Raw genomic sequence first — 115343 nt, 5'->3', positions numbered from 1 at the left:
CAGGTAGATGAACACGTGCCGAGACGGATCCAGGTTGGCGGTGGCCGCCCGCACGGCCACGGTCTTGCCCGCGCCGACCTCGCCGGTGATCACTCCGATCGCACGCTGGTCCACACACCAGGTGATGCGGGCGACCGCCTCACCGTGGCCGCTATGGCGGTGCAGCATGGCTGGCGCCAGGTCACGTCCGAACGGCATCCGGGTGAATCCCCAATGTGATTGCAGCCGTTGGATACTCACGCCGACACCTCACCATCGTGATCGGCGTCGCCGCTGGGTGCAAGGTCGTCGAGGGATAGCTGGCCGGCAATCTCGCTGTCCTGGCCGTAGAGGGCGTGATAGCCGATGCGTTCGTCGCGGCGTAGCTGCTCGTGGTGAGCGGCGGCGGTCAGCGCCAAATAGTCGATCCCCGTCGCTGCCGGCGGCTCGAGCTCGGGTGTTTCCGGTTTGGCCTTGGGGTGGGTGTGGCGAGAGATGCTGTGCGGCAGGGCTTTGCCGAAACTCTTGTCGCGGTAGCGGACTTCGACGGTTTCCAGGTCGAATGGGGAGAACACCAGCTCCACCTTGCGCCCAACCAGGGCCGCGTCGACCTGGTAGGTGTTAGCGTGCAGCGACACGGTGGCGGTCTTGGTCACCACGCGGTATTCGGACCACAAAAACGCCTCGGTCAAATCATCGGCGGTCGGCATGGCCGGGGTCCGCCCGAGCCGGTCCCAGCCGGCCTCCCACCGATCCAGCGGGCTTTGCCCGGTCTCGGTATGGGTGCGGCGGTGATATTCGGTTTCCACCCAGGCGACGAACAGCCGGTTAAGCTCCAACAACGCGGTGGCGTGATCGACCCCGGCGGCAGCGAGGTCTTCGGTGCTGGTGTCAGTCACCTCCACCAGGAATTGTTCGCGTACGGTGCGAAAGAATCGTTCGATCTTGCCCCGACCTTGAGGCCGACCTGGTTGGGAATGAACAAGGCGCACCCCGAGTTTCGCACATGCCCGCAACAACCAGGCGTCACAAAACGCCGAGCCGTTATCGACATAGACCGAGCCAGGCACCCCGTGGGCAGCCAGTGCGGGGCGCAACGCTGCGGCCAAGCGCACGGTGTCTTCGGCGAAGCCAAACCGGTAGCCGGCCAACAACCGAGAGTGATCGTCGATGAAGGCGAAAAGGTAGGTCTTGCGGTCGCCAACCCGCGGGCCGTGCAGAGCATCGCCGCACCACAGCTCATTGGGGTCGGCGGCCTCGAACCGGCCGAACACCCCGGGTAGCTCGCCGGTGGCCGGGCCCATCAATTCCAGCCGGTGAAAATGGCGTAGCAAGGTGGACTCCGAGGGCGCCCACCCGGTCGCGGTGCGCAGGATCCGAGCCACCTGTGTGGCGGTGCGGGTCGGATTCTCCCGCTTGAGCGACGCGGCCAGCTCCAGCACCTGCGCGTCGGTACGCGCGGCCAGCCGGCGCGGCGCGGGCACCAGCGCCTCGAACCCGCCGGACCGGTAGCGGCGGATCCAACGGTCCAGCGTCTCCCGCGAGATCCGCACCTGATTGCCGAATGGGTCGCTATGGGTACCGGCGGCGATCTGGCGCACCAGCTTGCCGCGCTGCTTGGTCGATAACCCCGCATCTAGGACGGCGCTGATGTAGTGACCCCCGTGGGGCGGGGATTTGGCGGTATCGAGATTTCGACGGCTGTGATGGCTTTCGCTGGCTGATCTGATCGGGGTAGCCGTGCGGCCGGGTGGCCCGGTGGTCCCGGATCAGGCGATGGCCCAACCCCCGGCGTGTGGGTGCAAGCCCAAGGTGGCCAACCGGGCGAGGTTGATCGCTCCTGCTCGGGCCAGGATGTCGGTCAGGATGCGTTTTTGGCCGCGGCACCGCGCCTTGCGACCACCCCAGGGGCGGCGGGTGAAGTGACTGATCTTGCGTTCCACGACCGGCCGATACGTTCGGTAATCGGCCTGCCAGGCCGGATCGCGTTGGCGGGCCTTGGCGTGCTGCAGGGCGGCTTCATGGGCATGGATGGTGATCACCCGCCCGCGACGGGCTTTGGTGCACTCCGCCTGCAGTGGGCAGGACCCACAGAACGCACCGAAGCGAGCGACCTGCTGACGCCGGCCGGTGCTGATCGCCACGGTGTGCTCGGCCGGGCAGGTCACGGTGCCGGCGGCCAGGTCGATACCGAACCGGTCTTTGGAATAGCCGTTGGCGTTGCGCACCGGGGGCACCTTGGCGCGCATGTCATGACCCCGCCCGGTCTGCTCATCCAGGGTGGCCCCATCGGCGTAAGCCGAATCGCCATACACCTCAAAGACGTTCGGCTCCGACTCGTTGTGCACATGCTCGCCGTGATCGGTGATCGTTTCATCGGCATCGGCATCGGCATCGGCATCGGTGGCGGCATCGGTGCTGCTGTCGGTGTCGGGGGCGGTGGCGGGTGCAGCACTTCTGATGTCGGTGGCGGGGTTGCCCAACAGCTCATCGATGACCTCACGGTCGGCGGCGTTGGCCGCGGTGATGGCCACCCCGGTGATCAGCTCGTCGTCGGGGTCGATACCCAGATGGGACTTGTAGCCATCGAAGGTCCGCGCCCGCGACTTATGCCCATGGCGGGCTTCGGTATCGACGGTGGAGATCATCCGGTCTTTGGCCACTCGCCGGGCAATGCGGAAGATTCCGTCGTCGCCGGCTTCGACGTCTTGGCCGGCCACCAGCGCCAACAACTCGACCGCCTCACTGAGTGCCCCATCGAGCTTGCGGCCATCGAGGGCCTCCAGTGCGGCGTTGGCGTCGCGCACCAGCGCATCGACCAAGGCTTCACGCGCTTTGGGGTCATCCCAGTCACACGGTGGTTTGCCCAGGCTGGCGTAGTCATCGTCGCGGGTCAGCACGGTGCGCACCGCACCGGCCACTTCCGGATCGGCCCGATCAGCCACGGTCAGCAGTTTGCGGATCGCGGCCCGCAGCTGGATCACCGTGTCCTGGGTGGCCACCGCATCCAACAGCGGCGTCGAATCCAGCACCCGGCGTCGTCCCCGCAACAACCCCGCCGCTCGCGCGGTGGTGTTCACGTCCTCGAACAACCGCCGTGGCCGATCCGATGCGCGTAGCCGGTTGCGCATGCCGACCAGCACCGTGGGATGAAAAGCCTCGGCGTCCACCGTCAACCCGGCGGCCGCTTTCCAGCGCAGATCAAAGGCCAACCGGTCACACGCCTCCCGATCCGACAATCCCTCATAGGCCTGCAGCAGCATCACTGTGGCCATCACCCGCGCCGGCACCGTCGGTCGACCCAGCGCCGAGCGCTTGAACAGATCAGCGAAATAGTCATCGTCAAACAGTGCACCGCCGTGCTCGGCCAACAGCCGGTAAATACTGCCCGCCGGCAGCTGATCACCCACCAGCAGCATCACGTCATCGAACCGGCCCTGCCGATCCTCCCGTCCCAAAGCCACACATCAGATCCTCGTCGACCACCTACGCGAAATCCGCTCAGGCACGCCGAAAGTCAGCGACTAAAACAGCACCCCCCTAGGGCCGGACAGATCAGCTGATAGCGGAACAACCCGATTGCTTGGGCTCGCTCGCGGCGCTTGTGCTCCTCCAACGACATCTTCTCGGTTTTCCTCTCCAATCGAAGGCCCTGCCCGAAACCGTTGCCGCGCAGGTGCCTTGGTGAGGATCACCGATCACGCCGCTTACGCGTCAGGGGCGATTCGTGTTGCGCAGCCTCAGCGCCGCGGTGGCGACCAGCGCGGTGCCAGCAGCCGACCACCACTGGCCGCGACCGCTACCCGATCTGGCGTCACCGCGCCCAGCAACCCACCCGCACCGAAGCGGAACCGGATCGCCACGGTCGCGGTCGCCACCGCGGCCAACGCATCCCGCCACGCACAACCCGTCCCATCCGGGATCACCACGTCCACCCCGGCGGCCACCGCGACACCGATAAACCACGACCGGATCACCTCCAGCCGCTGCGCCGCCCGGCGCAGCCAACCCCACCGTCGCCGCCGGCACCCCCACATCCGCGGCGATCCGGCGATGCCCCAACCCCTGAGCACGAGCTATCAACGCGGCCCAAATCCGTTCCGCTGCATACGCTCTACGCAACAACACAGTCACCGGCAACAACACGTGGGTCACCATGCACACTCGGCATCTCGCCCGCCGCGGCCGCACCACATCACGCAGTCCCTCGATCTGACGGGCCCGGGCATACCCCCAGCCACCCAGCACCCCGTCCCCGCATGCCGGACACGCGATCTCCCCAGCCGCCAACCGGGACTCGACGCGGACAACATCAGCCTCTACCGTCACCATCGGTGCCTCCGAGCACTACAGCGCGGCACCCCGCAAGCCGACCAAGACTTCAGCGGGGTGCCGCGCACCCATCAGTTCCTCGTCACACTGACGGTGCACACGAACAAGATCAACCCCGCCGCCACACCGACCGTCACATCGGCAGACTCAATGAAGAATGGCCACCCCGTGGTCGCCATCCAAAGAGACGGTCAACAAGGGCTGGCCCACGAAGTCTGAGCTCGCTGACACTGACTTCTCGTACTTCCTTCTCGTACTTCAGGCAGGCGGCTGACGACCTGAAGGCAATTTCGTCGAAAGTGCTGGGTGCGTTGGAGCAGCTATCTCAGGATGTGAAAAAGCCCGGCGGCGCGGAGTGGCAGGGCGCGGCCGGCCAGGCGGCGATCGAGCAGGCCGGGCTCGACGTGGCGCGGGTGCGGTCGGCAGCGTGGTCGTGGGACGATGTGCGGGCACGGCTTCCGCCGTGGCAGGACACCCTGGAGGCCGGGCAGCGGCTCTTCTTCGACGCGATCGACGAGGCCGAGGGCGACGGCTTTGAGGTCGGCGACGACTACACGGTCACCGACAGCCGTACCTCCTGCGCGTCGCCAGCCGAACGCGATGCGCGCCAGGCTGCCGGCGACAGGCACGCCGGGTTCGTCTGGCACCGGGTCGCCACGCCGTCGACCACCAGTCGGCCATGGACAGCGAGCTGAAGGCGATGACTGCCGGGTGGGGCAACCTGACGTTTCCCGAGGACGGCTTGGGCGGCGAGAACGGAGAGGTGCGCCCAGTCGACCATCGCTGGAAGACCGGCGGTGGATCTGACACGGACGACGATCGCAAGAAAAACCAGAAAGAAGCCTTCAAGCAGGTGTACGGACGCGCTCCAACCAGCCCGAGTGACTGGGAGATGGCGACAGCGCTGGACCCGCACACCTACACCCCTGACTTCAAGGGGACGCAGGCGGAGGTCCGAGTGGTCAGGATCAACCCTGTGCCGGGGCAAGGGGTGGTGCGGGCGTCACAGTGGATTCCACAACGCGACGTGACTACGCCCGGACACGTGAAAGTCGGCGTCCCGCAGGACAGTGTCACACAGATCCCTGGACGGGGCGGTGCGGATCAAATACGACGCGGGGAACCCATACGCACCGGGTCCCACAACAAATACCTCCGGGCCGCTCGGTGACCATTAGGTCTCAGTCAATGGTGGTCTGGTTTTCACCCTGGGACTGGCGGTGTCCACGTTGACGGCACGCGGACCAACTACCCCTCAATGGAGGTTTATCAGGACATGCCGAACGGGACTACGCGCACAGTGTTGATCGACCCGGCGCGCTCAGGTAGTGGCGAGGGGTCGGCGTTAAATCTGCACCGCCACCACGACATCGGAATCGGAGGACGCGCGTTCGAGCCGTTCGACCGGGGCGGATGGAACCCCCGCTATGATGTGCCCGCGCCGCTGCCGCCCACGCCGTTCGGTCCGGTCACCACGCCGCCATCGGTTCCCGGGCCAGCGAGCGGCGGAGGAGTCTGGGCATGACGGAAGTCGACGGAGCGTCCGCGCCGATTGTGGAGGATGCCCGAACGCGAGCGCGGGATACAGATGTCTGGCGAATAGCCACCTGGCTCGTACCGGTTGCCGTCCAGGCCGTGATGGCGTTCGGTGCAGGTGTGATGTAGCTGCTGTCCCGAGGTCCGTTTCGCGGGCACGACCCGTTCGGGGCTCTGGGGCTGACTGGGGCGATCATCGCGACAGCGTTGTCATCGCTGGTCGGCGGTTGTGGACGCGTTCAAGGGAATCACCCGCCGCCGTGCCGTTGGGCTGAGCGTCGCGAGATCGGGCGTGGCGTTGTTGGCCGGCGCAACCGCGTACGCGCTCTGGCTGCTGCCGTGGTTGGAGCCCGCTGACTGATGGCGGACGCACAATCGCCCCCGCGGCGCGGCGCTACGGTCCGACCGGCTTCGTCGCAGCGCTGGTAACCGTCGCCGTCGTCGGGACCGCGACATGAATGTGGGCGCCGTACGTGTTTTTTCGCTGTACTCCTTCGCGGTTGCGTTGGCGATTGTGTTGCCTGTCGCGGCGTTATTGATGCTAATTGGGGGAAGGCCGTGCAAGCCGTCGGGGAGTCCTCATCGGCTACCTCGCGACGTCGCTCACCGCGTCGATTGTCAGCCTTCCCATGGTCGTGTTTACCGCAGTGCGTCATCCGATGTGAACCGACGCTGTGGCCAGTAACCCATGCGTTCTCCGGGTTCGCGTACCCCCAGCCGCGGCGTGGAGCACTCCGACTCGCCCTGGTGGTCGGCTATTGGATCGCTCCACGCATTGCTCACGTTCACCGCCCCGCATGGGAAGATGGGACACGTGTTGCGATGGACCACCGCCGGTGAATCCCACGGCCGCGCGCTGGTGGCCGTGCTGGAGGGCATGGTCGCCGGGGTGGCGGTGACGTCGCATGACATCGCAACCCAGCTGGCCCGCCGTCGGCTGGGCTATGGCCGCGGCGCCCGGATGAAATTCGAACGCGACCAGGTCACCATGCTGGCCGGGGTGCGGCACGGCTACACCCTGGGCGGGCCGATCGCGATCGAGATCGCCAACACCGAATGGCCGAAGTGGCAGACCGTGATGGCCGCCGACCCGGTCGACCCCGCGCAACTTGCCGACCTGGCCCGCAACGCGCCGCTGACCCGGCCGCGACCCGGCCACGCCGACTACGCCGGCATGCTCAAGTACGGGTTCGACGACGCCCGACCGGTGCTGGAGCGGGCCAGCGCCCGCGAGACCGCCGCCCGCGTCGCGGCCGGCACGGTCGCCCGGTTGTTTCTGCGTCAGGCGCTCGGGGTTGAGGTGCTCTCGCATGTCGTCTCGATCGGCGCGTCGACGCCTTACGACGGTCCGCCCCCGCAGCCCGAGGATCTGGCTGCGATCGACGCCAGCCCGGTGCGCGCCTACGACAAAGCCGCCGAGCAGGCGATGATCGCCGAGATCGAAGCCGCCAAGAAGGACGGCGACACCCTCGGCGGCGTGGTGGAGGCCGTCGCGCTGGGCCTGCCGGTCGGTGTCGGGTCGTTCACCAGCGGCGAGAACCGGCTCGACAGCCAGCTGGCCGGCGCGGTGATGGGCATTCAGGCGATCAAGGGCGTCGAGATCGGCGACGGGTTCGCCACCGCGCGCCGCCGCGGCAGCCAAGCACACGATGAGATGTATCCCGGCCCCGACGGCGTTGCGCGATCGACCAACCGGGCCGGAGGGCTGGAGGGGGGCATGACCAATGGCCAGCCGTTACGGGTCCGCGCCGCGATGAAGCCGATCTCGACCGTGCCGCGGGCACTGGCCACGGTCGACATGGCCACCGGCGAGGAAGCTGTCGCCATCAACCAGCGTTCCGACGTGTGCGCGGTACCGGCCGCGGCAGTGGTGGTCGAAACCATGGTGGCGCTGGTGCTGGCCCGCGCGGTGCTGGAGAAGTTCGGCGGCGACTCGCTGACCGAGACCCGCCGCAACGTCGACGCATACCTTCGTTCGGTCGCCGAGCGTGAGGCGGTCACCGACCGCGCCGGGGCGTCCGGATAATGGCCCCCAAGGCGGTACTGGTGGGGCTGCCCGGGTCGGGCAAGTCCACGATCGGGCGCCGGCTGGCCAAGGCCCTCGGGGTCGAGATGCTCGACACCGACGCCGCGATCGAACGGCGCACCGGGCGCAAGATTGCCGACATCTTCGCCGCCGACGGGGAAAAGGAGTTCCGCCGCATCGAAGAGCAGGTGGTGCGCGCGGCGCTGGCCGAACACGACGGCATCGTCGCGCTGGGCGGCGGCGCCGTGACCAGTCCCGGGGTGCGCGCGGCGCTGGCCGGACACACCGTGATCTTCTTGGAAATCAGCGCCGCCGAAGGCATCCGCCGCACCGGTGGAAACACCGTGCGCCCGTTGCTGGCCGGGCCCGACCGCGCCGAGAAGTTCCGCTCCCTGATGGCGCAGCGGGTCCCGCTGTACCGGCGGGTCGCGACGATGCGGGTCAACACCAACCGCCGCAATCCCGGTGCGGTGGTGCGTCACATCATGTCGCGGCTGGAAAACCGGCCGAACCCGCCGAAGACGCAGCGACCCAGCCCCGCCACGGTGGCGCTGGCCGCCGCGCGCCGCGCCGAGGCCGGCAAATGACTGGGTTTGACCGTCCGGCTCCTCCTCATCGCGCTGCGCGCTCTGCATCGTCGCCGGACGACACCGCTCCGGTCACGGTGTGGGTGGCCGTCGACCCGCCCTACCCGGTGGTGATCGGGACCGGCCTGTCCGGTGAGCTCATCACACTGCTGGCAGAGCGGCACCGGGTCGCGATTCTGCATCAGCCGGTGCTCGCTCAAGTCGCCGAATCAATCCGGAAAAGCTTGGCGGACAACGGCGTCGACGCTCACCGCATCGAAATCCCGGACGCAGAAGCCGGGAAAGATTTGCCTGTCGTCGGATTCATCTGGGAAGTGTTGGGCCGCATCGGGATCGGCCGTAAGGATGCGCTGGTCAGCCTGGGCGGCGGGGCCGCCACCGATGTCGCCGGCTTCGCCGCGGCGACCTGGCTGCGCGGTGTGTCGATTGTGCACGTGCCCACCACGCTGCTGGGCATGGTCGACGCCGCCATCGGCGGCAAGACCGGCATCAACACCGACGCGGGCAAGAACCTGGTCGGCGCGTTCCACCAGCCGATCGCCGTGCTGGCCGACTTGGCAACACTGGAAACGTTGCCGCGCAACGAACTTGTCGCCGGCATGGCCGAGGTGGTGAAGGCCGGGTTCATCGCCGACCCGGTGATCCTGGATCTCATCGAAGCAGATCCGCGGGCCGCCACCGACCCGTCCGGTGAGGTGCTGGCGGAGCTGATCCGGCGTGCGGTCACTGTCAAGGCGGAGGTCGTTGCCGCCGACGAGAAGGAGTCACAGCTGCGCGAGATCCTCAACTACGGCCACACGCTGGGGCATGCGATCGAGCGCCGCGAGAACTACCGGTGGCGCCACGGCGCCGCGGTGTCGGTGGGTTTGGTGTTCGCCGCCGAACTGGCCCGGCTGGCGGGGCGGCTCGACGACGCCACCGCCGACCGGCATCGCAGAATCTTGACGTCGCTGGGTTTGCCGGTCAGCTACGACGCCGACGCATTGCCGGAGCTGATGCGAATTATGGCCGCCGACAAGAAGACCCGGGCGGGTGTGTTGCGCTTCGTGGTGCTCGACGGGCTGGCCAAACCGGGCCGGCTCGAGGGTCCCGACCCGTCGCTGCTGGCAGCGGCCTACGCGGAGATCAGTACCCGATGAATGTCAACGTGATCAACGGCCCCAACCTGGGCCGGCTCGGGCAGCGTGAGCCCGAGGTGTACGGCGCCACCACCCATGACGAGCTGAGTGCGCTCATCGAGCGGGAGGCCGCTGAGCTCGGCCTGAAAGTGGTTGTGCGGCAGAGTGATAGCGAAGCCCAATTGCTGGAGTGGATACATCGGGCCGCGGACACACAGGAGCCGGTCATCCTCAACGCCGGCGGGCTGACCCACACATCGGTGGCGTTGCGCGACGCCTGCGCCGAACTGACCGCACCGCTGATCGAGGTGCACATCTCCAACGTGTATGCCCGCGAGGACTTTCGGCGCCACTCCTACCTGAGCCCGGTTGCCACCGGGGTGATCGTCGGGCTCGGTGTGCAGGGCTATCTGCTTGCCCTGCGCTACCTGGCCGGCGTTTACCGCTGATCGTCGCCGGCCCGGGGGGCGCGCTTGGTCTGCTCCGCGTCGGGCGTCGTCGGCGTCGCCTGAGTGGGTTTTTCACCTTCGGCCGTGGCCACCGCGGTGGGCCGTTCCCCTGCCCTGGCGGCGGTTTGCTCCTGGTCGTGGCCCTTGACCGCGGCCATCCCCTCGGTTGGTGCCTCGTCCTGGTGGACGGCGGCGAACACGTCGGTGTCCTCCTCGCGGTGCCCGTGCTTGGGTACCGGGGGAGCGTGGCGGTCGATGAGCCAGCGGCCCAAGGTCACTCCGCCCATGCCGGGCAGAAACACCAGCAGCGCGGTGAACGCGGCGAACGTCGAGACCTCGTTGATCAGCCCGCCGGTGTAAAGACCGGTGTAGACCAGGGAAATCAGCCACGCCACCGCGCCACCGAGAATCCCGGCCACCAAGCCGGCCAGCAGCCACGTCATCGCCAGATCCTGGCGGCGGTCCGGGTCGGGTTGCGCTGCGGCGTCGGCGCGACCGTCGATCAGCCCCCAGGCGACGACCGCGATGGCGAAAAGGAGTACCAACACGGTGCTGATCAACGCCGCGTGGGTGGGAAACGCGTTGATCAGCGCCCCTTGGAACAAGCGGACGACGACCATCGCAGCCGCGAACACCAGTCCGCGCAGCCTCCAGTTAGTCATGGGGCCACAGCGTAGCGAGTAGCGTCAACGGTTGTGACACATTCCCAGCGTAGAGAAAATCTCAGCGCGCGGATTCGTGCCGCCGGGTTGGACGCGCTGCTGGTCAGCGACCTGGTCAACGTGCGCTACCTCTCCGGTTTCACCGGCTCCAACGCCGCGCTGCTGGTGTTCGCCGACGAGCGGACCCCGGTGCTGGCCACCGACGGGCGCTACCGCACTCAGGCCGCGCAGCAGGCGCCCGATCTCGAGATCGCCGTCGAGCGGGCATGTGGACGGCATCTGGTCGGGCGGGCCGCGGCCGGCGGTGTCCGGCGGCTGGGTTTCGAAAGCCATGTGGTCACCGTCGACGGGTTCGACGCGCTGGCCGCCGAAGCGGGAACGACCGAGCTGGCGCGTGCCTCGGGCATGGTGGAGGCGCTGCGCGAGGTCAAGGACGCCGGCGAGGTGGCGCTGCTGCGACTGGCCTGCGAGGCGGCCGACACCGCGCTGACCGACCTGATCGAGCGCGGCGGTTTACGGCCGGGCCGTACCGAGCGCGAGGTGAGCCGCGAGCTCGAGGCGTTGATGCTCGACCACGGCGCCGACGGCGTGTCGTTCGACACGATCGTGGCCACCGGGGCGAATTCGGCGATCCCGCACCACCGGCCCACCGACGCGGTGCTGGGCACCGGTGACTTCGTCAAGATCGACTTCGGCGCGCTGGTCGCCGGCTACCACTCGGACATGACCCGCACGTTTGTGCTAGGCCGGGCCGCAGACTGGCAGCGCGAGATCTATCAACTGGTCGCCGCCGCACAACGGGCCGGGCGAGAGGCGCTGCGGGCGGGCGCGAACCTGCATGACGTGGATGCCGCGGCCCGCCAAGTCATTACCGACGCCGGCCACGGCGAGCGCTTCGGCCACGGCCTGGGGCACGGGGTGGGCCTGCAGATCCACGAAGCGCCAGGGATCAACGCCACAGCCGCCGGTACACTACTGGCGGGTTCCGTGGTAACCGTGGAGCCCGGTGTCTATCTGCCCGACCGCGGCGGTGTCCGCATCGAGGACACCCTGGTTGTGGCCGACGAAACGTCCGGACACGCACCGGAATTGCTCACCCGGTTCCCCAAGGAACTGGCGATCCTGTAGGAGAGTCACCGACCGTGGCAACGACTGCCGACTTCAAAAACGGACTGGTGCTGGTGATCGACGGCCAGCTGTGGCAGATCGTCGAGTTCCAGCACGTCAAACCCGGTAAGGGCCCGGCGTTTGTGCGCACCAAGCTCAAGAACGTGGTGTCCGGCAAGATCATCGACAAGACCTACAACGCCGGCGTGAAAGTGGAAACCGCCACCGTGGACCGCCGCGACACCACCTATCTGTATCGCGACGGCTCCGACTTTGTGTTCATGGACAGCGAGGACTACGAGCAGCACCACCTGCCGGAGTCGCTGGTCGGCGACGCCGCCAAGTTCCTGCTGGACGGGATGCCCGTGCAGGTGGCCTTCCACAACGGGACGCCGCTGTACATCGAGCTGCCGGTGACCGTCGAGCTGGAGGTCACCCACACCGAGCCGGGTCTGCAGGGTGATCGCTCCAGCGCCGGCACCAAGCCCGCGACGTTGGAGACCGGCGCACAGATCCAGGTGCCGTTGTTCATCAACACCGGCGACAAGCTGAAGGTGGACTCCCGCGACGGCAGCTACCTGGGCCGCGCCTGACCATGCCTGGCGGTAAGCCGGTCAAGGGCCGCCACCAGGCCCGCAAGCGGGCGGTCGACTTGCTGTTCGAAGCCGAAGCCCGCGGGTGCAGCTCCGCCGAGATGGCCGACGCCCGCGCAGCGCTGGCCGAAACCAACCCCGAGGTGGCACCCTTGCACCCCTATACGGCGGCGGTGGCCCGCGGCGTCAGTGAGCACGCCGCACACATCGACGAGCTGATCGCTTCGCATCTGCAGGGCTGGACGCTGGAGCGGCTGCCCGCGGTGGACCGGGCCATTCTGCGGGTGGCGGTGTGGGAACTGCTGCACGCCGACGACGTGCCGGGGCCGGTCGCCGTCGACGAGGCGGTTCAGCTGGCCAAGGAGCTGTCCACCGACGAGTCGCCCGGCTTCGTCAACGGGGTGCTGGGTCAGATCATGTTGGTGACACCGCAAATCCGCGCGGCCGCCCAGGCGGTCCGGGGACCGCGCGAGCCATGACCCGGCTGGAACTGCGTGTCGCGATTGCCGCCGTCCTGGCGGCCACGGTGGTGCTGGGCGCCGTCGCGTGCGCCGCCTACGGCCTGGCCCTCGTCGCTGCGGCGTTGGCGATCTACGCGCTGGGTGTCGGCGCCTGGCTGTATCACTGCATCGAGCGCTACCTCGTTGCCCACCGCATCAGCACGGTGCGCTCGGCGGCCAAACCGTTCCAGCCGCTGCTTCCGGTGATGGCCGCGATCATGGGCCTGACTCAGGCCGTGGTGCGCTCGCTCGGCGACGTCACCGACCTGCCGCCGCGGCGCTGGGACTCGCCGGTGCGACGGTGGATGGAGATCACCCGCGGCAGGTCGGGGCGCGGCGACGACGGCAACGACGACCTCGGGGGATAGCCCTAGGACGACGCTGATGTAGTGACCCCGTGGGGCGGGGATTTGGCGGTATCGAGATTTCGACGGCTGTGATGGCTTTCGCTGGCTGATCTCATCGGGGTAGCCGTGCGGCCGGGTGGCCCGGTGGTCCCGGATCAGGCGATGGCCCAACCCCCGGCGTGTGGGTGCAAGCCCAAGGTGGCCAACCGGGCGAGGTTGATCGCTCCTGCTCGGGCCAGGATGTCGGTCAGGATGCGTTTTTGGCCGCGGCACCGCGCCTTGCGACCACCCCAGGGGCGGCGGGTGAAGTGACTGATCTTGCGTTCCACGACCGGCCGATACGTTCGGTAATCGGCCTGCCAGGCCGGATCGCGTTGGCGGGCCTTGGCGTGCTGCAGGGCGGCTTCATGGGCATGGATGGTGATCACCCGCCCGCGACGGGCTTTGGTGCACTCCGCCTGCAGTGGGCAGGACCCACAGAACGAACCGAAGCGAGCGACCTGCTGACGTCGGCCGGTGCTGATCGCCACGGTGTGCTCGGCCGGGCAGGTCACGGTGCCGGCGGCCAGGTCGATACCGAACCGGTCTTTGGAATAGCCGTTGGCGTTGCGCACCGGGGGCACCTTGGCGCGCATGTCATGACCCCGCCCGGTCTGCTCATCCAGGGTGGCCCCATCGGCGTAAGCCGAATCGCCATACACCTCAAAGACGTTCGGCTCCGACTCGTTGTGCACATGCTCGCCGTGATCGGTGATCGTTTCATCGGCATCGGCATCGGCATCGGTGGCGGCATCGGTGCTGGTGTCGGTGTCGGGGGCGGTGGCGGGTGCAGCACTTCTGATGTCGGTGGCGGGGTTGCCCAACAGCTCATCGATGACCTCACGGTCGGCGGCGTTGGCCGCGGTGATGGCCACCCCGGTGATCAGCTCGTCGTCGGGGTCGATACCCAGATGGGACTTGTAGCCATCGAAGGTCCGCGCCCGCGACTTATGCCCATGGCGGGCTTCGGTATCGACGGTGGAGATCATCCGGTCTTTGGCCACTCGCCGGGCAATGCGGAAGATTCCGTCGTCGCCGGCTTCGACGTCTTGGCCGGCCACCAGCGCCAACAACTCGACCGCCTCACCCAGTGCCCCATCGAGCTTGCGGCCGTCGAGGGCCTCCAGTGCGGCGTTGGCGTCGCGCACCAGCGCATCGACCAAGGCTTCACGCGCTTTGGGGTCATCCCAGTCACACGGTGGTTTGCCCAGGCTGGCGTAGTCATCGTCGCGGGTCAGCACGGTGCGCACCGCACCGGCCACTTCCGGATCGGCCCGATCAGCCACGGTCAGCAGTTTGCGGATCGCGGCCCGCAGCTGGATCACCGTGTCCTGGGTGGCCACCGCATCCAACAGCGGCGTCGAATCCAGCACCCGGCGTCGTCCCCGCAACAACCCCGCCGCTCGCGCGGTGGTGTTCACGTTTTCGAACAACCGCCGTGGCCGATCCGATGCGCGTAGCCGGTTGCGCATGCCGACCAGCACCGTGGGATGAAAAGCCTCGGCGTCCACCGTCAACCCGGCGGCCGCTTTCCAGCGCAGATCAAAGGCCAACCGGTCACACGCCTCCCGATCCGACAATCCCTCATAGGCCTGCAGCAGCATCACTGTGGCCATCACCCGCGCCGGCACCGTCGGTCGACCCAGCGCCGAGCGCTTGAACAGATCAGCGAAATAGTCATCGTCAAACAGTGCACCGCCGTGCTCGGCCAACAGCCGGTAAATACTGCCCGCCGGCAGCTGATCACCCACCAGCAGCATCACGTCATCGAACCGGCCCTGCCGATTCTCCCGTCCCAAAGCCACACATCAGATCCTCGTCGACCACCTACGCGAAATCCGCTCAGGCACGCCGAAAGTCAGCGACTAAAACAGCACCGCCCTAGAGCGCATCCAAGAGCCGCTCCAGGTCGTCCTCGGTGTTGTAGAGGTGAAACCCGACACGCACCGCTCCCGCGCGCACGGCTGCGCGGATCCCGGCGTTGTGCAACGCATCAGCCGACTTGGCAATGGGGATTGAGACGATTGCGGAATCCGTTGGTGCGAGCTCTAATTCGGTCCGCAGCTGATTCGCAAGCCCCACTGTGTGCGCCTGCACAGCGTCTCGATCCAGCGTCGCCAGCCACGCCAGCGACAGTCCCGCGCCGAACAAGCTGAACCACGCCGGCCACGAGTCGAACCGCCGGGCGTCACCGGCGAGCCGCATCGGCAACCCATACAGCGAGGACCACATGTCTTCTGCTGCAAACGGATTCGCCATATGCGGAACCAGTTTCTCGAACATCCGGTCGCTCAACGACATCCAGGCCACGCCCCGCGGCCCCAGCAACCACTTGTAGCTGGCGCCGACCGCGACGTCGGCCCAGGACAGCTCGACGTCCTTCCATCCCAGCGCCTGCACCACATCGATCACCGTGACGGTCGCGGACCCGGCGACGCTGCGGCGCAGCGATTCGACATCAAGCACGGCGCCGTCGGCCGACTGCACGAGGCTGGCGGCGACCACGTCGAAGTCCCCGGCGCTGCCCTCGAGCTGGCCGTGCGGCAGTTCGGTGAGCGTGACGCCGCGGGCTGCTTGGGCCGCGAACGGAAAAGTGACGCTGGTTTATTCGCCGGGCAGGGTCGCCACCCGGCTGCCGTCCGGGATGGCGGCGGCGACCAGACCGATCAGCGACGACGTGCTGCTGCCGATGGCTACCCGGTGCGGGTCCGTCCCGGTCAGCGAGGCGTACGCGGCCCGGCTCGTAGTCATCAGCTCGACGAAGGTGCTGACCTCGAGGCTGCCGTGCTGCCACGAGCGCACACAGTCGCGCAATGCCTCGGCGACGAACCGGGGCGGCACACCATAGGTCGCGGTGTCCAGGAATCCGTCCGCACCGTCAAACTCGGCGCCAAAAGCTTCGCGTGTCACCACACCACCTTGACGTATGCGTGCTCGCTGTCAGACGCTGCGGGGTCCGGCACCGTGGACCGCCGCGGCGACGGCGTCGGCCAGCGGATCGATCTCGGCGGCGTCGAGGCCGGCGATGCTGATCCGGATACCGGGCGCGGTGACCAACCGGTACCGGTTGCCCGGAGCCACCGCCCACCCCGCGGCCAGCAGCCCGGCGATGGCGGTCGGCTCGTCGGGAACCGGCACCCACACGTTAAGGCCGGAACGGCCGTGCGCGACGACACCGCGTTCGGCCAGTGCCGTCAGCAAGCCCGAGCGCTTGTCGGCATAGGCAATTTGGGCCGCATGCACCAGCCGGGTCGCTGCGTCGTTGCGCCACACACTGACCGCGAGGTCTTGCAGCAGGTGGCTGACCCAGCCCGGGCCAAGCCGCAGCCGGCCCTGGACCCGCTCGACGGTGCGACGGTCCCCGGCGAGCACCGCCAGGCGCAGGTCCGGCCCGTACGCCTTGGCGAGCGACCGGACGAAGGCCCAACGCTGCGTGCAGCCGGCCACCGAGTGCAGCGGTGCGCCCGCGATGCCGGCGCAGTGGTCGTCTTCGATCACCAGCAGGTCGCGTGCCCGGTCCGCCAGCAGGCGCCGCAGCGTGGCGGCGCGAGGCGCGGAAACAGCTGCGCCCGTTGGATTTTGGGCGCGGCTGGTCACGATCAACGCCTGCACGCCGCGATCCAGCACCCGACGGAGGTCGTCGGGTAGCGGCCCGTCGTCGTCGAGCCGCAGCGGCTCCACGGCCAGCCCGAGAGCCGCCAGCAGATCCAGAAGGTTCGCCCACCCCGGATCCTCGACGGCAACCCGGGCGCCGGCCCGCAGGTGTGCGGTGAGCACCCGCTCGATCGCGTCGAGCGCCCCGCTGGTGACTGCCAGGTGTTCGCCGGGGATGCCGTCGCTGCTCAGGTCCGCACGAGCGTGCTCGGCGAGCTCCGGCGATATCGGAGCCTCGCCATACAGCACCGGTTGACCGCGCGGTGGCAGAACAGCGTCAGCGATCGGGAGCAGACCCGGGTCCGGGTTGCCCGTCGACAGGTCGCGCACCCCTGGCGGGATCACCGGCCCCCGCAAGGATCTCGGTGTGGTCGCCGGTCGTTCGCGTACCCGGGTTCCGCGCCGCCCGGCGGTTTCGACGGCCCCGCGATCGCGCAGCAGACGGTATGCGGCCGCAACGGTGTTGGGATTCACACCGAGCTGTGTGGCCAGCTCCCGGATCGGCGGCAGGGCGGCGCCCGGGGCGAGCGCGCCGCGCGAAATTGCCTCCTCGACGTCCGTCGCAATGCCCTGCGCACCCGCACCGCGGATGGTGTACTGTACTGGCACAAAAACAATTATGTACTAGTACAAAGATGGGAAGTCAATCCCGTTGCGACCAGCACAGCCGGCCTACCCGCCAACACCGCGCACCACGCCGACCCGCTATCGAGAGCGCGCCCGCTACGATCGTGAGACCGTCCACGAAGTTCTCGATGAGGCGTTGATGTGCCACCTGGGTTACCTCAACGCGGGCCGCCCGGTCGTGCTGCCGATGGTGCATGCCCGCGTGGGCGAGACGCTGTATATACACGGCTCCACCGGTAGCGGTCCGATGTTGGCCGCGAAGGCGTCGACGGGTTTGCCCGTGTGCGTCACGGTCACCGTCGTCGACGGCCTGGTGCTGGCCCGCGCGGCGGTGCACCACTCGGTGAATTACCGCTCGGTCGTCATCGTCGGCACCGCACATCTCGTCGAGGATCCACAGCTGAAAATGGCTGTGCTGCAAGCACTTGTCGATCACGTCGTGCCCGGCCGAGCCGCCGATAGCCGGCTCCCCGACACTCGCGAACTCGCCGCCACCGGCGTGCTGGGGCTCGACCTGGTCGAGGTCTCGGCCAAAGTGCGGGCCGGCGGCCCGGTCGATGGGCCGGCGGACACCGCGCTGCCCCATTGGGCGGGTACCGTGCCGCTGAGGCTGGCCGCCGGCGCGCCGATACCGGCCGGCGATCTCGACCCCGCCATCCCGACGCCGGCCTACCTGGCGAGCTACCTCACCTGACCCGCGGGGTTCTGCTCAGCCGGATGCAAATCGCACGGTTTGCCTCGCAGGTGGCGTAATCGCCGGCTGACGCAGTGCTTTCGCCTGATGACCGCGGAAACGCGGGCGGCGCAATGTGCGGACCGGCGCCGCGGTCGCCGTCCACGCCGGTCGGGCCGACCGGCGAATCGCATTAGCGTGTCGGCGTGACCGTGCCGTTGCCGATCCATCGCCCCCGGGCCGATCGTGCCCGCCAGGTCGCCGACGTGCTGCGGCAGGCGATCCACGCCGGCGCCTACGACGAGGGGCTACCCGCCGAACAGCAGTTGGCTGCGGAATTCTTCGTGTCTCGCAATACCATTCGTGCGGCGCTGGCCGTCCTGAAAAGCGAGGGGCTGATCGATCGGGGCCCCAAGGTCGGCACACAAATCGCGCAGCGCAAGTACGCCCACGGCCTCGATAGGCTGCTCGGTTTAAAGGAGACGCTGACCGGGCACGGCGAGGTCCGCAACGAGGTACGGGCCGCGACGCAGGTGACCGCTCCACCGGCGGTCGCCCACCGGTTGCGAGTACAGCCCGGCCAGCCGGTGATGTTCATTGAACGTCTGCGCTACCTCGACGAGCTGCCGCTCAGCCTGGATCTGACCTACCTCACTCCCCACATCGGCGATTTAGTCGCCGCCCATCAGCTGGAAACCCATGACATCTTCGCGCTGATCGAACAAGTCAGCGGACAGCGGCTGGGCGCAGCAACCCTGGCATTGGAGGCCATTCCCGCCGATGCCCATTCGGCGGCCACGTTGCAGATTCCCGACGGCGCTCCGCTGCTGATGCTGGAGCGCCTCACCCGCCTCGACGACGGCCAGCCTGTTGATCTGGAATACATCAGGATGCGCGGTGATCGAATCACAATGCGCGGCAACCTGATTAGGAGCAAACAATGACGCTGGTCACCCACCGTGTCGATGTCCCTGTGACGATCGACGAATCCCTGTGTATCGACGGCTGCACGCTCTGTGTCGACATCTGCCCGCTGGACTCACTGGCGATCAACCCTGAGACCGGCAAAGCTTTCATGCACGTTGACGAGTGTTGGTACTGCGGCCCGTGTGCGGCCCGCTGCCCGACCGATGCGGTCACCGTCAACATGCCCTACCTGATTCGATAGACACCAGGGAATCTCATGAGCAGACCCATGGTCCGATTGGCCTCGGCCGCCACTGTGTTCGGTGTGGCGGCCGCCGGATGCGCGCTGGACTCCGCTGGCGCCGTCAACGTCGTGGTCGGCTATCAATCCAAGACCATCAATACCGTGACTGCCGGCACGCTGTTGCGCGCGCAAGGCTTCCTGGAGCACCGGCTGGCCGACATCACCAAGCGCACCGGTACCAAATACCGCGTGGTGTGGCAGGATTACGACACCGGCGCGCCGATCACCGCGCAGATGGTGGCCGAGAAGATCGACATTGGCTCGATGGGCGACTTCCCGATGTTGATCAACGGCTCCAAAACGCAGGCCAACGAGCGCGCCCGCACCGAGATTGTGTCGGTCACCGGCTATCAACCCAAGGGCGCGCTGAACATGGTGGTGGTGGCGCCGAATTCCACCGCGACAGCGATGACCGACTTGGCCGGCAAGAAGGTGTCGGCCAGTGTCGGCTCAGCGGGTCACGGCACCCTGGTGCGGGCATTGTCCGCCGCCGGCATCAATCCCCGTACCGGTGTGGAAGTGCTCAACCAGCAGCCGCAGGTCGGGGCTTCTGCGCTGGAATCAGGTCAGGTGCAAGCGCTTTCGCAGTTCGTGGCCTGGCCAGGCCTGCTGGTCTACCAGGGCAAGGCGAAACTGCTCTACGACGGAGCCGAGCTGAACTACCCGACCTTGCACGGTGTGGTGGTGCGCCGCGCCTACGCGACGGCCCACCCCGAGGTGCTCGACGCCTTCCTGCAGGCCCAGCTCGATGCCACCGACTTCCTCAACGACAACCCGCTGGAAGCAGCCCGCATCGTCGCCGAGAGCAGTGGGCTGCCGCAAGAGGTCGTGTACCTCTACAACGGTCCGGGTGGCACGTCGTTCGACACCACGCTCAAACCGTCGCTGGTTGAAGCCTTGAAAAACGATGTGCTATACCTGAAATCGATCGGTGACTTCGCAGATCTCGATGTCGGCGGCTTCGTCCAGGACGCGCCACTGCGTGCGGCCTTCGCCACACGAAAGCTCGACTACGGCAAGGCGGTCGCCGTCCTCAACAGCCCGTCGCGGACCGGCGGTGAGCTGTGGCTGTACGGATCAGAGCGCACCCGACCAGTTTCCGACCCGGGAGCCCTGCTCAAAGCGGTGCGTGACGCGACCGCCCATGGCGCGCGCGTGCGGGCGGCTTATGTCCACGACGCCGAGCTGGGCACCCGCTGGTTCGCCGACAGGTCGACGTGGGTAAAGGATGGCGAACAGTATCTGCCATTCGATACCCCGGCAGGTGCACAGCGTTATGTCGCGTCGCATCCGGGCAGCGTCGCGTTGGACTACCAGCAAGCCTTGGCGGGCGCGGCATGACTGCCGTCAGTGTCAGCGCCCCGGTAGAACTCGAGCCGGTCACTGCGCCACCCCGAAACGGGCGTTCTCCGTGGCGGTCTCGGCTGCTTCGCCTGGCGTCGGTGGCCGCCGCGCTGGGACTGTGGCAGGCGCTCACCGCCAACCATGCGCGGTTGTGGCTGCGCTTTGACACCCTGCCGACGGTGGACGAGATCACCATGGCACTGGTTCACCGACTCTGCACTCAGGATTACTGGCTTGACTTGGCCCAGTCGCTGGTTCGCATCCTCACCGGCTTCGGGCTAGCCGCGGTCGTTGGTGTGGCGACCGGCATCATGCTGGGCCGGTCGCGGTTGGCCGGCGACTTGCTCGGCCCGTTGGCCGAGCTGGCTCGCCCGATCCCGGCAATCGCGGTGGTGCCGGTGGCGATCCTGCTATTTCCCACCGACGAAGCCGGGGTGGTGTTCATCACGTTCTTGGCGGCGTATTTCCCGGTCATGGTCAGCACCCGACACGCGGTGCGGGCGCTGCCCACCCTCTGGGAGGACTCCGTTCGCACGATGGGTGGTGGCCGGTGGGACGTGCTGACCCAGGTGGTGTTGCCGGGCATCCTGCCGGGCGTGTTCGGCGGACTTTCGGTGGGCATGGGCGTGGCCTGGATCTGCGTGATCTCGGCAGAGATGATCTCCGGTCGTCTCGGTGTGGGGTATCGCACCTGGCAGGCCTATACGGTGCTGGCTTACCCGCACGTGTTCGTCGGCATCATCACGATCGGGGTGCTCGGGTTCGCCACGTCCGCGGCAGTGGAACTGGTGGGCCGCCGGGTGACGCGCTGGCTGCCCCGCGGTGAGGACAACGCGCGATGACGTCCGGGATGCGCCTTGAGCTGGACCGAGTCAGGTTGTCCTACAACGGGATTCCGGTCATCGACGGGCTAAGCCTGGACGTGGGGTCGGGCGAGATCCTGGTGCTGACGGGGCCATCGGGCTGCGGTAAGACGACGGTGCTGCGTGCGCTGGCCGGGCTGCTGGCACCCGACCGGGGGTGGGTGCTGGCCGACGGCGTCGAGGTCACCGGCACCTCTGGCGAGCGCGGCGTGGTATTCCAGGACAATGCGTTGCTGCCGTGGCGCAGCGTGCGCTCCAATATCGAGCTGGCGCTGCGACTGCGCGGCGAACCGCGAGCCACCCGCCGCGCCCAGGCCGACCGCTGGATCACCGAGCTCGGGCTGACCGGCTTCGGCGACTACCTGCCCAAGAGCCTTTCGGGTGGGATGCGCCAGCGGGTGCAGCTGGCGCGCGGACTGGCCGGTGCGCCGCGAGCGGTGATGATGGACGAGCCGTTCGGTGCGCTGGACACCCAGACTCGTGCCGCCATGCAGCGGCTGCTCATCGGCGCCTGGCGCACACATCCGACCACGATCGTGTTCGTGACCCACGACGTCGACGAAGCTCTCGCGCTGGGCGACCGGGTCGCGGTGCTGGGCCGAACCGGGCAACCGCTGCGCGCTCTCCTCGATGTGCCGGCGCCACGAACGGCCGGGGCAAGGCCGGCATTGCGGGCTGAAGTCATTGCTGCACTGGAGCATTCGATCGCCGAATGATGGAGATTCCCGACCTGACCCGACCGGAGCGGATGGACTGCGACGTCCTGGTGATCGGCGGCGGCACCGCGGGCACCATGGCCGCGCTGACGGCCGCCGAGCGTGGCGCGAACGTGCTGCTGCTGGAGAAGGCGCACGTGCGCCATTCCGGCGCGCTGGCGATGGGAATGGACGGGGTCAACAACGCCGTCATCCCGGGCAGGGCTAAACCCGAGGACTACGTCGCCGAAATCACCCGCGCCAACGATGGAATCGTCAACCAGCGCACCATCTACCAGACCGCCACCCGCGGGTTCGCGATGGTACAGCGGCTCGAACGCTACGGCGTCAAGTTCGAAAAAGATGAGCGCGGCGAATACGCGGTGCGCCGCGTGCACCGCTCCGGTTCCTACGTGCTGCCCATGCCCGAAGGCAAGGACATCAAAAAGGCGCTGTACCGGGTGCTGCGGCAACGCTCGATGCGGGCGAAGATCCGCATCGAGAATCGGGTGATGCCGGTGCGGGTGCTGGTCGCCGATGGCCGGGCGGTGGGCGCGGCCGCATTGCACACCCGCACCGGCGAATTCGTCACTGTCGGTGCCAAGGCGGTGATCCTGGCCACCGGGGCGTGCGGGCGGCTGGGCCTGCCCGCTTCGGGGTATCTGTATGGCACCTACGAGAACCCGACTAACGCCGGTGACGGGTATTCGATGGCGTATCACGCCGGCGCGGAACTCTCGGGCATCGAGTGCTTCCAAATCAACCCGCTGATCAAGGATTACAACGGGCCGGCGTGCGCGTATGTGGCCAACCCATTCGGTGGCTACCAGGTCAACGCGTTGGGGGAACGGTTTGTCGACTCCGACTACTGGTCGGGGCAGATGATGGCCGAGGTGCGCAGCGAGATCGAGTCCGCCCGCGGCCCCATCTATTTGAAGGTGTCGCACCTGCCCGACGAGAAGCTGAGCGCGCTGGAAAACATCCTGCACACCACCGAACGGCCCACTCGCGGCACCTTCCACGCCAACCGCGGCCACAACTACCGCACCCACGATGTCGAGATGCACATCTCCGAAATTGGCTTGTGCTCAGGTCATTCCGCGTCCGGGGTGTGGGTCGATGAGCACGCCCGCACCACCGTTCCCGGGTTGTACGCCGCAGGTGACCTGGCCTGCGTCCCGCACAACTACATGATCGGGGCGTTCGTCTTCGGCGACCTGGCCGGTGAGCAGGCGGCCTCGACTCTTGCCGAGGTGCCGGCCCCGCAGCGTCTTCCGGAAGACCAGCTAGCAGAAGCCCACGAGCTGATCTACCGGCCGTTGCGCCACCCCGACGGACCGCCCCAGCCGCAGGTCGAATACAAGCTGCGCCGGTTCGTCAACGACTATGTCGCGCCGCCGAAAACCGCGGCCAAGCTGTCGATCGCGGTCCGCACGTTCGAGCGAATGCGCGCCGAGATCGCCGAGATGGGGGCGCGCACGCCGCACGAGCTGATGCGCGCCGTCGAAGTGTCGTTCATCCGGGACTGCGCCGAGATGGCCGCCCGAGCCTCGCTGACACGGACCGAATCGCGCTGGGGTCTCTATCATGACCGCGCCGACCTGCCCGACCGCGACGACCGGCAGTGGGCCTACCACCTCATCCTGCGCAAGGATGGCAACGGCGACATGCAGTTTTTGAAACGGCCGGTAGCACCGTATTTCATTCCGGTCGCCGGACTGGACACGCTGCCGCCAGCCGATCAGACGGTGCGGGTCGTGCCGCAGCCGGCGCTGGTCGGCGGTCGGGCGCCGACCAGCACCACAGCTCCGAAACCACAGGCGCCCGCCCCGACCGATCCGCCATCATCCCGCATCGCCGAAGTGCTCGCATGCGAACATCCGAGCACCGCCGACCTGGCGGCCTACCTAGGCGATCCGGACCCGCGGGTGCGCCGGACTGCGGTGGCGATCCTGACCGAACACACGCCGACCGACTACGCGCCTGCGCTGCTAGCTGCCCTTGACGACGACGACCCGGGGGGTCCGACGCGCCGCGGCCGACGGGGTCCGCGAACTTGTCGAAATCTTGCCGCAACCCGTTGCGGCCCAGTCTTATCTGCATTCTCCGGATGCGGTTGTCCGGGCAGTTGCAGTCCATGTTCTGGCCGCGCGCCGCGAGGGCACCCCCCGGTCACTACCGCCGCGCACTGTCCGACGCTGACCACCGGGTGCGCGTCGAGGCTGTACGCGCGCTGGTATCGATCGACGACGCTGCCGGGGTTGGCGCTGCGGTCGGCGACGACAACCGCGAAGTCCGCATCGCTGCGGCCAACGGCCTGGCCACCCTGCGGGCCGGCGCCGACACCGTCCGCGCTTTGGTCGCCGACACCGACCCGCTGGTGCGGGCGGCAGCCCTCGCTGCGTTGGGTGATTTAGGTTGCGAGGAGAGCGATCTCGTGACCGTCGACGAAGCGTCGCGGTCATCGGCCTGGCAGGTGCGCCAGGGTGCCGCGCGGGCGCTGGCGGGTGCGGCGGCTAAGAGCGCAGTGCCGAGGCTGACGCCCCTGTTGGGCGACGAGCATCCCGACGTGCGCAAGGCGGCGGTGTTGGCCCTCACGCGATGGGTCGACGAACCCGCCGCGCGGGACGCGCTCGGCATCGCGGTCAAAGACAGCGACGCCGACGTGCGGGCCTATGCGCGACGCGCCTCCGGGCGTGAAGCTGTGTAGTCGGGCAAGTCGATAGCGTCGGCGGTGGTAAACCACAGCCGTTCGGCAAGGGGCCGGAACGGCCAGCGTTGCATGTACTTCATAGCCAGAGCGTTCAAGCGAATATCGAAGGCGGACTTGGGAACGAAGCCGTCGATGCCGTTGGGTATCTTCTGGCACCGATCCACATACGGTCGCATGACGGTGTGGTAGCGGTGCAGCGCGGCCCGCAACCGCTCGGTGCCGATCCCCGCACCGTCGGCCTGGCCGAGTTCGCCGGCCAACACGTAGGCGCCCACCAGCGCCAGGCTGGTACCCATACCGCTGAGCGGTGATGCGCAGTAGCCGGCGTCACCGACCAGCGTGACCCGTCCCGCCGACCAGGCGTCCATGTGAACCTGGGCGAACGCATCGAAATGGAAGTCGTCGGCCTTGCGCGCGGCCGCGACCAAGGCGTCGCACTGCCAGCCCGCGCCGGCGAACCGCTGTGCCAGCAGGTCGCATTGCGCGTCGCGGTCACTGCGGTCGTAATCCAATGGATCTGAGCGAAAGGCCAAACCGGCCTTGGCGACAGCGGCCTCATGCGAGGGCCGCATGGAGGCATTGAGCCCGCCGGGCGCGACATACATCAGAAACCAGCCATCCAGGCCAGCGGTGTCGGGTGCGGTGAACCAGGCGTGGTAGCCGCCCAGCGGGCGAAGGTAGCGCTCTTCTGGCCCGAATACCAGCCGGCGCACACCAGAATGCGGGCCGTCGGCCCCGACCACCAGGCCGGCGCGGATCGTGCTGCCATCCGACAGCGTCGCCACGACATCGTCGTCGTGTTGTTCCAACGACGTAATGCGCTGCCCGAAACGGTATTCCACGTGCCTGGCGGTGGCCTGGTAGAGGACATCGACGAGATCGCCGCGCAGGATCTCGAATTCACTGACCACGCCGTTGCCGTGGAATGCGCCGACCGGCATCTCCGCGCGCCGCCGCCCCTCGGCGGTCACCCACGCAATTCCCCTCTGATACAGACAGCGTTCCCGCATCCGGTCCATCAGGCCCATCCGCTCGACCACGGTCCGCCCGGCACCGCGCAGGTCGACGGTCTGGCCGCCCAGACGAAGATCCGGTGCGACCTCGACAACGATGACCCGATATCCATACCGGGTGAGCCAGTGGGCCAGGGCGGGTCCACCGATCCCGGCTCCGCTGATCAGGACTGTCGGCTGCGACATGCGCGTAACACTATGACATATATGTCCAATTACACCGGTCTATCGGCAGCTTACTGACTACGCTTTCCTGGCGTGACGAGCGGCTGCGCCAATCACCGCCTGACGGTGGATGACTGGGTCCAGACCGGTTTTCGGATTCTCGCCGAGGATGGCATCAAAGCCCTGACGATCGACCGATTATGCCGTCGGCTCGGTGTGACCAGGGGCAGTTTCTATTGGCATTTCAGCGACATGAGGGCCTACCGTCGCGCACTTCTCGATACCTGGGCCGCTGTTCGCGATGAGGATCGCGGATTTTTCGACGCACTCGCGGCCGATCCGCCGCGGCAGCGGCTGTCGCGGATGATGACCGCGTTGGTCGGTCCTCGGCACTGGATGCTCGAGCGCGCGATGCGGGAATGGGCCCGGTCGGAGCCTGCGGTGGCTGCGGCGGTGCGCGATTCGGACCGACGGGTGGTGGCCGCGGTACGGCGGGCATACCTCGACGACGGTTTCGACCCCGAAGAGGCCGACATGCGCGCCGACGTTACCTTCGCCGCGGGGATCGGGTTCTTGTATCTGTCGGGTCCGCGGCCCAACCCGCAGGCCGCCGGCCGCCGGGAGTGGTTCCTCGATGTGATGCTGCGTCATTAGCGGTACCCGCAGACTAGTTCGGTGAGGCCCTATAGCTCCAGCGCGCGATAGGTGTGGCGAACGAACTTCGGTTGTACCGCTTGCAGTTTCGCCCGGGACGTGTTGCCGGCGACGGCTGCAGCCGCGTCCGACGACAGCGCGGGAAGGTTTTGCACGAAGTACAGCAGGATCAGGTCCGCGGACGGGTCAGCCTGCCACCACGTCCCGTAAGCGCCGGGCCAACTGAACGTCCCCGCCCCGCCCGGGCCGAAGATCGGCCCGGATTTCGTCGGGTCGGTCACGACCGAGAGATTGAGTCCGAACCCACGGCCAATCCAGAACGGCGCACCCAGGAAAGGATGCTGTTTCTGCTCGGCGGTCAGCCGATCGGTGCGCATAGCTCGCGCCGATTCGGCCGACAGCACCCGCACCCCGTCTATCACGCCGTCGCCCAGCAGCATCCGCGCGAACCGCAGGTAATCGTCGGCGGCCGACCATAATCCACCGCCGGCGTTGGGAAACGCGGGCGGTGCCAGCTGCGGCGGGCCCATCACGTCGTGGCGCAACCGATCGTTCTCGTCGAGCGCATACATCGTCGCCACCCGGGAGCGCTTTTCGGCCGGGACGTAAAAGCCGGTGTCGTGCATGCCCAGTGGCTGCAGGATGCGCTCGTCAAGGACCTGGTGAAATGGTTTGGCCTCGATCCGCGACACCAGCACGCCGACCACGTCGATGCCATGGCCGTAGGTCATTCGCTCACCGGGCTGGTGCACCAGCGGCAGTTCGGCAAGCGCGGCCAGCCACACGTCGGGGCCTTGTCCGAACGGGAGCCGGACATAGGCCCGTGAGATCGGCCCGGACACGGAGAATCCGTACGCCAGACCGCTGGTATGGGTGAGCAGGTCTTCGACCAGGATCGCCCGTTGCGCCGGGTGCGTGCGATCCAGCGGGCCAACGGGGTCGTCCAACACGCGCATATCGGCGAACTCCGGCAGCCAGCGCACGATGGGGTCGCGCAGCGCCAGCTTGCCCTCGTCCACCAGACTCATCGCCACCGCGACAGTGACCGGCTTGGTCATCGAAGCAATGCGAAACAAGGTGTCACGCTGCATCGGCAGCCCGGCGCCGACGTCGCGATAGCCGATCTCGTTGACCTGCAATACTTTTCCGTGTCGCCAGACCATTGTCACCGCGCCGGCGAGTAGACCCGCGTCGCAGGCTTCGCGGATGGAGGCCTGATTGCCCTCGAGATTCACCCGGGTGAGACTACTGACCTCGGTGCCCTCTACTTCCGCCGCACCGTGGCCGGCTCGCCGTCGCGGGTGGCGCGGTGCACCGCGTTGGCGTAGCTGTGCTTGCCGTCGTCGTCGAGACAGTACAGAGCGTCGAAATCTAGACGGGAAAGCCCGTCATATTTGCCAGCCTAGCCTGAGTCGTGCGTCAGCTAGGCGGCGTGCAGTCGGGGCAGGGTGATGCCGATTCGGGGTTCGACCTCGTGAACGAATATCTCGGGCCGCCCCGGTTGCGGCGGCGCCGTCGAGCAGTAGTGCGCGCCGGTCGGTGTGATGAATTCGGCTATGTGCCAGCCAGTTTCGTCCATCGTGGTGCTGACGTGCCACCCGTGAGCTTCCTTGACGTAGTTGCAGCGCTCACATGACCCAAGTCCGTTCGCCGCATTGGTGGGTCCGCCGCGATTGTGTGGCTGGGCGTGGTCGCGGTGCCGGATAGGGGCATCACAGTAGGGGGTGCGACATCGCTGATCCCGCAACCCGATAAAGGTGGCGAGGCCCTTCGGGAAACAGCGCGCCCGCGACTCCATCGCCACCAAGGCCCCAGAGCGGGGATGACGGTAAAGCCGGCGCAGCGTGGCCCGCGACCGGGTGTCGGTGACCGCGTCGCTGACCAGACTGCGCGCAACGGCCGCCGGGATCGGCCCATACCCGTCGACTACTGCGGCGGCATTGTCGCCGCCCAGCAGCGTCTCGTCGGAGATGACGACGTTGACCGCGACCGGTTCCGCTACGCCGGCGGGCCGTCCGGTGACCCGTTCGACCAACGTGTCCGCCATCACCTGGCCGCGCGAGCGGTCATCGAATGTCGTGTCCGCCGCCCGCTTGAGTGCGGCATACACCGCAACACCCTGTGCGACCGGAAGTAACGCCGTCACCCAAGTCATGGTGTCGGGGGCGGGGCGGATTGTCACCGTACGCTCGGAGGCGGCTTTGGCAGCGCGATCGACCACGGCCTGCGCATTGAGCCGGTAGGCGATGTCTTTCGCAGCCGCGGTGATCCGCGCATCGCCCATCCCGTCCAACTTGGACATGTCGGCGCACAGCTGCGCATCGAGCGTCCGGCGGTCCTCGACGTCCAGGCAGGCCGATTCCCGCACGATCAGCGTGGCCCGCCACTCGGACAGCTGCCCGGCTTCCAGCGCGGCCAGCGTGTGCGGCATCTCGTACACCAACGCCTTCGCGAACCCCAGGTGCCGGCCGCCGCGCGCTGGCGAATCCCGTCGCGCCAGCGCAATCTCGCTGGCCACGCCGCGCCCTCGCTGGGCTGCCGGCACCCCGGCAGCGGCCTCAGTCGAGCGCCGCAATCCGTCCAGGGCCGCGGCCGCCCGCGCCTGACCTGCGGCGGCGGCGGACTTCAGCCGCTCAAGCTCCGCGATGCGCGCGATCAGCACTGCCTCGTCGGCCTGCGGATCCACCGCCGTCAGCACACCCGAATCGAACATACTTGCGATGCTAAACCACGGCACCGACAGTTGGCGTGTGCGTGCTCGCACCGCATTGCCACGCGCGGGCCGCAGCGGACATCCGTGAGCCGCGCAATGCTACGCTGGCCGGCAGTCGACATCCTTTAACGATCCGTCCGGCGAGGCGGAGAAGGAGGTCAAGTTTCGGATGGGTGCTGCGGGCAAGACCGGCGTAGGCAGCGAGCCCCGCGAATTGATGTCGGCGGCCGACGTGGGGCGCACCATTTCCCGCATCGCCCACCAAATCATCGAAAAGACCGCACTCGACGGGTCCGATGGTCCGCGGGTAGTGCTGCTCGGCATCCCCACCCGCGGAGTGACGCTGGCGAAGCGGCTGGCCTCCCGCATCGCCGAGTTTTCCGGCGTCCAGGTCGACCACGGCGCGCTCGACATCACCCTGTACCGCGACGACCTGATGCAAAAGCCGCCGCGGCCGCTGGAGGCCACCTCCATCCCGACCGCGGGCATCGACGACGCGCTGGTGATCCTGGTCGACGATGTGTTGTACTCCGGGCGCTCGGTGCGCTGCGCACTTGACGCGCTGCGCGATATCGGTCGGCCCCGCGCCGTGCAACTGGCGGTGCTGGTCGACCGCGGCCACCGTGAACTGCCGCTGCGCGCCGACTACGTCGGCAAAAACGTGCCCACCTCCCGCAGCGAAAGCGTGCACGTGCTGCTGGCCGAACACGACGGGCGCGATCAGGTGGTGATTTCGCGATGACGCGACACTTGTTGGCTGCCAATGACCTGAGCCGCGACGAGGCGACCGCGATCCTCGACGACGCCGACCGGTTCGCGCAGGCCCTGGTGGGCCGTGAGGTCAAGAAGCTGCCGACGCTGCGCGGCCGCACCATCATCACGATGTTCTACGAGAACTCCACCCGCACCCGGGTGTCCTTCGAAGTCGCCGGCAAGTTGATGAGCGCCGACGTGATCAACGTCAGCGCGACGGGATCGTCGGTGGGCAAAGGCGAATCGCTGCGCGATACCGCGCTGACCCTGCGCGCCGCCGGCGCCGACGCGCTGGTGATCCGCCATCCCGCCTCCGGTGCGGCGCACCGGTTGGCCGACTGGACCTGCGCCAACGGCTCAGGCCCCTCGGTGATCAACGCCGGCGACGGCACCCACGAGCACCCGACGCAGGCCCTGCTGGACGCGCTGACCATCCGGCAGCGCCTCGGCGGCATCGACGGGCGGCGCATCGTGATCGTCGGCGACATCCTGCACAGCCGGGTGGCCCGCTCCAACGTGATGCTGCTGGCCACGCTGGGCGCCGAGGTGGTGCTGGTGGCACCGCCGACGCTGCTGCCGGTCGGGGTGACCGAATGGCCGGTGACGGTGTCCTACGACCTCGACGCCGAACTGCCCGCCGCCGACGCGGTGTTGATGCTGCGGGTGCAGGCCGAACGGATGCACGGCGGTTTCTTCCCGTCCGCCCGCGAGTATTCGGTGCTCTACGGGCTCTCCGACCGGCGCCAGGCGCTGCTGCCCGGCCATGCCGTGGTGCTGCATCCCGGCCCGATGCTGCGCGGCATGGAGATCGAGTCCTCGGTGGCCGACTCGTCGCAGTCCGCTGTGCTGCAACAGGTTTCCAACGGCGTGCACGTGCGGATGGCGGTGCTGTTCCACGTCTTGGTAGGAGCACAGGAGGTCGCGGCGTGAGCGTGTTGATCCGCGGTGTGCGCCGCTACGGCGAGGGCAATCGCGTCGACGTACTGGTCGATGACGGGCAGATCGTCGACATCGGTGCGCGACTTCAGATTCCAGAAGACGCCGACGTGATCGACGCCACCGGGCAGGTCCTGCTGCCGGGGTTTGTCGACCTGCACGCTCACCTGCGTGAACCGGGCCGCGAATACGCGGAAGACATCGAAACCGGTTCGGCTGCAGCCGCTTTGGGCGGATACACCGCAGTGTTCGCGATGGCCAACACCAACCCTGTCGCCGACAGCCCGGTGGTCACCGACCACGTCTGGCAGCGGGGCCAGCAGGTGGGTTTGGTCGACGTGCACCCGGTCGGCGCGGTGACGATGGGACTGGCCGGAAAAGAGCTCACCGAGATGGGCATGATGGCCGCCGGCGCCGCTCAGGTGCGGATGTTCTCCGACGACGGCAACTGTGTGGCCGATCCGTTGGTCATGCGCCGCGCCCTGGAGTACGCCACCGGGCTGGGGGTGCTGATCGCCCAGCACGCCGAGGAGCCGCGACTCACCGTCAGCGCCGTCGCCCACGAGGGGCCCAATGCCGCCCGGCTTGGCCTGGCCGGATGGCCGCGGGCGGCCGAGGAGTCGATCGTCGCGCGCGACGCGCTGCTGGCCCGCGACGCCGGGGCCCGGGTGCATATCTGCCACGCTTCCACCGCCGGGACCGTCGAGATTCTCAAATGGGCTAAGGCACAAGGTATTTCGATTACCGCCGAGGTCGCCCCGCATCACCTGATGCTCGACGATTCCAGGCTCGCAACCTACGACGGCGTGTACCGCGTCAACCCGCCGCTGCGTGAGTCCGCCGACGCCGCCGCATTGCGTCAGGCCCTGGCCGATGGGGTAATCGACTGTGTGGCCACCGATCACGCCCCGCACGCCGACCACGAGAAGTGTGTGGAGTTTGCCGCGGCGCGTCCGGGCATGCTCGGGCTGCAGACCGCGCTGTCGGTGGTGGCGCAGACCATGGTGGTGCCCGGGCTATTGACCTGGCGTGACGTCGCGCGGGTGATGAGCGAGAACCCGGCGCGCATCGCCGGTTTGCCCGGTCACGGCCGCCCGCTGGAGGTGGGCGAGCCGGCCAACCTCGTCGTCGTCGACCCGGACGCCACCTGGACCGTCGCCGGCGCTGAACTGGCCAGCCGCTCGGCCAACACCCCCTACGAGTCAATGTCGTTGCCGGCGACGGTGACCGCGACGTTGCTGCGCGGCAAAATCACCGCCCGCGACGGGAAGTGCCCGGTATGAATTCGCACACGCCGGCCGCAGGAGGTCCCGTCGGCAAGGCCGTACTGGTTCTCGAGGACGGCCGGATTTTCACCGGGACACCATTCGGCGCGATCGGCCAAACCCTCGGCGAGGCGGTGTTTTCCACCGGGATGTCCGGCTATCAGGAAACCTTGACCGATCCCAGCTATCACCGCCAGATCGTGGTGGCGACCGCGCCGCAGATCGGCAACACCGGCTGGAACACCGAAGACTCCGAAAGCCGCGGCGAGCGGATCTGGGTGGCCGGGTACGCGGTGCGCGACCCGTCACCGCGGGCCTCGAACTGGCGGGCAACCACCACGCTGGAGGACGAACTGGTCCGCCAGCACATTGTCGGCGTCGCCGGGATCGACACCCGCGCCGTGGTGCGGCACCTTCGCCACTTCGGCTCGATGAAGGCGGGTGTGTTCTCCGGTCCCGCGCTGGCCGACCGCGAGGAACTGCTCGAGCGGGTGCGCGCCCAGCCGCCGATGCTCGGCGCCGACCTGGCCGGCCAGGTCAGCACCGACGACACCTATATCGTCGAACCCCAAGGGCCGCATCGGTTTACCGTGGCCGCAGTCGATCTCGGGATCAAGACCAACACGCCGCGCAATTTCGCCAGGCGCGGGATCCGCAGCCATGTGCTGCCGTCGTCGGCGACGTTCGAGCAGATCGCCGAGATCAAGCCGCATGGAGTCTTCCTGTCCAATGGCCCCGGCGATCCCGCCACCGCCGACCACGTCGTCGCCGTCACCCGACGGGTGCTGGACGCCGGAATCCCCTTGTTCGGCATCTGTTTCGGCAACCAGATCCTGGGCCGCGCACTGGGTCTGTCCACCTACAAGATGGTGTTCGGCCACCGCGGCATCAACGTGCCGGTGATCGACCATGCGACCGGGCGGGTCGCGATCACCGCGCAGAACCACGGCTTTGCGCTGCAGGGCGAAGCGGGTCAGCGATTCGACACCCCGTTCGGAACGGCGATCGTCAGCCACACCTGCGCCAACGACGGTGTCGTCGAAGGCGTCAAACTGACCAACGGGCGCGCGTTTTCGGTGCAGTACCACCCCGAGGCGGCGGCCGGGCCGCACGACGCGGAATACCTTTTCGACCAGTTCGTGGAGTTGATGGCAGGAGAGGAGCACTAGTGCCACGCCGCCCCGACCTGCGTCACGTGCTGGTGATCGGCTCCGGACCGATCGTCATCGGGCAAGCCTGCGAATTCGACTACTCGGGCACCCAGGCCTGCCGGGTGCTCAAAGCCGAAGGGCTACTGGTCAGCCTGGTCAACTCGAACCCCGCCACGATCATGACCGATCCGGAGTTCGCCGACTACACCTATGTCGAACCCATCACGCCAGCCTTCGTGGAACACGTGATCGCTCAACAGGCCCAGCGCGGCAACAAGATCGACGCGCTGCTGGCAACCCTGGGCGGACAGACCGCGCTGAACACCGCGGTCGCGCTCTATGACAACGGAGTGCTGGAACGCTACGGGGTCGAGTTGATCGGCGCCGACTTCGACGCCATCCAGCGCGGGGAGGACCGCCAGCGGTTCAAAGACATCGTCGCCAAGGTCGGTGGCGAATCAGCGCGCAGCCGCGTGTGTTTCACTCTGGCTGAGGTCCGCGAGACCGTCGCGGAGCTGGGGCTGCCGGTCGTGGTTCGGCCCAGCTTCACCATGGGCGGCCTGGGCTCGGGCATGGCGTACAGCGCCGAGCAGGTCGATCGGATGGCCGGCGCCGGGCTGGCCGCCTCGCCCAGCGCTAACGTGCTGATCGAGGAATCCATCTATGGCTGGAAGGAATTCGAGCTCGAGCTGATGCGCGACGGCCACGACAACGTGGTCGTGGTCTGCTCGATCGAAAACGTCGACCCGATGGGCGTGCATACCGGCGACTCGGTGACCGTAGCGCCGGCGATGACGCTGACCGACCGGGAATACCAGCGGATGCGCGACCTGGCCATCGCGATTCTGCGCGAGGTCGGTGTCGACACCGGAGGCTGTAACATCCAATTCGCGGTCAACCCGCGCGACGGGCGGCTCATCGTCGTCGAGATGAACCCGCGGGTGTCGCGATCCAGCGCGTTGGCGTCGAAGGCCACCGGGTTCCCGATCGCCAAGATCGCCGCCAAGCTGGCCATCGGCTACACCCTCGACGAGATCCTCAACGACATCACCAAACAAACCCCGGCCTGCTTCGAGCCCACCCTGGACTACGTCGTGGTCAAGGCGCCACGCTTCGCGTTCGAGAAGTTCCCGGGCGCCGACCCCACGCTGACCACCACCATGAAATCGGTCGGCGAAGCGATGTCGTTGGGCCGCAACTTCATCGAAGCCCTCGGCAAGGTCATGCGATCGCTGGAGACCAGCCGCGCCGGGTTCTGGACGACGCCGGACCCGCCGGGCGGCGTCGACGAAGCGCTGCACCGGTTGCAGACACCGTCGGAAAACCGCCTCTATGACATTGAACTGGCTCTGCGACTGGGTGCCACGGTTGAGCAGGTGTCGCAGGCCAGCGGCGTCGACCCGTGGTTCGTCGCCCAGATCGCCGAACTGGTCAAGCTGCGCGCGGAGCTCGTCGACGCCGCCGTGCTGGACGGGGAGCTGCTGCGCCGCGCCAAGCACAGTGGGCTCTCCGACCGCCAGATCGCGGCGTTGCGGCCAGAGTTGGCCGGCGAAAACGGCGTGCGCTCGCTGCGCAGCCGCCTCGGCGTCCACCCGGTGTACAAAACCGTGGACACCTGCGCCGCGGAGTTCGAGGCCAAGACCCCCTACCACTACAGTAGCTACGAGCTCGACCCCGCCGCCGAAACCGAGGTGGCCCCGCAAACCGAAAAACCCAAGGTGCTCATCCTCGGTTCCGGGCCGAACCGAATCGGTCAGGGCATCGAATTCGACTACAGCTGCGTGCACGCGGCAACCACGTTGAGCCAGGCCGGTTTTGAAACCGTGATGGTCAACTGCAACCCGGAGACGGTGTCCACCGACTACGACACCGCTGACCGGCTGTACTTCGAGCCGTTGACCTTCGAAGACGTCCTCGAGGTCTTCCACGCCGAAAACCACTCGGCCCAGGGCGGACCCGGTGTGGTGGGCGTCATTGTGCAATTGGGTGGTCAGACGCCGCTCGGGCTGGCGCAACGGCTGGCCGACGCGGGTGTTCCGATCGTCGGAACCCCGCCGGAGGCCATCGACCTGGCCGAGGACCGCGGCGCGTTCGGGGACGTGCTCTCCACGGCGGGGTTGCCGGCGCCGCGGTACGGCACCGCGACGAGCTTCGACCAGGCTCGCCGCATCGCCGCCGAGGTCGGCTATCCGGTGCTGGTGCGCCCGTCGTATGTGCTGGGCGGTCGCGGCATGGAGATCGTCTACGACGAGGAGACGCTGGAAGGCTATATCACCCGCGCTACCGAGCTTTCCCCCGAGCACCCGGTGCTGGTGGACCGTTTCCTCGAGGACGCCATCGAGATCGACGTCGACGCGCTATGCGACGGCAGCGAGGTCTATATCGGCGGCATCATGGAGCACATCGAGGAGGCCGGGATCCACTCCGGCGACTCGGCGTGCGCGCTGCCGCCGGTGACGTTGGGCCGCAGCGACATCGAGAAGGTGCGGCAAGCGACCGAGGCCATCGCCCATGGAATCGGGGTGGTGGGCCTGCTCAACGTGCAATACGCGCTCAAAGACGACGTGCTCTACGTTTTGGAGGCCAACCCCCGGGCCAGCCGCACGGTGCCATTCGTCTCGAAAGCAACCGCGGTGCCCCTGGCCAAAGCATGTGCGCGAATCATGTTGGGAGCCAAGATATCTCAACTGCGCAATGAGGGCATTCTGGCGGCATCCGGGGACGGCGCCAGTGCCGTGCCCGAGGCCCCGATCGCCGTCAAGGAAGCCGTGCTGCCGTTTCACCGGTTCCGCACCGTCGACGGCGCCGGCATTGACTCGCTGCTCGGCCCGGAAATGAAATCGACCGGTGAGGTGATGGGCATCGACCGCGACTTCGGCAGCGCGTTTGCCAAAAGCCAGACCGCCGCCTACGGCTCGCTGCCGGCAGCGGGCACAGTTTTCGTGTCGGTGGCCAACCGCGACAAACGCTCGCTGGTGTTCCCGGTCAAGCGGCTGGCCGACCTGGGCTTTCGGGTGCTGGCGACCGAAGGAACCGCGGAGATGTTGCGCCGCAACGGAATCCCCTGCGAGGTAGTTCGCAAGCATTTCGAAAAGCCGCACCCGGACCGCCCCGCCCTGTCCGCGGTCGACGCGATAAGGGCCGGCGAGGTCGACATGGTGATCAACACCCCCTACGGCAACTCCGGGCCGCGCATCGACGGCTACGAAATCCGCTCGGCCGCGGTGGCGATGAACATTCCCTGTGTCACGACGGTGCAGGGCGCCTCGGCGGCCGTGCAGGGCATCGAGGCCGGCATTCGCGGCGACATCGGGGTGCGCTGCCTGCAAGAACTGCACCGCGCGCTGAGCGACGGCGGCCACTAGCCATGCCCGGATTCGGCGCCCGGCTGCGCGACGCCACGTCGCAACGCGGCCCGCTGTGTCTGGGCATCGACCCGCATCCCGAGCTGCTGCGCGCCTGGGAGCTGCCCGCCACCGCCGCGGGCCTCGCCGCGTTCTGCGACACCTGTGTCGAGGCCTATGCCGGCTTCGCCGTGGTCAAGCCCCAGGTGGCGTTCTTCGAGGCTTACGGTGCCGCCGGCTACGCGGTGCTGGAGCGCACCATCGCGGCGCTTCGCGCGGCCGGCGTGCTGGTGCTGGCCGACGCCAAGCGAGGCGACATCGGCTCCACGATGGCCGCCTACGCCCAGGCCTGGGTCGCCGACTCGCCGCTGGCGGCCGACGCCGTCACCGCGTCGCCGTATCCGGGTTTCGGTGCGCTGCAACCGCTGCTGGACACCGCCGCCGCGCACGCGCGCGGGGTTTTCGTGCTGGCTGCGACATCTAACCCGGAGGGCGCAGCGCTGCAACGGGCCGTTGCCGATGGGCAGACGGTGGCCCAGCGCATCGTCGACGCGGCGGCGGCGGTCAACCGGGCAGCCGGGCCCGGGCCCGGCTTCGTCGGCGTGGTCGTCGGTGCCACCGCGCCCGACCCGCCCGACGTCAGCGCGTTGAACGGCCCGGTCCTGGTGCCCGGTGTCGGGGCGCAGGGGGGACGGGTGCAGGCGCTCGGCGGGCTGGGCGGCGCGGTGCCCGGGCAACTTCTGCCCGCGGTGTCGCGCGACGTGCTGCGGGCGGGCCCTCGTGTCGCAGACTTGCGCGCGGCGGCGGAACGGATGCGAGACGCCGTCGCCTATCTCGCGGCGGTATAGCCGGGGCCGTCAGGAGAGTTCGTCAGGGGTTTCGACGATGACGTTGGTGGCCTTGACCACGGCTACGGCCACACTGCCCGGTTCCAGTTTCAGCTCGCGCGCGGCCTCGCTGCTCATCAGGGACACGACGGTGAACGGCCCGCATTGCATCTCGACCTGCGCCATCACCTTGTCGGTGATCACCTTGGTGACCAAGCCGACGAATCGGTTGCGCGCCGAGCTTGCCACGCCCAGCGGATTCGGCGGCAACGGGCGCGCGTTGGTGCGCCAGAATTCGGCTAACTCGTCCCCGGCGATCACCTTGCGACTGGACCGGTCGAGGCTGACCGACAAGCTGCCCTGGTCGATCCACCGTCGCACGGTGTCGTCGCTGACGCCCAGCAGTTCGGCCGCTTCCCGGATCCGCATTTTCCGCATAGCCAATCGTATGCACGACGTGCGGCGCCTGGGGCGGCCCAATCGCCGCGAATACGGCGCAAAACGCCAGATGGTCCCGCCTCGCGGATCACCGCGGTGTCGGCCCGCCTAATCGGTCGGCGAGCGTGGAAAGCAAGTGGGAACATCGTAGTTGTGACCGGTTCAGCCGCGCGGACCAAAGGCCAGGCCAGTGGCGCCGCACCCCACGTCGTCGTCTTGTTCGGCGCCACAGGTGATTTGGCGCGTCGCAAGTTGCTTCCCGGGTTGTTCCACCTGTGCATGTCCAGGCTGGCGCCTGAATTGCGGATGGTCGGAACGTCGCTGGAGGAGCTCGACGACGAAGGTTTCCGCAAGCTCGCCGCAGAGGCATGCATGCAGTTCTCGCGGCGCGCGGTGTCCCGGGAGGACCTCGACAACTGGCTGCAGACCCTGCGGTACGTCCCGCAGAGCAGCGGAGCCGGCGCGCTCTCGGCCGCGGTGACCGAGCAGGCTGCGCAACTCGAGGGCGAAGTGCGGCTGCTGCACTACTTGAGCGTCCCGCCCAAAGCCGTGATCCCGGTGATCCAGATCCTCGAAGATGCCGGACTCGTCAAGGGCGCCCGGGTGGTGATGGAAAAACCATTCGGCACCGATCTGGAGAGCGCGGTGGCGCTCAACGCCGCGATCCACGAGAAGTTCGACGAATCGCAGATCTTCCGGATCGACCATTTCCTGGGTAAAGAAGCCGCGCAGAACATCCTGGCGTTCCGATTCGCCAACGGTTTGTTCGAGCCGATCTGGAACCGGACATTCATCGACCACGTTCAGATCGACGTGCCGGAAAAGTTGTCGCTGGAAGGACGAGCGGCGTTCTACGAGCCCATCGGAGCCTTTCGCGACATGGTGGTCACTCACCTGTTCCAGATCCTGGCGTTCGTGGCGATGGAGCCGCCGACCGCTCTGGCTTCGCGGGCGATCAGTGCCGAGAAGAACAAGGTGTTCGAGTCCATGGTGCCGCTCGACCCACACAACGTGGTGCGAGGCCAATACCGGGGATATCGCGAAGAACCCGGCGTCTCATCCGATTCCGACACCGAGACATTCGTCGCGCTCAAATGCGAGATCGACAACTGGCGCTGGGCGGGTGTGCCGTTTTATCTGCGTACCGGCAAGTGTATGGCGGAGGGCCAGCGGATCATCTCGATCGCGTTTCGGGAACCTCCCAAGAGCATGTTCCCGCCGGGTTGCGGCATCGGCCTGCACGGCCCCGATCACCTCACGTTCGACCTCGCCGACGAGTCCAAGGTGTCGCTGTCGTTCTACGGCAAACGTCCCGGGCCCGGCATGAAGCTGGACAAGCACAGCCTGCAGTTCGCGATAGCCGAGACCGAGGCCGTTCGCGACGTGCTGGAGGGCTACGAGCGGCTGATCCTGGACGCCATGCACGGCGACCATACGCTGTACACCACGTCGGAAGGAATCGAGCGGCTCTGGGAAGTCTCCGCCCCGCTGCTCGAAGATCCACCGCCGGTGCGCAGCTACGACGTCGGCTCGTGGGGCCCGAACGCCATTCACCAGCTCATCGCCCCGCACGCGTGGCGGCTTCCGTTCGACCGAGCCTGGCGCAGCGCCAAGTAGGGTTCTCCGGCTCCGGCCGGCCCAGCTACTACGCGACGTAGTTGCGTTCTCTTGTGCGTGCGACCCGCCGCGCGACACGCGCGACACGCCGCGACATGCGAAATGGGTCAAGATTGGCCTTCGATGGCCGTTGCCGGCGCGGCGGCCGGTCGTGCGTTGCGGGCTGCGCAGCCTGCGGCTACAGGAAAAATGCCTGGTAGATAGCATGATCTCGGCCCGGGGCAGCCGCGTGTGACCGCGCTGGGCACGTCCGGCCGGGCGGGCTTCGGCGCGGTCAGGCATGGCGGTTGAGGACGCCACAAGCTGCATCTTTGTGGCTTCAAGCAGGGGGGCGGGTTAGATTTCGTCAGGCAGCGTGGGTACGGTCGTCTCCGCTGGCTGGAGTACCCGGCTGAGACAAACAAAGATCGATGAGACGGAGGAATCGTGGCCCTTCCCCAGTTGACCGACGAGCAGCGCGCCGCCGCGTTGGAGAAGGCTGCTGCCGCACGTCGAGCGCGAGCCGAACTCAAGGATCGGCTCAAGCGCGGCGGCACCAACCTCAAGCAAGTGCTCAAGGATGCCGAGACCGACGAGGTCTTGGGCAAGATGAAGGTTTCCGCGCTGCTCGAGGCCCTGCCGAAAGTGGGCAAGGTCAAGGCGCAGGAAATCATGACCGAGCTCGAGATCGCACCGACCCGTCGGCTGCGTGGGCTCGGCGACCGCCAGCGCAAGGCACTGCTGGAAAAGTTCGGCTCCGCCTAGCCCGACAGATGAGCGCCGACGGGGGACCGGACGGCGAGCGCAACCAGAACCTGCGGCCGGCGTCGGCAGGGCGCGTGGTCGTGCTGTCCGGTCCCTCCGCCGTCGGAAAGTCGACGGTGGTTCGATGTCTGCGCGAGCGGATTCCCCACCTGCACTTCAGCGTGTCGGTCACCACGCGGGCACCGCGGCCCGGCGAGGTCGACGGTGTCGACTACCACTTCGTCACACCGGAGCGCTTCCAGCAACTGATCGAGGAAGGCGCGCTGCTGGAGTGGGCCGAGATCCACGGCGGACTGCACCGGTCAGGCACGCTTGCGCAGCCGATTCGCGACGCCGCCGCGACCGGACACCCGGTGCTGATCGAGGTCGACCTGGCTGGCGCCCGGGCGGTCAAAAAGGCGATGCCCGAGGCGATCACGGTTTTCCTGGCGCCGCCGAGCTGGGAGGATTTGCAGGCCCGGCTAGTCGGCCGCGGCACCGAGACACCGGAGGTGATCCAGCGGCGGCTCGACACGGCCCGCGCCGAACTGGCGGCTCAGGGTGACTTCGACGAGGTCGTGGTCAACGATCGATTGGAGACCGCGTGCGCGCAATTGGTATCCTTGCTGGTGGGAACGCCGGATCCCGGGTGAATCGGCTTGTCTGGTCGTTAGCCGTTCCCAGCCGCACTAGTTTGCCAGGAGAATTTTTTCAGTGAGTACTCCGCAGCCTGACGCGCCGTCTGCCACCAAGGATCAGTTCGATCCGACTCTGGGTGGCACCGTGACCTACGACCCGCCGCTGGGTATCACGAACCCGCCCATCGACGAGTTGCTGGAGCGCGTCTCGAGCAAATACGCCCTGGTGATCTACGCGGCGAAACGGGCGCGGCAGATCAACGATTACTACAACCAGCTGGGCGAGGGCATCCTGGAGTACGTCGGTCCGCTGGTGGAGCCGGGACTGCAGGAAAAGCCGCTGTCCATCGCGCTGCGCGAAATCCACGCCGACTTGCTCGAGCACACCGAAGGCGAGTAAGTAGGCGTCGCGGCATGGACCGCAAACGGATCGTCGTCGGCGTCTCGGGAGGCATCGCCGCCTACAAGGCGTGCACGGTCGTCCGTCAGCTCACCGAAGCGGGCCACCGGGTCAAGGTGGTCCCCACCGAATCAGCGTTGCGTTTCATCGGTGCGGCCACGTTCGAGGCGCTCTCCGGCGAACCGGTACACACCGGGGTCTTCGACGACGTGCCGCTGGTGCCGCACGTGCACATCGGCCAAGAGGCCGACCTGGTGGTGGTGGCCCCGGCGACCGCCGACCTGTTGGCCCGCGCGGTGGCCGGCCGGGCCGACGATCTGCTGACCGCGACACTGCTGACAGCCCGATGTCCGGTGCTGTTCGCGCCGGCGATGCATACCGAAATGTGGCTGCATCCGGCCACCGTCGAGAACGTGGCCACGCTGCGGCGCCGCGGCGCAGTGGTGCTGGAACCGGCATCCGGACGGTTGACCGGCACCGACAGCGGTGCCGGGCGGCTCCCCGAGGCCGAGGAGATCACGACGTTCGCCCAACTGCTGTTGGAGCGGCCCGACGCCCTGCCCTACGACCTGCGCGGCTACAAGATGCTGGTGACCGCCGGCGGCACCCGCGAGCCGATCGACCCGGTGCGCTTCATCGGCAACCGCAGTTCGGGCAAGCAGGGCTACGCGCTGGCCCGCGTCGCCGCGCAGCGAGGAGCCGAGGTCACCCTGATCGCCGGGCACACCGCGGGGCTCATCGATCCCGCCGGTGTCGACGTGGTGCACGTCAGCTCGGCGCAGCAGCTGCGCGACGCGGTATCCAAGCATGCTCCCGACGCCCATGTGCTGGTGATGGCGGCCGCGGTCGCCGATTTCCGCCCGGCCCAGGCCGCGTCCGCCAAGATCAAAAAGGGGGTCGAGGGACCCCCGACCATCCGACTCGTGCGTAACGACGACGTGCTGGCCGGCGCGGTGCGGGCCCGCGCCGACGGGCAGCTGCCCAACATGCGGGCCATCGTCGGGTTCGCGGCCGAGACCGGCGACGCGGAAGGCGACGTGTTGTTCCATGCCCGAAATAAGCTGCGCCGCAAGGGCTGTGACTTGCTGGTCGTCAACGCGGTCGGTGAAGGCAGGGCGTTCGAGGTCGACAGCAACGACGGCTGGCTGTTGGCCTCCGACGGCACCGAGTTGGCGTTGCAGCACGGCTCCAAGACGCTGATGGCCAGTCGTATCGTGGACGCCATCGCCGCCTTTCTGCGCAGCGGCAGCGGGTAAGTCCGCTCGCGACGCCCGCGCGGGCCGGGCGGGTGGACAGCGCGACGATATAATTTGTCTGGCTAACATTTTGATGGATGTGGATGGATGTGGCGGAAGGATCTGGGTGTGAGCGAAAAGGGTCGGCTGTTCACCAGCGAGTCGGTGACCGAGGGGCACCCCGACAAGATCTGCGATGCCATCAGCGACTCGGTGCTCGACGCCCTGCTGGCCGACGACCCCCGCTCACGCGTCGCCGTCGAGACCATGGTCACCACCGGCCAGGTACATGTCGCCGGTGAGGTGACGACCAGCGCCAAGGAGGCGTTCGCCGAGATCACCGACACGGTCCGCAGCCGCATCCTGGAGATCGGCTACGACTCCTCCGACAAGGGCTTCGACGGAGCGTCGTGCGGGGTGAACATCGCCATCGGCAGGCAGTCTCCCGACATCGCCCAAGGTGTCGACACCGCCTACGAGGCCCGCGTCGAAGGCGTGGAGGACCCGCTGGATGCGCAGGGCGCCGGTGACCAGGGCCTGATGTTCGGCTATGCGATCAAAGACACCCCGGAAATGATGCCGCTGCCGATCGCCCTGGCCCATCGGCTGGCCCGCCGGCTGGCCGAGGTCCGCAAGAACGGTGTGCTGCCGTATCTGCGCCCGGACGGCAAGACCCAGGTCACCATCGCCTACGAAGGCAATACCCCGGTCCGGTTGGACACCGTCGTGATTTCCACCCAGCACGCCGCGGACATCGACCTGGACGACATGCTGACTCCCGACATCCGGGAAAAGGTCCTCAACACCGTGCTCGACGACCTGGCTCACGACACCCTGGACGCATCCGGAGCGCGGCTACTGGTCAACCCGACCGGCAAATTCGTGCTCGGCGGGCCGATGGGCGACGCGGGGTTGACCGGCCGCAAGATCATCGTCGATACCTACGGCGGCTGGGCCCGCCACGGCGGCGGCGCCTTCTCCGGCAAGGATCCCTCCAAGGTGGACCGCTCCGCGGCCTATGCGATGCGCTGGGTGGCCAAGAACGTTGTCGGTGCCGGGCTGGCGGAACGGATCGAGGTGCAGGTCGCCTACGCCATCGGCAAGGCGGCACCGGTCGGGCTGTTCGTCGAGACGTTCGGCACCGAAACCGTCGACCCGGTCAAGATCGAGAAAGCCATCGGCGAGGTGTTCGACCTGCGGCCCGGGGCCATCATCCGCGACCTGGACCTGCTGCGGCCCATCTATGCGCAAACCGCGGCCTACGGCCACTTCGGCCGTACCGACATCGACTTGCCCTGGGAGCAGCTCAACAAGGTCGACGACCTCAAGCGCGCAGTGTAGGACCCAACTACCGCGAGCAGACGCAGAATCGCACAAATCGCCGCGGGGTAACGCGATTCTCTGTCTGGTCGCGGCTACGAGGTGAACCGGTAGTCGTCAAGGTCGAAACGCCTGCTGCGCCAATAGGCCTCGACGGTGGTGGTGGGCCGCAACGGCACGTCGCCGTTCTTGTCGAAGTAGTAGCTGTTGGCCCGTCGGCAGCTGTCCTGCCAGAAAACCTGGCGGTGCCGGCGGCGCATCATCTCGGCGAAATACCGGTCGTTGGCTTCCCGGGTGACTTCCACCCGGGTGGCGCCCCGGCGCCGGGCCCGCTTCAGGCACCGGATGATGTGGTGGGTCTGGGTCTCGATTAGCGCGAAGTAGGAGGAGCCGACGTAGCCGTAGGGGCCGAACACCGAAAACAGGTTCGGGAATCCGGGGATGCTGACACCCTCGTAGGCCTGCAGCCGGTGTTCGTCCCAGAATGCGCTTAGTGAGCGGCCACCGCTGCCGGTCACCGCGAACGTGGGCACGCTGTCGGCGTCCATCACCTTGAAGCCGGTCGCCAGCACCAGCACGTCGATCTGGTGGGTTTCGCCGTCGCGGGTGGCCACGCCGGTGGGCGTGATCTTGTCGATCGGCTCGGTGACCAGCCGCACGTTGTCACGGTTGAAGGTGGCCAGGTAGCCGTTGTGGAAGCCTGGGCGCTTGCAGCCGACGGCGTAGTTCGGGGTGAGCTTCTCGCGCACGACGGGATCGCGGACCTGCCGACGCAAGTAGGCCAGGCCAGCCGCTTCCATCCGTTTGGCCAGCGGGAAGACGGTGAAGTAATGCGCCGGGATGGGAAACGTCGCTTCGACGAAGGCTTGGCTGGCCAGCCGCTGCACGGCCTTGCCGCCCGGCAGCCGCATCGCCCAGCGCGCCGGCGCTGGCAACGGCACGTCAAACTTGGGGAAGCACCAGATCGGCGTGCGCTGAAACACGGTGAGATGCTTGACAATCGGGGCGATCTCCGGGATCACCTGCACAGCCGAGGCACCGGTGCCGATGACCGCGACCCGCTTGCCGGTCAGGTCCTGGTTGTGATCCCAGCGTGCGGTATGCATGGTGATGCCGGCGAACGAGTCGACGCCGTCGATGTCGGGCAGTTTGGGCACGGTGAGCACGCCGCTGGCGTTCACCAAAAATCTGGTGGTGATGTCGCCGCCGGGGTCAATCTGCACCCGCCACAGGTCGTGGTCGTCGTCGAACCGCGCGGCGAGAACTTTGGTGTTGAAGCGGATCTTCGGCCGGATCCCATACTTGTCGACGCAATGTTCTGCATAGGCCCGAAGTTCGTGTCCGGGCGCATAGGTTCGCGACCAGTGCGCGCTCTGTTCGAACGAGAACTGGTAGGAAAACGACGGAATGTCCACGGCGATACCGGGATAGGTGTTCCAATACCAGGTGCCGCCGACGCCATCGCCGGCTTCGATCACCCGGTAGTCGCCGAATCCGGCCTGGCCGAGTTTGATCGCGGTGCCGATGCCCGAGAATCCTGCGCCGACGACGACGGTGTGGTAATCGGTCATGGGCGTCTCCGCGCGACGACGTGTACACCCTGCTTGGGCCGCAGCGTGAGCGTCGCCTCGAGTTCTATCGGATGCCCGGGCATGAGGTCGATGATCGCCGTCATCAGGACCATTTTCCATCAGCGCGAAGCTCTCTCGCATGCGGTCAAACGGTGGCACGGTGTGGCGCCCCAGCACATACTCGCGGCGCTAGGCGTGCAGCGCCTTGCGCAGGGCCACCAGCCCACGGTCCATGGCTTCGGTGGCGGCGGGCACCACGCCGGCGTATCCGAGGTAGCCGTGCATGAGGGTTTCAGCGCAGTGGACTTCGACGGGCACGCCCGCCGCGGCGAGCAGCTCGCCGTAGCGGATGCCGTCGTCGCGCAGCGGGTCGTGGCCGGCGACCGCGACATAGGCGGGCGGCAAGCCGTCGAGGTTGGCCGCCCGTCCCGGCGCCAGCCCCGGCGGCGGGTTGGTCAAGTCGAGTTCGCCTGCGTACCAACGCGAGAACGCCGCGATTGCGGCCCGGTCCAGTATGGGCGCAGACGCGTTCTCGGTGAACGACGGCAGCGAAGTGTCCCACAGCGTGGACGGATACCACAACAGCTGGAAGGTCAGCGGTGGCCCGCCCTCGTCGCGGGCACGCTGCGTGATCACCGCGGAAAGGGTGCCGCCGGCCGAATCGCCGGCCACCGCGAGGCGGGCGGGGTCGGCGCCGAGTTCGTCACCGTGCTCGGCGACCCATTGCGTTGCCGCCCAGGCGTCGTCGACAGCGGCGGGGTAGGGGTGCTCAGGCGCCAGCCGGTAGTCGACGGAAACGACAACCGCGTCAGCGCCCACGGCGTGCTGGCGGCAGGTGCCGTCGTGGGTGTCAAGATCGCCGGCGACAAAACCGCCGCCGTGGAAGTACAGCATCATCGGCAGTGGTGTTTCCAAAGCCTCTGGCGGCCAATAGATTCGGACCCCGATGTCGCCGGCCGGCCCGCCGATGGTCTTGTTTTCGACCCGTACGTCTGGATGAACCGGGCGGCGGGGCAGGTCACGCATCCGCTGCCGCACCGTCTCGACGCCCTCGTCGGCGCAGAGCCGGAACGGAACCTTATCCAGTACCTTCAGCATGGTGGGATCGATGGCGGGACCGGTCTTGTCGAAGCTGGGCATGGGCCCACCGTACGCACCCCGGGTGGTGCTCGGTGCGTGGGTGGCTGCCGGTTGGTTCGGTGTCGGCTACGGGATCTTTGTGACCGTGACCGCACTGCGGTCGTCGCCGGGTGCCGAGTTGACCGGCCACTGGGTGGCACAACCCGCGTTCAAGGCGTCGATGGCGCTGCTGCTGGCCGTGGGCGCCGCCGCGCATCCGATTGTGCGGGAGCGACGCTGGCTGATGCCGGCGCTGCTGGCGTCGGCCGTCGGCGACTGGCTGCTGGCCATCCCGTGGTGGTCGTTGTCGTTCGTGTCAGGACTCGCGTCATTTCTGTTGGCGCACTTGTGTTTTCTGGCAGCACTGATTCCACTGGCCCGACGGTCCGCGGTGCGCCTGATCGCGGTGGTGCTGGCCTGCCTGGCGTGTGCGGCGCTGCTGGCGTGGTTGTGGCCGCGGCTGCAGGCGCACACGGTCCCGGTGACCGCGTACATCGTGGTGTTGGCCGCGATGGTGTGCGCCGCACTGCTGGCACGGTTGCCGACGGTGTGGACCGCGGTAGGTGCGGTGTGCTTCGCGGTCTCGGACGCGATGATCGGCATCGAGCGCTTCGTGCTCGACAACGAGGCGCTGGCGGTCCCGGTCTGGTGGGCCTACGCGCTGGCGCAGATCCTGATCACGGCCGGGTTCTTCTTCGGTCGGACGGAGCCGGCGGCCGGCCGGTGAGCGCGACCCGGCGGGCCGCCGAGCACGAACCGATCGCGCGGGTGCTGCCGATGTTGTCGGTGCCGCATCTGGACCGCGAGTTCGACTATCTCGTTGCCGCAGAGCAATCCGACGACGCCCAGCCAGGGGTGCGGGTCCGGATTCGGTTCCATGGCCGGCTGGTCGACGGCTTCGTGCTGGAGCGCCGCACCGACACCGATCACGCCGGCAGGTTGGGCTGGCTGGACCGTGTCATCTCCGCCGAGCCAGTGCTCACCCCGGAAATCCGCCGGCTGGTCGACGCGGTAGCGGCGCGCTACGCCGGAACCCGGGCCGACGTGTTGCGGCTGGCCGTGCCGGCGCGGCATGCCGGCGCGGAGCGGGAAACCCTGACCGCGATCAGCCGGCCTGTCGTGGAGCCGGTCGACCCCACCGGTTGGGAGTCCTACGGCCGCGGCGGCCAGTTTCTGGCCGCGCTGGGCGAATCACGCGCCGCGCGCGCCGTATGGCAGGCGTTGCCGGGTGAGCTGTGGGTGCATCGATTCGCTGAAGCGGCCGCGCAGACGGTCCGCGCGGGGCACGGCGTGCTGGCGATCGTCCCCGATCAGCGGGATGTCGACGCGCTGTGGCGGGCGGCGATCACGCACATCGACGACGCCGCGGTGGTGGCGTTGTCGGCCGGGCTGGGGCCCGCCGCCCGCTACCGTCGCTGGCTGGCGGTGTTGCGGGGCCGCGCCCGGCTGGTGATCGGCACCCGCAGCGCCGTGTTCGCGCCGGTAACCGACCTGGGTTTGGTCCTGGTGTGGGACGACGGCGACGACACCCTGGCCGAGTCGCGGGCCCCGTATCCCCATGCCCGTGAGGTCGCGTTGCTACGGGCCCACCAGCGCCGCTGCGCCGCGCTGCTCGGCGGTTATGCCCGCACCGCAGAAGCTCACGCACTCGTTCAACGCGGCTGGGCGCACGACATCGTCGCGGCGCGCCAGCTGGTGCGTGCGTGTGCGCCCCGGGTGGTGGCGATCGACGACCACGGCTACGCCGAAGCGCGTGACCCCGCGGCACGCACCGCGCGGCTACCGTCGGTGGCCCTGCGCGCGGCCCGCTCGGCCCTGGGGTCGGGCGCCCCGGTGCTCGTGCAGGTGCCGCGGCGGGGATACATCCCGGCACTGGCGTGTGGACGCTGCCGCGCCATCACCCGCTGCCGGCACTGCAGGGGGCCGCTGTCGCTACCCGATCGCGCGGCGGCCGGCCCGGTGTGCCGCTGGTGTGGCCGGGTGGAGCCTGCGCTGCGATGCGCACGCTGTGGATCCGACACGGTGCGCGCGGTCGTGGTCGGCGCCGGGCGCACGGCCGAGGAGCTGGGCAGGGCATTTCCCGGGATCAATGTGATCACCTCCGCGGGCGACGCCGTCGTTTCCGAGGTCGCAGCCCGTCCGGCCCTGGTCGTCGCCACCCCCGGGGCCGAGCCCCGCGTTCCGGGTGGGTACGGGGCGGCGTTGCTGTTGGACGGCTGGGCGCTGCTGGGCCGGCAGGACCTGCGTGCCGCCGAAGACACCCTGCGGCGCTGGATGACCGCCGCGGCACTGGTTCGCAGCCGCCGGGACGGCGGGGTGGTCACCGTCGTCGCGGAATCATCGATCCCGACCGTCCAAGCGCTGATCCGCTGGGACCCGGTGGGCCACGCGGACGCCGAGCTCGCCGGGCGTACCGACGTTGGCCTGCCACCGAGCGTGCACATCGCCGCGGTCGACGGCACCGCGGACGCGGTGGCGGCGCTGCTCGACGAAGTTCGGCTGCCCGACGGCACCGATGTCCTCGGCCCGGTGCAGCTGCCGCCGGGCGCACGCCGCCCGGCGGGCGTTTCCGCCGGCGCGGCGGTGACCCGGATGCTGCTGCGGGTGCACCGCGACCGGGGCCTGGCGCTGGCGGCCGCCCTGCGCCGCGCCGTTGCCGTGCTCAGTGCGCGGCAAACGCACGAGCCCGTCCGCGTCGCGATCGACCCCCTGCACATCGGGTGACCGCGCGCTGATTTAACCCACTGCGCGGCCGAGGAAGGCGGCCAGCTGATCGGCGGGCGGACGGTCGGCCGAACATGGCCGCTCGGCACCGAACGGTCTGCCCGGGCCGCGAAATTCGGGCCGCACACTGGCGCGCGCGACAGCCAGCTGCTCGAGTGCCAACTCGGGATCCAGGTCGGTGGACTGGTCGGTGGCAGCGGCCAGATCCCATGCGTGGACCAGCACGTCCGTCGTGCGCATCCCGATCAGGACCCGGCCGGCGACTTCGCCAAACGGCAGCCGATAGGTCGCGTCTAACGCACCGGGTTTTGCGAACGCCTCCTGTGCGGCGGCGGCGGACGCGCGGTGCGCCTCGGTCACATCGACGGGTCGGGCCGGCGGCTGCTCGTAACTGCCCGCCCATTGGCCGACCCGCTCGTTACCGCTCACCACATGGTCGATCAGGTCGCGAACCGTCCACTCCGAGCACGGTGTTGCGGCTCCCAACTGGTCGGGTCTGACTCGGGCGAGCACGGCGGCGAATATGTCCTGAGCACGCTGATGAGCCACCTGTGGATCCATAAAGTCGCCTTTCAGTCGGTTCGTTCGCGGTCATCGCTACCACAGCAGCGCGGGACATGGCACCGGTTGAACCGAGTTGCCGACCCGGGCGGATCGGTTCAGAGGCTGCCTCCGGCGGCATGCGGAGCACCGGAGGGACTCGGCGCCGAGCCCACCTCGCGGGCGACGAAGTTCTCCAGATCGAACAGGTTGGCTTTGGCACGGTCGGCGACTCGCACCAAGGTTGTCATCAGCGCCACCTGTCGGATCTGCTCCTTGCAGAACCACTGGATGAACTGTTCGCCGAGGTAATCACTTTCCTCGCGTGCCACACCGGCAAGCCTGCCGACCTGTTCGGTCACCGCACGTTCGTGCTGCACCGCTAACTCCAACGCGTCTCGGGCCGAGTCGAATTGGTTTCGCACCTCGTCTACTCCCGGGATTTCCACGGGCGCGTCCCGGTCGAGGAGGTACTGGACCAACATCATCGCGTGATTTCGCTTCTCGACGGCTTGGCTGTAAAAGTGTCTCGCCAGCTGTGGCAAGTTGTCGCGGTCGAAATACACCGCCATCGCAATATATTGCTGGGCGACCGTGAATTCATTACGTATTTGATCTTGCACCAGCGCATTGAATTTCGTTGTGGGGACATTTCGATTGCTCATGAAGTGAACGTTAGCGCAGGTAGATAGCCTTAGCAACGAAGGTAACACTAATTCAGGACAGCTTTGCCTAAGTAGACAAATGCGAGCAGTTTTCGGCAGCTAAAGTTAGCCTATGGTGAATTGGTCGAAACTGCAGTGATAGCCGCGAGCCGGTCATGGGAATACATCGGGTAGCACACCAGCCCACCGTGATCGGGAAGGACCATGATGGCGCTCAACGTCACCCGCAAGTTGATCAACTCACACCTGGTATCCGGTGAGATGACGCCGGGCCGGGAGATTGCGATACACATCGACCAGACACTGACCCAGGATGCGACCGGCACGCTGGTAATGCAGGAACTCGAGGCACTCGGGCTCGACAGGGCGCGTACCGAGGTGAGCGTGCAGTACGTCGACCACAACCTGCTGCAAACCGACGAGAAGAACGCCGAGGACCACGAATATCTGCGCACCGCCTGCCAGCGCTTCGGTCTCTGGTTTTCCAAGCCTGGCAACGGAGTGTCGCACCCGACGCATATGCAGCGGTTCGGGATTCCAGGCAAAACCATGGTGGGTTCGGATTCGCACACCCCGGCGGCCGGTTCGCTGGGCATGTTGGCCATCGGAGTGGGTGGTCTCGAAGTGGCGCTGGCGATTTCGGGACGTCCACTGCACCTGCGGATGCCTGAGGTGTGGGGAATAAGGCTCGAAGGTGAACTGCCCCAGTGGTGTTCGGCCAAGGACGTCATCCTGGAGATGCTGCGCCGACACGACGTCAAGGGCGGGGTGAACCGGATCATCGAGTACCACGGTCCCGGCCTGGCCGGCCTGACCGCGATGGACCGGCACGTGATTGCGAACATGGGAGCTGAATTAGGAGCTACCACAACGGTTTTCCCCAGCGACCAAGCGGTTCGCGATTTCATGCGGGCCGAAGGCCGCGAGGACGACTGGGTCGAGTTGGTCGCAGACGATGGCGCGGGCTACGACATCGAAGAGACCATCGACCTATCCAAGATCGAGCCGCTGATCGCACAACCGTCCTCGCCGGGCAATGTGGTGCCGGTTCGTGACGCCGCCGGTAAAGACGTCGCGCAGGTGGTGATCGGGTCGAGCGCCAACCCGGGACTTCGCGATTTCGCGATCGCCGCCGCGATGGTGGCGGGACGGCAGACGGCACCGCATGTCAGCTTTGACATCAACCCGACCTCACGGGAGATCCTGGCCGACCTGACCAAGATGGGCGCGCTGACCGAGCTGGTCGTTGCCGGTGCGCGAATTCACCAAGCGGGCTACATGGGCTGCATCGGCATGGGTCAGGCCCCGGCAGTCGGCCGAAACTCGCTGCGTACCATGCCGCGTAACTTTCCCGGTCGGTCGGGCACCAGAGAGGACTCGGTGTGGTTGTGTTCGCCGGAGACCGCCGCCGCGTCAGCGTTGACCGGAGTGATCACCGATCCGCGGGAGTGGGCGCGCAAAGCAAAGGTGAAGTATCCGAAACTTGAGCTTCCCCGGCAGAATTCGGTGAATACCGCGATGTTGGTGCCGCCGTTGCCACAGGAGCAGGCGCGCAACGTCGAACCGGTGAAGGGGCAAAACGTTTCGAGCCTTCCGGAGTTCTCGCCGTTGCCCGACGAGATCGAGGCGCCGGTGCTGCTCAAAGTCGGCGACAACATCTCCACCGACGAGATCTCCCCGGCCGGCGCGCGAGCGCTGCCGTATCGCTCCAACATTCCGAAGCTGTCGATGTTCAGTTTCGCCCAGCTCGACGACTCCTATCCCCAGCGGGCACAGCAGGCCCAGCAGACCGGTCACGTCGTCGTCGGCGGCGACAACTACGGCCAGGGATCTTCGCGCGAACATGCCGCGATCGCACCGCGTTATCTGGGGCTGCGCGTGGTGATCGCCAAGTCGTTCGCCCGCATCCATTGGCAGAACCTGGCCAACTACGGGGTGCTCGCCCTCGAGTTCGACGACGAGGACGACTACGACACGATCGAGCAAGGCGACACGCTGCGCATCGGCAATCTTCGCGACACCTTGGCACGCAGCGACACGTTGCAGGTCGACAACGTCACCAAAAAGACGTGTCTGACTGTGCGGCAACGGCTTTCACAGCGCCAGGTGAAGGACGTGCTAGCCGGCGGGTTGATCCCCCGGCTGGCCGGAGAAGAGGCAACACGCAGCTAGCCGCTCTACCACTTTCTGGCGATGACGAGCAGGTACTCCCACTGCATGACGCCGTCTCTGAGGTGGCTTTGGGCTAGTTCGATGAGTTGAGCGTCAAGGCTGGCGACCAGGACCGGGTTGTCGGCGATGTTGCGGTAGGCGCTGATCGTCGGGCCGTAGTGGTGCTTGAAGTACTCGTGCACCGCTTCTGGGCTGTCAAACCGGTCCACTGTCAGCATGCCCCGGCGCGCGCTGACATCGCCGACGCGCTGACCCAACAGGCCGGTGACGTAGTCTTCCCGACCCCACAGCGCCGCCGGAGGCATGCCCGGCTGCGGTGTCGGCCGGTATGGCCGGATCGCGGCAAGCATCTGACCGAAGAACCCCTCCGGGGTCCAGCTGATCAGGCCAATCGTCCCGCCGGCCCGGCACACCCGCACCAGCTCGTTGGCGGCGCGTTGATGGCGCGGTGCGAACATCACGCCGATGGCGGACAGCACCGCGTCGAATGCGCCGTCGGCGAACGGCAGCGCTTCGGCGTTGGCTTCCCGGCACTCGAGGTGCAGACGCAGGTCGGCAGCGCGTCTTTGGGCGCGCTGCAGCAGCTCCGGTGTGAGGTCGCTGGCCACCACGTGGGCGCCGACCCTGGCGGCTGGAACCGACACGTTGCCGGAACCGGCAGCGACGTCGAGGACCCGATCGCCCGGACCGATGCCGGCGGCGGCCACCAGCAGCGGGCCGAGCGGCGCCATCACCTGCTCGGCGATGAGCGCGTAGTCGCCCAATGCCCACATCGCCCGGTCGCTGATTGCCGAGGCGTGCTCTGCTCCGGCGGGCACGTCAATGCTCATTGAGAATCTCCTCCAGGAATGCGGGGTTCGTACGACAATAGTAGTCTTAGGAAATAGTTCTGGTAGGTTATAGTTGTCTGCTGCTATGCTGTGGCAACCCTGTGTGCCGAAACGATCGGCGTGACCACAGAAAGCGCGGCCATGACCACCAAAGCCACTGCAACCGAGGAGTCGCTCGACGCGATCACCGACGCGCTGTTGACCGCATCACGCCTGCTGGTGGGCATCTCGGCTCACTCCATCGCCCGGGTCGACGAGACCATCACCATCCCGCAGTTCCGGACCCTGGTGATCCTGTCCAACCGCGGCCCGATCAACCTCGCGACCCTGGCCGCCGTGCTGGGCGTGCGGCCGTCGGCCGCGGGCCGAATGGTGGATCGGCTCGTCGGCGCCGGGCTCGTCGACCGTCAACCTCACCCCACGTCGCGCCGCGAACTGTTGGCCGCGTTGACCGAGCGCGGACGTGAGGTGGTGCGCAAGGTCACCGCACAGCGGCGCGCCGAGATCGCCCGCATCGTCGAACGAATGCCGGCGTCGGAACGTCACGGCTTGGTGCGCGCGCTCACGGCGTTCACCGCCGCCGGGGGAGAGCCGGCCGCCCATCTCGACGACGGGGCCTGATCGGCCGGCGACGTCCGGCGGCGCCGTTCCTAGACTGTGCCGGTGCGCCTCGTCTTCGCCGGCACCCCGGAAACCGCGTTGCCGGCGTTGCGTCGGCTCATCGACTCGCCCCGGCACGACGTGGTCGCCGTGCTCACCCGCCCGGACGCGGCGTCCGGCCGCCGGGGCAGGCCGGAGCCGTCGCCGGTGGCGCGGGCGGCTCTCGACCTGGGCATCCCGCTGCTGCGGCCGCGGCGGCCGAACTCCGCTGAATTCGTCGCCGAACTCTGCGGGCTGGCACCCGACTGCTGCCCGGTGGTGGCCTACGGTGCCCTGCTGGGCGAGGAGCTGCTCGCGATACCTCCCCACGGCTGGGTCAACGTGCACTTCTCGCTGCTGCCCGCCTGGCGCGGGGCCGCACCCGTGCAGGCGGCCATCGCGGCCGGTGACACGATCACCGGCGCGACCACCTTCCGCATCGAGCCGAGCCTGGACTCGGGGCCGGTCTACGGCGTCGTCACCGAGGAGATTCGGCCCACCGACACCGCGGGCGATTTGCTTGAGCGACTGGCCGTTTCGGGCGCCGCGCTGCTGGAGACCACACTCGACGGTATCGCCGACGGCACGCTCACACCGGTGCCACAGCCCGCCGACGGTGTCAGCTTCGCTCCCAAGGTCACTGTGGACCGAGCGCGGGTGCGCTGGGACTTACCCGCGCCGGTCGTCGAGCGGCGGATCCGAGCCTTCACACCGAAGCCCGGTGCATGGACACTCATCGGCGACCAGCGGGTCAAAATCGGGCCGGTCAGCATTGACGATCAAGCGCCGAAACCCTTGGAACCGGGCAGCATTCACGTCGGTCGGCATGACGTCTGGATCGGCACCTCGTCGGAGCCGGTACGGCTGGGCCAGATCCAGCCGCCCGGAAAGAAGTTCATGAACGCGGTCGACTGGGCCCGCGGCGCTCGCCTCGACCCGGACGCGCGAGCGGTATGACCCGCGGCAGGCGTACACCGGAGAGCCGGTCATCCCGCCCTGGTAAACCGCGGCATCGGCAGCGCCGCCGGCCCCTGGATCCGGCCCGCCGCGCCGCCTTCGACGTGCTGCGGGCGGTCTCCGAGCGAGACGCCTACCCGAACCTTGCGCTACCTGCGCTGCTGCGAGAACGCGGAATCCGCGGACGGGACGCGGCATTTGCCACCGAACTCACCTACGGCACCTGTCGCACCCTCGGTCTGCTCGACGCGATCATCGGCGCCGCCGCCGGGCGCCCATCTGAGTCCATAAACCCGGTCCTGCTTGATCTGCTGCGGCTGGGCGCCTACCAGCTGCTGCGCACCCGGGTCGACGCGCACGCCGCGGTGTCCACCACCGTGGAGCAAGCTGGCATCGAATTCGATTCGGCCAGAGCAGGTTTCGTCAACGCAGTGCTGCGGGCCATCGACGCCCGCGACGAGCAGTCCTGGCTAGCCGAGTTGGCCCCCGACCCCGCGTGCGACCCGATCGGCTACACCGCCTTCGTGCACGCCCACCCGCGGTGGATCGCGCAGGCCTTCGCCGACGCGCTGGGCCCGGCGGCCGGTGAACTCGATGCACTGCTGGCCAGCGACGACGAACGGCCGCAAGTCCACTTGGCCGCAAGACCCGATGCGCTGAGCGCTCGGGAGCTGGCCGACGCCGTGCGCGGCAGCGTCGGCCGATATTCGCCGTATGCGGTGTACCTGCCGACCGGTGACCCCGCGCAGTTGCCGGCGGTGCGCGACGGGCTCGCTCTGGTTCAGGACGAGGGCAGTCAACTGGTGGCCCGCGCGCTGACGTTGGCGCCGGTCGACGGCGACACTGGACGCTGGCTGGATCTGTGCGCGGGCCCTGGCGGCAAGACCGCGCTGGTGGCTGCGCTGGGCGCGGGCAGCGGGGCGCGGGTGACCGCGGTGGAGCCGTCGGCGCACCGCGCCGAGCTGGTGGCGCGCAACACCCGTGGGCTCCCGGTGGAGGTGGTGCGGGTCGACGCTCGGTGCAGCGGGCTGGCGCCGGGCTTCGACCGCGTTCTCGTCGACGTGCCGTGCACCGGTCTGGGGGCGCTGCGTCGTCGGCCGGAGGCGCGCTGGCGGCGCCGGCCCACCGACATCCCGGCGCTGACCAAGCTGCAACGCGAGCTGTTGGCGGCGGCGATCGCGCTGACCCGGCCCGGGGGTGTGGTGATGTATGCGACCTGCTCACCACATTTGGCCGAAACCGTCGGCGTGGTCGCCGACGCGCTGCGCCGGCACCCGGTACGCGCGCTGGACACCCGGCCGTTGTTCGAGCCCGTCGACCGGCTCGGGGACGGGCCGTATGTCCAGCTGTGGCCGCATCGCCACGGCACCGACGCCATGTTCGCCGCGGCGCTTCAAGTAGGCCCAAAGTAGGCTGAGGCGCATGCCGGGCACGACCGATCGGCCCCTGATAGCGCCGTCGATCCTGAACGCCGATTACGCCCACCTGGCCGACCAGGTGGCCGCCGTGACCGGCGCCGACTGGCTGCACGTGGACGTGATGGACAACCATTTCGTGCCCAACCTGACGATCGGACTGCCGGTGGTCGAAAGCCTGCTGAAGGTCACCGACATCCCGATGGACTGCCACCTGATGATCGAGGACCCCGATCGGTGGGCCCCGCCCTACGCCGAGGCGGGCGCCTACAACGTGACCTTCCACGCCGAGGCCACCGACAACCCGGTCAAGGTGGCCCGCGACATCCGCGCCGCGGGAGCCAAAGCCGGGCTGAGCATCAAGCCGGCCACCCCGCTGGAGCCCTACCTGGACATCCTCAAGGACTTCGACACGTTTCTGGTCATGTCGGTGGAACCGGGTTTCGGGGGCCAGGACTTCATGCCTGAGGTGTTGGGCAAAGTCCGCAAAGTCCGCAGCATGGTCGACTCCGGCGAGCTGACCATCCTCGTCGAGATCGACGGCGGGATCAACGCCGACACCATCGAACAGGCCGCCGAGGCCGGCGTCGACTGCTTTGTCGCCGGATCCGCTGTCTACGGTGCCGACGACCCCGCCGCCGCCGTGGAGGCGCTGCGCCGCCGGGCCAGGGCCACGTCACCGCATCTGCGCCGATGAGCACTCCCGTGGCCATCAGCTACGACGCCGCCATGCGGCTCGCCGTCGAGCACGCTGAACTGGTCAAGGGCAGCACCTATCCCAATCCGCCGGTCGGCGCGGTCATCCTCGACCGTGAGGGCCGGGTCGCCGGCGCCGGCGGCACCGAGCCGGCCGGCAGCGCGCATGCCGAGATCGTGGCGCTGCGCCGCGCCGGCGGCCTGGCCGCGGGCGGGACCGCGGTCGTGACGCTGGAGCCCTGCAACCACTACGGCAAGACCCCGCCGTGCGTGGATGCTCTGCTCGACGCCGGTATCGCCACAGTGGTGTACGCGGTTGCCGACCCGAATCCCGTCGCGGCGGGCGGCGCAGCCCGGCTGGCCGCCGCCGGCGTGCATGTCGTTCCAGGTGTGCAGACCGACCTGGTGGCCGCCGGGCCGCTGCGCGAGTGGCTGCACAAGCAGCGCACCGGGTTGCCGCATGTGACGTGGAAGTACGCCACCAGCATCGACGGGCGCAGCGCTGCCGCTGACGGCTCCAGCCAGTGGATCACCAGCGAGGCCGCCCGCGCGGACTTGCATCGCCGCCGCGCCGCCGCCGACGCCATCGTCGTTGGCACCGGGACGGTGCTCGCCGACGATCCGGCCCTGACCGCCCGGCTGGCCGACGGCAGTCTTGCCGAACGCCAGCCACTGCGGGTAGTGGTCGGTAAGCGCGAAATCCCCTCGGAGGCACAGGTTCTCAACGACGATTCGCGCACCATGGTGATCCGAACCCATGATCCGCACGAGGTGCTTAAGGCCTTGTCGGATCGCACCGACGTGTTGCTCGAGGGTGGGCCGACGCTGGCGGGTGCCTTCCTTCGCGCCGGGGCCATCGACCGCATCCTGGCCTATGTCGCGCCGATCCTGCTGGGTGGGCCGATCACCGCGGTCGACGATGTCGGGGTCCCGAGCATCGCGCGGGCGCTGCGGTGGCGGTTTGACGGGGTGCAGCGGGTCGGACCGGACCTGCTGCTAAGCCTGGTGCCGCGCTAGCCTAGCGCGCCGTTACGCCTTAGGACCCACCGGCTCGTGCTCGCGCAGTTCTGGCTCCTCGGCGTGAACACGCCGGCTGGACAGCAGCAGACCCAGCAGCGCCCCCACCATGCAGACCACGGCGGTGACCGTGAAGATCCCGCCGTACATCTCCGCGAACGCATCCCGGTACAGCACCGCCTTGAGGGCTAACCGTTCGGCGAGGCTGGCGTTTTCCGGAACGGCCGCCGTCTTGGCCGCAACGATCTGGTTGAACCGCTGGAACCCCCATGCACTCAGCGCGGCCAACCCGACCAGCATGCCGGTCATCCGGGCCACCACCACGAGCGCCGCGGCGATGCCGTGCTGCACGGACGGGACGACCCGCAGGCTCGCCGACGACAGCGGCCCGATCACCAGCCCGAGCCCGACCCCGGCGATGACCAGATCGGTGTCCATCGCGGGCAAGCTCACCAGGCCGAGGATGTCGTGCCGGCGGGTCGGCAGGTCAGGCCGCCACCCGGAAATCAGCCAATACCCGCCGGCCGCGATCAGCAGCCCGAGGAACGTCATCGCCCGGTCGCCGATGCGGGTCGCGATCCACCCGCCGGTCAGCGCCCCGAGCGGCAGTGCGGCGAGGAACCACAGCAACATCAGAGCGGCCTCGTCCTGGTCCTTGCCGAGCACGCCCTGGGCGAAGAGCTCCACGTCGACCAGCGTCACCATCAGCGCCGCGCCCGCGGCCACCGATGCACCCAGCGCGGCCAAGAACGGCCGGAAGTGCACACCGGCAGGTTCGATCAACCGGGTGCGCGCGAAGCGTTCCCACAGCCCGAACGCGACCGCGGCGATCATCGCGCCGATCACCAGCGGCAACCCATAGCTGGGCAGCGCCTGTTGAGCGCTGCGATCCGGGTTGTACAGGCCGATCACCGCCAGGCCCAACGCCACCGCCAACAGCAGTCCACCGACCAGATCGATTTTCTCCGGCTCGCTGCTGCGCTCGCGCGACGGCAAACTGAACTGGATCATCACCATCGCGACGATCGCTAATGGCACGTTGATCCAGAACACGTCCTGCCAGCGGCTGGTCAGCCAGACGATGAAAATCCCGTAGAGCGGCCCGAGCACGCTGCCGAGTTCCTGCGCGGCGCCGATACCGCCGAGCACCCCGGCGCGGTTGCGCGTCGACCACAAGTCGGCGCCCAGCGCCAGCGTGACCGGCAGCAGCGCGCCGGCGGCCAGGCCCTGGATGGTGCGGCCGACGACCAGCACGTGCAGCTCGGTGGAGAGCGCTGTGACTACCGAGCCGACCGCGAACGCGGCCAGGCTGGCCTGCAGCAGCAGCTTGCGCCCGAACCGGTCCGAGGCCCGGCCCAGCAGCGGCATCGCCGCGATGTAGCCCAGCAGGTACCAGGTGACGATCGGGGTGATCCGCTCGAGCTTGTTGATCGGGATGCCGATCGTCGTGATGATGTCGCGCATGATCGTGACCACGACATAGGTGTCGAGGGCACCCAGCAGCACGGCGAGACTGCCCGCGCTGATCGCGATTCGGCGTCCGGCTTGCATCTCGTCAGCTCACCGGTGGTTTGGTGACCTGGACCGGCTGGTTCCAGTTCGACAGGGTCATCTGGATGGAATTGCCCGGGCTCTGATCCAGCTTGGCCTGAACCAGCTCATGATCGCCGTTCTCCTGGATCCAGAGCGTCGCCGGTTGCGGCTGTGTCGCTTTCAACGGCGCCGCAAGCTGATTCACCGTGTCGGCGGGTACCTGTCCGGTGATGCGGACAGTGTCTTGGCCGTTGACGCTCTCCCGCGCCTGAGCCTTGGGATCGGTGAAGTGAGCCAACACGTTGGCCAGACCGGTGTCGGGGTTCAGGATCGTCGACGGGTCGTAGATGTCGGCGGCGGGGCCGAAATTGTCCCACTTGCCCGGCGTGAGCGTCGCGTACAGATTTGAGTCGTAGACCACGAAATCGGCGTCGATGTCCGAGCCGCCGATGGTGATCTTGGCGTTGCCCTTCGCCGCGGTGGGGTCGGTGGTGAGGTCGCCGGTGAGCGTTTTGATCGGCAGCCCCGGCACCTTCCCCGTGGTCGACAACACCAAATGCACACTTTTGACGTTCTTGGTGGCCTGGCTGGACTGTTTGACCAGCGTCGCCGCGTCCGGAAGCGGTTTGCTGGAGGACTTCGAGGACGAGGAGCAACCGCTGATCGAGGCGACGGCGGCGATGCTCACGGCGGCAACAGCGGCAAGGAGGCGGCGAGGCGTCTGCATAGGTGCATCGTAGAGGGTTGTCGAGGCTGCACCGGGAAGCCGAAGCTGGCGCGCCTTCCCGCGGTCCGCGCTGAATTACTAGCCTGGTCAGGTGTTCACCGGAATCGTCGAGGAAGTCGGCGAAGTGCTTTCCAAGCAGCAGCTGGGCGATTGCGCGCGCTTGACCATCCGCGGCCCGGTGGTCACCGCTGACGCGGGGCACGGCGACTCGATCGCCGTCAACGGGGTGTGCCTGACCGTCGTCGACGTGCTGCCCGGCGGGCAGTTCACCGCCGATGTGATGGGCGAGACGCTGAACCGGTCCAGCCTGGGCGGCCTGGAAGTGGGCAGTCCGGTGAATCTCGAGCGGGCCGCGGCGGTGAACAGCCGCCTCGGTGGGCACATCGTGCAGGGCCACGTCGACGCGACCGGTCGAATCCTGGCCCGGACTCCTGCCGAGGGCTGGGAAGTGGTGCGCATCGAGCTGCCCGCCGCGCTGGCCCGCTACGTCGTCGAGAAGGGCTCGATCACGGTGGACGGCATCTCGCTGACGGTCTCCGCGCTCGGCGAGGGTTGGTTCGAGGTCTCGCTGATTCCGACCACCCGGGAGCTGACCACCTTGGGCCGCGCCCCGGTGGGCACCGCGGTCAACCTCGAGGTCGACGTCATCGCCAAATACGTCGAGCGGTTGATGCATCGTCCCGCCGACTAAAGCCAGCGCAATAACGGCGGTAGGGCGGTGGTTCATACTGGATGCAGCACTTGAGCTCTTCACCGGGGCTCGTCTGGTGAGCGTTCTCGGCCGAGAACGGTCGGGAACGGACAGGGTGGCAGAAATGACGAGGTTGGACTCCGTCGAACGGGCGGTTGCCGACATAGCGGCGGGTAAGGCCGTCATCGTCATCGACGACGAGGACCGCGAGAACGAGGGCGACCTCATCTTCGCCGCCGAAAAAGCGACGCCGAGCCTGGTCGCGTTCATGGTCCGCTACACCTCCGGCTACTTGTGCGTGCCGCTGGACAGCGCGATCTGCGACCGGCTGGGCCTGCTGCCGATGTACGCGGTCAACCAGGACAAGCGCGGCACCGCCTACACCGTCACCGTGGATGCGAGATATGGTGTGGGAACTGGTATTTCAGCTTCTGACCGGGCCACGACGATGCGGTTGCTGGCCGATCCGCGCAGTGTCGCCGACGACTTCACCCGGCCGGGTCACGTTGTCCCGTTGCGCGCCAAGGACGGCGGCGTGCTGCGGCGCCCCGGCCACACCGAAGCTGCCGTCGACCTGGCCCGCATGGCCGGACTGCAACCCGCGGGCGTGCTGTGCGAGATCGTCAGCCAGAAGGACGAGGGCGCGATGGCCCAGACCGACGAACTGCGCGTGTTCGCAGACGAACACGACCTGGCGTTGATCGCCATCGCCGACTTGATCGAATATCGGCGCAAACACGAGAAACAGATCGAGCGGGTGGCCGAAGCACGGATCCCGACCCGACACGGCGAGTTCCGCGCGATCGGCTACACCAGCATCTACGACGACGTCGAGCACGTGGCTTTGGTGCGCGGCGAGATCGCCGGGCCCAACTACGACGGCGACGACGTGCTGGTCCGAGTGCACTCGGAGTGCCTGACCGGTGACGTGTTCGGGTCGCGCCGCTGCGACTGCGGTCCCCAGCTGGACGCGGCGATGGCCATGGTGGCGCGGGAAGGACGCGGCGTCGTGCTCTACATGCGCGGCCACGAGGGCCGCGGCATCGGCCTGCTGCACAAACTGCAGGCCTACCAGCTGCAGGACGCGGGTGAAGACACCGTCGACGCCAACCTCAAACTCGGGTTTCCCGCCGACGCCCGCGACTACGGCATCGGCGCGCAGATCCTGGTCGATCTGGGGGTCCGCTCGATGCGGTTGCTGACCAACAACCCCGCCAAGCGGGTCGGTCTGGACGGCTATGGGTTGCACATCATCGAGCGGGTGCCGCTGCCGGTGCGGGCCAATGCCGAGAACATCCGGTATCTGATGACCAAACGCGACCGGATGGGCCACGACCTGATCGGGCTCGACGACTACCACGAATCAGTCCATCTGCCAGGCGAATTCGGCGGCGCCCTGTGAGCCGCGCCGGCGACGATGCAGAGCGCAGCGATGAGGAGGAGCGGCGCACATGAGCCCAGCCGCCGGTGTGCCGGAAATGCCGGCGCTCGACGCGTCCGGGTTGAAACTGGCTATCGTCGCCAGCACGTGGCATGCCGAAATCTGCGACGCGTTATTGACCGGCGCCCGTAAAACGGCGGCGGAATGGGGGATCGGCGATCCGACCGTGGTTCGGGTGCTCGGTGCGATCGAGATCCCGGTGGTAGCACAGGAACTAGCGCGCAACCACGACGCGGTCGTCGCCCTGGGCGTAGTAATCCGTGGTGAGACACCGCATTTCGACTATGTCTGCGATGCGGTGACCCAGGGTTTGACCCGGGTCTCGCTGGACGCGTCGACCCCGGTGGCCAATGGCGTGCTGACCACCCACACCGAGGAGCAGGCGCGTGACCGGGCGGGCCTGTCCACATCGACCGAAGACAAGGGTGCGCAGGCGACCGCCGCCGCGTTGAACACCGCACTGACGCTGCGCGAGCTACGCACACGGTCGTGAGCCGGCAACCGGGCTGGGACGCGGAAGTGCGTCCGCACCTGACACCGTACTTCGCCTACGCCGCGGCGGCGGTGATCGCCGCCGCGCACATCGCTGTGGGGCTGCTACTCAAAGTGAAGTCCACCGGCGTGGTCTTCCAGACTGCCGATCAGGTGGCCATCGGCGCGCTGGGCCTGGTCATCGCCGGCGTGGTGCTGCTGTTCGCGCGGCCCCGGCTGCGCGTCGGCGCCTCCGGGCTGTCGGTGCGCAACCTGCTGGGCGAGCGGCTGATCCCATGGTCGCACGTGGTCGGCGTATCGTTTCCGACCGGCGCCCGCTGGGCGCGCATCGACCTGCCCGGCGACGAGTACATCCCGGTGATGGCCATCCAGGCCGTCGACAAGGAGCGGGCCGTGGCCGCCATGGACACTGTCCGTTCGCTGCTGGAGCGCTACCGCCCCTCACGCGAGCAGACGTAGAATCGCGTTTCCAACGGCTCCCCAGTGCGACTCTGCGTCTGCTCGCGGCAGACTAGCCTTAGAAACGTGCCTGATCCCGCGACGTACCGTCCCGCGCCCGGGTCAATCCCGGTCGAGCCGGGGGTGTACCGGTTCCGGGACCAGCACGGACGCGTCATCTACGTCGGCAAGGCCAAGAGCCTGCGCAGCCGGCTGACGTCCTACTTCGCCGACGTGGCCGGCCTGCACCCGCGCACCCGGCAAATGGTGACCACCGCCGCCAAGGTCGAGTGGACGGTCGTCAACACTGAAGTCGAGGCGCTGCAGCTGGAATACAACTGGATCAAGGAATTCGACCCGCGGTTCAACGTCCGCTACCGCGACGACAAGTCCTATCCGGTGCTGGCGGTCACCCTGGGCGAGGAATTCCCCCGGCTGATGGTCTACCGCGGTCCCCGCAGAAAGGGTGTGCGCTATTTCGGGCCGTACTCGCACGCGTGGGCCATCCGCGAAACCCTGGACCTGCTGACCCGGGTCTTTCCGGCGCGTACCTGCTCCATTGGAGTATTCAAGCGGCACAAGCAAATCGACCGCCCCTGTCTGCTCGGCTACATCGACAAATGCTCGGCGCCGTGCGTGGGACGGGTGAGTGCCGAACAGCATCGCCGGATCGTCGACGATTTCTGCGACTTTCTGTCCGGCAAAACCGAGAAGTTCGCCCGGGGCCTCGAACAGCAGATGAACGCCGCCGCCGCGCAACTCGACTTCGAGCGGGCGGCCCGGCTGCGTGACGACCTGTCGGCATTGAAGCGCGCGCTTGAGAAGCAGGCCGTGGTGCTCGGCGACGGCACCGACGCCGATGTCGTTGCCTTCGCCGACGACGAGCTGGAAGCTGCCGTCCAGGTCTTCCACGTTCGCGGTGGGCGCGTCCGTGGTCAGCGCGGGTGGATCGTCGAAAAGTCCGGTGACCCAGGTGATTCCGGTGAAGCACAGCTAGTAGAGCAGTTTCTCACCCAGTTCTACGGTGAGCAGGCCGAACTCGGCGGCGCAGCGGACGAATTCACCAACCCGGTGCCTCGCGAGGTGCTGGTCCCGTGTCTGCCCCCTAATGCCGACGAGCTGGCCAGCTGGCTCTCCAAGCTCCGCGGTGCCCGTGTCATGCTGCGGGTGCCCCGGCGTGGCGACAAAAGGGCGTTAGCCGAAACCGTGCAGCGAAACGCCAAAGAGGCTCTGCAGCAACATAAGTTGAAGCGAGCTGGTGACTTCACCGCCAGATCTGCTGCGCTGCAGAGCATTCAGGAGGCACTAGGGTTGGCCGAAGCGCCACTGCGGATCGAGTGCGTCGACGTCAGCCATGTGCAGGGCACCGATGTGGTCGGCTCGCTGGTGGTGTTCGAAGACGGGTTGCCGCGCAAGTCGGACTATCGCCACTTCGCGATCCGCGAGGCCGCCGGCCACGGGCACTCCGACGACGTCGCCTCTATCGCGGAGGTGACCCGACGGCGGTTCATGCGCCACCTGCGCGACCAGCAGGATCCCAATATGCTTGCGCCCGAGGGAAGATCGCGAAAGTTCGCCTATCCGCCGAACCTGTATGTCGTCGACGGCGGCGCCCCGCAAGTCAACGCCGCGGCCGCGGTGCTCGACGAACTCGGGATCACCGACGTCGCGGTCATCGGTCTGGCCAAGCGATTGGAAGAGGTATGGGTGCCGTCTGAGCCTGAGCCGATCATCATGCCCCGCAACAGCGAGGGACTCTACCTGTTGCAGCGGGTGCGCGACGAGGCGCATCGGTTCGCCATCACCTACCACCGCAGCAAGCGGTCCAAGCGGATGACCGCGTCGGCCCTGGACGCGGTGCCGGGGTTGGGGGAGCACCGGCGCAAGGCGTTGGTCACCCATTTCGGGTCGTTGGCCCGGCTGAGGGAGGCGACGGTGGAGGAGATCACCGCTGTTCCGGGTATCGGCGTCGCGACCGCGACGGCGGTGCTCGAGGCGCTGCGATCCGAGGCTTCCAACGGGCGGGTCCCTGAACGGGCGCCGGGATGACGGGCCAGGGTATGACCGGGGACGACGTGGACGGTGCGACCCAATCCGGCATCGACGTCGTCCTGGTGACTGGACTCTCCGGTGCGGGGCGCGGTACCGCGGCCAAGGTACTCGAAGACCTCGGCTGGTATGTCGCCGACAACCTGCCCCCGCAGCTGATCACCCGCATGGTCGACTTCGGACTGGCGGCGGGGTCGCGGATCACCCAGTTGGCGGTGGTGATGGATGTGCGTTCACGAGGGTTCACCGGGGACCTGGATTGGGTGCGCAACGACTTGGCCACCCGCAACATCACGCCGCGGGTGTTGTTTATGGAAGCGTCGGACGACATGTTGGTGCGACGCTACGAGCAGAATCGGCGCAGCCACCCGCTGCAAGGGGAACAGACACTGGCCGAAGGCATTGCCGCGGAACGGGAGATGCTGGCGCCTGTTCGCGCGACCGCCGACCTGATCATCGACACGTCGACGCTGTCGGTGCGGGGGTTGCGGGAAAGCATCGAACGGGCATTCGGTGGTGAGGCCGTCGCGCACACCAGCGTCACCGTGGAGTCGTTCGGCTTCAAATACGGCCTGCCGATGGACGCCGACATGGTGATGGACGTGCGCTTCCTGCCCAATCCGCACTGGGTCGACGACCTGCGTCCGCATAGCGGCCAACATCCGGCGGTGCGTGAGTACGTGTTGGGCCAGACGGGCGCGGCAGAGTTTCTGGACACCTACCATCGGTTGCTGTCCCTGGTTGTCGAGGGCTACCGACGAGAGGGGAAGCGCTACATGACCGTCGCGATCGGCTGCACCGGCGGTAAACACCGCAGCGTGGTCATCGCGGAAGCGTTGGCGCGTCGGCTGGAGCCCGACACCCACCTGTCGGTGCGGGTGCTGCATCGGGATCTGGGTCGCGAATGAACGAACGCATAGTCGCCCTGGGCGGCGGACACGGTCTGTATGCGACGCTGTCGGCGGCGCGGCGGCTGACCCCGCACGTCACCGCGGTAGTGACCGTCGCCGACGACGGCGGCTCGTCCGGGCGGCTGCGCAACGAACTTGACGTAGTGCCGCCGGGTGACCTTCGAATGGCACTGGCGGCGTTAGCATCTGACAGCCCGCACGGGCGGCTGTGGGCGACCATCCTGCAGCATCGGTTTGGCGGTAGCGGGGCGTTGGCCGGGCACCCGATCGGCAACCTGCTGCTCGCTGGGCTCAACGAGGTGCTGGCTGATCCGGTCGCGGCGCTCGACGAACTGGGACGCATCCTCGGCGTCAAGGGCAGGGTGTTGCCGATGTGCCCGATCGCGCTGGAAATCGAGGCTGATGTCGCCGGATTGGAGGCAGACCCGCGGATGAGCCGGGTGATTCGCGGGCAGGTGGCCATCGCGACCACCCCGGGGAAGGTGCGCCGAGTGCGGTTGCTGCCCGCCAACCCGCCAGCCACGAGGCAGGCCGTCGACGCGATCATGGCCGCCGACTTGGTGGTGCTGGGCCCGGGATCGTGGTTCACCAGCGTTATTCCGCATGTGCTGGTGCCAGGCCTGGCCGCGGCGCTGCAGGCCACCACCGCCCGGCGCACGCTGGTGCTCAATCTGGTGGCCGAGCCGGGGGAGACCGCAGGTTTCTCGGTGGAACGTCATCTGCATGTGCTCGCGCAGCATGCGCCGGACTTCACCGTGCATGAGGTCATCATCGACGCCGACCGGGTACCCAGTGAGCGCGAACGCGAGCAACTGCGCCGTACCGCGAAGCTGCTCGACGCCCAGGTCCAATTCGTCGATGTGTCTAGACCTGGTACACCTTTACATGATCCGGGCAAGCTGGCCGCGGCGCTGGAAGGGGTGCGGGTGCGTGGCACCGACGTCGACGCACGCCCGGCCGCCACCGCACCGATGCCAATTGACAGTGAAGGGACCGGCGCAAAGGCACCGGGTCGTAGCGGACCGAGAGGTGACGACGCGTGGCGATGACGGCCGAAGTCAAAGACGAGCTGAGCCGATTGGTAGTGAATTCGGTAAGTGCGCGGCGCGCCGAAGTCACGTCGCTGCTGCGGTTCGCCGGGGGACTGCACATCGTGGGTGGTCGGGTAGTCATTGAGGCCGAGGTTGATTTGGGCAGCATCGCGCGGCGGCTCCGCAAAGACATCTTCGAGCTCTACGGTTACAACGCCGTCGTACATGTGTTGTCGGCCAGCGGTATTCGCAAACAAACGAGGTACGTGCTGCGGGTGGCCAATGAGGGCGAAGCGCTGGCACGTCAGACCGGCCTGCTCGACCAGCGTGGACGTCCGGTTCGCGGCCTGCCGGCCCAAGTGGTGGGCGGCAGTATCGCTGACGCCGAAGCTGCTTGGCGGGGCGCTTTTTTGGCGCACGGGTCGCTGACCGAGCCGGGACGTTCTTCGTCGCTTGAGGTGAGCTGCCCGGGCCCGGAGGCTGCCCTGGCACTGGTCGGCGCGGCGCGCCGGCTTGGCGTGAGCGCAAAGGCCCGTGAGGTACGTGGCGCCGACCGGGTGGTGGTGCGTGACGGCGATGCGATCGGCGCCTTGCTGACCCGGATGGGAGCCCAGGACACACGGCTGATCTGGGAGGAGCGCCGGATGCGTCGCGAAGTGCGGGCAACGGCCAACCGGTTGGCCAATTTCGACGACGCCAATCTGCGCCGTTCGGCTCGGGCCGCGGTGGCGGCGGCGGCCCGAGTGGAGCGGGCGCTGGAGATTCTCGGCGACAGCGTGCCCGACCATCTGGCCGCGGCAGGCAAGCTGCGCATCGAGCACCGGCAGGCGTCCCTGGAAGAGCTAGGCCGGCTGGCAGATCCGCCGATGACGAAAGACGCAGTGGCGGGGCGTATTCGGCGACTGTTGTCGATGGCCGACCGCAGAGCGAAGCAGGAGGGCATTCCGGACACCGAATCAGCGGTGACCCCGGATCTGTTGGAGGATGCCTGACTCAGAAAGGCGAGTCGTCGGGCAAAAGTTGTAGCGGCGGCGGCTGCCAATCCGACGGTAATTCCTCGGGTTCTCGCGGATCGTTCACCCAGGGACAGAACGGGCTGGTACTGGGTTCGCCCTTGAACAAAAACAGCATGTCCCGCATGTGGTTCCGGAACTTACGTGCTTCGATTTCCTCTCTGCGGGCTTCCTCAAGGTAGCGGCGCGCTTCGTTGATGGGCCGCTGTTGGCGATTATGCCTGCGGGCCCGGGCAATTCGGCTGGCGCGCTGTTTGGTGCGGCTGCGCCGGTTGAGTGTGGGCGCCGCACACGCCGGCGCGCGCCATTGCGGAAACAGCTCAGTACCCGCTGGCGCGGTGCGGTAGATCCGTCCGGTCGGCGACGTCCAGATGACAGTGCCGTCAGCCAACTGAACATCGCGCCAACCACCAAACGTCTTGAGCCGATGATGTTGTCGGCAAAGGCATTTCAAGTTCCACGGTACAGTCAGCCCGCCGGCTTTCGGGTCGGTGTGGTTGAACGGAATCGTATGATCAATATCACAGACCATCGCCGGGCGGCTGCACCCGGGAAACCGACACGTCAAATCCCGGCAGCGGATCGCGCGCTCGAGCGCAGCCGACGGTTGATAGCGCACCGCCTCCGTGGGCGTGACCGTAAAATCTGCTAGCCGTAGGGTCGCAGCCGCGGCGAGCTCGCGCACCTGCTCGGCATCGATGACTCCGTACCCCTCCAGGTAGCCGGGCCGGGAACTGTCACCCTTGACGGTCTGCTCGCTGGCCACCACATTGACGACAACATATGCCCCACCGGGGTTGCTGTTGCAGCTGGTGACGTCGGTTCGGCTGGGGCAGTCCGGTTTTGCGCAGGCGCAGGCCAGACGGCGCCCTTCACTGAGCGCGGTGAGCGCATCGGCACGGCGCTGATCCAGCGTTCGTGGGTCGGCCGGACAGACCTGCTTGGCGAGTTGCGACAACCGCCGGTCGAAAGCTGCGGCGGCGGCTGCGGCGACGGTGCCGTACACCTCCGCCATCCCGTTGTCCTGCGCCGTCACGCTGATGTGGCGGTCTTGCTCGGCGGCAACCCGGCGCTCACGAGCCGCGTCCGGGTCCACGACGCGCACCGCGGCGTCGACGGCGTTGATGATTCGTTGCTTCGACCAGCTGTGCCACTTGACGATTCGCGCGGACAGTGAGTCGTCGAGCTTGGCAATCAAATCGCCATCAGTGACCAGATCCGTCCGGCTGATGATCAACCGCACCGTGCGCCAGTCGGTTCGTCCTTCGGCCAGCAGGGCGCCAATCTTAGGCAACCGGACATCGAGTGCTTGGGCGTGCGACACCATGTAACTCGCAGCCGTCGGCGAAAGGTTCATCGCGGCAGCGACCTCAGCCGTGGTCTGGTCGAACCCGTCGATCGCCGCAAAGCCCCGCTCGGCGTTCACGTTCTGTGCGGCAGCGAGCCGGTGGCACAGCAGGGCGGCGACCGCCGCCAGCCGCCGCGCCACCAGCATCGACTCCAACCGGTGTGAGGACCCGATCGCCTCCACCAGATCCCCCGGACCCAACGCGGACATTGTGACCGGAGGGGCGACGCCAGCGGCCTGCAACGGATCGGTGGCTGTATCGAACATGATTGCGAGCATAGTGGGGCCGGCCGACGCCAGCCGCGGGTCAGCCCGTTCATCGCCGGACTTATCCACAGAGCTGCATTGATCCACAGGCCCGGCCCGGTCGCTGCGGCGGAGCAGCCCGATTGGATGCCGATTCGCCATATCCGACAAGTGATTTCGCGATAGACTCGCGCTTCTGGCGAGAACGAGGACACCATGGGATTAATCTCACCGGAGCTTCCGGACGTCGATCACGACACCTGGGCCGCCCTGCCCCGGTCGACCAGGCTGCAGATCGTGACCCGCCACTGGGTCGAGCACGGCTTCGGCACCCCGTATGCGATCTACCTGCTCTATCTACTCAAGATCGCCGTGTACATCGCCGCCCCCGCCGCGATCATCTCGCTGACGCCGGGCCTGGGCGGGCTGGGCCACATCGGACAGTGGTGGACGCAGCCGATCGTGTACCAGAAAGTCGTGATCTTCACCCTGCTCTTCGAGGTACTGGGCCTGGGCTGCGGATCCGGCCCGCTGACCGGGCGGTTCTGGCCGCCGGTCGGCGGATTTCTGTATTGGTTGCGGCCCAACACGATTCGGCTGCCACCCTGGCCGGGCAAGGTCCCGTTCACCAGCGGGGATACCCGCACCGTCGTCGACGTCGCCCTCTACGCCGTGGTGCTGATCTGCGGGGTGTGGGCGCTGCTGTCACCAGGCGGCCCGGTCACTGCCGGCGGCGAGGTCGGGCTGATCAACCCGGTTGTGGTGGTACCGATCATCGTGGCTCTGGCCCTGCTGGGTCTGCGCGACAAGACCATCTTCCTCGCCGCCCGCGGCGAGCACTACTGGCTGAAGCTATTCGTATTCTTCTTCGGCTTCCCCGACCAGATCGCGGCTTTCAAAATCATCATGCTCGCACTGTGGTGGGGGGCGGCCACTTCCAAGCTCAACCACCACTTCCCGTACGTGGTCGCGGTGATGACGAGCAACAACGCATTGCTGCGCAGCAAGTCATTCGCGTGGTTCAAGCGCAGGCTTTACCGCGATCCGGTCAACGACCTGCGCCCCTCGTGGTTGCCGAAGATGATGGCGCATGTCGGCGGGACGACCGCGGAATTCATTGTGCCTGGGCTTCTGGTGTTCGTCGCGGACGGTCAGCCGTGGCGGTGGATCCTCATCGGGTTCATGGTGATCTTCCACCTCAACATCATTTCCAACCTCCCGATGGGAGTCCCGCTGGAGTGGAATGTATTTTTCATCTTCTCGCTGTTCTACCTGTTCGGCCACTACGGCGCGATCCAGGCCACCGACCTGCAGTCACCGTTGCTGCTGGCCATCCTGATCATCGCGCTGGTAGTGGTGCCGATCGCGGGAAACGTCTTCCCCCAACAGATTTCGTTCCTGCCCGCGATGCGTTACTACGCCGGGAACTGGGCCACCAGCGTGTGGTGCCTCCGCGCGGGCGCCGAAGACCGGATCGAGGCCAACATCGTGAAAAGCTCGGCGCTGACCGCCAAGCAACTGGCCAGGCTCTACGACCCGAAGACCGCCGAAATCATGATCGACAAGGTGGCGGCGTTTCGGTCCATGCACACTCACGGGCGCGCGTTGGGCGGGCTGGTTCCCCGCGCTTTGGGAAACGACGCCAACGAGGCCGACTACCGCCTGCGCGAGGGTGAAATCGTCGCCGGGGCGCTGATCGGGTGGAACTTCGGCGAAGGCCACCTGCACAACGAGCAACTGCTCGAGGCGGTGCAGAGGCGTTGCCAGTTCGACGAGGGCGAGCTGCGGGTGATAATCCTCGAGGGCCAGCCCATCCACACCCAGCGGCAGTGGTATCGCATCGTGGATGCCAAGACCGGTCCGATCGAGGAAGGCTATGTCAGGGTTGCGGACATGCTAAGCCGCCAGCCATGGCCCGAACCCGGCGACCAGTTTCCGGTGTATCCCACCACGCAGCACACCGACACCGCCCCGCGATGACGAGCGCGGTCGTCGTCGGTGCCGGGCCTAATGGCTTGGCCGCAGCAATCCAGTTGGCCCGCAACGGCGTTGACGTACAGGTGCTGGAGGCGTGCGACACCATCGGCGGGGGAGCCCGCTCCGGCGAACTCACCGTGGCAGGCGTGATCCATGACCACTGCTCAGCGTTTCACCCGATGGCGGTGGGCTCACCATTTTGGAGGCAGGTCGACCTGGAACGCCACGGACTGGTATGGCTGTGGCCGGAGATCGACTGCGCACACCCGCTCGACGACGGCACCGCCGGGTCGCTGTATCGGTCGCTTGATCAGACCGTCGCAGGCCTGGGGCCCGACGGGAAAAGGTGGCGGCGGGCGCTGGGTGACCTGGCCGACAGTTTCGACGAGCTCGCACAGGACCTGCTGCGACCGATTGTGGGTATTCCTCGCCACCCGATTCGGCTGGCCCGCTTCGGTCCACGCGCCGTGTTGCCGGCCACACTGATGGCCCGGTGGTTTCGCACCGAAAAAGCCCGCGCGCTCTTCGGTGGGGCGGCCGCCCACGTCTACACCCGGCTCGACCGGCCACTGACCGCGTCGCTCGGATTGATGATCCTGGCCAGCGGCCACCGCTACGGCTGGCCCGTCGCACAAGGCGGGTCTGGGTCCATCACCGCGGCTGCGGCCGCCGTGCTGGGCGAGCACGGCGGCGTCATCACCACCGGCGTCACCGTCGCTACCCGCGCCGACATCCCCGATGCCGACATTGTGATGCTCGACCTGACCCCGGCTATGGCCTGCAAGATCTACGGCGAGGTCATGCCCGCCCGCATCAAGAGGTCCTACCAGCGTTATCGCGAAGGCTCCTCGGCGTTCAAGGTCGACTTCGCGGTCGACGGCGACATCCCGTGGACCAATCCTGATTGTCGGCGCGCGGGCACAGTACATCTGGGCGGCACCTTCGCCGAGATCGTCGAGACTGAACGCGCGCGTGCCCGGGGCCGGATGCCGGAGCGGCCATTTGTGCTCGTCGGGCAGCAGTATCTGGCCGACCCCACGCGCTCGGCGGGCGGCATCAACCCGATCTGGGCCTACGCTCATGTGCCCTTCGGTTACACCGGCGACGCCACCGCGGCCGTCATTGATCAGATCGAGCGGTTCGCGCCGGGATTCCGGGACCGCATCGTCGCGACGGTCAGCAAGTCCACCGCCGACCTGCAGGCCTATAACCCCAATTTCGTCGGCGGGGACATCATCGGCGGCGCCAACGACCGGCTGCAGGTGATCTTCCGGCCACGGGTGGCGGTCGATCCCTACTTCACCGGGGTGCCCGGTGTCTACCTGTGCTCGCAATCCACCCCACCGGGGGCTGGCGTGCATGGGCTCTGCGGCTATCACGCCGCCGAATCGGCGCTGCGCCGGCTGCGCAAAGCCTGAAAGCGGTCGTGGGCGGTCGCCGCACCACCCGTTCAGATGGCGACCCGCTGCGCCCGGCTTCGCCGCGCTTGCGGTCGCCACGGGGCTGGTTTGGTGGCGACCCGCTGCGCCCGGCTTCGCCGCGCTTGCGGTCGCCGCACCACCCGTTCAGGTGGCGACCCGCTGCGCCCGGCTTCGCCGCGCTTGCGGTCGCCACTAGGCTGGCCCAGGGAGACCACCAGCGACTGAGGAGAGATCGACGTGACGGTCCGAGTAGGCATCAATGGCTTCGGTCGAATCGGACGCAACTTCTATCGCGCCCTACTCGCCCAACAGGAGCAGGGCATCGCCGACGTCGAGGTGGTGGCCGTCAACGACATCACCGACAACGCCACGCTGGCGCACCTGCTCAAATTCGATTCGATCCTGGGCCGGCTGCCCCAAGACGTGGGCCTGGAAGGCGAGGACACCATCGTCGTCGGCACCAAGAAAATCAAAGCGCTCGAGGTCAGGGAAGGGCCGGCCGCCATGCCGTGGCGTGATCTCGGCGTGGACGTTGTCGTCGAATCCACCGGGCTTTTCACCAACGCCGCCAAGGCCAAGGGCCACCTGGAAGCCGGCGCCAAGAAGGTCGTCATCTCGGCTCCGGCCACCGACCCCGACATCACCATCGTGCTCGGTGTCAACGACGACAAGTACGACGGCAGCCAAAACATCATCTCCAACGCTTCGTGCACCACGAATTGCCTTGCGCCACTGGCCAAAGTGCTCAACGACGAGTTCGGCATCGTCAAGGGGCTGATGACCACCATCCATGCCTATACCCAGGACCAGAACCTGCAAGACGGACCGCACAAGGACCTGCGCCGTGCCCGTGCCGCCGGGCTGAACATCGTGCCGACCTCGACCGGTGCCGCCAAGGCCATCGGGTTGGTGATGCCGGAACTCAACGGCAAGCTCGACGGGTACGCGCTGCGGGTCCCGATCCCGACCGGCTCGGTCACCGACTTGACCGCCGACCTGTCCAAGTCGGCCAGCGTCGAAGAGATCAACGCCGCGTTCAAGGCCGCCGCGGAGGGCCGGCTCAAAGGCATCCTCAAGTACTACGACGCGCCGATCGTGTCGAGCGACATCGTCACCGACCCGCACAGCTCGATCTTCGACGCCGGCCTGACCAAGGTGATCGACAACCAGGCCAAAGTGGTGTCCTGGTACGACAACGAGTGGGGCTACTCCAACCGTCTCGTCGACCTTGTCGCCCTGGTTGGCAAGTCGCTGTAGCCGTGAGCATCAAGACCCTCGAAGAGCTTCTCGCCGAAGGCGTCTCGGGTCGCGGAGTTCTGGTGCGTTGCGACCTGAACGTGCCCATCGATGACGGCACCATTACCGACCCGGGTCGTATCGCCGCGTCGGTGCCGACACTGAAGGCGCTCGCGAACGCCGGCGCCAAAGTGGTCGTTGCCGCGCACCTGGGCCGGCCCAAAGGCGGTCCGGACCCGAAGCTGTCGCTGGCGCCGGTCGCGGCCGCGCTCAGCGAGCAACTCGGCCAGGACGTGCCGCTGGCCACCGATGTGGTTGGTCTCGACGCGCGGGCCAGCGCCGAAGGGCTGACCGCTGGTGAGGTGCTGCTGCTGGAAAATGTGCGCTTCGACCCCCGCGAGACCAGCAAGGACGACGGTGAGCGGCTCGCCCTGGCCCGCGAGCTGGCCGAATTGGTCGGAGACGACGGCGCTTTCGTGTCCGACGGGTTCGGAGTGGTGCACCGCAAGCAGGCCTCGGTCTACGACGTGGCGACGCTGTTGCCGCACTACGCCGGAAAATTGATCGCGGGGGAGGTGAAAATTCTTGAACACCTCACCAGCTCCACCGAACGCCCATATGCCGTGGTGCTCGGTGGCGCGAAGGTCTCCGACAAGCTCGGCGTGATCGAAAAGCTGGCGACCAAGGCCGACAGCATCGTCATCGGCGGCGGTATGTGCTTCACATTCCTTGCCGCCCAAGGCCATTCGGTAGGCACCTCACTGGTGCAGCCGGAGATGATCGATACCTGTCGCCGGCTATGCGAAACCTACGCGGACGTGCTCCGGCTGCCGGTGGACATTGTCGCGGCCGAGAAGTTCGCCGCCGATTCACCGTCGGAAGTCGTTGCTGTCGATGCGATTCCCGACGACAAGATGGGTCTGGACATCGGGCCGGAGTCAGTCACCCGGTTCGCGGCCCTGCTCTCCAACGCCAAGACCATCTTCTGGAACGGCCCGATGGGGGTCTTCGAGTTCCCGGCATTCGCCGCCGGCACCAAAGGCGTCGCCGAAGCGATCGTCGCGGCCACGGCCAAGGGCGCGTTCAGCGTGGTCGGCGGCGGCGACTCGGCAGCCGCGGTGCGCGGGCTCAACCTTCCCGAGGGCGCGGTCTCGCACATCTCCACCGGCGGCGGCGCGTCACTGGAATACCTTGAGGGCAAAGAACTGCCCGGTCTAGCGGTGTTGAACACCTGACACAAAGGAGTCCGATGAGCCGCAAGCCGCTGATCGCCGGCAACTGGAAAATGAACCTGAACCATTTCGAGGCGATCGCGCTGGTGCAAAAGATCGCGTTCTCGCTGCCCGACAAGTACTACGACAAGGTCGACGTCGCGGTGCTGCCACCGTTCACCGACCTGCGCAGCGTGCAGACCCTGGTCGACGGTGACAAACTGCGGCTGACCTACGGTGCCCAGGACTTGTCGCCACATGACTCCGGCGCCTACACCGGCGACATCAGCGGGGCATTCCTGGCGAAGCTGGGCTGCACCTACGTCGTCGTCGGGCACTCCGAGCGGCGTACCTACCACAACGAAGACGACGCGCTGGTGGCCGCCAAGGCCGCTGCTGCCCTCAGACACGGGCTGACCCCGATCGTGTGCATCGGTGAGCACCTCGACGTGCGCGAGGCCGGTGACCACGTAGCCCACAACGTCGAGCAGCTGCACGGCTCTCTTGCCGGGCTTTCGCCGCAACAGATCGGCACCCTTGTGATCGCCTACGAGCCGGTGTGGGCGATCGGGACCGGGCGGGTGGCGAGCGCGTCCGACGCTCAGGAGGTGTGCGCGGCGATCCGCAAAGAGCTGGCTGGGCTGGCATCACCGCAGCTCGCCGAGACCGTGCGGGTGCTCTACGGCGGCTCCGTTAACGCGAAGAACATCGGCGACATCATCGCCTGCGACGACGTCGACGGCGCCCTGGTCGGCGGAGCGTCACTGGACGGCGAAGAGTTCGCCAAGCTGTGTGCCATCGCCGCCGGCGGACCGCTGCCGTAGCAGTGTTCCGGTAATCTGTCGGCCATGGAGCTGACCCTGCAGATCATCCTGGTGATCACCAGCGTGCTGGTGGTGTTGCTGGTGTTGCTGCACCGCGCCAAGGGTGGGGGTCTGTCGACGCTGTTCGGTGGCGGCGTGCAGTCCGCGCTGTCTGGGTCCACGGTCGTGGAGAAGAACCTGGACCGGTTGACACTGTTCGTCACCGGCATCTGGCTGGTGTCCATTATCGGGATGGCGTTGCTGATCAAATACCGCTGAACGCGACGGCGCCGGTCAACGCCGGCCCGGGAACTATCGCACCGTACGGTTGCGTAACGCGTTGAGCACGCCGCGCACCGCGTGCTCGGTCGCTGACAACGGTGCCATCACCGCCTCGGTCAGATCGACGATGTGCTCGACGCGCCCAACGATCACCTCCATCCGGTCGACCACGCCGTCGAGCCTCGGCGCGAGCTCGTCAAGTTTGCCCAGCGTGGTGTTCAGGTGTTCCAGACTGTTCTCGAAGGTGTCCAGAGCGCCGTTGAGGCCCGACAGCGATGTATTCATGTCGGCCAGCACGCCCTCGAGCTGTTGGACCGTGAGGTCGGCGTTCAACGCGGCTTGTGCGAGAGTTTTCAGCCGCTGCCGCTCGGAGCCGGTGCGGGCGGATTTTTCTGCCATGACGGCCATTATGCGCAGGCCCGCGCGCCCAGGGGCGGGACGGACCAAACCCCAGGCGGATGATTGGATCGAAAAGTGCTGGCTCATGGTCAATTCACCGCGCAGCCAGGGGTCGGCGGTATCTGATGGGGTCATGACCCTTCAGAACGACGATTCGTCGCCTACTGCGGTGATTCTCACCCCAGAGGTTCAGCAGGCACTGTGGTTTCTCGGTGCGCTGGTCCGTATTCGCGCGGGCGGGGACGCGACAGCTGGGAGCTTGGCGGTGCTCGAACACCAGGGGGGCCGTGGCTACAACAGTCCGATGCATCGTCATCTGGTCGACGAGGAAACCTTCTTCGTCATCGACGGCGAAGTGCGCATCGAGGTCGGTGGCCACGTGCACCTTGCCGGAGCCGGCGCGGTGGCGTTCTTGCCCCGACAGCGCCCGCACGGCTTCGTGGTAACCAGTCCGCAGGCCCGGTTCCTCACGCTGCACACCCCCGCCGGCTTCGACCGGTTCGCCCTTGCTGCCGGAACGGCCGTCAGCACCACCGACCCGATGCCACCCGAAACGGTGCCGCCCGATCCGGCGGCTCTTGCGGCCTTGGCGAGTTCCTACGGCATCGAGATCGTGGGTCCGCCCCCCGCACTGTGAGGGGCTGGAAGCAGCCGGGGGAACCGGAGGAGCGGACGCTACGTCAAACGGGTGTGCGGCAACGACAATGCGTCAGCAAGGTGCGGCCTCCGCAAGGAAGCATCCGCGACCCCGAACGCGACATCAGACGGCGAGCCGATGACTACACGGCCGGCTATGCCGACGCCCGGGCTGAACGGGGGCGCCCGTGCTAGCGAGCGCCATCCGGGAGCTTGGCCGCGGCAGCTAGGTCGAGCAGCCACACCGTGTTCTCCCGGCCGATGGCCCCCGCGGCCGGCACCGCCACGGGGTCGGCGCCGCCGATCGCGGCGGCCACGGCGTCGGCCTTCTCCGAACCGGAGACCATCGTCCAGACTTCGCGGGAGCGCTGAACAGCAGGCAACGTCAACGTAATTCGCTGCGGCGGAGGTTTTGGTGAATCGGTGACCCCCACCACCAACCTGGTGGTCTCACGCACCGCCGGGGTGTCCGGGAACAGCGAATTGATGTGCCCCTCGGGCCCGACGCCCAGCAGATGGACGTCGAAGTCCGGGGCTGGCTGGCCCGGCGGCGCGTACGCCGCGAGAACGTGCTCGTAGGCCAGGGCCGCGGCGTCGAGGTCGTTGCCGAATTCGCCGTCGCTGGCCGGCATCGGGTGCACGTTGCGCGCGGGGATGTCGATGTGATCCAGCAGGGCCGCACGGGCCTGTTTGTCGTTGCGCTCGTCGTCGTCCCGGGGCACGTAGCGCTCGTCACCCCAGAACAAGTGCACCTTCGACCAGTCGACGCGCCCGCTTTGCTCGCTGAGCTTGCGCAGCAGCCGGTTGCCGTTGCCGCCGCCGGTCAACACGATCAGTGCTTGGCCCCGGGCCGCCACCGCCGCTCCGATGGCACCGACCAGCCGATCGCAGGCCGCCTCCGCCAGTGCCTCGGGGTCGGGATAGGTCTGTACGACGGTGCTCATATGTACTCCACCTGACCGATACCTTTGAGTGCCTCCAGATAGATGGCGTCCGGGTCCAACCGACGCAGATCTTCGGCCAGGCACTCACGAGTTTCCCTGCGCGGCAATGGAACCAGTGCATCCGGCTTTGCCGTGCGGCTCAGCGTCGCCGTCAATCCCTCCTGCGGCCGGCTCAGCGTCACCGTCTCGGTGGGGCGAACCAGCTCGACCTTGAGGTCGCCCACCGCGCGGTGCACCGGCCCGTCGATCCTGCTGGCCAGCCAACCCGCCAGGACATCGAGCGCCGGCTCGGTTTTGAGTCCCGAAACCAGCGCGGAGGTGATCGGCTCGTGTGGCGGCTGATCGATCGCCGAGGCCAGCAATGCACGCCAATACGTGATGCGGCTCCAGGCCAGGTCGGTGTCGCCGGGGGTGTAGCCGGGCAGTCGGCTCTTGATCGCCGACAACGGGTCCAGCCCGTTGGTGGCATCGGTGATGCGGCGGATCGCCAACTGGCCCAACGGATCTTGAGCGGGCACCGCGGGAGCGATGTCAGGCCACCACGCCACCACCGGGATGTCGGGCAGCAAGAAGGGCACGACGACGCTGCCGGCGTGATCGGCGAGCGGACCCGAGAGTCTCAGCACCACCACTTCGCCGGCTCCGCTGTCACCGCCGGCGCGCAGCTGCGCGTCCAGCCGTGCCTCCGGCGCGTCGCGGTCACCGGTCATCACGACGATCACCCGGCTGGGGTGCTCGTGGCTGGCGAAATTTGCGGCTTCGATGGATTCCTCGACGACGGCGTCGCTGTCGGGCACGATCACCAACGTCAATACCCGGCCCAACGTCACCGCGCCGACCCGTTCGCGTAGTTCGTCGAGTTTCTTGTTGACCGCGGTGGTGCTAGTGTCCGGCAGATCTAGTATCACGGGCGCCGCTCCTCCTCATCGCTGCGCTCTGCATCGTCGCCGGCGCGGATCACGGGCGCCGCTCCTTCTCATCGCTGCGCTCTGCATCGTCGCCGGCGCGGATCACGGGCGCCGCCATTCCCGACCGGTGCGGCGCAGCAACTCGAACGACGCCGCCGGACCCCAGGTGCCGGCCTGGTACGGCTCGGGCCTTCCGTGCGCTGCCCAGTTGTCCAGAACGGGATCCAAGATTTCCCAAGCTAACTCGACTTCGGCGTTGACCGGGAACAACGACGGTTCCCCGAGCAGGACGTCGAGGATCAGCCGCTCGTAGGGTTCAGGTGAATCCTCGGCGAACGCCGAGCCGTAAGAGAAGTCCATATTGACGTCGCGGACCTCCATCGCGGTGCCCGGCACCTTGGAGCCGAACCGCAACGTGACCCCTTCGTCGGGCTGCACCCGGATCACCAGAGCATTCGCGCCCAGCTCGTCGGTCATGGTGGCGTCGAACGGTAGATGCGGTGCCCGTTTGAAGACCAGTGCGATCTCGGTGACCCTGCGGCCCAATCGTTTTCCAGTGCGCAGGTAGAACGGTACCCCCGCCCACCGGCGGGTATCGACCTCCAGCGTGATCGCAGCGAAGGTCTCGGTAGTCGAGTCCTTCGCGAAACCCTCCTCGTCGAGCAGCCCCACCACGCGCTCACCGCCCTGCCAACCGGCGGTGTACTGGCCCCGGCAAGTGGTTTCGTCCAGCGGCTCAGTGAGCTGCGTCGCCGAGAGCACCTTAATCTTCTCGGCCTGCAACTGCGACGGCTGGAAACTCACCGGCTCCTCCATGGCGGTCAGCGCCAACAGCTGCATCAGGTGGTTCTGGATGACGTCGCGGGCCGCACCGATCCCGTCGTAGTAGCCGGCACGCCCACCCAGCCCGATGTCTTCGGCCATGGTGATCTGGACGTGATCGACGTAGTGCGCGTTCCAGATCGGGTCGAACAGCTGGTTGGCGAAGCGCAGCGCCAGGATGTTCTGCACCGTTTCCTTGCCCAGATAGTGGTCGATGCGAAACACCGACTCCTCCGGGAAGACGCTGTTGACCACCTTGTTGAGTTCGCGTGCGCTGTCCAGGTTGTGGCCGAACGGTTTCTCGATGACGACCCTGCTCCAGCGGCCGTTCTGCGGGCGGGCCAGCCGGGAGCGGTGCAGCTGCTCGCACACCACGGGAAAGGCCTTCGGCGGAATGGCCAGGTAGAAGGCATGGTTGCCGGCGGTGCCGCGCTCGATGTCGAGCTTCTCCAAACATTCTGCCAACCGGCCAAACGCCTCGTCGTCGTCGAACGTGCCTGGCACAAACCGGAATCCGTCGGCCAGCCGCTCCCATACCACCTGGCGAAACGGCGTGCGGGAGTGCTCTTCGACCGACTCGTACACTACCCGGGCGAAATCCTCGTGATCCCACTCGCGGCGGGCGAACCCAACCAGCGCGAAAGTGGGTGGCAGCAGGCCACGGTTGGCCAGGTCGTAGATGGCCGGCATGACCTTCTTGCGGGCCAGGTCGCCGGTCACCCCGAAAATCACCATTCCGCAGGGACCCGCGATCCGGGGCAACCGCTTATCTCGCTTGTCCCGCAGCGGGTTTTGCCACTGCGCGGCGGCTGCCGCGCGCGCGGCATGCCGGCCGGCCGGGCTCATCGGGAAGCGGACTCGAGCTGAGCCTTGGTCTCCTTGAGCAACTCGTCCCACGAGGCGACGAACTTCTCCACACCCTCATCCTCGAGCACTGTGAAGACGTCGGTGAGGTCGACGCCGATCGCCTCCAACCTGTCGAACACCTCCTGAGCCTCCGCCGCCCTGCCGGTCACCGTGTCACCTGTGATAACACCGTGATCGGCGACCGCGTCAATCGTCTTCTCCGGCATGGTGTTCACCGTATTCGGGGCGACCAGCTCGGTGACGTACATAGTGTCCGGGTACTCAGGATTCTTGACACCGGTCGAGGCCCACAGCGGACGCTGCACCCGTGCACCGTCGCGCTTGAGCGTCTGATAACGCTCGCCGCCCTCGAACACCTCCTGGTAGGCGGCGTAGGCCAGCCGGGCGTTGGCGACACCAGCCTTGCCGCGCAATGCGAGCGCCTCTTCGGAGCCGATCTTCTCCAACCGGTTGTCGATTTCGGTGTCCACCCGGGAAACGAAAAACGATGCCACCGAATGGATCTGCGACAGGTCGCGGCCAGCCTCCTTGGCTTTCTCGAGCCCCGTCAAGTACGCGTCCATGACTTGACGGTGGCGCTCGACCGAGAAGATCAGCGTAACGTTCACCGAAATCCCTTGCGCAATTGCCGCACTGATAGCGGGCAGGCCCGCCTTGGTGGCCGGGATCTTGATGAAAAGGTTCGGGCGGTCGACGATCTTCCACAGCATGCCGGCGCGCTCGATCGTCTTCTCGGTATCGTGCGCCAGCCCCGGAGCAACCTCCAGCGACACTCGCCCGTCAACCCCGTCGGAGGCCTCCCACTGCGGCTTCAGCACGTCGCACGCCATCCGCACGTCGTCGGTCACGATGGTACGAACGGCGGAGTCGACGTCGGCGCCGCGCTTGGCCAGTTCGGCGATCTGTTCGTTGTAAAGGTCGCTGCCCGCGATCGCCTTCTGGAAGATGGTGGGGTTACTGGTGACACCGACGACGCACTTGGTGTCGATCAGCTCCTGCAGATTGCCGGACTTGATCCGGTCGCGTGACAAGTCATCCAACCAGACGGACACACCTGCCGCGCTCAAGGCGGCGAGATTGGGATTCTGAGTCATTGATTTGCCCTTCTTCTGGAGTTGTCCAGTGCTCGTTCGGCCGCGGCAACGACGGCTTCTGCGGTGAAGCCGAATTCCCGGTACAGGGTCTTGTAATCCGCTGATTGCCCGTAGTGCTCGATCGATACGATTTGCCCGGCGTCACCAACGATTTTGTGCCAGGGCATTGCGACGCCGGCCTCGACGGCGACGCGGGCCGCGACATTCTTCGGCAGCACGCTTTCCTGGTAGTCATACGGCTGGGACTCGAACCATTCGACACACGGCATCGAAACCACCCGCGCGGTAACGCCCTTGTCATTCAACAGTTTTTGGGCCGCGACGGCGATTTGTACTTCGGAGCCGGTGCCGATCAGGATGACATCGGGCTGGGCGGCACCGGTGTCGCCCAGCACGTAGCCGCCGCGGGCGACGCCTTCGAGGCTGGTGCCCTCCAATACCGGGACATCCTGCCGGGTCAGGATCAGCCCGACCGGCCCACTACCGTTGCCGCGGGCCAGGATCGTGCGCCACGCGTAGGCGGTTTCATTGGCGTCGGCGGGACGCACCACCGACAGCTTCGGGATGGCACGTAGCGCGGCCAGATGCTCGATCGGCTGATGGGTCGGGCCGTCCTCACCGAGGCCGATCGAATCGTGGGTCCACACATAAATGGTGTCGATGTCCATCAGCGCCGCCAGCCGCACCGATGGGCGCATGTAGTCGGAGAACGTCAAGAACGTGCCGCCGTAGGCGCGAGTGGGGCCGTGCAACACGATGCCCGACAAGATCGCACCCATCGCGTGCTCGCGCACACCGAAATGCAAAACACGGCCATACCACGTCGCGGTGAACTCCTTGGTGGAGATCGACGGCGGACCGAAGGAGTCGGCGTCCTTGATCGTGGTGAGGTTGCTTTCGGCCAGATCGGCGGAGCCACCCCACAACTCGGGAAGTTTCGGTGCCACCGCGTTGAGTACCGCACCGGACGCTTTACGGGTAGCCACCTCGCCCGAACCGGGATCCCAGTGCGGCAAGTCGGCGTCCCAGCCGTCGGGCAGCTTGTGCGCCAGCAGCCGATCCAGCAGTGCCTTGCGCTCCGGCTCGCGCCGGGCCCACGCGTCGAACTCGGGTTGCCAGCGTTCGTGGGCAGCCCGGCCGCGGTCAATCAGCTTGCGGGTGTGGGCCAAAACCTCGTCGCGTACTTCAAACGTCTTGTCCGGATCGAACCCGAGCACCTTCTTGGTGGCAGCCACCTCCTCTTCGCCAAGCGCCGCGCCGTGCGCTTTGCCGGTGTTCATCAGGTTCGGTGCGGGATAGCCGATGATCGTGCGCAGTTCGATGAACGACGGCCGGTCGGTGACGGCTTTCGCGTTGGCGATGGCTTCCTCGATCCCGACCACGTTCTCGCCGCCCTCGACGTGCTGCACATGCCAGCCGTAGGCGCGGTAGCGCTCGGCGGTGTCTTCGCAGAGCGCGATGTTGGTGTCGTCCTCGATCGAAATCTGGTTGTGGTCGTAGAACACGATGAGATTGCCGAGCTGCTGCACCGCGGCCAGCGACGACGCCTCGGACGTCACACCCTCCTCGATGTCGCCGTCGGAGGCGATCACATAGATGTAGTGGTCGAACGGGCTGGTTCCGGGTGGGGCGTCGGGATCGAACAGTCCGCGTTCATAGCGCGACGCCATCGCCATCCCGACCGCCGATGCCAGGCCCTGACCGAGCGGGCCGGTGGTGATCTCAACACCCCTGGTGTGACGAAACTCCGGGTGGCCCGGAGTCTTCGATCCCCAGGTCCGGTACGACTGGATGTCGGAAAGCTCAAGCCCGAAGCCGCCGAGGTAGAGCTGGATGTAGAGGGTCAGGCTGCTGTGTCCGGCCGATAACACAAACCGGTCGCGGCCCAGCCAGGTGGGATCGCTGGGATCGTGGCGCATCACCCGCTGAAAGAGGGTGTAGGCCAGTGGGGCAAGGCTCATCGCCGTCCCGGGATGGCCGTTGCCGACCTTCTGAACCGCATCGGCGGCCAGCACCCGGATGGTGTCGACCGCCAGCGAATCGATATCGGTCCAATCGTGTGGGTGGTGCGGCTGGGTAAGCACGGAGATGTCGTCAAGCGTGGTCACAAGCTCAGTCCTCGGTTCGACAAGCTGGTTCATTCCCACCCTAGTGGGGGATCACTGCACCCTGCAGATGCAACTCTCGTCGTACCACGCCCCGCCGCTGCGGAAACAGCGTATGACCGACGCGATCATGTGCAATCGGTGACGAATCGACCCTGCGGTAAGGGTGCCGCAGTCACCCGGTCTACCATCGTCTGTAGTAGAAGCTGCGCGCTGCTGCGATCGAGGAGTTATTGCGTGAGCGTTCGCGGGCGCGTCGCGCCGGGCCGGATGAGTCGACAGCGCGTGCTGGCATATCTCGCGTTGACCAAGCCGCGCGTCATCGAGCTGCTTTTGGTCACCGCCATACCGGCGATGTTGCTTGCCGAGCGCGGCACGGTGAATCCGGTGCTGATCGCCAACACCCTGATCGGCGGGATGCTGGCCGCGGGGGGTGCCAACGCGCTCAACTGCGTGGCCGACGCCGACATCGACAAGGTGATGAAGCGGACCGCGCGGCGGCCGTTGGCGCGAGCGGCCCTGCCGACGCGCAACGCACTGGTGTTCGGCCTGGTATTGAGCGTGGGGTCGTTCTTCTGGCTGTGGTGGACGACCAACCTGCTGTCCGGGCTGTTGGCCGTCGCCACGATCGCCTTCTACGTGTTCGTCTACACGTTGCTGCTCAAGCGCCGCACTTCTCAGAACGTGGTCTGGGGCGGGGCGGCCGGCTGCATGCCGGTGATGATCGGCTGGTCGGCGGTCACCGGCACCATCGGCTGGCCGGCAGTGGTGATGTTCGCGATCATCTTCTTCTGGACCCCGCCCCACACTTGGGCGCTGGCCATGAGGTACAGGGACGACTACAAAACCGCCGGAGTGCCGATGCTGCCGGCTGTCGCCACCGAGCGACAAGTGACCGGGCGGATTCTGGTCTATAGCTGGCTCACCGTGTTCGCGACGCTGGTGCTGGCGCTCTCGGCCGGCTGGCTGTATGCCACGGTTGCGGTGCTGGCCGGGGTGTGGTTCTTGACGATGGCGCACCAGCTTTATGCCGGGGTGCGCGGTGGCGAGCCGGTCAAGCCGTTGCGGCTATTCCTGCAGTCGAACAACTATCTGGCGGTGGTGTTCTGCGCGCTGGCGCTCGATTCCGCGCTGAATCTGCCCACCCTGCTGGGCAACTGATCGCAGCCTCGTCGAACCCAGCAAATACCCCATACCCCGACCGGGTCTTGTCCTACGACGTCGCGTCGTATTGAATGCCGGGCGGTTGACCAGCTCAGCGGATTGCCCGGCTCGGCGTGCTGACCGGTGGGCTGATCGATGCCCGGCAAACCGACTGGCAGGAGTTCCTGTGAGTGCACCGATCTGGATGGCGTTTCCGCCGGAGGTGCATTCGGCATTGCTGAGCGCCGGTCCCGGTCCAGGGTCGTTGCTGGCAGCGGCAGCGGCATGGTCGTCGTTGAGCGCTGAATATGCTTCGGTGGCCGACGAACTGAGCGCGTTGCTGGCCGGTGTGCAGGCCGGTGCGTGGCAGGGGCCGAGCGCGCAGTCGTATGTGGCCGCGCATGCGCCTTATCTGGCGTGGTTGATGCAGGCCAGCGCTAACAGCGAGGCGGCGGCCGTTGCGCAGGAGACGGCGGCTGCCGCCTATACCGCCGCGTTGGCGGCGATGCCGACGTTGGGGGAGTTGGCGACCAATCATGCGGTGCACGCGGTGTTGGTGGCGACGAATTTCTTTGGCATCAATACGATTCCGATCGCGCTCAACGAGGCCGATTATGTGCGCATGTGGATCCAGGCGGCCACCACGATGAGCACTTACCAGGCGGTCGCCGATACGGCGGTGGCGTCGACGCCCAGCACCGCGCCCGCCCCGCAGATCCAGCATGCCGATCACGACGACGGCGGCGACAGCGGCGGCATCATCGACAACGACGGCGGGGACCCGACCCAGCTGAGCTGGTATGTCAACCGGCTCACTGAGATCACCGATACTCTGGGACGCGATTTCTCGGAATTCGGGACGAACCCGGCTGCGGCGCTGCAACAACTCCTGAGCGACATTCCGGCACTGATCGCCGACGAGATCGGCCACCTGGGCGAATTCATCAACACCTTCCAACCACAGCTGACCGCGGCCGCGCTCGCCCTGTCGGCGGCCAATGCCGGATTTGTGGGCGGATTTGCCGGGCTCGCAGGGCTGGCCGGTGCGCCTCACCCGGCCGCGGAACCCGCTCTGTCCGAGGCGGTGGACGCCCCGGCGCGGTTGGAGCCATTGCCGGCCACCGGGGTGGCCCCGGCTGTTGCCGCGCCCGCCGCGGCGCCTGCGCTGCCATCGCCACCCGCGCCCACGGCGACAGCCAACGCCGTCGCAAGTTCTGCGCCGACGGCGCCGCCCGCTGCGGCACAGGCTGCGATCGGCTACCCCTACATCGTGGGCCCACCCGGCATCGGGTTCGGCTCACAGATGGGCAGCAGCGCCAGCTCGAGCGCGAAACGGAAGGCCCCGGAAGCCGCAATGGCCGCTGCCGCGGCAGCGGCGCGGGACCGGGCCCGGGCAGGGCGGCGCCGACGGGCGCGGGTGCGGGCGCATGGGGATGAGTTCATGGCGATGAACGTCGAGGTTCAGCCCGACTGGGGCGAGCCGACGAGCGAAGAGCCTGCCGCGGCGACCGTGCCGTCCGGCCAGGGCGCGGGGCCGATGGGATTTTCCGGGACGGTCACCAGCGACGCGGTGACCCGAGCGGCGGGATTGACCAGGCTGGCCGGTGACGACGTCGGCGGAAGCCCGGGGGTGCCGATGGTGCCCGCCACATGGCGCAACGAGCCCGAGTCGACCGACGCCGCCCACTGATCACCGCTTGACGTTCCGTACAGCCGGGGGCGTTCCGCGTTGTCACACCACCCCCACCGCAGCGGCTGCCGTTGAAAATGAAAACGATATTCATTATGGTGGGCGGCGCGGAGAGGAGTATCTGTCATGCCGTCCCACGGCGTTCCCGAAGAACGCGCCGCCCGCGCTGCCGACGACACACCGGCCGCGCGGATCGGGGCCGCGAATGCTGCTGCCGGATCGTCGTCTGCGATCAGGGGCGGTTGACGATGTCCGCGCCGGTGTGGATGGCGTTGCCACCGGAGGTGCATTCGGCGTTGTTGAGCGCCGGACCGGGACCGGGGCCGTTGTTGGCGGCGGCAGGGGCGTGGAACTCCTTGAGCACCGAATACGCTTCGGTCGCAGAAGAACTCAGCGCGATTGTGGCGGGCGTGCAGGCCGGGGCGTGGCAGGGACCAAGTGCAGAGTCGTATGTCGGTGCCCACATGCCCTATCTGGCATGGCTGGCGCAGGCCAGCGCCACCAGCGCCGCGGCGGCCACCGGGCTCGAGACCGCGGCCGCCGCGTATACCTCGGCGTTGGCGGCGATGCCGACGCTGGCCGAGCTGGCTGCCAACCATGCTGTTCACGCGGTGTTGGTGGCGACGAATTTCTTTGGCATCAATACGATTCCGATCGCGCTGAACGAAGCCGACTATGTGCGGATGTGGATCCAGGCCGCCACGACAATGGCGACCTATCAAGCGGTGTCCAGCGCCGCGGTGGCGTCGACGCCGCAAACTGCCCCGGCGCCGCAAATCCAGAAATCCCAGTCCACCGCCAACGATTCCGGCGGCGCACCTGATCCGACGGTCGACAACCCGATCGATGACCTGATCGCAAACTTCCTGAAAAACTTTGGGATCAATTGGGATCCCGCCAACGGCACCGTCAACGGGCTTCCGTACGACTCCTATACCAACCCCGCCGATCCCATGTGGTGGGTTGTTCGGGCACTCGAACTGTTCGAGGATTTCCAGCAGTTCGGCGTCGATCTGGTGCAAAATCCCGCGGCCGCCTTCCAATACCTCGTCGAACTCGCGCTGTTCGACTGGCCGACCCACATTGCCCAGCTCACCGGGCTGAACCCCACACAGCAGTTGCTGGCAGTCGTGATCGGGGCAGCGCTGACCCCGGCCGGGGCCGTGGGTGGCTTCGCGGGGCTGACCGGCCTGGCCGCCATGCCTCCGGCCGTGCCCGTCGTTGCGCCCGCGGCTGAACCCGCGTCCGCGCCGACAGCACTGCCGGCCGTCGCAATGGCTCCGACCCTGCCCGCGCCAGCGGGGGCCCCTGCTCCGGCCCCGACACCCACGACCGCGTCGGCGGCGAGCTCTGTCGGCGGTTCTGCTCCGCCGACATTCCCGTCGGCGACAGCGAGTGCGGCGGGCTTTGTCCCTCCCTACGCGGTGGGCCCGCCCGGAATTGGCGTTGGCACCGGGATGAGTGCTAGCGCCAGCTCCAGCGCGAAAAGAAAGGCGCCAGAACCTGACTCGGCCGCAGCTGCGGCAGCAGCCGCCGCGCGCCAGCAGGCCCGGGCGCGGCGGCGTCGGCGCGCGAGGGAGCGCGGGGTTAGCGACGAGTTCATGGCCATGGACGTCGACGTCGACCCTGACTGGGGGCCGCCGAAGGAGGAGGAGCCCGCAGCCGCGACGGCGGCCTCCGATACCGGTGCCGGGGCCCTGGGCTTGACCCGGAGGGCACGTGAACGCAGCCGCACAGCGGCGGCCGGACTGACCACGTTGCCCGGCGACGAGTTCGGTGAGGGTCCGCGGATGCCCATGCTGCCGGGCACCTGGGACCAAGAGGCCGACGACGGCTGACGAAAAGCTATGCCTTGCACATGGATTGGAAGGCACCGCGAGGAGTCAAACCGTAAGCTAACTGGTTTGCTTTGATGTGGAGGATCGCGAGCGCAGCGCCGAGTCGGCAGTGCAATCGCCGGTGCCGAACGGCGGTCCCAGGAAGCGTTGCAGCATGCTGCGCAGGGTCGTGGGGTCATCGAGGGGCCAGTACCACAGCGCCAGGAAGACGCGGATAAGCCACTGCACGGCCAGTGGGTCATTGTTTTCCGGGCCCAGCATTTCGGCGGCGAAGCCGGTGACGGCGGGCGAGTTGGTGATCCATGTGCTGACCGGGGTCGGGTGCATCGACCGCCAAAGGTGGGCCAGCGGATCTGAATTCAGGCCTTGCAGGGCAACGATGGTCGCGGTAACCACCCGATCCGGGCCGCTAAGGTCCTTGATGGCTTCGCGTGCCGTATCCACGATGCGCGCCGCCTGCAGGGCGACGACGGCGTCGCGGATGGCCGCCTTGCCGCCGGCATGCCGATAGATTGTTGCCGGCGAGCAGTGCACCTCGGCGGCCAGGGCCTCGATGGTGAACGCCTCGTAGCCGTGGCGGGAAATCAGGTCGGCAGCCGCGGCGTAGATCCGCTCCGCAGCTGCGCTGCGGCGATCCCGTCCCACCAGCCAGTCTTTGCGCGGCACCCAGTCAACTTCCTTCTCGTGCGGGTCGTTGAAATTCTTTTCGCGATGTGAGAATTTTTGTCAATGTTTTCTCACATGATTGCGCTGGTGATGCCGCATAGGTGGGTGCGGCAACGATCGTGACCAGCCGGCGGCGGTTGTCGACTTGGCGGCTACTCGTTGACCTTTGCGCCGGGGCGTATTCAGTCTGAACTCATGTCGGCCATTGTCGATGCGCCCCTGTTCTTCAGCACTGAGGTGATCGGGGATCCGTATCCGATGTATGACCGGATGCGTGCGGAGGCGCCGGTCCATCAGATCGGTGATTCAGAGTTCTACGCCGTGCTCGGCTGGGGCGCGGTGCTCGAGGCCGTCGAACGGGTCGACGATTTTTCGTCGAACCTGACGGCGACCATGGTCTACCGCGATGATGGCACGGTCCACGCTTTCCCCATGGGTGAGCCGGGGGCTGACATGCATGTACTGGCCACCGCTGACGACCCCGTGCACGCGGTGCACCGCAAAATCCTTGTGCCGCATTTGTCGGCCAAACGCGTGCGCATCATCGAAGAATTCGCCAACCACATCGCGGACCGGCTCTGGGATGACCATCTGCGCGACGGACAGATCGAATGGATGAGCGCCATGGCCAACCGGCTGCCGATGATGGTGGTGGCCCAGCTGCTGGGCCTGCCGGCGGGCGACGTGGACAAACTCATTCGGCTCGGCTACGCCACCACCACGGTGCTCGACGGCATTGTCACGCAGGCGCAACTGGACGCGGCCTGGATCGCCGCCATGGAGCTTTCCGGCTACGTGTTGGAGCACTTCGAAAAGGCAACCAAAAACCCACAACCGGGACTGATCAGCGATCTGGCCGCACGCTGCCACTCCGGCGAATTAGGGCAAACCGCGGCACTTGGCATGATGCTTACGCTGTTCAGCGCGGCGGGCGAGTCCACCGCTTCCCTGTTGGGTAGTGCCGCATGGATCCTCACCGATCGCCCCGCAATCCAGAAGCGGGTCCGTGATCATCCCGAGTTGTTGGGCCCCTTCATCGAAGAGACGCTGCGGTTCGAGTCGCCGTTCCGTGGCCATTATCGGCACGTCTGGCGCGACACCACGCTCGGGGGCGTGCAAGTGCCGGCCAATTCTCATCTGCTGCTGATGTGGGGCGCAGCCAACCGTGATCCGGCGCACTTCGAGGCGCCCAACGAATTCCGCCTGGACCGCAGTGGCGCCAAAGGCCACCTCACATTCGGCAAGGGCGTGCACTTCTGTGTGGGAGCCGCGCTGGCCCGCCTGGAGGCCCAAATCGTGTTACGCAAGCTCCTGGAACGCACCACCTGGGTCGAGGCCGCCGACGTCGGCCCATGGTTACCCAGCATCCTGGTCAGGCGGCTCCAGCATCTGCGGCTCGCCGTCCGGTAAGCAGTTTTCGCGCCGCCGCAGCGCTTACCGGCTCGTGAGACAACTGCGCCTCGATGGCCGGCCCGCGACCACACCGAAGCCGCCAAATCGGGCAAGGCGTTAGGGCACCAGCACGATCGAGCCGACCGTCTTGCGCCCTTGGAGATCCCGATGCGCTTGAGCGGCATCGGCCAGCGGGTAGCGGCGACTCACCGTGATCTTGACCGACCCGTCGGCGATTGCATCGAATAATTCCTCTGCACGCCAGGAGAATTCCTGCTCGGTGCGGGTAAAGTCGGCGAGTTTCGGGCGGGTTAGGTACACCGAGCCGGCGGCGTTGAGCCGCTGCGGGTCCACGGGCGGCACCGGTCCACTGGCAGCGCCGAACAACGCCAGTGTGCCCCGCACCGCCAAACTGGCCAGGCTGGCGTCGAAAGTGCTGGCGCCCACCCCGTCGTAGACCGCGGCGACGCCGACACCGTCGGTGAGCCCGCGGACCCGGTTGCCGAATTCGTCGGCGTCATCCGGGTAGTCGAGGACGTCGGTGGCGCCGGCTTGGCGGGACAGTTCAGCCTTGTGCGGTGTCGACGCCGTGGTGATCACCCGGATACCGAGGTTGGACGCCCACTGAGTCAAGATCAGGCCCACCCCGCCGGCGCCGGCGTGCACCAACACCGTGTCGCCGGGCTGCGCCGGATATACCGACTTGATCAGATACTGCGCGGTCAGGCCCTTCAACAGCGCCGCGGCCGCCACATCGCAGTCGACGCCGGGTGGTAGCTGAGCAACGAATTTTGTTGGCGCCGTGCAGTATTCGGCGTATGCTCCCGACGCCGCAGCGGTCACCACCCGATCCCCCACGCGCAGCTTCGTCGCACCCTCACCGACGGCGGCGACCGTGCCCGACACTTCGGTGCCGAGCACGAACGGCAACTGCCGCGGGTATAGACCGGACCGGAAGTAGGTATCGATGAAATTGACCCCGATCGCCTCGGCCTCGATCAACACCTCGCCGGACGCCGGAGACGGCTGTGGCTTGTCGACGTAACGCAGGACGTCCGGCCCGCCGAGTTCGGCGACTTCGATGGCACGCATGCTGACAATCATCCGCAGGTGCGGAGACCCGATGGAATTGGCCCGCCCGGATGGTGTAATCCCCGCATCGTGCTGGCCGCTCGGCGGGGCGGACAAACGGGGCCGCGCCACCGCGAAGCTCGACAGGTTAGCTTAGGCAATGCTAAGATGCGCCGATCGACATAGCGTCGGGGCGAGCGCGCAAAGGCGGGGAAGACCGCGGCGGCGGGTGCGCGGCCTGGGTCGATGTGGCCCGGCCCCGCATTGGTGATGCGGCCAGCTATTCGGGTGGTTGACCATGACGACGCCGGTGTGGATGGCGCTGCCGCCGGAGGTGCATTCGGCGTTGATTTCCAGCGGCCCGGGGCCCGGGTCGATGTTGGCGGCGGCCAGCGCATGGAACACGTTGAGCGTCGAATACGCCTCAGCGGCCGAGGAGCTCAGCGCCCTGCTGGCCGGGGTGCAGGCCGACGCGTGGGAGGGGCCCACTGCGGAGTCCTATGCGGCCGCGCACATGCCGTTTCTGGCGTGGCTGATGCAGGCGAGCGCCGACAGCGTCGCCGCGGCCGCCCAGCTGGAGACGGTGGCCGCGGCTTACGCGGCGGCATTGGCGGCGATGCCGACCTTGGCCGAGTTGGCGGCTAACCACGCTATTCACGCGGTGCTGGTGGCGACGAATTTCTTTGGGATCAACACGATTCCGATCGCACTCAACGAGGCTGACTATGTGCGCATGTGGGTCCAGGCCGCTATGACAATGGCCACTTATCAAGCGGTTGCGGCCATCGCGCTGGCGTCGACTCCGCAAACCAGCCCGGCGCCGCAAATCCAGAAATCTGCGGGCTCTACGTGGGCGCCAACCGGTCCACAGCCTGCCGAATCTGGGTTTTCAACGGGCCTGGGCGACCTGCTGGATTCTCTGGCGGACAGGTTGGGGCTAGGACCGCTAGTCGATGAGTTCGGAATCGACCATATATTTCAATTCCTGAACAATCCGGTGCAGTTCACCGAGCAGCTAATTACCAAATTCTTGGCGAATCCAGTTGCGGCGCTGGCTAACCCGGCTTCTCTGATCTTCGACGGAGACGAGGTAATCGCCCCGTTCTTCCTGAATTTGCCGCCGTTCTATTACCTCTACCCGCTGGCGATCGCACCCGCCGGGGCGGTGGGCGGCGTGGTGGGTCTGGCCGAGCCGGCTAGCCTGACTCAACCCGTCGCAGAGCCTTCCCTGACGGCGCCGGCATCCGAGGCGGCCGCACCTGAGACGTTGCCGGTCGTTGCGTCGGTCCCGGCTTCCACCGCGCTTGTGGCGGGATCTGCGACGGCCCCGGCTCCAACGACTGCACCCCCGACGAGCGTCGTCGCCTACTCCGCGCCGCCGTCGGCACTATCCACCAGCGGGGTCGCGAGTTTCACCCCTCCCTACGCGGTGGGTCCGCCCGGCATCGGGTCTGACTCGGGTATGGGCGGCAGCGCCAGCGCGAGCGCCAAAAGAAAAGCGGCGCAACCCGATACCACCGCGGCGGTGAGTGTGGCGGCCGCGCGGGAGCGGGCGCGGGTGCGACGGCGGCGGCGCGCGAAGCTGCGCGGCTACGGCGATGAGTTCATGGAGATGAATGTCGAGGTCGACCCGGACTGGGATGCGCCGCCGGGTGAAACGCCAGTCGCGTCGACCGTGGCCTCCGATCAACGCGCCGGGCCGCTCGGGTTCGCCGGGGCCGTGCGCAAGGGCGCCGTCAGTGAGACCGCCGGTTTGACGACACTGGCCGGCGGCGAGTTCGGCGGCGGGCCAAGCGTGCCTCTGGTGCCGGGCACCTGGGCCGGTGAACACGACCGGCCCAACAAGGCAGGCGCGGCAGACGATGACCTCTGACGACAAACCCGTTCGGCAACGTCGCTCGTGTGCTAACTATCATCCGCAGGTGTGGAGAGCCCATGAAGCTGGCCCGCCCGGATGTTCGTCATCCGCGCGTTGTCCTGGCCGGCTCGGCGCGAGCCGCCGAAGGGCACTGCGACGACGCGGGCCTGGTCGGCGCCCTGCGTAAGCGTGGGCTGCACGCGCAGTGGATGTCCTGGGATGACCCGGCAACGCTGACCGCCGATCTGGTCGTTCTGCGGGCCGCACGGGACTACCCGGACCGGCTGGACGAGTTTTTGGCGTGGACGAAACATGTACCGAACCTGCTGAACGCGCCGGACGTCATTGCCTGGAACGTCAACAACCGATATCTGGCTGCGCTAAAGCGTGCCGGCGTGCCAACCTCGGCGCCGGGCGCCGCCACCACCGCGCTGGTTTTTTTCGGCGGTCTGCAGTCGCATGCGTTTACCGAAAAGCGCGCTGTCGAACCAGATTTCGAGCTGTGGGAGGTGGGGCATGCCGCGCTGCGGACCGTGGCCGACCAGGTCGGCATCGAGACGAAAGAGTTGCTCTATGCCCGCGCCGACGTGAGCGGTGGCCCTGGCGGCGCGCGGCTGGTGCGGCTCGACCTTGTCGCGCCACCGCTGGGCTGGGCGCTGTTGGATGACACCGCCCGCAGCGAGCATGAGCGGCAGTTCGCGTTGTGCGTCGTGTCAGCCCTGGAGCGGCTCGGACTGGGCCCGCTCTCGCATCGACGCCCATAGTGCGGCGGTGGCCGCGGTGCACACCGCGGCGCCCGCGACGTGCACGGTGACCAGCGCTGCGGGCACGCCGGTGAAGAACTGCACGGCACCGATCAGGGCTTGCCCGCACACCAGCAGCACCAGCACACCCAGCCGCAGCAGCACCGGGCGCGGCGCGCGCACTGCCAGCAATCCGAACCCGAGCCCTACCAGCAGCGTCAGGTAGGCGATCAGCAGCGAGGAGTGGACGTGGACCAGCGTGGTGATCTCGATCTTCAACCGGGGCACGGTGCGGATGGTGCTGCGGTCGCCGGCGTGCGGGCCGGCGCCGGTCACCAAAGTGCCGGCCACCAGCACCGCCGCCAGTGTCGCCGCGCTCAGCGCGGTGAGCCCGCGCAGCGGTGCGACCACCCGGTAGCGCACCGCGCCGTCGTCGGGTTGGCCGATCTTGACGTACAGCAGCACGGCCAGCCACACCATCGTCATCGACGCCAGCAGGTGGATGGCCACCGTCCACCACAGCAAGCCGGTGAGCACGGTGATACCGCCGATGACCGCCTGCACGATCGTCGAGGCGGGCATCAGCCAGGCGTAGACCAACACCTCGCGACGCCGCCGGGCCCGGATGACGGCCAGGACGGCCAGTGCCGCGGCGACGACCACGGCGACGCTGATCATCCGGTTGCCGAACTCCACGGCCTGGTGGACCCGCGGCACCTCGGCGACCGCCATCGGGGTGAAGCTGCCGGGAAAACACTGCGGCCAGGTCGGACAACCCAACCCCGACGCGGTAACCCGCACGACAGCCCCCGTGACGGTGATGCCGGCCTGGGTCGCGACGACGGCACCGGCGATGATGCGCTGCGCGCGCAGGCTGGGGCTGGGCAGCAAATCCACCAGCCGCAGCAGCCACCGGCTGACGGGCATTGCCGTGGTCGTCACGGCCTCGATGCTAGGCGACTGGGAACTACGTGGCGTAGTAGCGGTCGCAATCAAGTGAAGCGAAACCAGCGCAGCGCGGCCAGTGCGGCGAGCACACCCCATACCGCCAGCACGACGACGCCGAACCAGTCGACCGACAGCGTGAGCGCGTCCGAGAGCGCGTTGGTGAATGCCCCCGATGGGGTCAGCCGGGCGCCCCATTGCAGCGCCGTCGGCACGATGCTGGTCTCGACGGTCAGCGCGCAGGACCCGGCGAAGACGAACCACAGCAGATTGCCGACCGCCAGGACCGCATCGGATCGCAGGGTGCCGCCCAGCAGCAACCCGAGCGCGGAGAACGCCGCGGTGCCCAGCGCGATGATCAGTGCGCCCAGCGCCAGGCCCGCGGCGTGAGGCCGCCAACCCAGCGCAAACCCGATGGCGCCAAGGATGATTGACTGCAACAACACCACCCCGACCACCGCGAGCGACTTGCCGGCGATGATTGCCCAGATCGGTAGCGCGGTCGCTGCCAGCCGTTTGAGCGCGCCGTAACGGCGGTCGAAGGCCACCGCGATGGCCTGCGCGGTGAAAGCGGTCGAGATGACCGCCAGCGCCGTGATCACCGGGACGAAGGTGGCCGCGCGGTTCGGGCCGAACGAGCCGAGCGGCAGCAGGGTGAGCCCGACAAGCAGCGCGACCGGGATAAACAGGGTCAGCAGCAAGTACTCGCCGTTGCGCAGCCACAGCTTCAACTCCAGCGCGGATTGTGCGGCCAGCATCCGGGGCACCGTGTTGGGCCGCGGGTCCGGCGTAAAGGTGCCCGCCGGAAAAAGCGAATCACCGGTCATCAGCGCAACTCCCTGCCGGTGAGATCGAGGAACACGTCTTCGAGGCTGCGCTGCTCCACCCGCATGTCCGTGGGTAGCACGTCGATTTGCGCGCACCATGCGGTCACCGTCGCCAGCACCTGGGGGTTGATCGGTCCTTCGACGAGGTATTCGCCACGCGTTACCTCAGTCGTCTTGTAGTCCTCCGGCAGGGCGGCAACCAGCAGCGACAGATCCAGCCGCGGCGGCGCGCTGAACCGCAACTGGTCTTTGGCGCCGGTGCGCATCAGCTCTGCGGGCGTTCCCGCGGCCACCTCCACGCCATGGTCGATGATGACGATGCGGTCGGCGAGCTCTTCAGCTTCCTTGAGTTGGTGGGTGGTCAGCAGCACCGTCACACCGTCGCGGCGCAGCGCGTCGATCAGCTCCCATACCAGCAGCCGGGCATGCGCGTCCATGCCTTCGGTCGGTTCGTCAAGGAACACCAGTTCCGGACGGCCCACCAGCGCGCAGGCCAGTGCCAGCCGCTGCTGCTGCCCGCCGGAGAGCTGGCGATACGACGTGCGGGCAGCCTCGGTGAGACCGAGCGTGGACATCAGCCATTGTGGGTCCAGGGGATTGGCGGCATAGGCGGCCACCAAATTGAGCATCTCGCCGGCGCGCGCCAAGGGGTAGCCGCCGCCGCCTTGCAGCATCACCCCGATCCGCGCCCGGAGCCGGGCGTGATCGGCGATCGGATCTAAACCGAGCACCTCGATCGTGCCGGCGTCGGGGCGGATGAAGCCCTCGCACATTTCGACCGCCGTGGTTTTGCCCGCGCCGTTGGGGCCCAGCAGGGCCAGCACCTCGGCGGCGTGCACTTGCAGGTCGAGGTTCGCCACCGCGGTTGTCGACCCGTACTGCTTGCGCACTCCACGTAGCCGCACACGAACATCTGGCGCTGAGCTCACGGGAAGCCAGCCTAGGCGCCCGGCACCGCCTGGCGCTGCGCGGTATCGGTGGGGGAAACCACGTCAGCCGCCGGTTCAGTCACCGCCTCGTGCAGCAGAACCCGGGTCTCGGTGGGCAGCCGGCGCCACGGCAAGCGCGTGTAGGTCATGGCGATCAGCAGCAGCACGATCACGGTGCTGGCCAGCGTGGCGTCCACGATTTGGAACAACGCGAAACGGTCTCCGTTGGCCGTCGGGCCAAACACACCGACGACGATCGTGACGGCGATGGCCGCAACCCGGAAGCCCGGGCGGGTCGCCCACGCGGCCAGCGGGATGATCGCCCACAGCAGATACCAGGGCTGCACCACCGGAAACAGCAGGACCGTAACGCCCAAGGCCACGCCCAGCCCGCCCACGGGGTGCAGCCGGCCGCGCAACACCGCGACCAGCAGCCAGCCCACCATCACCGCGATGATCAGCACGCCGATGCCGCGGGTCAGCGACAACACCGCGGTGGTGTGATCTCCCAGCCGCAGCAGGATCCCGGCCTGGCCGGTGCCCAGGGCAAGCAGCGTCGGCGGTGACATCCAGCTACGCACCACGTTGGCGGTGCCCAACGTGAAGATCCACCCGAATCCCAGCCCGCTGGCCCAGCCGACGACGGCCATCACCGCCAGCGCCACCCCGGTCATCGCCCCACCGACCAGCAGCAAGGCCCGCAGGCTGCCACCCAGGCGGCGGGCCAGGGCCGTCGCGACGAATCCCAGGGCCAGCAGCGACGGCAGTTTCACCTGTGAGGACAGCGTGATCAGCACCGCACCGAAGAGCAGCATGCCGATCGGGCCCCAGCTTCCGCACCGGGTCGTTGACGTGGGCGTCGGCAGCTTCGAAGAGTCCCAGACATCGAGGCCCCGCAACGCGAATTCGGTGCCGGTCAGCATCAGACCCAACATGAGCGCCTCGTTGTGGATGCCCGCGACCAGATGCATGATCAGCAGCGGGTTGGCCGCACCCAGCCACAGCGCGCTGACCTCGGCGACGCCACAGCGGCGGGCCAGGCGCGGGGTGGCCCAGACGATCAGGCCGACGCCGATCAGCACCACCAGCCGGTGGCACAGCACGGCCGCGACGATGTTTTCACCGGTCAGCGCGGACACGCCGCGGCCGATCCATAAGAACAACGGACCATACGGCGCCGGGGTGTCGCGCCATAGGCTCGGCACCGACAGCGTGAACACGTGGTCGAGGCCCAGCGCTCGCGCCGGTCCCACCCGGTAGGGGTCGAGCCCGAGCCGGCAGATCTGGCTTTGCGCCAGATAGGAATAGACGTCCTTGCTGTACATGGGCGGCGCCACCAGCAGCGGCAGCGTCCACAACAGCAAGGTGCGATCCAAATCCCCGCGGGACATCCGTCGGGCACCCAGCGCGAAGCGGCCCAGCATCAGCCAGGCCAGCGCCATCATCACCGCGCCGGTGGTGGTCATCGTCAGCGACACGGTTTGAATCCGGGACGGCAGGTTGAGCAGCCTGACCCCGAACGTGGGGTCCTGGACTACCGGCCGCGCGCCGGCGCCGAGTGCGCCGATAGCCATCAGCACCGTGCCGGTGGCCCCGAATAGCCGGGTCCGGCGAAGGGCGACGACTTCGACATCGTTAAGCGGCGAACTTACGGCCAGTTCGTCGCCATGCCAGCGGGCAATCGCCGAACTCAGCGTGGAATGGCGGGCTGCCATCAGAGCAGCGTAACTGCCACGGCGGACCGACCCGCCGGCCGCCAGCTGGACCCGGTCCCGGAATTTTGTCACACTGGTGTTGTGAAATTCCGGTCGGAGGCCGACCAGTCAGCCGCGACGCATGACGGTCACACCCGTCGTGCGGTCGTGCAGTTGCTGCTGGAGTCAGGGCCGATCACCGCGGGGCGGATCGGTGAGCGGTTGGGCCTGTCAGCTGCCGGTGTACGCCGTCATCTCGACGCGCTGATCGACGCCGGCGAGGCCGAGTCGGTTCCGGCTGCGGCCTGGCAGCAGATGGGACGTGGCCGACCCGCGAAGCGCTACCGGCTGACCGCGGCGGGCCGCGAGAAGCTGGAACATGCCTACGACGACCTGGCGTCGGCGGCGATGCATCAACTGCGGGAACTCGGTGGCGACGACGCGGTACGGACCTTCGCCCGGCGGCGCATCGACGCGATCTTGTCCGGGGTTCAGCCGGCCGGCAGCCACACCGACACCGACATCGAGGCGGCCGCCGAACGGATCGCCACCGCGTTGACCAAAGCGGGTTACGTCGCCACGACCACGCGGGTAGGTGGGCCCATCCATGGCGTACAGATCTGCCAGCATCACTGCCCGGTTTCCCATGTGGCCGAGGAGTTTCCGGAATTTTGCGAAACAGAACAGCAGGCCATGGCCGAGGTGCTCGGCACCCACGTGCAACGGTTGGCGACCATCGTCAACGGGGATTGCGCGTGCACCACCCACGTGCCGTTGACCCCGATAAGCAGCACACTTCTTCGGCGCACAGCCCGCGCCGAAGCCACCCCAAGCAAGCAAGGAGCGTCGCAATGACGACCACCCCTGAGGTTCGCAAGCTCGACGAGCCGCTGACCCAGCAGGAGGCGATCGCCGCGCTGGGCCGGTACGGCTATGGCTGGGCGGATTCGGACGTCGCGGGCGCCAGCGCCCGGCGCGGGCTCTCCGAGGAAGTGGTCCGCGACATCTCGGCGAAGAAGAACGAGCCGCGGTGGATGCTGGAGAATCGGCTGAAGGCGTTGCGGATCTTCGAGCGCAAGCCGATTCCCACGTGGGGTTCGGATCTCAGCGGAATCGACTTCGACAACATCAAGTACTTCGTGCGCTCTACCGAAAAGCAGGCAGCCACCTGGGATGACTTGCCCGCAGACATCAAAAACACTTACGACAAATTGGGAATCCCGGAGGCTGAAAAGCAACGTCTGATTGCCGGCGTCGCGGCTCAGTACGAGTCCGAGGTTGTGTACCACCAGATCAGGGAGGATTTAGAGGCCCAGGGCGTCATATTCCTCGACACCGATACTGGGTTGCGAGAGCACGAGGATCTGTTCAAGAAATACTTTGGCACGGTAATTCCAGCTGGCGACAATAAGTTTGCTGCATTGAACACCGCGGTCTGGAGCGGTGGCAGCTTCATCTACGTGCCGCCGGGGGTGCACGTCGACATTCCGCTGCAGGCCTATTTCCGGATCAACACCGAGAACATGGGCCAGTTCGAGCGGACGTTGATCATCGTCGACGAAGGCGCGTACGTGCACTACGTCGAGGGCTGCACAGCGCCGATTTACAAGTCGGATTCGCTGCACTCCGCGGTGGTGGAGATCATCGTCAAGCCGCACGGGCGGTGCCGCTACACCACGATTCAGAACTGGTCGAACAACGTCTACAACCTGGTGACCAAGCGGGCCCGCGCCGAGGAAGGCGCCACCATGGAGTGGATCGACGGCAACATCGGCTCCAAGGTGACGATGAAATACCCGGCGGTGTGGATGACCGGCGAGCACGCCAAAGGCGAAGTGCTGTCGGTGGCGTTCGCCGGCGAGGGCCAGCACCAGGACGCCGGCGCCAAGATGTTGCACTTGGCACCGAACACGTCGAGCAACATCGTGTCCAAGTCGGTGGCCCGCGGTGGCGGGCGCACCTCCTACCGCGGCCTGGTCCAGGTGAACAAGGGCGCGCACGGCTCGCGTTCCAGCGTGAAATGCGATGCGCTGCTGGTCGATACGATCAGCCGCAGTGACACCTACCCGTACGTCGACATCCGTGAGGACGACGTCACGATGGGCCACGAGGCCACCGTGTCCAAGGTCAGCGAGAACCAGCTGTTCTACCTGATGAGCCGCGGGCTCACCGAGGACGAGGCGATGGCGATGATTGTGCGGGGCTTCGTCGAGCCGATCGCCAAAGAGCTGCCCATGGAATATGCGCTGGAGCTCAACCGGCTGATCGAGCTGCAGATGGAGGGTGCTGTCGGATGACGGCTTCCGACCTGACCAGTGAGGGAACGCCAGCGGGGTCGTCACTTGCCGCATTGAATAAGGGAGAGCTGTTCGCGTCGTTCGACGTGGACGCCTTCGAGGTTCCCGGCGGCCGCGACGAGATCTGGCGGTTCACCCCGCTGCGGCGGTTGCGCGGCCTGCACGACGGCTCCGCGCGCGCAACGGGCAGCGCCCAGATCACCGTGACTGAACAGCCGGGTGTCGACGTGGAGACGGTGCGCCGCGGCGACCGGCGGCTCGGCGAGGGCGGGGTGCCTGCTGATCGTGTTGCAGCGCAGGCGTTTTCGTCGTTCAACTCAGCCACGCTGGTCACAGTGCAGCGCGGTGTGGTGTTGCCGGCGCCGATCGACATCTCGATTACCGGCCCGGGCGAGGGCGCGACGGCCTACGGGCACCTGCAGATCCGCGTGGAAGAGCTGGCCGACGCGGTGGTGGTGATCGATCTGCGGGGCAGCGGGACCTACGCCGACAACGTCGAGTTCGTGGTCGGCGACGCCGCCCGGCTGACCGTAGTGTGGATCGCGGACTGGGCCGACGATGTCGTGCATGTCAGCATGCACCATGCCGCGCTGGGCAAGGACGCGCTGCTGCGCCACGTCGCGGTCACACTCGGCGGCGAGCTGGTGCGGCTGACGGGCCGGGTGCGCTTCGCTGCATCAGGCGGCGACGCCGAGTTGCTCGGCCTGTATTTCGCCGACGACGGCCAGCACCTGGAGTCGCGGCTGCTGGTCGACCACGCTTACCCGGACTGTAAATCCAACGTGTTGTACAAGGGTGCGCTGCAGGGGAATCCGGATTCCGGCAGGCCCGACGCGCACACGGTCTGGGTGGGCGACGTGCTGATCCGGGCCGCGGCCACCGGCACCGACACCTTCGAGGTGAACCGCAATCTGGTGCTTACCGACGGCGCGCGCGCGGACTCGGTGCCCAACCTGGAGATCGAGACCGGTGAGATCGCCGGCGCCGGACATGCCAGCGCCACCGGACGTTTCGACGACGAGCAATTGTTCTACCTGTGTTCCCGGGGCATCCCCGAAGAGCAGGCGCGGCGGCTGGTGGTGCGCGGCTTCTTCGGCGAAATCATCACCAAGATCGCCATCCCCGAGGTGCGGGAGCGCCTGACCACAGCCATCGAACACGAACTGGCCATCTCGGAAACCACGACAGCAAAGACCACAGTTTCATGACCACTTTAGAAATCAAAGACTTGCACGTCAGCGTCGCCGACCCGTCGGACGCCGAACGGGAGATTCGTATTCTCAACGGCGTCAACCTGACGGTGAGCTCGGGCGAGACACACGCGGTGATGGGCCCCAACGGCTCAGGCAAGTCCACGCTGTCCTACGCCATCGCCGGGCATCCGAAGTACAAGGTGACGTCCGGCTCGATCATGCTCGACGGTCAGAACGTGCTGGACATGAGCATCGACGAACGTGCGCGAGCGGGCCTCTTTCTGGCCATGCAGTACCCGGTCGAGGTCCCCGGGGTGTCGATGTCGAACTTCCTGCGCAGCGCTGCCACCGCGATCCGCGGCGAGGCGCCGAAGCTGCGGCACTGGGTCAAGGAAGTCAAATCGGCGATGGATGCCCTTGACATCGACCCGGCGTTCGCCGAACGCAGCGTCAACGAAGGCTTTTCCGGTGGCGAGAAGAAGCGTCACGAGATCTTGCAACTCGGCTTGCTGAAGCCCAAGATCGCGATCCTCGACGAGACCGACTCCGGTTTGGACGTCGACGCGCTGCGCGTGGTCAGCGACGGGGTGAACCGCTACGCCGAAGAGGTCCATGGCGGAATCCTGTTGATCACCCACTACACCCGGATCCTGCGCTACATCCGCCCGCAATTCGTGCACGTGTTCGTCGGCGGGCGGATTGTGGAATCCGGTGGGCCGGAGCTGGCCGACGAGCTGGATCAAAACGGTTACGTCCGATTCACCCATACCGATGGCGGCGACGCGCTGCGATCGCCACGGACGGCGGCCACGGGAGTGTAGCAATGGTGACGTCGGTGACTCCGCTTGACCTGACCGCGATACGCGCCGATTTCCCGATCCTCAAGCGCGTGATGCGCGGCGGAAAGCAGTTGGCGTACTTGGATTCCGGTGCGACGTCGCAGCGCCCGGTGCAAGTTCTCGACGCCGAGCGCGAGTTCTTGGTCACCTCTAACGGGGCGGTGCACCGGGGCGCGCACCAGCTGATGGAGGAGGCCACCGACGCCTACGAGCAGGGCCGCGCCGACATCGCGGGGTTCGTCGGGGCCGACGCCGACGAACTGGTGTTCACTAAGAACGCCACCGAGGCGCTGAACCTGGTGTCTTATGTGCTGGGCGACACGAGGTTTGAGGGTGCGGTCGGTCCGGGCGACGTGATCGTCACCACCGAGCTCGAACACCACGCCAACCTGATCCCATGGCAGGAACTGGCCCGGCGCAGCGGGGCGACCCTGCGCTGGTACGGGGTGACCGACGACGGGCGGATCGATCTCGAGTCTTTGCAACTCGACGAGCGCGTCAAAGTGGTTGCCTTCACCCATCATTCGAATGTGACCGGCGTAGTGGCACCGGTGGCCGAGCTGGTGGGCCGGGCAAAGGCGGTGGGCGCGCTGACGGTGCTGGACGCCTGCCAGTCAGTTCCGCATCAACCGGTCGACCTGCATGGTCTCGACGTCGATTTTGCCGCGTTTTCCGGTCATAAAATGCTGGGTCCCAACGGGATCGGCGTGCTGTACGGCCGGCGCGGGCTACTCGAGAAGATGCCGCCATTTTTGACCGGCGGCTCGATGATCGAAACCGTGACGATGCAGGCCACCACCTACGCGCCGCCCCCGCAGCGGTTCGAGGCCGGGACCCCGATGACCTCGCAGGTCGTCGGCTTGGCTGCGGCCGCACGCTACCTCGGCAACATCGGCATGGACGCCGTGGAAAACCACGAACGCCAGTTGACCGCCGCCGCGATCGAGGGTCTCTCCGGCATCGGCGGGGTGCGGATCATCGGGCCGATGTCGATGCACGAGCGTGGGTCGCCGGTGTCCTTCGTGGTCGACGGGGTGCATGCCCATGACGTTGGCCAGGTGCTCGATGACGACGGCATTGCCGTTCGCGTCGGGCACCACTGTGCGTTGCCGCTGCACCGCCGCTTTGGTCTGGCGGCCACCGCGCGGGCGTCATTCGCGGTATACAACACCCTCGAGGAGGTTGACCGGCTGGTAGCCGGCGTCCGTCGCGCGGTGGAGTTCTTCGGGGGAGCCTAATCGTGCGCCTGGAGCAGATCTATCAGGACGTGATCCTCGACCACTACAAGCATCCGCAGCATCGGGGCCTGCGCGAGCCGTTCGGCGCGCAGGTTCATCACGTCAACCCGGTCTGCGGCGACGAGGTCACGCTGCGGGTCGCGCTGTCCGACGACGGAGAGCGGGTCGTCGACGTCTCCTACGACGGCCAAGGTTGTTCGATCAGCCAGGCGTCGACATCGGTACTCACCGAACAGGTGATCGGCCAAAGCGTGGGCCAGGCGCTGAAAACCGTCACCGCGTTCACCGAGATGGTGTCGTCCCGTGGCACCGTGGAGGGGGACCCGGACGTTCTCGGCGACGGTGTCGCGTTCGCCGGGGTGGCCAAGTACCCGGCCCGGGTGAAATGCGCGTTGCTGGGCTGGATGGCGTTCAAAGACGCGCTGGCACAAGCCATGCAGGACTTCGAGGAGGTTGACGATGAGCGAAACCGCATCGGCAAGTGACGAATTGCTCGCCGACGTCGAGGAGGCGATGCGCGACGTCGTCGACCCGGAGCTGGGCATCAACGTCGTCGACTTGGGATTAGTTTACGGGCTCGACGTGGAACAAACCGACGAGGGGACCGTCGCGCTCATCGACATGACGCTCACCTCGCCGGCCTGTCCGCTGACCGACATCATCGAAGATCAGTCGCGCACCGCCCTGGTCGGCGCGGGCCTGGTCGACGATTTGCGCATCAACTGGGTGTGGAATCCGCCATGGGGGCCGGACAAGATCACCGACGACGGTCGCGAGCAACTTCGCGCTCTCGGCTTTACCGTGTGAGTCGCGCCAAGCAGAAGTCAGGGCTGTAATCGTCGCCCAATCGCGACCGTAGCTTCTGTCTCGCGGCGGCCCGGCGCTCGGCCATCGATTACCGCCAGGGCAGGTCGGTATTATCGCCGCGCCAGCGCGACGGCGGAATCATCGGTGCCCCAAGCAGTCCCGACGCCTCCACATGTTGCAGAGCGGCCTCGAGGTGTTGGCGCATCCGGTGTTCGGCTTTACGCGCGTCGCCGGCGGTGATCGCGCTGGCGATGGCGCGATGCGATCTGGCCGCTTCCTCGCGGTCATACTGGGTGATGTCTTGTTCGGCCGCGGCCCAGCGGACCGCTTGTTCGACGGCAGCCAGGACCGTTGTGAGGATAGGGTTTCCGCTGGCCCGCACGACCAGTTCGTGGAATTCGTGATAGCCCGCGCCGTCGGGGGCAATCCCACGCTCGGCGACCTCGGCGATGGCGGCCCGTTCGGCGGGGGAGGCGTGCTCGGCGACGTGGGCGGCCGCCGCGGGCTCCAGCATTTTCCGGAACGCCAGCAGGTCGCCCCACGTCGCGCCGGTGAGGGTGAGAAGTTGCACCAGCGAGCGGGCGACCCGCTCGGGTTCCGGATGGCGGATGCGCACACCGGCACGCCCCTGGCTGGTGCGGGTGAGTCCTTCGGCGGCGAGCAGCCGCAACGCCAAGCGGACGGTCTCCCGGCTGACCCCGAGCTGGCTGACGAGCTCGGCCTCGGGGGGCAGCGAATCTCCCGGTGCGAGTTCGCCGGACAGGATGCGTCTGCGCAAGGTGGCAGCTACCACCTCGGGCGCGCGAGCGGGCTTGGCCGTTGTCACGCCACTTAGTATACTAAGTCGATGGTCACTGTCCCGAACACGACGGTGCTCACCGGCGCGTTTCGGCCGATGCGGTTCGAGGCGACCGTCGAGGACTGCGTCACCACCTTCGGCGAGATCCCCAAGGAGCTGTCCGGCGGGTTTTACCGGGTGGGCCCGACGTTCAAACGGCCGACGAAGCAGCGCGGCAACGGGCTGCTGGCGATGGACGGCATGGTGCAAGGCCTGACGTTCGATAATGGGCGCGCCGATTTCCGCAACCGCTGGATCCGCACACCCAAATACGTGCTGGAAGACCGCTTTGGCCGCGGCATGTTCTGCTGGGCCGACGGGGATTGGCGCGACTGGCGCAACATCGGCTTCGGTCCGGCGGTACGTGACGAGTTCACCCGCGGAATCCCGCAGGGCACCAACAACATCAACTGCTTCCCGTTCGCCGGGGAGATCCTGGCGTCGGGCGAACAGGGCAGCCCGCCAATAGCGTTGGATCCGATCACCCTGGAAACCCGCGGGGTGGTGCCGTGGTCACCGCAGCTATCCCGCGGGATCTTCGAGCCGGCCGGCTATGGCGATGCGGCGTTCACGGCGCACCCGAAGTGGGACCACGCCAGCGGCACGCTTTACGGCTGGGCCTACAGCAACCGCAAGCCCTATGTCACCGTCCATGTGGTGCGACCGGACGGCGCGGTGGTATCCCGCGAGCTGTGGGACGCGCCATATTGCTCCGAGGTTCATGACATGTGGCTGACACCGCAGTGGATGGTGTTGCCGTTCCAGGGTTTCGTGTTCGACCCCGACCGGATCCAGCGCGGCCTGCCGGTGCATGGCTGGGACCCGCAGCTACCGACGATCCTGGCGCTGGTTCCCCGCGACGACATCGAACACGGCGAAATCCGCTGGATCACCGCCGAGATCGAGCCGCAGTACGCGATGCACACGCTGGCGGCCAACGTCGCCGGCGACACCCTGACGTTGGATGCCCCGATCTTCGAGCGGCCCCCGTTCCCGTTGGACATCGACGGTTTCGCGGGCGAGGACGTCGCATTGTTCTTCAACCTGGCCCGCAGCACGCTCGGGCGGTGGACCGTGGACCTCGCCGCGGGCAGCGTCAAATCCGAGTTGCTCGATGACCGCCCATGCGAGCTCCCGAAGGTCGACGAACGCTGCTACGGCCGCGGCCACCGCTGGGGATACCTGATCGGCGGGGACGCCAAAGGCAACGGGATGCGCATGCACAGCCTGGTCGTGCGCGACATCGACACCGGCCGCGAGCAGCAGTACCGGTTGCGCCACGAGCGCCCGGCGCTGGTGATGGAGCCGACGTTCGTGCCGCGCACCCCGGATGCGCCGGAGGGCGACGGTTATCTCATGGTTCCGGTGTCGCGGTGGACCGAAAACCTCGGTGAATACGTCATTTTCGATACCGACGACATCACCGCCGGCCCGGTCTGCCGCATCGAGATCCCGTTCCTGCTGGGTTTCACCCCGCACGGGCACTGGATGGACTTCCGCTGATGCTGAGCGCGGCCGAAGAAAAGGAGTTGCGTGCGTCGGTGCACGGGATCGTCGCCGAGTTCGGCAACGAGTACTTCACCCGCTGTAGCGAGACGCTGCAGCCTGCTACCGAGCTGTGGGACGCGCTGGCGGCGGGCGGATTCGTCGGCGTGAACCTGCCCGAGGAATACGGCGGCGGCGGAATGGGACTGTCGGCGATGAACGTCGTCGCCGAGGAAGCGGCCGCGGCCGGCTGCCCGCAGATCATGTTGATGATCTCGCCCGGAATTGTCGGTAGCCTGCTCGCGCGCCACGCCAGCGACGAGCAGAAACGCCAATGGCTGGTGCCGATGGCGGCGGGCACGCTTAAGATCGCCTTCGCGATCACCGAGCCCGGCGCCGGCTCGAATACCCATCACCTTGCCACCACGGCTCGCCGAGACGGCGACAAGTACTACATCAGCGGGCAGAAGACATTCATCACCGCGGCCGACCAAGCCGACGCCCTGCTCGTCGTCACCCGTACCGGCACCGATGCCGCCGGCCGCGGGCAACTGTCGCTGTTCCTGGTCGACCGTGATACCCCGGGCATCGAGATGCACCGCATTCCGATGACATTGGAGATCACCGACAAATCGTTCACGGTGTTCTTCGACAATGTGGCGGTCGCGGCGGATCGGCTTGTCGGCGGCGAGGGCGATGGCCTGCGGGTCGCGTTCGACGGCATGAATCCCGAGCGGGTGATCATCGCGGCGATCTGCAACGGCGTCAGCCGATACGCCTTGGACAAGGCGGTGGCGTATGCGCGGCAGCGGCGAGTGTGGAACGTCCCGATCGGCGCGCACCAGGGCATCGCGCATCCATTGGCGGAGGCGAAGATCGCGCTGGAAGCCGCGCGGCTGATGACCCGGCACGCCGCAGCCGGCTATGACGCCGGAGCCGACGCCGTTGAGGCCAGCAACATGGCCAAATTCCTTGCCGCCGATGCCGCCATCCGCTGTATCGACCAGGCCATCGAAGGGGTCTGTACGGATAACGGTGTAAATGGTTGTGTCGGTTCTACTTTCGTGCAGCGGACAGGCGTCCGTCAAATGTGATGTCGAAAGCGTTTAAGGCCTCCTTCCAGCGGTTGCTCCAGCGTTTGCGGCCGCGGCCGGTGGGATCGATGCTCATGATCGCCATGTAGACGCATTTCAGCGCGGCCGCGTCGGTGGGAAAGTGCCCACGGGCATTGACCGCTCGCCGGATGCGCGCGTTGATGCTTTCCACCGCATTCGTCGTGCACACCACCGATCGGATGCTGGTGTCGAACTGCAGAAATGGCACAAACTCGGCCCACGCGGACTCCCAGAGCTTGACGATCGCCGGATACCGCTGGCCCCAGGTGTCGCTCAACGCGACGAACGCCTCCAGCGCGGCCGACTCGCTGGGCGCGGTGTAGATCGGCTTGAGATCACGGGCCAGCGCCGGCCAATCCCTCTTGGAGGCGTAGCGAAACGAGTTCCTCAGAAGGTGCACGACGCAGACTCCCGCTGTCAACCTCGGGTCGTGGGCATGATTGATCGCCGCGGCGGGCTGACTTTGCTCAGCGCGGGGGCGGGGTGGGGTTGTTAGGCGGCGGTGGCGCGGTGGTGGATGGCCGGGTCGTAGGGGTTGTGGTCGTGCCAGCAGCGCCACAAGATGCGACACCAGCGGGCGCCCAGGCCACGCAGGGCACGATGGTGTGGTTGGCCGGCGGCGCGGGCGTGTTGGTAGATGTCGGCCGACCAGAGGTCTTCACGGACGGCGACGAACATCCACCAGTCGATGGCGTGCCGCATCCGCCGGTTGGCGGCGTAGCGGAAGCGAACCTGACGTGTGCGCCCGGACACCTTGGTGACCGGAGCCAAGCCGGTCTCTGCCAACAATGACGGCGCCGAAGGAAAACGACTGCGCTCCTCACCCATTTCGGAGATCAACACGGCGGCGGTGACCGGTCCGATGCCGGGGAAACTGGTGAAGATCGGGGTGTCCGGGTGCGCCTCAAGCAGTTCGCCCAGTCGTTTGTCATGGGCTCGCAAATGGGTGTTGAGTAGAGCCAGTTGTTCGGTGAATGCTTTGGCCGCCAACGCTTTGCCAGCAACGGTGCCGTCGCTCGCCGATAGCAGATGCGGCTGCATCCGGGCGACAAGTGTCTCGGGTTTGTGCCGGCCACTGTAGCCGTGCCGGGACGTGAACGCGCCCATCCGCGCAGCGGTGATCCGGCCCGCCTGCACGGGAGTGGGATAGCTGCGGATGAAGGACAGGGTGATGTCCCGGTCCAGTGCAGAAAACAGGTGCAACGGGCACGGATGATAGGCATCCAAGATTGACCGCAGTCGATTCTCGGTGTCCACCTGCATATCCAGGATGCGTTGACGATCGCGGCTCACTGCGGTCAGCTCCGCTAGAAGCGGCGACGGAACGGCCAACGGCCGCCACTGGGCATACTGGTGACGCAACGTATCGGCCAACACATAGGCATCGAATTCGTCGGACTTGGCGGCCGCCATCCGATAGCGTTCGCGTGCTCGCGCCGAGATTTTCGGTGACACGCAATAAATTTCGGCATCGCAGTGGTGCTGGAGATATTCGACCAGTAGCCCTTCGGCCCGCTCGATCGCGATCCGGACCGCACCGGTGAACGAAGCAATCAACCCGACCAGGACGGCCAGACCATCGACGGTGTGAGCGACCTTGCGACTGAGCAGCTGCTGGCCGGTGCCATCCAGCACACACAGGTGATGGAAGCGCCCACCCCAGTCGATCCCACACCAGAAGCTGTTCGGCCGTTGCAGAGTACTCTGATTCATTGCACTTGGATCCCTTTCAATGTGAAAGGTTCACCCTGCGATCGCGAGGCCTGCCCGGAACCTCATCTCGGCACTCACCGCCCACAGCGGTGGCGCTGCTCTCGCTGGCCGGTCCACGCCCCGCAGCCACCACGGGCGGACAGGTCTGCATGTGGACCTCGAAGGTGACGCGTTTGCGTGGGCCCTGCCCGTGGTGGTGCAGGTGAACGCCGAGACCATCCCGGCCGATCCATTGTTAATAGATGACGTCTGGGTGATCGCCTGCGGCCAGACGGTTTCGATCGCGTCCGGCAGGCCCTTGAGCCCATCGCACACCACCATGCAGACATCCTGTGTGCCACGGTTTTTGATCTCCGAGAGCACCCGCACCCAAAACTTCGCCCCCTCCCCGTCGCCGTGCTCACCGGCCCATAATCCGAGGATGTCGCGGGTGCCCTCGACGGTGACGGCCAGCGCCAGATAGATTGGCCGGTCGGCGACATTGCCATCACGAATCTTGACGTTGACCGCATCGATGAAGATCACCGGATACACCGGATCCAAGGGGCGGCTTTGCCACTCGGCCATGCCTTCGAGCACCCGGTCGGTGATCGTGGAGATGGTCTGTTTGGACACAGCCGCCCCATACACCTCGGCCAGGTGCGCGCTGATCTCACCGTGCGTTAAACCCTTGGCGCTCAATGAAATCACCAGATCCTCCACGCCGCTCAGCCGCCGCTGGCGCTTCTTGACGATCTGCGGCTCAAACGAGCCGGCCCGATCCCGCGGCACTTCGATATCCACCGGACCCGCCTCGGTCACCACCGTTTTGGCCCGGCTGCCATTGCGGGAATTGCCGCTGCCGCGCCCGACCGGATCGTGCTTGCCGTAGCCCAGGTGATCGTCGAGCTCGCCCTCCAGCGCCGACTCGACCACGCGCTTGGTCAAATGGGACAGCAGGCCACCTTCACCGGCCAGCTTCAGGCCCTGCGCGCGGGCCCGCTCGGCCAACAGCCGCACCAACTCATCGTTGCTGGCCTCACTCAACAGCGGCTGCGCCGGCGGCGCCGCATCCAGGTCCACAGGACTATCTTGATTACTAACCACATCAGTCACAGGTGCCTCCTACTTCTCAGCAGTTACACCGTTCTTTGTACAAGTCCCCCCGCCGATCATCCGGTCTTTGGCCACTCGCCGGGCAATGCGGAAGATTCCGTCGTCGCCGGCTTCGACGTCTTGGCCGGCCACCAGCGCCAACAACTCGACCGCCTCACTGAGTGCCCCATCGAGCTTGCGGCCGTCGAGGGCCTCCAGTGCGGCGTTGGCGTCGCGCACCAGCGCATCGACCAAGGCTTCACGCGCTTTGGGGTCATCCCAGTCACACGGTGGTTTGCCCAGGCTGGCGTAGTCATCGTCGCGGGTCAGCACGGTGCGCACCGCACCGGCCACTTCCGGATCGGCCCGATCAGCCACGGTCAGCAGTTTGCGGATCGCGGCCCGCAGCTGGATCACCGTGTCCTGGGTGGCCACCGCATCCAACAGCGGCGTCGAATCCAGCACCCGGCGTCGTCCCCGCAACAACCCCGCCGCTCGCGCGGTGGTGTTCACGTCCTCGAACAACCGCCGTGGCCGATCCGATGCGCGTAGCCGGTTGCGCATGCCGACCAGCACCGTGGGATGAAAAGCCTCGGCGTCCACCGTCAACCCGGCGGCCGCTTTCCAGCGCAGATCAAAGGCCAACCGGTCACACGCCTCCCGATCCGACAATCCCTCATAGGCCTGCAGCAGCATCACTGTGGCCATCACCCGCGCCGGCACCGTCGGTCGACCCAGCGCCGAGCGCTTGAACAGATCAGCGAAATAGTCATCGTCAAACAGTGCACCGCCGTGCTCGGCCAACAGCCGGTAAATACTGCCCGCCGGCAGCTGATCACCCACCAGCAGCATCACGTCATCGAACCGGCCCTGCCGATTCTCCCGTCCCAAAGCCACACATCAGATCCTCGTCGACCACCTACGCGAAATCCGCTCAGGCACGCCGAAAGTCAGCGACTAAAACAGCACCGCCCTAGCGAACCGACCAACCCAGCCACGCACCTCGGCGGTCCGAGGCTGGCCTCATTAGTGGGATATACGCTGAAGATTCCGCCCCGGTGCCCCGCTGCGCGGGCGCGTTAGCCGAGGACGACACGGCGGCTACCGGGAGTGCTGCGGCGCCCCAATAGGAATAGACGTCGCGATATCGTTCGGTCTCGGTTCGGTTTGCTCATCGCGGTCATACCTGCGAACGGCTTGCAGGGTGACCACCACCGTGACGACGATCCAGGCGAAGAAAGCCACCAGCGAAAGCCACCACGAAAACAGACCGTTCCAGGCCAGCGGCCCGTCCTTGAAGAACACATCCAGACTTGCCGGGCAGTACAAAAGCGCCGTCCATAGACAGAAGTAGCCGTACCACCGCGGGTATACAGGGTGGGCGCGCTGATCAGAGAGCACCGCGAATCCGATGACGAGGTTTTGAACGAAGATGGCGTAGATGATCCCGGTGAAGGGGAGCCAGCCCATGTCGTTGAGCGTTTGGATCGCCTCGGGTGCTCGCTCTGGCCGGAATGCGGCCACCTGAAAGTAGTAGAGCGCCGGAAAGAACGCGACAGGAAGGGTGCACCCGATGCCCAGCTGGGCGTAGGTCAGTGGGGTGTGCTCGCCTTCGATCCGCTTGAGCTGCACCGATATCGCCGCGGTGAAGGGAACGAAGAACACCAGCGCGTACATGCTGATGACCATCCCGGCGCGGATCGCGTTGGCGTGGTCACGGTAGAACGCCGCGACGTCGGCTGCCGCTCGGGCCGGAGCCGGGGGCGGTATGTACCGGGCGATCAGCCCGAAGCCGACAAAAAACAAGACGGCGAACAGAACTCCGCTCCAGACACATAAACGCTGTGACCAGGTCTTATGCATGAAAACTCTTCGTTCGCTCGCCCTCGCTGGTCCTCTCAGGTTAAGTAAATTCTAGCGAGAATTAGGTAGAGTTGCAAGAAGCCGGCTTGCACCGGTCTGACGAAAGGTTGAGCAACGGATGAATGTCGAGGAGCAAGCCGGGGATCCGCTGCCGCGCAATTGGTGCCGCGGTGGGATGCCGTTGCCGGGCTACCCGCGGCGCTAAACCGGCCTGGGGCCAGCTGGACCCGGTCGTCCTGGTCACCGCCGACGGATACGCGTTCGGTGGCGGCGTGCATCACAAGCGACCCGAGATCGCGGGGCTGCGGGCTGGGCTGACGTCGTTGAAGGCCACCGTGGTGGTGCCCCGTATCGGGGTGGGCGCCGCGATGCCGGACCGGGCGCTCGACTGGGACGCCTCGGCTGCGGAGGGGACGGCTTCGGCCGAGGGCTTGGCCTTTGCGGCTTCCGCGGTGACTTGGCATTGACCCCGGTGTCCGCCACGATGTCAGCTCTTCAAATCGCTCAGCGTTCGCCGACCGGCTCCGTTCTGGACGTGCGCGGCCCGGAGGCTGCTGCACCACCATGGGGCGCATCATGCCTTCCGCTGTCTTCACGCGCAGGCACGGCTACGATGCGCGCGGCTGGGAAAACTGGGCCGAAACGTTCGCCTCGACGCCGGGAAGTTTGCCGCTATCCACGCCCACGTCGACGAACTCTACGCCGCGCGCGATGCCAAGATCGCGGTGATCGGATGGAGCTTGGGTGGGATCGTGGCTCGGATGATCGCCCGAAACCACCCGGAGAAAGTGAGGCACGTCTTCACGCTGGGCAGTCCCTTCCGCATGCTGGCCACCGACACGTTAGGGCCAAGGCTGCCGTGGCGCCGG

General features: G+C 67.1%; 103 protein-coding genes and 8 pseudogenes (2 of these 111 only partly in view). 70 read left to right on the top strand and 41 right to left on the bottom strand.

The window, feature by feature from the left end; translation table 11 throughout:
- The 4 genes and pseudogenes from MHEC_RS14775 to MHEC_RS14760 form a co-directional block, all read right to left on the bottom strand.
- Positions 1 to 198, bottom strand: partial view of an ExeA family protein gene (locus tag MHEC_RS14775; protein WP_235434982.1) — the beginning only. 576 nt of this gene lie to the left of the window's left edge; the window shows 198 of its 774 coding nt (coding positions 1–198); it begins with the start codon at positions 196 to 198; the stop codon falls past the left edge of the window.
- A gap of 38 nt (positions 199 to 236) precedes the next feature.
- Positions 237 to 1631 carry a DDE-type integrase/transposase/recombinase gene (locus MHEC_RS14770; protein ID WP_236591532.1) on the bottom strand — a complete coding sequence of 465 codons (1395 nt, stop codon included), beginning with the start codon at positions 1629 to 1631 and terminating at the stop codon, positions 237 to 239.
- A 117-nt stretch (positions 1632 to 1748) separates the two neighbouring features.
- On the bottom strand, positions 1749 to 3443 hold the full coding sequence (locus tag MHEC_RS14765; RefSeq protein WP_201399509.1) for a transposase: 1695 nt from the start codon (positions 3441 to 3443) through the stop codon (positions 1749 to 1751).
- Positions 3444 to 3719: 276 nt separating this feature from the next.
- A pseudogene (locus tag MHEC_RS14760) lies at positions 3720 to 4311 on the bottom strand (helix-turn-helix domain-containing protein).
- Between the two features lie 299 nt (positions 4312 to 4610).
- Here MHEC_RS14760 and MHEC_RS14755 point away from each other — a divergent pair.
- The 6 genes from MHEC_RS14755 to aroQ all read left to right on the top strand — a co-directional run bounded on the left by MHEC_RS14755 (position 4611) and on the right by aroQ (position 10027).
- The gene (locus tag MHEC_RS14755; RefSeq protein ID WP_048893672.1) at positions 4611 to 5006 is read left to right on the top strand and encodes a hypothetical protein; all 396 of its coding nucleotides are present in this window, start codon (positions 4611 to 4613) and stop codon (positions 5004 to 5006) included.
- Entirely contained in the window at positions 4991 to 5482 is a 492-nt protein-coding gene (locus MHEC_RS14750; protein ID WP_053094065.1) for a hypothetical protein, read from the top strand. The genes MHEC_RS14755 and MHEC_RS14750 overlap by 16 nt, the downstream gene beginning before the upstream one ends.
- Before the next feature lie 1179 nt (positions 5483 to 6661).
- Positions 6662 to 7873, top strand: a complete 1212-nt coding sequence (gene aroC / locus MHEC_RS14745; RefSeq protein ID WP_048893679.1) for a chorismate synthase — start codon at positions 6662 to 6664, stop codon at positions 7871 to 7873.
- The gene (locus MHEC_RS14740; protein WP_048893673.1) at positions 7873 to 8460 is read left to right on the top strand and encodes a shikimate kinase; all 588 of its coding nucleotides are present in this window, start codon (positions 7873 to 7875) and stop codon (positions 8458 to 8460) included. Before aroC ends, MHEC_RS14740 begins: the two co-directional genes overlap by 1 nt.
- Positions 8457 to 9599: a 3-dehydroquinate synthase gene (gene aroB, locus MHEC_RS14735; protein WP_235435000.1), complete on the top strand. Its 1143-nt coding sequence runs from the start codon at positions 8457 to 8459 to the stop codon at positions 9597 to 9599. The genes MHEC_RS14740 and aroB overlap by 4 nt, the downstream gene beginning before the upstream one ends.
- On the top strand, positions 9596 to 10027 hold the full coding sequence (aroQ, locus tag MHEC_RS14730) for a type II 3-dehydroquinate dehydratase (protein ID WP_071700594.1): 432 nt from the start codon (positions 9596 to 9598) through the stop codon (positions 10025 to 10027). The genes aroB and aroQ overlap by 4 nt, the downstream gene beginning before the upstream one ends.
- Here aroQ and MHEC_RS14725 read toward each other — a convergent pair.
- Positions 10018 to 10689, bottom strand: coding sequence for a B-4DMT family transporter (locus MHEC_RS14725; RefSeq protein ID WP_071700595.1), 672 nt, complete (start codon positions 10687 to 10689; stop codon positions 10018 to 10020). The genes aroQ and MHEC_RS14725 overlap by 10 nt on opposite strands.
- Before the next feature lie 33 nt (positions 10690 to 10722).
- Between MHEC_RS14725 and MHEC_RS14720 the strand changes: the two genes are divergently transcribed.
- Genes MHEC_RS14720 through MHEC_RS14705 form a run of 4 tightly spaced genes read left to right on the top strand, consistent with a single transcriptional unit; the run spans position 10723 to position 13257 of the window.
- A complete protein-coding gene (locus tag MHEC_RS14720; protein ID WP_048893675.1) occupies positions 10723 to 11817 on the top strand; it encodes a M24 family metallopeptidase in 1095 nt (364 codons plus the stop codon).
- 14 nt (positions 11818 to 11831) lie between these two features.
- Complete coding sequence (gene efp, locus MHEC_RS14715; protein ID WP_048893676.1) at positions 11832 to 12389, top strand: elongation factor P; 558 nt, start codon at positions 11832 to 11834, stop codon at positions 12387 to 12389.
- Between the two features lie 2 nt (positions 12390 to 12391).
- Positions 12392 to 12868, top strand: coding sequence for a transcription antitermination factor NusB (gene nusB / locus MHEC_RS14710; RefSeq protein WP_048893677.1), 477 nt, complete (start codon positions 12392 to 12394; stop codon positions 12866 to 12868).
- A complete protein-coding gene (locus MHEC_RS14705; protein WP_048893678.1) occupies positions 12865 to 13257 on the top strand; it encodes a hypothetical protein in 393 nt (130 codons plus the stop codon). The genes nusB and MHEC_RS14705 overlap by 4 nt, the downstream gene beginning before the upstream one ends.
- Before the next feature lie 134 nt (positions 13258 to 13391).
- On the opposite strand, the gene MHEC_RS14700 is transcribed toward MHEC_RS14705, so the two are convergent.
- The 3 genes and pseudogenes from MHEC_RS14700 to MHEC_RS14690 all read right to left on the bottom strand — a co-directional run bounded on the left by MHEC_RS14700 (position 13392) and on the right by MHEC_RS14690 (position 17538).
- Positions 13392 to 15080, bottom strand: coding sequence for a transposase (locus MHEC_RS14700; protein WP_201399591.1), 1689 nt, complete (start codon positions 15078 to 15080; stop codon positions 13392 to 13394).
- Positions 15081 to 15156: 76 nt separating this feature from the next.
- Positions 15157 to 16185, bottom strand: a pseudogene (locus MHEC_RS14695) (aminotransferase class V-fold PLP-dependent enzyme).
- A 30-nt stretch (positions 16186 to 16215) separates the two neighbouring features.
- Positions 16216 to 17538, bottom strand: a complete 1323-nt coding sequence (locus MHEC_RS14690) for an aminotransferase class I/II-fold pyridoxal phosphate-dependent enzyme (RefSeq protein WP_048891735.1) — start codon at positions 17536 to 17538, stop codon at positions 16216 to 16218.
- Positions 17539 to 17581: 43 nt separating this feature from the next.
- Here MHEC_RS14690 and MHEC_RS14685 point away from each other — a divergent pair, with 43 nt between their 5' ends.
- The 7 genes and pseudogenes from MHEC_RS14685 (at position 17582) to MHEC_RS14655 (ending at position 25051) form a co-directional block, all read left to right on the top strand.
- Positions 17582 to 18250 (top strand): pyridoxamine 5'-phosphate oxidase family protein, encoded by a 669-nt coding sequence (locus MHEC_RS14685; protein WP_048891736.1) that lies wholly within the window; start codon positions 17582 to 17584, stop codon positions 18248 to 18250.
- 185 nt (positions 18251 to 18435) lie between these two features.
- Positions 18436 to 19173, top strand: coding sequence for a GntR family transcriptional regulator (locus MHEC_RS14680; RefSeq protein ID WP_048891737.1), 738 nt, complete (start codon positions 18436 to 18438; stop codon positions 19171 to 19173).
- Entirely contained in the window at positions 19170 to 19397 is a 228-nt protein-coding gene (locus MHEC_RS14675; RefSeq protein WP_048891738.1) for a 4Fe-4S dicluster domain-containing protein, read from the top strand. Before MHEC_RS14680 ends, MHEC_RS14675 begins: the two co-directional genes overlap by 4 nt.
- Before the next feature lie 15 nt (positions 19398 to 19412).
- Complete coding sequence (locus tag MHEC_RS14670) at positions 19413 to 20780, top strand: ABC transporter substrate-binding protein (protein ID WP_048891739.1); 1368 nt, start codon at positions 19413 to 19415, stop codon at positions 20778 to 20780.
- A complete protein-coding gene (locus tag MHEC_RS14665; RefSeq protein ID WP_048891740.1) occupies positions 20777 to 21625 on the top strand; it encodes an ABC transporter permease in 849 nt (282 codons plus the stop codon). The genes MHEC_RS14670 and MHEC_RS14665 overlap by 4 nt, the downstream gene beginning before the upstream one ends.
- Entirely contained in the window at positions 21622 to 22362 is a 741-nt protein-coding gene (locus tag MHEC_RS14660) for an ABC transporter ATP-binding protein (RefSeq protein WP_048891741.1), read from the top strand. The genes MHEC_RS14665 and MHEC_RS14660 overlap by 4 nt, the downstream gene beginning before the upstream one ends.
- A pseudogene (locus MHEC_RS14655) lies at positions 22362 to 25051 on the top strand (fumarate reductase/succinate dehydrogenase flavoprotein subunit). The gene MHEC_RS14660 and the pseudogene MHEC_RS14655 overlap by 1 nt, the downstream one beginning before the upstream one ends.
- Here the strand turns inward: MHEC_RS14655 and MHEC_RS14650 are convergent.
- On the bottom strand, positions 25015 to 26253 hold the full coding sequence (locus MHEC_RS14650) for an FAD-dependent monooxygenase (protein WP_048891743.1): 1239 nt from the start codon (positions 26251 to 26253) through the stop codon (positions 25015 to 25017). The pseudogene MHEC_RS14655 and the gene MHEC_RS14650 overlap by 37 nt on opposite strands.
- 72 nt (positions 26254 to 26325) lie before the next feature.
- On the opposite strand from MHEC_RS14650, the gene MHEC_RS14645 reads away from it, so the two are divergent.
- Positions 26326 to 26886: a TetR/AcrR family transcriptional regulator gene (locus tag MHEC_RS14645; RefSeq protein ID WP_048891744.1), complete on the top strand. Its 561-nt coding sequence runs from the start codon at positions 26326 to 26328 to the stop codon at positions 26884 to 26886.
- A gap of 29 nt (positions 26887 to 26915) precedes the next feature.
- On the opposite strand, the gene MHEC_RS14640 is transcribed toward MHEC_RS14645, so the two are convergent.
- Together MHEC_RS14640 and MHEC_RS14635 are read right to left on the bottom strand one after the other, a co-directional pair.
- Entirely contained in the window at positions 26916 to 28121 is a 1206-nt protein-coding gene (locus tag MHEC_RS14640) for a serine hydrolase domain-containing protein (protein ID WP_048891745.1), read from the bottom strand.
- Between the two features lie 188 nt (positions 28122 to 28309).
- Entirely contained in the window at positions 28310 to 29599 is a 1290-nt protein-coding gene (locus MHEC_RS14635) for an HNH endonuclease (protein WP_048891746.1), read from the bottom strand.
- 169 nt (positions 29600 to 29768) lie between these two features.
- Here MHEC_RS14635 and pyrR point away from each other — a divergent pair, with 169 nt between their 5' ends.
- Genes pyrR through pyrF form a run of 6 tightly spaced genes read left to right on the top strand, consistent with a single transcriptional unit; the run spans position 29769 to position 37896 of the window.
- On the top strand, positions 29769 to 30341 hold the full coding sequence (gene pyrR / locus MHEC_RS14630) for a bifunctional pyr operon transcriptional regulator/uracil phosphoribosyltransferase PyrR (protein WP_048891747.1): 573 nt from the start codon (positions 29769 to 29771) through the stop codon (positions 30339 to 30341).
- Positions 30338 to 31282, top strand: coding sequence for an aspartate carbamoyltransferase catalytic subunit (locus tag MHEC_RS14625; protein ID WP_048891748.1), 945 nt, complete (start codon positions 30338 to 30340; stop codon positions 31280 to 31282). The genes pyrR and MHEC_RS14625 overlap by 4 nt, the downstream gene beginning before the upstream one ends.
- Positions 31279 to 32571, top strand: a complete 1293-nt coding sequence (locus MHEC_RS14620; protein ID WP_048891749.1) for a dihydroorotase — start codon at positions 31279 to 31281, stop codon at positions 32569 to 32571. The genes MHEC_RS14625 and MHEC_RS14620 overlap by 4 nt, the downstream gene beginning before the upstream one ends.
- Positions 32568 to 33722: a glutamine-hydrolyzing carbamoyl-phosphate synthase small subunit gene (gene carA / locus MHEC_RS14615; RefSeq protein ID WP_048891750.1), complete on the top strand. Its 1155-nt coding sequence runs from the start codon at positions 32568 to 32570 to the stop codon at positions 33720 to 33722. Before MHEC_RS14620 ends, carA begins: the two co-directional genes overlap by 4 nt.
- Positions 33722 to 37069, top strand: coding sequence for a carbamoyl-phosphate synthase large subunit (gene carB, locus MHEC_RS14610; protein WP_048891751.1), 3348 nt, complete (start codon positions 33722 to 33724; stop codon positions 37067 to 37069). The genes carA and carB overlap by 1 nt, the downstream gene beginning before the upstream one ends.
- Before the next feature lie 2 nt (positions 37070 to 37071).
- On the top strand, positions 37072 to 37896 hold the full coding sequence (pyrF, locus tag MHEC_RS14605) for an orotidine-5'-phosphate decarboxylase (protein WP_048891752.1): 825 nt from the start codon (positions 37072 to 37074) through the stop codon (positions 37894 to 37896).
- Between the two features lie 9 nt (positions 37897 to 37905).
- Here the strand turns inward: pyrF and MHEC_RS14600 are convergent, their stop codons facing one another.
- Positions 37906 to 38355, bottom strand: coding sequence for a TOBE domain-containing protein (locus tag MHEC_RS14600; RefSeq protein ID WP_071700129.1), 450 nt, complete (start codon positions 38353 to 38355; stop codon positions 37906 to 37908).
- Positions 38356 to 38466: 111 nt separating this feature from the next.
- Here MHEC_RS14600 and zwf (MHEC_RS14595) point away from each other — a divergent pair, with 111 nt between their 5' ends.
- The 6 genes from zwf (MHEC_RS14595) (at position 38467) to metK (ending at position 44267) form a co-directional block, all read left to right on the top strand.
- Positions 38467 to 39930 (top strand): glucose-6-phosphate dehydrogenase, encoded by a 1464-nt coding sequence (gene zwf, locus MHEC_RS14595; protein WP_048891754.1) that lies wholly within the window; start codon positions 38467 to 38469, stop codon positions 39928 to 39930.
- 426 nt (positions 39931 to 40356) lie between these two features.
- On the top strand, positions 40357 to 40674 hold the full coding sequence (gene mihF / locus MHEC_RS14590; RefSeq protein WP_003920181.1) for an integration host factor, actinobacterial type: 318 nt from the start codon (positions 40357 to 40359) through the stop codon (positions 40672 to 40674).
- An 8-nt stretch (positions 40675 to 40682) separates the two neighbouring features.
- Positions 40683 to 41306 (top strand): guanylate kinase, encoded by a 624-nt coding sequence (gene gmk, locus MHEC_RS14585; protein WP_048891755.1) that lies wholly within the window; start codon positions 40683 to 40685, stop codon positions 41304 to 41306.
- Between the two features lie 61 nt (positions 41307 to 41367).
- Complete coding sequence (gene rpoZ, locus MHEC_RS14580; protein WP_048891756.1) at positions 41368 to 41691, top strand: DNA-directed RNA polymerase subunit omega; 324 nt, start codon at positions 41368 to 41370, stop codon at positions 41689 to 41691.
- A gap of 14 nt (positions 41692 to 41705) precedes the next feature.
- Positions 41706 to 42947: a bifunctional phosphopantothenoylcysteine decarboxylase/phosphopantothenate--cysteine ligase CoaBC gene (coaBC, locus tag MHEC_RS14575; RefSeq protein ID WP_048891757.1), complete on the top strand. Its 1242-nt coding sequence runs from the start codon at positions 41706 to 41708 to the stop codon at positions 42945 to 42947.
- Positions 42948 to 43055: 108 nt separating this feature from the next.
- On the top strand, positions 43056 to 44267 hold the full coding sequence (gene metK / locus MHEC_RS14570; RefSeq protein ID WP_048891807.1) for a methionine adenosyltransferase: 1212 nt from the start codon (positions 43056 to 43058) through the stop codon (positions 44265 to 44267).
- A 74-nt stretch (positions 44268 to 44341) separates the two neighbouring features.
- Here the strand turns inward: metK and MHEC_RS14565 are convergent, their stop codons facing one another.
- The 3 genes and pseudogenes from MHEC_RS14565 to MHEC_RS14560 form a co-directional block, all read right to left on the bottom strand.
- A complete protein-coding gene (locus MHEC_RS14565; protein WP_048891758.1) occupies positions 44342 to 45817 on the bottom strand; it encodes a flavin-containing monooxygenase in 1476 nt (491 codons plus the stop codon).
- Positions 45814 to 45952: pseudogene (locus MHEC_RS24430) on the bottom strand (hypothetical protein); the annotation flags it as partial. The pseudogene MHEC_RS24430 and the gene MHEC_RS14565, both read right to left, overlap by 4 nt.
- A 54-nt stretch (positions 45953 to 46006) precedes the next feature.
- Positions 46007 to 46957 (bottom strand): alpha/beta hydrolase, encoded by a 951-nt coding sequence (locus MHEC_RS14560; protein ID WP_048891759.1) that lies wholly within the window; start codon positions 46955 to 46957, stop codon positions 46007 to 46009.
- Between MHEC_RS14560 and MHEC_RS14555 the strand changes: the two genes are divergently transcribed.
- On the top strand, positions 46956 to 47663 hold the full coding sequence (locus tag MHEC_RS14555) for a lysoplasmalogenase (protein WP_048891760.1): 708 nt from the start codon (positions 46956 to 46958) through the stop codon (positions 47661 to 47663). The genes MHEC_RS14560 and MHEC_RS14555 overlap by 2 nt on opposite strands.
- A gap of 50 nt (positions 47664 to 47713) precedes the next feature.
- Positions 47714 to 49660: a primosomal protein N' gene (locus MHEC_RS14550; protein ID WP_048891808.1), complete on the top strand. Its 1947-nt coding sequence runs from the start codon at positions 47714 to 47716 to the stop codon at positions 49658 to 49660.
- Between the two features lie 12 nt (positions 49661 to 49672).
- Here the strand turns inward: MHEC_RS14550 and MHEC_RS14545 are convergent, their stop codons facing one another.
- Together MHEC_RS14545 and MHEC_RS14540 are read right to left on the bottom strand one after the other, a co-directional pair.
- Positions 49673 to 50221 (bottom strand): TIGR03086 family metal-binding protein, encoded by a 549-nt coding sequence (locus tag MHEC_RS14545; RefSeq protein WP_048891761.1) that lies wholly within the window; start codon positions 50219 to 50221, stop codon positions 49673 to 49675.
- 98 nt (positions 50222 to 50319) lie between these two features.
- Positions 50320 to 50865, bottom strand: a complete 546-nt coding sequence (locus MHEC_RS14540; protein ID WP_048891762.1) for a ferritin — start codon at positions 50863 to 50865, stop codon at positions 50320 to 50322.
- Positions 50866 to 51072: 207 nt separating this feature from the next.
- Here MHEC_RS14540 and MHEC_RS14535 point away from each other — a divergent pair, with 207 nt between their 5' ends.
- The gene (locus MHEC_RS14535; protein ID WP_048891809.1) at positions 51073 to 53037 is read left to right on the top strand and encodes an aconitate hydratase; all 1965 of its coding nucleotides are present in this window, start codon (positions 51073 to 51075) and stop codon (positions 53035 to 53037) included.
- A gap of 5 nt (positions 53038 to 53042) precedes the next feature.
- Here MHEC_RS14535 and MHEC_RS14530 read toward each other — a convergent pair whose 3' ends face one another.
- Positions 53043 to 53867 carry a class I SAM-dependent methyltransferase gene (locus tag MHEC_RS14530; RefSeq protein ID WP_048891763.1) on the bottom strand — a complete coding sequence of 275 codons (825 nt, stop codon included), beginning with the start codon at positions 53865 to 53867 and terminating at the stop codon, positions 53043 to 53045.
- Between the two features lie 141 nt (positions 53868 to 54008).
- On the opposite strand from MHEC_RS14530, the gene MHEC_RS14525 reads away from it, so the two are divergent.
- Genes MHEC_RS14525 through ribD form a run of 5 tightly spaced genes read left to right on the top strand, consistent with a single transcriptional unit; the run spans position 54009 to position 58591 of the window.
- The gene (locus tag MHEC_RS14525; protein ID WP_048891810.1) at positions 54009 to 54488 is read left to right on the top strand and encodes a MarR family transcriptional regulator; all 480 of its coding nucleotides are present in this window, start codon (positions 54009 to 54011) and stop codon (positions 54486 to 54488) included.
- Between the two features lie 42 nt (positions 54489 to 54530).
- Positions 54531 to 55463, top strand: coding sequence for a methionyl-tRNA formyltransferase (gene fmt / locus MHEC_RS14520; protein ID WP_048891764.1), 933 nt, complete (start codon positions 54531 to 54533; stop codon positions 55461 to 55463).
- Entirely contained in the window at positions 55460 to 56875 is a 1416-nt protein-coding gene (locus MHEC_RS14515) for an RsmB/NOP family class I SAM-dependent RNA methyltransferase (protein WP_048891765.1), read from the top strand. The genes fmt and MHEC_RS14515 overlap by 4 nt, the downstream gene beginning before the upstream one ends.
- A 10-nt stretch (positions 56876 to 56885) precedes the next feature.
- Entirely contained in the window at positions 56886 to 57575 is a 690-nt protein-coding gene (rpe, locus tag MHEC_RS14510; protein ID WP_048891766.1) for a ribulose-phosphate 3-epimerase, read from the top strand.
- Positions 57572 to 58591, top strand: a complete 1020-nt coding sequence (ribD, locus tag MHEC_RS14505) for a bifunctional diaminohydroxyphosphoribosylaminopyrimidine deaminase/5-amino-6-(5-phosphoribosylamino)uracil reductase RibD (RefSeq protein WP_048891767.1) — start codon at positions 57572 to 57574, stop codon at positions 58589 to 58591. Before rpe ends, ribD begins: the two co-directional genes overlap by 4 nt.
- 12 nt (positions 58592 to 58603) lie before the next feature.
- Here the strand turns inward: ribD and MHEC_RS14500 are convergent, their stop codons facing one another.
- Both MHEC_RS14500 and MHEC_RS14495 read right to left on the bottom strand, forming a co-directional pair.
- Positions 58604 to 60142, bottom strand: coding sequence for an MFS transporter (locus tag MHEC_RS14500; RefSeq protein ID WP_048891768.1), 1539 nt, complete (start codon positions 60140 to 60142; stop codon positions 58604 to 58606).
- A gap of 4 nt (positions 60143 to 60146) precedes the next feature.
- Positions 60147 to 60851: an LppX_LprAFG lipoprotein gene (locus MHEC_RS14495; RefSeq protein ID WP_048891769.1), complete on the bottom strand. Its 705-nt coding sequence runs from the start codon at positions 60849 to 60851 to the stop codon at positions 60147 to 60149.
- Between the two features lie 91 nt (positions 60852 to 60942).
- Between MHEC_RS14495 and MHEC_RS14490 the strand changes: the two genes are divergently transcribed.
- The 8 genes from MHEC_RS14490 (at position 60943) to whiA (ending at position 68896) form a co-directional block, all read left to right on the top strand.
- Positions 60943 to 61542, top strand: coding sequence for a riboflavin synthase (locus MHEC_RS14490; protein ID WP_048891770.1), 600 nt, complete (start codon positions 60943 to 60945; stop codon positions 61540 to 61542).
- Positions 61543 to 61666: 124 nt separating this feature from the next.
- Positions 61667 to 62944 carry a bifunctional 3,4-dihydroxy-2-butanone-4-phosphate synthase/GTP cyclohydrolase II gene (locus tag MHEC_RS14485; RefSeq protein WP_048891771.1) on the top strand — a complete coding sequence of 426 codons (1278 nt, stop codon included), beginning with the start codon at positions 61667 to 61669 and terminating at the stop codon, positions 62942 to 62944.
- Positions 62945 to 62993: 49 nt separating this feature from the next.
- Positions 62994 to 63476: a 6,7-dimethyl-8-ribityllumazine synthase gene (gene ribH / locus MHEC_RS14480; RefSeq protein WP_048891772.1), complete on the top strand. Its 483-nt coding sequence runs from the start codon at positions 62994 to 62996 to the stop codon at positions 63474 to 63476.
- Positions 63473 to 63934, top strand: coding sequence for a PH domain-containing protein (locus MHEC_RS14475; RefSeq protein ID WP_048891773.1), 462 nt, complete (start codon positions 63473 to 63475; stop codon positions 63932 to 63934). Before ribH ends, MHEC_RS14475 begins: the two co-directional genes overlap by 4 nt.
- Before the next feature lie 66 nt (positions 63935 to 64000).
- Positions 64001 to 65962: an excinuclease ABC subunit UvrC gene (gene uvrC, locus MHEC_RS14470; RefSeq protein ID WP_048891774.1), complete on the top strand. Its 1962-nt coding sequence runs from the start codon at positions 64001 to 64003 to the stop codon at positions 65960 to 65962.
- 11 nt (positions 65963 to 65973) lie between these two features.
- Positions 65974 to 66870: an RNase adapter RapZ gene (rapZ, locus tag MHEC_RS14465; protein ID WP_099869365.1), complete on the top strand. Its 897-nt coding sequence runs from the start codon at positions 65974 to 65976 to the stop codon at positions 66868 to 66870.
- Entirely contained in the window at positions 66867 to 67922 is a 1056-nt protein-coding gene (gene yvcK / locus MHEC_RS14460) for a uridine diphosphate-N-acetylglucosamine-binding protein YvcK (RefSeq protein WP_048891776.1), read from the top strand. Before rapZ ends, yvcK begins: the two co-directional genes overlap by 4 nt.
- Positions 67919 to 68896: a DNA-binding protein WhiA gene (whiA, locus tag MHEC_RS14455; protein WP_099869371.1), complete on the top strand. Its 978-nt coding sequence runs from the start codon at positions 67919 to 67921 to the stop codon at positions 68894 to 68896. The genes yvcK and whiA overlap by 4 nt, the downstream gene beginning before the upstream one ends.
- 1 nt (position 68897) lies before the next feature.
- Here whiA and MHEC_RS14450 read toward each other — a convergent pair whose 3' ends face one another.
- Positions 68898 to 70475 (bottom strand): HNH endonuclease signature motif containing protein, encoded by a 1578-nt coding sequence (locus MHEC_RS14450; protein WP_048891811.1) that lies wholly within the window; start codon positions 70473 to 70475, stop codon positions 68898 to 68900.
- A gap of 252 nt (positions 70476 to 70727) precedes the next feature.
- Here MHEC_RS14450 and MHEC_RS14445 point away from each other — a divergent pair, with 252 nt between their 5' ends.
- From MHEC_RS14445 to secG, 6 genes are all read left to right on the top strand, one after another.
- Positions 70728 to 72491, top strand: coding sequence for a DUF3556 domain-containing protein (locus MHEC_RS14445; protein ID WP_048891778.1), 1764 nt, complete (start codon positions 70728 to 70730; stop codon positions 72489 to 72491).
- Positions 72488 to 73906, top strand: coding sequence for a phytoene desaturase family protein (locus MHEC_RS14440; protein WP_048891779.1), 1419 nt, complete (start codon positions 72488 to 72490; stop codon positions 73904 to 73906). The genes MHEC_RS14445 and MHEC_RS14440 overlap by 4 nt, the downstream gene beginning before the upstream one ends.
- Positions 73907 to 74146: 240 nt before the next feature.
- A complete protein-coding gene (gene gap / locus MHEC_RS14430) occupies positions 74147 to 75166 on the top strand; it encodes a type I glyceraldehyde-3-phosphate dehydrogenase (RefSeq protein WP_048891780.1) in 1020 nt (339 codons plus the stop codon).
- Positions 75167 to 75168: 2 nt separating this feature from the next.
- Entirely contained in the window at positions 75169 to 76380 is a 1212-nt protein-coding gene (locus tag MHEC_RS14425) for a phosphoglycerate kinase (protein ID WP_048891781.1), read from the top strand.
- Positions 76381 to 76394: 14 nt separating this feature from the next.
- On the top strand, positions 76395 to 77180 hold the full coding sequence (gene tpiA, locus MHEC_RS14420) for a triose-phosphate isomerase (protein ID WP_048891782.1): 786 nt from the start codon (positions 76395 to 76397) through the stop codon (positions 77178 to 77180).
- Positions 77181 to 77204: 24 nt separating this feature from the next.
- On the top strand, positions 77205 to 77438 hold the full coding sequence (secG, locus tag MHEC_RS14415; RefSeq protein ID WP_003920216.1) for a preprotein translocase subunit SecG: 234 nt from the start codon (positions 77205 to 77207) through the stop codon (positions 77436 to 77438).
- 33 nt (positions 77439 to 77471) lie between these two features.
- Here the strand turns inward: secG and MHEC_RS14410 are convergent, their stop codons facing one another.
- Entirely contained in the window at positions 77472 to 77849 is a 378-nt protein-coding gene (locus MHEC_RS14410; RefSeq protein WP_048891812.1) for a hypothetical protein, read from the bottom strand.
- Between the two features lie 124 nt (positions 77850 to 77973).
- On the opposite strand from MHEC_RS14410, the gene MHEC_RS14405 reads away from it, so the two are divergent.
- Complete coding sequence (locus MHEC_RS14405; RefSeq protein ID WP_071700126.1) at positions 77974 to 78477, top strand: cupin domain-containing protein; 504 nt, start codon at positions 77974 to 77976, stop codon at positions 78475 to 78477.
- 190 nt (positions 78478 to 78667) lie between these two features.
- Here the strand turns inward: MHEC_RS14405 and pgl are convergent, their stop codons facing one another.
- From pgl to tkt, 6 genes and pseudogenes are all read right to left on the bottom strand, one after another.
- Entirely contained in the window at positions 78668 to 79420 is a 753-nt protein-coding gene (pgl, locus tag MHEC_RS14400; RefSeq protein WP_048891784.1) for a 6-phosphogluconolactonase, read from the bottom strand.
- Positions 79417 to 80328 carry a glucose-6-phosphate dehydrogenase assembly protein OpcA gene (gene opcA, locus MHEC_RS14395; RefSeq protein ID WP_071700125.1) on the bottom strand — a complete coding sequence of 304 codons (912 nt, stop codon included), beginning with the start codon at positions 80326 to 80328 and terminating at the stop codon, positions 79417 to 79419. Before opcA ends, pgl begins: the two co-directional genes overlap by 4 nt.
- A gap of 13 nt (positions 80329 to 80341) precedes the next feature.
- Positions 80342 to 80415: pseudogene (locus tag MHEC_RS25085) on the bottom strand (hypothetical protein); the annotation flags it as partial.
- A 15-nt stretch (positions 80416 to 80430) separates the two neighbouring features.
- Positions 80431 to 81996, bottom strand: a complete 1566-nt coding sequence (gene zwf / locus MHEC_RS14390) for a glucose-6-phosphate dehydrogenase (RefSeq protein ID WP_201399589.1) — start codon at positions 81994 to 81996, stop codon at positions 80431 to 80433.
- The gene (gene tal, locus MHEC_RS14385; RefSeq protein WP_048891787.1) at positions 81993 to 83111 is read right to left on the bottom strand and encodes a transaldolase; all 1119 of its coding nucleotides are present in this window, start codon (positions 83109 to 83111) and stop codon (positions 81993 to 81995) included. Before tal ends, zwf (MHEC_RS14390) begins: the two co-directional genes overlap by 4 nt.
- Positions 83108 to 85219, bottom strand: a complete 2112-nt coding sequence (tkt, locus tag MHEC_RS14380; protein ID WP_201399587.1) for a transketolase — start codon at positions 85217 to 85219, stop codon at positions 83108 to 83110. Before tkt ends, tal begins: the two co-directional genes overlap by 4 nt.
- 234 nt (positions 85220 to 85453) lie before the next feature.
- Here tkt and MHEC_RS14375 point away from each other — a divergent pair, with 234 nt between their 5' ends.
- From MHEC_RS14375 to MHEC_RS14365, 3 genes are all read left to right on the top strand, one after another.
- Positions 85454 to 86377 (top strand): heme o synthase, encoded by a 924-nt coding sequence (locus MHEC_RS14375; RefSeq protein ID WP_201399585.1) that lies wholly within the window; start codon positions 85454 to 85456, stop codon positions 86375 to 86377.
- A gap of 169 nt (positions 86378 to 86546) precedes the next feature.
- Positions 86547 to 88049 carry a PPE family protein gene (locus MHEC_RS14370; protein WP_048891790.1) on the top strand — a complete coding sequence of 501 codons (1503 nt, stop codon included), beginning with the start codon at positions 86547 to 86549 and terminating at the stop codon, positions 88047 to 88049.
- Between the two features lie 248 nt (positions 88050 to 88297).
- Entirely contained in the window at positions 88298 to 89887 is a 1590-nt protein-coding gene (locus MHEC_RS14365) for a PPE family protein (RefSeq protein WP_048891791.1), read from the top strand.
- Between the two features lie 57 nt (positions 89888 to 89944).
- Here MHEC_RS14365 and MHEC_RS14360 read toward each other — a convergent pair whose 3' ends face one another.
- On the bottom strand, positions 89945 to 90553 hold the full coding sequence (locus MHEC_RS14360; RefSeq protein WP_048891792.1) for a TetR/AcrR family transcriptional regulator: 609 nt from the start codon (positions 90551 to 90553) through the stop codon (positions 89945 to 89947).
- A 195-nt stretch (positions 90554 to 90748) separates the two neighbouring features.
- Here MHEC_RS14360 and MHEC_RS14355 point away from each other — a divergent pair, with 195 nt between their 5' ends.
- Entirely contained in the window at positions 90749 to 91963 is a 1215-nt protein-coding gene (locus tag MHEC_RS14355) for a cytochrome P450 (protein WP_048891793.1), read from the top strand.
- 99 nt (positions 91964 to 92062) lie between these two features.
- Here MHEC_RS14355 and MHEC_RS14350 read toward each other — a convergent pair whose 3' ends face one another.
- Positions 92063 to 93037, bottom strand: a complete 975-nt coding sequence (locus MHEC_RS14350) for a quinone oxidoreductase family protein (protein ID WP_048891813.1) — start codon at positions 93035 to 93037, stop codon at positions 92063 to 92065.
- A 277-nt stretch (positions 93038 to 93314) separates the two neighbouring features.
- On the opposite strand from MHEC_RS14350, the gene MHEC_RS14345 reads away from it, so the two are divergent.
- Together MHEC_RS14345 and MHEC_RS14340 are read left to right on the top strand one after the other, a co-directional pair.
- Positions 93315 to 94889 (top strand): PPE family protein, encoded by a 1575-nt coding sequence (locus MHEC_RS14345; RefSeq protein WP_048891794.1) that lies wholly within the window; start codon positions 93315 to 93317, stop codon positions 94887 to 94889.
- Positions 94890 to 94951: 62 nt separating this feature from the next.
- Entirely contained in the window at positions 94952 to 95638 is a 687-nt protein-coding gene (locus MHEC_RS14340; protein WP_048891795.1) for a hypothetical protein, read from the top strand.
- Here MHEC_RS14340 and MHEC_RS14335 read toward each other — a convergent pair.
- The 4 genes from MHEC_RS14335 to mptB all read right to left on the bottom strand — a co-directional run bounded on the left by MHEC_RS14335 (position 95588) and on the right by mptB (position 100033).
- The gene (locus MHEC_RS14335) at positions 95588 to 96544 is read right to left on the bottom strand and encodes a COX15/CtaA family protein (protein WP_048891796.1); all 957 of its coding nucleotides are present in this window, start codon (positions 96542 to 96544) and stop codon (positions 95588 to 95590) included. The genes MHEC_RS14340 and MHEC_RS14335 overlap by 51 nt on opposite strands.
- Positions 96545 to 96609: 65 nt before the next feature.
- The gene (locus MHEC_RS14330; protein WP_048891797.1) at positions 96610 to 97389 is read right to left on the bottom strand and encodes an ABC transporter permease; all 780 of its coding nucleotides are present in this window, start codon (positions 97387 to 97389) and stop codon (positions 96610 to 96612) included.
- The gene (locus MHEC_RS14325) at positions 97389 to 98318 is read right to left on the bottom strand and encodes an ABC transporter ATP-binding protein (protein WP_099869363.1); all 930 of its coding nucleotides are present in this window, start codon (positions 98316 to 98318) and stop codon (positions 97389 to 97391) included. The genes MHEC_RS14330 and MHEC_RS14325 overlap by 1 nt, the downstream gene beginning before the upstream one ends.
- Before the next feature lie 11 nt (positions 98319 to 98329).
- On the bottom strand, positions 98330 to 100033 hold the full coding sequence (gene mptB / locus MHEC_RS14320) for a polyprenol phosphomannose-dependent alpha 1,6 mannosyltransferase MptB (RefSeq protein ID WP_048891814.1): 1704 nt from the start codon (positions 100031 to 100033) through the stop codon (positions 98330 to 98332).
- On the opposite strand from mptB, the gene MHEC_RS14315 reads away from it, so the two are divergent.
- The 7 genes from MHEC_RS14315 to MHEC_RS14285 are packed head-to-tail and all read left to right on the top strand — an operon-like array spanning position 100019 to position 106386.
- Positions 100019 to 100867 (top strand): helix-turn-helix transcriptional regulator, encoded by an 849-nt coding sequence (locus tag MHEC_RS14315; RefSeq protein ID WP_048891815.1) that lies wholly within the window; start codon positions 100019 to 100021, stop codon positions 100865 to 100867. The two genes, mptB and MHEC_RS14315, sit on opposite strands and share 15 nt — an antisense overlap.
- A complete protein-coding gene (gene sufB / locus MHEC_RS14310) occupies positions 100864 to 102309 on the top strand; it encodes a Fe-S cluster assembly protein SufB (RefSeq protein WP_048891799.1) in 1446 nt (481 codons plus the stop codon). Before MHEC_RS14315 ends, sufB begins: the two co-directional genes overlap by 4 nt.
- A complete protein-coding gene (gene sufD, locus MHEC_RS14305) occupies positions 102306 to 103517 on the top strand; it encodes a Fe-S cluster assembly protein SufD (protein ID WP_048891800.1) in 1212 nt (403 codons plus the stop codon). The genes sufB and sufD overlap by 4 nt, the downstream gene beginning before the upstream one ends.
- Positions 103514 to 104323, top strand: coding sequence for a Fe-S cluster assembly ATPase SufC (sufC, locus tag MHEC_RS14300; RefSeq protein ID WP_048891801.1), 810 nt, complete (start codon positions 103514 to 103516; stop codon positions 104321 to 104323). The genes sufD and sufC overlap by 4 nt, the downstream gene beginning before the upstream one ends.
- A gap of 2 nt (positions 104324 to 104325) precedes the next feature.
- A complete protein-coding gene (locus MHEC_RS14295) occupies positions 104326 to 105579 on the top strand; it encodes a cysteine desulfurase (RefSeq protein WP_048891802.1) in 1254 nt (417 codons plus the stop codon).
- Positions 105580 to 105581: 2 nt separating this feature from the next.
- Positions 105582 to 106064, top strand: coding sequence for a Fe-S cluster assembly sulfur transfer protein SufU (gene sufU, locus MHEC_RS14290; RefSeq protein ID WP_048891803.1), 483 nt, complete (start codon positions 105582 to 105584; stop codon positions 106062 to 106064).
- Positions 106039 to 106386 (top strand): metal-sulfur cluster assembly factor, encoded by a 348-nt coding sequence (locus tag MHEC_RS14285; RefSeq protein WP_048891804.1) that lies wholly within the window; start codon positions 106039 to 106041, stop codon positions 106384 to 106386. Before sufU ends, MHEC_RS14285 begins: the two co-directional genes overlap by 26 nt.
- Before the next feature lie 88 nt (positions 106387 to 106474).
- Here MHEC_RS14285 and MHEC_RS14280 read toward each other — a convergent pair whose 3' ends face one another.
- A complete protein-coding gene (locus MHEC_RS14280) occupies positions 106475 to 107212 on the bottom strand; it encodes a FadR/GntR family transcriptional regulator (protein WP_048891805.1) in 738 nt (245 codons plus the stop codon).
- Between the two features lie 21 nt (positions 107213 to 107233).
- Here MHEC_RS14280 and MHEC_RS14275 point away from each other — a divergent pair, with 21 nt between their 5' ends.
- Both MHEC_RS14275 and MHEC_RS14270 read left to right on the top strand, forming a co-directional pair.
- A complete protein-coding gene (locus tag MHEC_RS14275) occupies positions 107234 to 108727 on the top strand; it encodes a carotenoid oxygenase family protein (protein ID WP_200902185.1) in 1494 nt (497 codons plus the stop codon).
- On the top strand, positions 108727 to 109803 hold the full coding sequence (locus MHEC_RS14270; protein WP_048891806.1) for an acyl-CoA dehydrogenase family protein: 1077 nt from the start codon (positions 108727 to 108729) through the stop codon (positions 109801 to 109803). Before MHEC_RS14275 ends, MHEC_RS14270 begins: the two co-directional genes overlap by 1 nt.
- Here MHEC_RS14270 and MHEC_RS14265 read toward each other — a convergent pair.
- The 5 genes and pseudogenes from MHEC_RS14265 to MHEC_RS14245 all read right to left on the bottom strand — a co-directional run.
- Positions 109766 to 110251: pseudogene (locus MHEC_RS14265) on the bottom strand (IS256 family transposase); the annotation flags it as partial. The gene MHEC_RS14270 and the pseudogene MHEC_RS14265 overlap by 38 nt on opposite strands.
- A gap of 65 nt (positions 110252 to 110316) precedes the next feature.
- Positions 110317 to 111537, bottom strand: a complete 1221-nt coding sequence (locus MHEC_RS14260) for an IS110 family RNA-guided transposase (RefSeq protein ID WP_071700283.1) — start codon at positions 111535 to 111537, stop codon at positions 110317 to 110319.
- Positions 111538 to 111771: 234 nt separating this feature from the next.
- Positions 111772 to 112566: pseudogene (locus MHEC_RS14255) on the bottom strand (IS256 family transposase); the annotation flags it as partial.
- Between the two features lie 120 nt (positions 112567 to 112686).
- Positions 112687 to 113508, bottom strand: a pseudogene (locus MHEC_RS14250) (transposase); the annotation flags it as partial.
- Between the two features lie 204 nt (positions 113509 to 113712).
- Positions 113713 to 114474 (bottom strand): hypothetical protein, encoded by a 762-nt coding sequence (locus tag MHEC_RS14245; RefSeq protein WP_048893844.1) that lies wholly within the window; start codon positions 114472 to 114474, stop codon positions 113713 to 113715.
- Between the two features lie 122 nt (positions 114475 to 114596).
- Between MHEC_RS14245 and MHEC_RS14240 the strand changes: the two genes are divergently transcribed.
- A complete protein-coding gene (locus tag MHEC_RS14240; RefSeq protein ID WP_142358695.1) occupies positions 114597 to 114941 on the top strand; it encodes a hypothetical protein in 345 nt (114 codons plus the stop codon).
- Positions 114942 to 115082: 141 nt separating this feature from the next.
- On the opposite strand, the gene MHEC_RS14235 is transcribed toward MHEC_RS14240, so the two are convergent.
- The gene (locus MHEC_RS14235; protein WP_201399670.1) at positions 115083 to 115253 is read right to left on the bottom strand and encodes a hypothetical protein; all 171 of its coding nucleotides are present in this window, start codon (positions 115251 to 115253) and stop codon (positions 115083 to 115085) included.
- Here MHEC_RS14235 and MHEC_RS25080 point away from each other — a divergent pair.
- On the top strand, positions 115200 to 115343 hold the 5' portion of the coding sequence (locus MHEC_RS25080) for an alpha/beta fold hydrolase (RefSeq protein ID WP_048893846.1). Its footprint extends 135 nt past the window's final position; 144 of the gene's 279 nt are visible here — the first part of the coding sequence; it begins with the start codon at positions 115200 to 115202; the stop codon falls past the right edge of the window. The genes MHEC_RS14235 and MHEC_RS25080 overlap by 54 nt on opposite strands.

Origin of the sequence: Mycobacterium heckeshornense (genome assembly GCF_016592155.1) — a bacterium.
Taxonomy (GTDB): Bacteria; Actinomycetota; Actinomycetes; order Mycobacteriales; family Mycobacteriaceae; genus Mycobacterium; species Mycobacterium heckeshornense.
This window is presented reverse-complemented; position numbering and strand designations above follow the sequence as displayed.

Excerpts from the sequence above, each read along its gene's own strand:
- MHEC_RS14750 (WP_053094065.1), top strand. The coding sequence starts at position 4,991 with ATGGACAGCGAGCTGAAGGCGATGACTGCCGGGTGGGGCAACCTGACG.
- MHEC_RS14740 (WP_048893673.1), top strand. The coding sequence starts at position 7,873 with ATGGCCCCCAAGGCGGTACTGGTGGGGCTGCCCGGGTCGGGCAAGTCC.
- aroB (WP_235435000.1), top strand. The coding sequence starts at position 8,457 with ATGACTGGGTTTGACCGTCCGGCTCCTCCTCATCGCGCTGCGCGCTCT.
- aroQ (WP_071700594.1), top strand. The coding sequence starts at position 9,596 with ATGAATGTCAACGTGATCAACGGCCCCAACCTGGGCCGGCTCGGGCAG.
- MHEC_RS14725 (WP_071700595.1), bottom strand. The coding sequence starts at position 10,689 with ATGACTAACTGGAGGCTGCGCGGACTGGTGTTCGCGGCTGCGATGGTC.
- nusB (WP_048893677.1), top strand. The coding sequence starts at position 12,392 with ATGCCTGGCGGTAAGCCGGTCAAGGGCCGCCACCAGGCCCGCAAGCGG.
- MHEC_RS14705 (WP_048893678.1), top strand. The coding sequence starts at position 12,865 with ATGACCCGGCTGGAACTGCGTGTCGCGATTGCCGCCGTCCTGGCGGCC.
- MHEC_RS14675 (WP_048891738.1), top strand. The coding sequence starts at position 19,170 with ATGACGCTGGTCACCCACCGTGTCGATGTCCCTGTGACGATCGACGAA.
- MHEC_RS14670 (WP_048891739.1), top strand. The coding sequence starts at position 19,413 with ATGAGCAGACCCATGGTCCGATTGGCCTCGGCCGCCACTGTGTTCGGT.
- MHEC_RS14665 (WP_048891740.1), top strand. The coding sequence starts at position 20,777 with ATGACTGCCGTCAGTGTCAGCGCCCCGGTAGAACTCGAGCCGGTCACT.
- MHEC_RS14660 (WP_048891741.1), top strand. The coding sequence starts at position 21,622 with ATGACGTCCGGGATGCGCCTTGAGCTGGACCGAGTCAGGTTGTCCTAC.
- MHEC_RS14650 (WP_048891743.1), bottom strand. The coding sequence starts at position 26,253 with ATGTCGCAGCCGACAGTCCTGATCAGCGGAGCCGGGATCGGTGGACCC.
- MHEC_RS14635 (WP_048891746.1), bottom strand. The coding sequence starts at position 29,599 with ATGTTCGATTCGGGTGTGCTGACGGCGGTGGATCCGCAGGCCGACGAG.
- pyrR (WP_048891747.1), top strand. The coding sequence starts at position 29,769 with ATGGGTGCTGCGGGCAAGACCGGCGTAGGCAGCGAGCCCCGCGAATTG.
- MHEC_RS14625 (WP_048891748.1), top strand. The coding sequence starts at position 30,338 with ATGACGCGACACTTGTTGGCTGCCAATGACCTGAGCCGCGACGAGGCG.
- carA (WP_048891750.1), top strand. The coding sequence starts at position 32,568 with ATGAATTCGCACACGCCGGCCGCAGGAGGTCCCGTCGGCAAGGCCGTA.
- pyrF (WP_048891752.1), top strand. The coding sequence starts at position 37,072 with ATGCCCGGATTCGGCGCCCGGCTGCGCGACGCCACGTCGCAACGCGGC.
- gmk (WP_048891755.1), top strand. The coding sequence starts at position 40,683 with ATGAGCGCCGACGGGGGACCGGACGGCGAGCGCAACCAGAACCTGCGG.
- coaBC (WP_048891757.1), top strand. The coding sequence starts at position 41,706 with ATGGACCGCAAACGGATCGTCGTCGGCGTCTCGGGAGGCATCGCCGCC.
- MHEC_RS14565 (WP_048891758.1), bottom strand. The coding sequence starts at position 45,817 with ATGACCGATTACCACACCGTCGTCGTCGGCGCAGGATTCTCGGGCATC.
- MHEC_RS14555 (WP_048891760.1), top strand. The coding sequence starts at position 46,956 with ATGGGCCCACCGTACGCACCCCGGGTGGTGCTCGGTGCGTGGGTGGCT.
- MHEC_RS14560 (WP_048891759.1), bottom strand. The coding sequence starts at position 46,957 with ATGCCCAGCTTCGACAAGACCGGTCCCGCCATCGATCCCACCATGCTG.
- MHEC_RS14550 (WP_048891808.1), top strand. The coding sequence starts at position 47,714 with ATGTTGTCGGTGCCGCATCTGGACCGCGAGTTCGACTATCTCGTTGCC.
- MHEC_RS14545 (WP_048891761.1), bottom strand. The coding sequence starts at position 50,221 with ATGGATCCACAGGTGGCTCATCAGCGTGCTCAGGACATATTCGCCGCC.
- MHEC_RS14540 (WP_048891762.1), bottom strand. The coding sequence starts at position 50,865 with ATGAGCAATCGAAATGTCCCCACAACGAAATTCAATGCGCTGGTGCAA.
- MHEC_RS14535 (WP_048891809.1), top strand. The coding sequence starts at position 51,073 with ATGGCGCTCAACGTCACCCGCAAGTTGATCAACTCACACCTGGTATCC.
- MHEC_RS14530 (WP_048891763.1), bottom strand. The coding sequence starts at position 53,867 with ATGAGCATTGACGTGCCCGCCGGAGCAGAGCACGCCTCGGCAATCAGC.
- MHEC_RS14525 (WP_048891810.1), top strand. The coding sequence starts at position 54,009 with ATGACCACCAAAGCCACTGCAACCGAGGAGTCGCTCGACGCGATCACC.
- MHEC_RS14515 (WP_048891765.1), top strand. The coding sequence starts at position 55,460 with ATGACCCGCGGCAGGCGTACACCGGAGAGCCGGTCATCCCGCCCTGGT.
- rpe (WP_048891766.1), top strand. The coding sequence starts at position 56,886 with ATGCCGGGCACGACCGATCGGCCCCTGATAGCGCCGTCGATCCTGAAC.
- ribD (WP_048891767.1), top strand. The coding sequence starts at position 57,572 with ATGAGCACTCCCGTGGCCATCAGCTACGACGCCGCCATGCGGCTCGCC.
- MHEC_RS14500 (WP_048891768.1), bottom strand. The coding sequence starts at position 60,142 with ATGCAAGCCGGACGCCGAATCGCGATCAGCGCGGGCAGTCTCGCCGTG.
- MHEC_RS14495 (WP_048891769.1), bottom strand. The coding sequence starts at position 60,851 with ATGCAGACGCCTCGCCGCCTCCTTGCCGCTGTTGCCGCCGTGAGCATC.
- MHEC_RS14485 (WP_048891771.1), top strand. The coding sequence starts at position 61,667 with ATGACGAGGTTGGACTCCGTCGAACGGGCGGTTGCCGACATAGCGGCG.
- ribH (WP_048891772.1), top strand. The coding sequence starts at position 62,994 with ATGAGCCCAGCCGCCGGTGTGCCGGAAATGCCGGCGCTCGACGCGTCC.
- rapZ (WP_099869365.1), top strand. The coding sequence starts at position 65,974 with ATGACCGGGGACGACGTGGACGGTGCGACCCAATCCGGCATCGACGTC.
- yvcK (WP_048891776.1), top strand. The coding sequence starts at position 66,867 with ATGAACGAACGCATAGTCGCCCTGGGCGGCGGACACGGTCTGTATGCG.
- whiA (WP_099869371.1), top strand. The coding sequence starts at position 67,919 with ATGACGGCCGAAGTCAAAGACGAGCTGAGCCGATTGGTAGTGAATTCG.
- MHEC_RS14450 (WP_048891811.1), bottom strand. The coding sequence starts at position 70,475 with ATGTCCGCGTTGGGTCCGGGGGATCTGGTGGAGGCGATCGGGTCCTCA.
- MHEC_RS14445 (WP_048891778.1), top strand. The coding sequence starts at position 70,728 with ATGGGATTAATCTCACCGGAGCTTCCGGACGTCGATCACGACACCTGG.
- MHEC_RS14440 (WP_048891779.1), top strand. The coding sequence starts at position 72,488 with ATGACGAGCGCGGTCGTCGTCGGTGCCGGGCCTAATGGCTTGGCCGCA.
- tpiA (WP_048891782.1), top strand. The coding sequence starts at position 76,395 with ATGAGCCGCAAGCCGCTGATCGCCGGCAACTGGAAAATGAACCTGAAC.
- secG (WP_003920216.1), top strand. The coding sequence starts at position 77,205 with ATGGAGCTGACCCTGCAGATCATCCTGGTGATCACCAGCGTGCTGGTG.
- MHEC_RS14410 (WP_048891812.1), bottom strand. The coding sequence starts at position 77,849 with ATGGCCGTCATGGCAGAAAAATCCGCCCGCACCGGCTCCGAGCGGCAG.
- MHEC_RS14405 (WP_071700126.1), top strand. The coding sequence starts at position 77,974 with ATGACCCTTCAGAACGACGATTCGTCGCCTACTGCGGTGATTCTCACC.
- pgl (WP_048891784.1), bottom strand. The coding sequence starts at position 79,420 with ATGAGCACCGTCGTACAGACCTATCCCGACCCCGAGGCACTGGCGGAG.
- zwf (WP_201399589.1), bottom strand. The coding sequence starts at position 81,996 with ATGAGCCCGGCCGGCCGGCATGCCGCGCGCGCGGCAGCCGCCGCGCAG.
- tal (WP_048891787.1), bottom strand. The coding sequence starts at position 83,111 with ATGACTCAGAATCCCAATCTCGCCGCCTTGAGCGCGGCAGGTGTGTCC.
- MHEC_RS14365 (WP_048891791.1), top strand. The coding sequence starts at position 88,298 with ATGTCCGCGCCGGTGTGGATGGCGTTGCCACCGGAGGTGCATTCGGCG.
- MHEC_RS14355 (WP_048891793.1), top strand. The coding sequence starts at position 90,749 with ATGTCGGCCATTGTCGATGCGCCCCTGTTCTTCAGCACTGAGGTGATC.
- MHEC_RS14350 (WP_048891813.1), bottom strand. The coding sequence starts at position 93,037 with ATGCGTGCCATCGAAGTCGCCGAACTCGGCGGGCCGGACGTCCTGCGT.
- MHEC_RS14345 (WP_048891794.1), top strand. The coding sequence starts at position 93,315 with ATGACGACGCCGGTGTGGATGGCGCTGCCGCCGGAGGTGCATTCGGCG.
- MHEC_RS14340 (WP_048891795.1), top strand. The coding sequence starts at position 94,952 with ATGAAGCTGGCCCGCCCGGATGTTCGTCATCCGCGCGTTGTCCTGGCC.
- MHEC_RS14335 (WP_048891796.1), bottom strand. The coding sequence starts at position 96,544 with ATGCCCGTCAGCCGGTGGCTGCTGCGGCTGGTGGATTTGCTGCCCAGC.
- MHEC_RS14330 (WP_048891797.1), bottom strand. The coding sequence starts at position 97,389 with ATGACCGGTGATTCGCTTTTTCCGGCGGGCACCTTTACGCCGGACCCG.
- MHEC_RS14315 (WP_048891815.1), top strand. The coding sequence starts at position 100,019 with ATGGCGGGCTGCCATCAGAGCAGCGTAACTGCCACGGCGGACCGACCC.
- mptB (WP_048891814.1), bottom strand. The coding sequence starts at position 100,033 with ATGGCAGCCCGCCATTCCACGCTGAGTTCGGCGATTGCCCGCTGGCAT.
- sufB (WP_048891799.1), top strand. The coding sequence starts at position 100,864 with ATGACGACCACCCCTGAGGTTCGCAAGCTCGACGAGCCGCTGACCCAG.
- sufD (WP_048891800.1), top strand. The coding sequence starts at position 102,306 with ATGACGGCTTCCGACCTGACCAGTGAGGGAACGCCAGCGGGGTCGTCA.
- sufC (WP_048891801.1), top strand. The coding sequence starts at position 103,514 with ATGACCACTTTAGAAATCAAAGACTTGCACGTCAGCGTCGCCGACCCG.
- MHEC_RS14295 (WP_048891802.1), top strand. The coding sequence starts at position 104,326 with ATGGTGACGTCGGTGACTCCGCTTGACCTGACCGCGATACGCGCCGAT.
- MHEC_RS14285 (WP_048891804.1), top strand. The coding sequence starts at position 106,039 with ATGAGCGAAACCGCATCGGCAAGTGACGAATTGCTCGCCGACGTCGAG.
- MHEC_RS14275 (WP_200902185.1), top strand. The coding sequence starts at position 107,234 with ATGGTCACTGTCCCGAACACGACGGTGCTCACCGGCGCGTTTCGGCCG.
- MHEC_RS14270 (WP_048891806.1), top strand. The coding sequence starts at position 108,727 with ATGCTGAGCGCGGCCGAAGAAAAGGAGTTGCGTGCGTCGGTGCACGGG.
- MHEC_RS14260 (WP_071700283.1), bottom strand. The coding sequence starts at position 111,537 with ATGAATCAGAGTACTCTGCAACGGCCGAACAGCTTCTGGTGTGGGATC.
- MHEC_RS14245 (WP_048893844.1), bottom strand. The coding sequence starts at position 114,474 with ATGCATAAGACCTGGTCACAGCGTTTATGTGTCTGGAGCGGAGTTCTG.
- MHEC_RS14240 (WP_142358695.1), top strand. The coding sequence starts at position 114,597 with ATGTCGAGGAGCAAGCCGGGGATCCGCTGCCGCGCAATTGGTGCCGCG.